Here is a 113,551-nt window from a genome sequence, read left to right on the forward strand (position 1 = left end):
CAACGCCTGCCCTTTGGCATCGAGGTGGTGGCCTTTTCTGAAGAAGAAGGCCAGCGTTACAAAGCCACCTTCTTGGGCTCTGGTGCCTTGATCGGTGACTTCAAGCCCGAATGGCTGGCACAACAAGATGCCGACGGCATCACCATGCGCGCGGCCATGCAACACGCGGGCCTGTGTGTGGAAGACATTCCCAAAATCCAGCGCGACCCGGCGCAGTACCTGGGCTTTGTCGAAGTGCACATCGAGCAAGGCCCGGTGCTCAACGAAGTGAACATCCCACTGGGCGTGGTCACCTCCATCAACGGCAGCGAGCGCTACCTGTGCGAGATCCTCGGCACCGCCAGCCACGCAGGCACCACCCCCATGGACCGCCGTCGCGATGCGGCCTGCGCCGTGGCCGAACTGGCGCTTTACATGGAGCAACGTGCCGCCCAAGACGGCGACTCTGTGGCCACCATCGGCCAGCTGAATGTGCCCAACGGCTCGATCAATGTGGTGCCGGGACGCTGCACCTTCAGCCTGGACATGCGCGCCCCCACCGACGCGCAGCGCGATGCGCTGGTCGCCGACGTGATGGCCCAACTGCACGCCATCAGCGAGCGTCGCAGCGTGCGCTACAGCGCCGAACGCACCATGAGCGCTGCCGCTGCGCCCAGCGCCCCCGAGTGGCAAGCCCGCTGGGAACGTGCCGTAAACGCCCTGGGTGTGCCGCTTTTCAAGCTGCCCAGCGGCGCGGGCCACGACGCCATGAAGCTGCACGAAGTCATGCCGCAAGCCATGTTGTTTGTGCGTGGCGAAAACGCAGGCATCAGCCACAACCCGCTCGAATCGACCACCAGCTGCGACATGCAGCTGTGCGTCGACGCTTTCACCCATGTTTTGAACCAACTCTCTCAGGAACTGTCATGAGCGCCCTCCACGTCAATCACTCACAACAATACGAACAACTCGACACTTGGATCGACGCGCACTTTGACGAACAGGTGCAGTTTTTGCAGGCGCTGGTGCAGGTGCCCACCGACACCCCGCCCGGCAACAACGCGCCTCATGCCGAGCGCACCGCCGAGCTGCTCAAGCCCATGGGCTTTGAGGCCGAAAAACACCCTGTTCCTGCCTCCGAAGTCAAAGCCTATGGGCTGGAGTCGATCACCAACCTGATCGTGCGCCGCAAGTATGGCGAGGGCAAAACCATTGCGCTGAACGCCCACGGCGACGTCGTGCCCCCCGGCGAAGGCTGGACTTTCCCACCCTACGGCGGCGAGATTCACAACGGCGCGATGTATGGCCGCGCCACTGCCGTGAGCAAGTGCGACTTTTCCACCTTCACATTTGCCACGCGGGCACTCGAATCGCTGAAAGCCCCACTCAAAGGCGGCGTGGAACTGCACTTCACGTACGACGAAGAATTCGGTGGCGAAATGGGTCCCGGTTGGCTGCTGGCCAAGGGCTTAACCCAGCCTGATTTGATGATCGCCGCAGGCTTCAGCTACCAGGTGGTCACCGCGCACAACGGCTGCCTGCAAATGGAAGTGACGGTGCAAGGCGAGATGGCGCACGCCGCCATCCCCGACAGCGGCACCGATGCACTGCAGGGCGCGGTGCACATCTTGAACGCACTACACGCACTGAACACCCAGTATTTAAAAGTCACATCCCAGGTCGAGGGCATCACACACCCCTACCTGAACGTGGGTCAGATCAGTGGCGGCACCAACACCAATGTGGTGCCCGGCAAGGTCGTCTTCAAACTTGACCGCCGCATGATCCCCGAAGAAAACCCCGCCGAAGTCGAAGCCAGCATCCGCCAAACCATTGCCGATGCGGCCGCCAGCTTCAAGCCCCCACGCGGCGGACAAGAACTCAAAGTGGATGTGCGCCGCATGCTGCTGGCCAACGCCATGAAGCCCTTGGCGGGCAACCAGCCCATGGTCGACGCGATCCAAAAGCACGGTGGCGAACTCTTTGGCGAAGCCATCCCTGCTGTGGGCACGCCGCTCTACACCGACGTGCGCCTGTATGTGGAGCGCGGCATCCCCGGCGTGATCTATGGCGCAGGCCCGCGCACCGTGCGCGAGTCCAATGCCAAGCGCTCAGACGAGCATGTGCAGCTGGAGGACCTGCGCCGCGCCACCAAAGTGATTGCGCGGACCTTGCTGGATTTGCTGGTCTGATGGGTCTGATGGGTCTGATGGGTCTGATGGCCAGCGCTGAAGTCAGCCCAGCTGCGCCACCTGCGCGCCATCAACCACGTTGAAGGTACACCTTCACGAAGCTGCTCTTGAGCTTGTCGGCCTGGCCTGACAAGCCATCGCGCTTGTCTGCTTGCGCCATCGCCATCAACGCATCCAGGTGCTGACGAATGGTCTGAATGTCGGCATCGTTGGCTTGCTCTTCCACTTGTCGAAGTTTGTCGCTGACGGCGGGATAAAGCGCGATGATTTTCTGAACATCTCGGGCTTGTGCCGCATCAAGTATCTGCTCCATGTTGTCGTGAAAATCGACCAAAGCCACTGACAACAACGAGACGCCATTGCGCTTGAGCATGTCCTGAAACACTGGGCGCACCTTTTCCAGATCCAAATGGGCTTGCTGCAGATCGCCGCTGCGAACCGCTGGCTCAACGCCGGTCAGCATGGCCTGCACCGACACGAGGTCGGCGCTCAATTGGGTGTCAGTGCGCAACGCATAGGGGCGGTATTTTGTGTACTTCGACTGAAATGCAAGCCAAGCCGGCATCAAGCGGTCATAGTCGGCGTTGGCCTTTTCCCGCTCATTCTTGCCCGTCAAGAACAAGGTTTGCTTGTAAAAATGGTTCATGGCGTTGAACTCTTCAAGAAAGAGTTTTCGGCTAAAGGCCGCACTGCCATAGCTGCCACCGACCAGCAAGGCCAGCAAAGCGGCCCATCCCAAGGCTTTCCACGCCATGCCCAACTCACCCGCCGAACGGCTTGCGGTGCTTACGCCCAATACCCGGTACAACGGACAAAACTGAACCAACGCCGTCCCGACCAGAATCGCCGCCCCGGCATAAACCGGCCATTGAGCGGCCGACATCGACCAGAAATAAGCCCATTGAACCAAACCAATGGCCAATGCCAGACGCAGCCAGCGATCGATCGGATGGATATTTTTCATGTCAAAACCTTGTGTGAAGACCCTCGAAAGGTTTTCGACGGTGACGGGTTCAAGTATCTGACCCAATGCCCTGGTTGAATTTGATCTTGATCATTAGGAGAACGACTGCGAGGTGTTTTAGAGCACCTGGGTAATCCCTGAGGTCAGTCTTGGATTTTTTGTATACAGTTTGAAACACAAAGAGGCACACATTTAGCCTGTTTGCAATTTTCCCTCTGTTTACTTTTCAGGAGACACCTCCATGAGTTCAACCATCCACCCCGTGGACGAGCATTTGCCCAATGGCAAGCTCGCCGCTTTGGGCCTGCAACATGTGCTGGTGATGTACGCCGGTGCCGTGGCCGTGCCCCTGATCGTGGGCCGCGCCCTCAAACTGAGCCCGCAAGACGTGGCCTACCTGATTTCGGCTGACCTGTTTTGCTGCGGCTTGGTCACCCTGATCCAATCGCTGGGGGCCACACAGTGGTTTGGCATTCGCCTGCCCGTGATGATGGGCGTGACGTTCGCGTCTGTGGCACCCATGGTGGCCATGGCCAACGCCAACCCGGGCGAGCTGGGGGCACAGCTGATCTTCGGCTCCATCATTGGGGCGGGCATCATCTCGATCCTGATCGCGCCGCTGGTGAGCCGCTTGTTGCGCTTCTTCCCGCCTGTGGTCACCGGCACCATCATTGCCGTGATCGGCATCAGCTTGATGCGCATCGGCATCAACTGGATTTTTGGCAACCCCTTTGGCCCCACTGCGCCCAGCATCGTGACGCCCGAGCACAAAGCTTGGCTGGATGCCGCCACCGCGGCGGCTGGCGCACCGGGCTCCACATTGCCCGCCATTCCCAAAGACCTGGCGCTCTTGCCCAAGATGCCTAACCCCAAATACGCCGACCTGACTGGCGTGGGTATTGCGGCTTTGGTGCTGGTCTCCATCATGTTGATCGCACGCTATGCCAAAGGCTTTTTGGCCAACATCTCGGTGCTCTTGGGCATCGTGATCGGCGGCGTAGTGGCCACAGCCATGGGCCTGATGAACTTCGACAAAGTCGGCAAAGCCGCCTGGTTTGATGTCATCACACCGTTTCACTTCGGCATGCCGGTGTTTGAGCCGGTGCTGATCCTGACCATGACATTGGTCATGATTGTGGTGATGATCGAGTCGACCGGCATGTTTTTGGCCTTGGGCGAAATGACCGACAAAAAGGTCGACCAAGCCGCGCTCACACGCGGTCTTCGCACCGACGGCCTGGGCACGCTGATCGGCGGCATTTTCAACACTTTCCCCTACACCAGCTTCTCGCAAAACGTGGGCTTGGTGGCGGTGACGGGCGTGAAAAGCCGCTTTGTGTGCGTGGCCGGTGGTTTGATTCTGGTGGCTTTGGGCCTCTTGCCCAAGATGGCTGCACTGATCGAATCACTGCCCACCGTGGTGCTGGGCGGCGCGGGTCTGGTGATGTTCGGCATGGTGGCGGCCACTGGCATCCGCATCCTGGGCAATGTGGACTTCAAGAACAACCGCTTCAACGCGATGATCGTGGCGATTTCGATCGGCATCGGCATGATCCCGCTGATCGCGCCCAACTTCAAACAGTGGATGCCGCATGGCCTGCACCCGCTGATCGAGTCGGGCATCTTGCTGGCGTCCCTCAGCGCAGTGGCTTTGAACCTGTTCTTCAATGGCGCCAGCGGTGACAACCGCGACGCGATCGAGGCCGCCAAGCAGGCCGAGGCGCACTGAACCAAGGCAAAAGAAGACATGGATACCCGGTCAAGCCGGGCATGACAACACACTGGTCACCCTGACTGAATCGGGGGTCCATGATTTCGGCCTCTGTCACCCCCGACTGGATCGGGGGTCAATGATTTCGGCCTCTGTCACCCCCGACTGGATCGGGGGTCCATGATTGCGGCCTCTGTCACCCCCGACTGGATCGGGGGTCCATGACGTTGATGAGCGTGTGAGCGCATACGCCAATTTGGTGCACCAACCCAGCCAAGTTGCACCAAAAATGAGAATTTCTAGGGGATGGACCTGACATGGGCCGTCAGACCCATGGTCGATAATGGCACCGATTTTGCTAGACAAGATTCACCGTTTATTTGACCCTGGAGCACCTCATGAACAAGCGTTTCTTACTCAAGGCCACCGCCGTGTTGGCTGCTGCTGCCGCTTTTGGCACCGCACAAGCCCAAACAACCCCCATCAAATTTCAGCTGGACTGGCGCTTTGAAGGCCCTGCCGCGTTCTTTTTGCAACCCGCGGCCAAAGGCTATTTCAAGGATGCCAAGCTGGACGTGACAGTGGACTCGGGCAACGGTTCGGGTGGCGCGGTCACGCGCGTGGCTTCGGGCACTTATGACCTGGGCTTTGCCGATCTGGCGGCGTTGATGGAGTTTCACGCCAACAACCCCGACGCACCCAACAAGCCTGTGGCCATCATGATGGTCTACAACAACACCCCCGCTTCGGTCATGGCCCTGAAGAAGTCCGGCATCAAAACCCCCGCCGACTTGGCTGGCAAGAAGCTGGGCGCTCCGGTGTTTGACGCAGGCCGCCGCGCTTTCCCTATCTTCCAGAAAGCCAACGGCATTGGCAACGTGGCCTGGACCGCGATGGACCCCCCTTTGCGCGAAACCATGTTGGTGCGCGGCGATGTGGACGCCATCACAGGTTTCACCTTTACCTCCTTGCTCAACATCGAAGCGCGTGGCGTGAAAGCCGAAGACGTGGTGGTCATGCAGTACCCTGACTTTGGCGTCAAGCTTTATGGCAACGCGATCATCGCCTCGCCCAAAATCTTGAAGGAAAACCCAGCCGCCGTAAAAGCCTTCCTGAGTGCCTTCACCAAAGGGGCCAAAGACGTGATCGCCGACCCAGCCAAAGCCATTGAGTCGGTCAAAGCGCGTGACGGCATCATCAACGTGGCCCTGGAAACACGCCGCCTGCAATTGGCCATTGACACCGTGATCAACAGCCCATCGGCCCGTGCTGAAGGCTTTGGCCAAATCAATGGCCCACGCCTGACGCTCATGGCCTCGCAAGTGTCTGACGCCTTCAACACCAAGACCCGCGTGAAAGTGGATGACATCTGGAACGGTTCGTTCCTGCCCACGTCCAAAGAGCTGGACATTCTGCCCAAGCCCAAAAAGTAAAGCCCGCACTGGCGGTCTTGCCATGCGCAAGACCCCAACACGGCTGCCGCGCCATTGCAGCGCGGCCCCAACCCACCCGCGCCCTCAGGGGCTGGTGGGTTTTTTCGAACGGTCTTTTCGCACACTTTCGAACCCTTTTCAAAGCCACTTATGTCCCAAGACGCATTCGTCGATTTCCAGAATGTCTGGCTGGCCTACAACGACGAGTTGCTGGCGCAAAACCACTTTGCGGTGGAAGACATCAACCTGCAGGTCAAGCAAGGCGAGTTCATTGCCATCGTCGGCCCATCGGGCTGCGGTAAATCGACCTTCATGAAACTGACCACGGGCCTGAAGATGCCCAGCAAAGGCCGCATCTTGGTCGATGGTCAGCCGGTCACGGGGCCGCTCAAAATCAGCGGCATGGCGTTTCAAGCCTCGTCTTTGCTGCCTTGGCGCACCACGCTCGACAACGTGCTTTTGCCGCTCGAAATCGTGGAGCCCTACCGTTCCAACTTCAAGCAAAAGAAGGCCGAATACATCGAACGTGCCCGCAAGCTGCTCAACACGGTGGGCCTGGGTGGCTACGAAGACAAGTTTCCTTGGCAACTTTCGGGCGGTATGCAACAACGCGCCAGCATCTGCCGCGCCCTGATCCATGAGCCCAAAATGCTGCTGCTCGACGAGCCCTTTGGCGCGCTCGATGCATTCACACGCGAAGAACTCTGGTGCATCTTGCGAGACCTGTGGACCGAGCAAAAATTCAACGTCATCCTGGTCACGCACGACCTGCGCGAATCGGTGTTTTTGGCCGACACGGTGTATGTGATGAGCAAGAGCCCTGGCCGCTTTGTCGTCAAACGCGAGATCGATCTGCCGCGCCCGCGTGATCTCGAGATCACATACACCCCCGAATTCACCAACATCGTGCACGAGCTGCGCGGCCACATCGGCGCCATGCGCAAGACCGGTGCGGCGATCAACCAATAAGCGGGAGTCCTTTCATGAACCACAAAACCCTCGAACGCTGGGCACCTTGGGCACTGCTGGTGATCAGCATCTTGATCTGGGAAGTACTGTGCCGCGCCTTCAACGTGTCGGAATTCGTCTTCCCTAGCCCCTCGCGCATCGCGCAACAAACCATCGAATTCAAAGACGTGATCGCCGGTCATGCCTGGCGCACTTTTTGGGTGACGATGGTGGGCTTTGGCATCGCCATCGTGGTGGGCGTCTTGCTGGGCTTCATCATCGGCAGCTCGCGCCTGGCCTATGCCGCCGTGTACCCGCTCATGACCGCTTTCAACGCGCTGCCCAAAGCGGCGTTTGTGCCGATCTTGGTGGTGTGGTTTGGCATCGGCATTGGCCCGGCCATCCTCACGGCTTTCCTGATCAGCTTCTTCCCCATCATGGTGAACATCGCCACGGGTTTGGCCACACTGGAGCCTGAACTGGAAGACGTGCTGCGCGTGCTGGGTGCCAAGCGCTGGGATGTGCTGGTCAAAGTCGGCCTGCCCCGCTCCATGCCCTACTTTTATGGCTCACTCAAAGTGGCCATCACCTTGGCCTTTGTGGGCACCACCGTGTCAGAGATGACCGCCTCGAACGAAGGCATTGGCTACCTGCTGATCTCGGCCGGTTCGGCCATGCAAATGGGCCTGGCGTTTTCGGGCTTGGTGGTGGTGGGCGCCATGGCCATGATCATGTACGAACTGTTCAGCGCCATCGAAAAACACACCACCGGCTGGGCGCACCGCGGCTCGCAAGGCGAATGAAGCTCGACCCGGTTCAGCGTGCACCTCGCCACCGGCCACGGGCACGCACATGACCTGGCACGCCAGCCTCCAGCTCGACTACACCCTAGAGTCTGAGCGCAGCGTGGCCCGCTACCTGCACCAAGGCCCGCTGCGCATTTTGCAAAGCCTTTACCCCGAAGGCGATGCGGTCTGCCACAACGTGCTGGTGCACCCGCCCAGCGGCTTGGTGGGCGGCGACACGCTGGACATGCAAGTCACCGTGGGCGCGGGTGCCCATGGCCTGGTCACCACACCGGGGGCCACACGCTTTTACCGGTCTGATGCGGGCTTGGCCAAGCAGCAAGTGCATGCCCGAGTGGAAAGCGGTGCTCGGCTGGAATGGTTGCCCTTGGAGGCGATTGCCTACAACGGGTGCGACGGCCTCAACCGCGCCGTGTTCGATCTGGCGCCCGGCGCAGAAATGATGACCTGGGACATCACGGCGCTGGGCCTGCCTGCGGCAGACTTGCCCTTCGCACAAGGCACGTTTCGCCAGCACATGGAGATCCCCGGTGTCTGGCTGGAGCGCGGCACGATCAGCGCCACCGACACCCGATTGATGAACAGCCCGCTCGGCTTGGCAGGCCAGCGCTGCATGGCCACGCTGGTGTTTGCGGCAGGCAGCGCCATCGCGGCTGAACGCGCAGATCGCGCCTTGGCCTGCGCACGTGACCTGACCGAAGCCTCATCCCTGCGCCTGACGGCGGGCGCGACATTGCCCCACAAACAAATCATCGTGCTGCGGGTGCTATCACCCGTGACCGAACCGGCCATGCAATTGCTGCGGCAAGTGTGGGCGGCGTGGCGACATGAGATGTGGGGTTTGCCGGGGCATGTGCCACGGTTGTGGAACCTCTGACCAGCCTGCATGACCGTCATCCTCAATAGCAGTCATCCTCAATAGCAGTCATCCTCAATAGCAGTCATCCTCAATAGCAGTCATATCCAATAGCTGTCATACCCGCGAATGCGGGTATCCAGTGCGCCAAATGCACACCCGCGTTCGCGGGCATGCCATGGGGAGCCTCAAATCGCCACCAGCTGCTGAATGTTCTTGGCCTTCATCTCGCTGCCCGGCCCACGCGCAATCACCTCGCCGCGCTCCATGACCAAGTACTGGTCGGCCAGTTCTTCGGCAAAGTCGTAGTACTGCTCGCACAACAACACCGCCATGCGCTGGCCTTGCAGGCCCACGTCGGCCAGCTGGCGGATCACGCGGCCAATGTCTTTGATGATGCTGGGCTGGATGCCTTCGGTGGGTTCGTCCAGAATCAGCAAACGCGGCTTGGCCGCCAAAGCGCGGGCAATGGCCAGTTGCTGTTGCTGACCGCCGGAGAGGTCACCACCTCGGCGGTGCAACATTTGTTTGAGCACCGGAAACAGTTCAAACAACTCAGGCGGGATGGGCGTGCCGCCGGGCTGTGTCGCCAAGCCCATCAGCAGGTTGTCTTCCACCGTGAGGCGCGCAAAGATTTCGCGGCCTTGGGGGACATAGCCAATGCCTGCGGCGGCGCGTTCATAAGGCTTGGCGTTGCTCAGCTCTTTGCCGTCCAGCAGCACGCTGCCGCTTTTGATCGGCACCAGGCCCATGAGCGATTTGAGTAGCGTGGTTTTGCCCACGCCGTTGCGGCCCAGCAAGACGGTGACCTGCCCTTGCGCGGCAGACAGGCTCACATCGCGAAGGATGTGGGAGCCGCCGTAGTATTGGTGAATGTTTTGGACTGTCAGCATGTTTTCTCTGTTTGATGTGTTGGCACCAACTTGTTCGGTACAGGTGAATCGGACATGGATCCCGGATCAAGTCCGGGATGACTTGTCATGGTCAACGTCCCAAATAAACTTCAATCACCCGCTCATCGGCCTGCACTTGATCGAGCGTGCCCTGGGCCAGCACCGAGCCATCGCACAGCACGGTGACGATGTCCGAGATGGTCCGAATAAAGCCCATGTCGTGCTCAACCACCATCAACGAGTGCTTGCCCTTGAGCGTCAAAAACAACTCGGCGGTGCGCTCTGTTTCATGGTCGGTCATACCGGCCACGGGTTCGTCCAGCAGCAGCAATTTAGGGTCTTGCATGAGCAGCATGCCGATCTCAAGCCACTGTTTTTGACCATGGCTGAGCGTGCCTGCTTGCACCCGCACACTGTCAGCGAGGTGGATGGTGTGCAGCACCTCGGCCAAGCGATCGCTCTGGCGTGAGTCAAGCTTGAAGAACATCGAGGCCTTCACGCCTTTGGGTGTTTTCAAAGCCAGCTCGAGGTTTTCAAACACGCTTAAATGCTCAAACACCGTGGGCTTTTGGAACTTGCGACCAATGCCCAGCTGGGCGATCTCGGGTTCGTTGTGGCGCAGCAAATCGAGGGTGCTGCCAAAAAACACCGTGCCCTCGTCAGGTCGGGTCTTGCCCGTGATGATGTCCATCATGGTGGTTTTGCCCGCACCGTTGGGGCCGATGATGCAGCGCAATTCACCGGGGGCGATGTCGAGCGACAGTTTGTTGATGGCCTTGAAGCCGTCAAAGCTCACACTCACATCTTCCAAATACAAGATGCGGCCATGCGTCACATCCACCTCTTTGGCGTCTTGCAGCACACGGCCATAACCGGCAGTTCGCCCCCCCGACTCGGTGGACTCCACACGCTGTTGCGCCGACTGGGCAATGCGCTGCGCGCCCTGTTTCAAAAGATCGGGGGTCATGCGGCACCGCCTTTTTTGTTCTTGAATTTGGCCACCAGCCCCACCACGCCTTGCGGCAGGTACAAGGTCACAGCGATGAAGAGCGCCCCTAAAAAGTACAGCCAAAATTCTGGCGCGGTCACGGTGAGCCAGCTTTTGGCCCCGTTGACCAAAAACGCGCCCAAGATCGGTCCCATCAAAGTGCCACGCCCCCCGACTGCGGCCCACACCGCCATCTCAATCGAATTGGCGGCGCTCATTTCACCGGGGTTGATGATGCCCACCTGCGGCACATACAAAGCGCCTGCAATGCCGCACATCACCGCCGAGATCACCCAAATGCTCAGCTTGTAAGGCAGTGGCGAATAGCCCGAAAACATGACCCGCGTTTCGGCATCGCGAATGGCTTGCAACACGCGGCCATATTTGCTGCCCACCAACCAGCGCGAGAACAAATAGAAACCCAGCAACGTCACGCCTGTGATGACAAACAAGCTCATGCGCATGTGGGGGGTGGCGATCGGCAGGTCCAGAATGCGCTTGAAGTCGGTGAAGCCGTTGTTGCCACCAAAGCCAGTTTCATTGCGGAAAAACAGCAGCATCGCCGCATAGGTCATGGCCTGGGTGATGATGGAAAAGTACACCCCTTTGATGCGCGAACGGAAAGCGAAATAACCAAACACAAAAGCGATGAAGCCTGGCACCAACACCACCAAAATCAGTGTGGCCACAAAGCTGTCCGACAGCATCCAGTGCCAAGGCAGTTCTTTCCAGTCCAAAAAGACCATGAAGTCGGGCAAGTCACTTTTGTAGTTGCCGTCCTGGCCGATCTGACGCATGAGGTACATGCCCATGACGTAGCCACCTAGAGCGAAGAACAGGCCGTGGCCCAGCGACAAAATGCCGGTGTAGCCCCAGACCAGGTCCATGGCCAAGGCGCAAATGGCGTAGCACATGATCTTGCCGATCAGCGACACCGCAAAGTCGCTCAGATGCAAGGGGTTGCCTGCAGGCACCCACAAATTGAGCACCGGGGCCAAAAAGCCCACGGCGATCAGCGCCAGCAAGAAAGCCGTCCAGGCTTTGCGCCCCAACAGGGGCGCAGGAGTCGGTAATTTAAATGACGTCATGTTCATGCTCATATTCACGCTTCAGCACTGCGACCCTTCATCGCGAAGATGCCTTGGGGGCGCTTCTGGATGAAGACGATGATGAACACCAGCACGCAGATCTTGGCCAGCACAGCGCCGGTCCAGCCTTCGAGCAACTTGTTGACCAGGCCCAGGCCCAGCGCGGCATACACGGTGCCCGCCAATTGGCCCACGCCGCCGAGCACCACCACCATGAACGAGTCCACGATGTAGCTTTGACCCAGATCAGGGCCGACGTTGCCCACCTGACTCAAAGCGCAACCGGCCAAACCGGCGATGCCCGAACCCAGGGCAAAGGCATAGGTGTCGATGCGGGCGGTGTTGACGCCCATGCACGAAGCCATGGGGCGGTTTTGCGTGACCCCACGCACAAACAGGCCCAGCCGCGTTTTGCCAATCAACAGCGCCATGCCCACCAGCACGGCGGCGGCAAACACAATGATCAACACACGGTTCCAGGGCAATTGCAGGTTGGGCAGCAATGGCAGCGAACCGCTCATCCATGAAGGGTTTTCGACGCCCACGTTTTGCGCACCAAACAAGCTGCGCACGCCTTGCATCAGCACCAGGCTGATGCCCCAAGTGGCCAGCAAAGTTTCCAAAGGGCGGCCATACAAATGCTTGAGCACGGTGCGCTCCATCACCGCCCCCACCAAGGCAGAGGTGATGAACGCCACCGGAATCGCCACCAACAGATAAGCGTCAAACGCGCCGGGCAGGTAATCCCGAAACAAGGCTTGCACCACATAGGTGGCGTAGGCACCAATCATCATCAGCTCGCCATGCGCCATGTTGATCACACCCATCAGGCCATACGTGATGGCCAGCCCCAGTGCCACCAGCAGCAAGATCGAGCCCAGGCTGGCCCCCGTAAAGAGCGCGCCCAAGCGCTCGCCCCAGCGCAAACTGGTCTGCACAGCGGCCAACGAAGTCTGAATTTGTTTCTTGACCGAAGGTTCTTGCTCATCAGCCAGGCGCTGGTTGAGCAACAACAAGGTCTCTGGCTGTTTGCTGTCGGCCAACTCGCGGGCGGCCAGCAAACGGTCATTCGGTACATCGCTGTTCAGCAGCGCGGCCGCGCGGGCCTGGCGCACCAGATTTTGCACGGTGGCATCTTTTTCAGCCGCCAGTGCTTTTTCCAGCAAAGGCTTGCGACTGGCATCAGGCTCTTTGAGCAGTGATAAGGCCGCCAGACGGCGCACCTTGACATCGGCGCTGAACAACTTGAGGGCAGCAAGCGCTGTGTCGATCTCGCCACGCAGGCGGTTGTTCAACATCACATCTTCGGCGTCTGCGGGCACGGGGACAGACTGGCCTGTCACTGGGTCTGTGCCCTGACCATCACGCACGACCAGCACCTGGTCTTTGGCGATCTTGACCACATCGTCGGCCAGCGCCTGCAAATAGGCGGCGGTTTTGTCATCGCCTTGCGCCACCGCTTGTGCCAAAGCCTCGACGCGGGCATCGCTGTCGCCGGTTGCCATGGCACGGGCTTCGTCCATCGTCAGGGCCTGCGCGGCCGACAGACCCCACACCGCACTGGCAATCAACGCGCCTTTCACAATCCATCTTTTCATTTTTCTCATCTCATGTTGAGCAGTTGCTCGCCAAGGCCATCTTGGGCATGAAATGGATTCCCGCGTGCGCGGGAATGACCGTTTTTTCGTCAATCTCATGAATGACAAGTGTCCTGTCATCCCCGCAAATGCGGGGATCCATCTCGTTGACTGTCATGGATTCCCGCCGGAGCAGGAATGACATGCAGACCCCATCACTTCTTGGCAGGTTCGTCAGGCTTGACGTCGTTGCCGGGGATGTAAGGGCTCCATGGCTTGGCTTTGACCGGGCCGGGTGTCTTCCAGACCACGTTGAATTGACCGTCGGCCTTGATCTCGCCAATGAACACCGACTTGTGCAGGTGGTGGTTTTTCTCGTCCATCTTGCTGGTGATGCCAGAAGGTGCCTTGAAGGTCTGACCCGCCATGGCCGCGATCACTTTGTCGGTGTCGGTCGACTTGGCTTTTTCAACCGCTTGCTTCCACATGTTGATGCCGATGTAAGTCGCTTCCATCGGGTCGTTCGTCAAAGGCTTGTCTTTGTGCCCAGCGATGTTTTTGGCTTTGGCATAAGCCGCCCATTTTTTAGTGAACTCGTCGTTGGCCGGGTTCTTGATGGACATGAAATAGTTCCATGCCGCCAAGTGACCGACCAAAGGCTTGGTGTCCACGCCACGCAGCTCTTCTTCACCCACCGAGAAGGCGACCACCGGCACGTCTTTGGCTTTCAGGCCCGCATTGCCCAGCTCTTTGTAGAAAGGCACGTTGGAGTCACCGTTGATGGTGGAGACCACGGCGGTCTTGCCACCGGCTGAGAATTTCTTCACATCGGCCACGATGGTTTGGTAATCGCTGTGGCCAAACGGGGTGTATTTTTCGTCGATGTCAGACTCTTTAACGCCTTTGCTTTTCAAGTAAGCGCGCAAGATTTTGTTGGTGGTGCGGGGGTACACATAGTCGGTGCCCAGCAAGACCCAGCGCTTGGCTGCGCCGCCTTCTTTGCTCATCAGGTAGTCCACTGCAGGAATGGCTTGCTGGTTGGGCGCTGCACCGGTGTAGAACACGTTTTTCGACAGCTCTTCACCTTCGTATTGCACGGGGTAGAACAACAGGCCGTTCATTTCTTCGACGACGGGCAGCACCGACTTGCGCGACACCGAAGTCCAGCAGCCGAAGATCACCGAGACCTTGTCTTGACCCAGCAACTGTTTGGTTTTTTCAGCAAACAAAGGCCAGTTGGAAGCGGGGTCCACGATCACGGGCTCCAGCTTTTTGCCCAGCACACCGCCCTTGGCGTTGATCTCGTCAATGGCCATGAGCACGGTGTCTTTCAACACGGTTTCAGAAATGGCCATGGTGCCTGACAAGCTGTGCAACACGCCCACCTTGATGGTGTCAGCGGCCAGTGCCTGGACCGAGAAAGTCAAACTGCCCGCCACCAAGGCTGCGGCAGTTGCGAGGGCTTTGAGATTGCCACGACGGTTCATCATGAGATCACTCCAATCAGGAAAGTAGGTTTTCAAACACGCGGAGACTTGCAACGCTGAACCTGCTCTTGCAATCACCGTGCCAACCCACGCAAAAGCCCTGACGCCCGCCAACAAGGAAGGGCATTTCCCTAGAAATTGAGTGGCTCCCTATAAAGGGGCACGCTCTTTGCTACATTGAAATCATCCAATGCACCAATTCAACCAGAGCGCACCAAAATGGAACTCACCCCTCGCGAAAAAGACAAGCTGCTGATCTTCACGGCAGGCCTTTTGGCCGAGCGCCGCAAAGCACGCGGCCTCAAACTGAACTACCCCGAAGCCATTGCGCTGATCAGTGCAGCCGTCATGGAAGGCGCACGGGACGGCAAGACGGTGGCGCAACTCATGAGCGAAGGCCGCAGCGTTTTGACTCGTCAAGACGTGATGGACGGCATCGCCGAAATGATCCCCGACATCCAAGTCGAAGCCACTTTTCCAGACGGCACCAAATTGGTGACCGTGCACCAACCCATTGTTTGAACCCCAGGAATCACACATGAAAAAATTCGCTTTGACACTTGGCCTCGCACTGTTCAACCTGGGCAACACCGCTTGGGCTCACGAGGGCCATGGCCTGGGCAGCACCCATTGGCACGCCACCGATGCACTCGGTTTTGTGGTCGCTGCCGCCTTGGTGGCGGTGGCGTTTTACTTCGGCAAAAAGTGAGCCCGAGATGACGCCTGGAGAACTTTTGATTGACCCCGGTCAGCTTGCGCTGAACGTGGGCCGCCGAACCTGCACGCTGGTGGTGCAAAACGCCAGCGACCGCCCGATTCAGGTGGGCTCGCACTACCACTTTGCCGAAACCAATGCCGGCTTGAAATTCGACCGCACCGCCGCACAAGGCATGCGCCTGAACATCACCTCGGGCACCGCCGTGCGCTTTGAGCCCGGCCAACAACGCACGGTGGAGCTGGTGGACTACGCCGGTGACCGCGTGGTGTATGGCTTCAGAGGACTGACCAACGGTGCACTTGTCACCCCGAACAGCAAAGGCAACTGACATGGCCCACATCGACAAACGCGCTTATGCCGAAATGTTCGGCCCCACCGTGGGCGACCGCGTTCGGCTGGCCGACACCGCCCTGATCGTCGAAGTTGAAAAAGACTTCACCCTGCAAGCCGGTGGCTATGGCGAAGAGGTCAAGTTTGGCGGAGGCAAAACGATCCGCGATGGCATGTCGCAATCGCAGCGCACCAATGCCGCCTACGGAACGGGCCCTGAAGCGCCTGGCGCGATGGACTGCGTGCTGACCAACGCCCTCATCATCGACCACTGGGGCATCGTCAAAGCCGATATTGGCCTCAAGGGCAACCGCATCGCGGCCATTGGCAAGGCGGGTAACCCCGACACCCAACCGGGCGTGGACATCGTGATTGGCCCCGGCACCGAGATCATCAGCTGCGAAGGCCTGATCGTCACCGCAGGCGGCATCGACAGCCACATCCATTTCATCGCGCCCCAGCAGATCGACGAAGCGCTGGCCAGCGGCGTGACCACCATGTTGGGTGGCGGCACCGGCCCGGCCACCGGCACCTTTGCCACCACTTGCACGCCCGGCCCCTTCAACATCGAACGCATGATGCAGGCGGCTGACGCCTTTCCGATGAACCTGGGTTTTCTGGGCAAGGGCAATGCCACGTTGCCTGCCGCGCTGCACGAGCAGATCAGCGCAGGCGCCATTGGTTTGAAGCTGCACGAAGACTGGGGCACCACGCCCGCAGCCATTGACAACTGCCTGAGCGTGGCCGAAGAAACCGACACCCAGGTGGCCATCCACACCGACACGCTCAACGAGTCGGGCTTCGTAGAAGACACGGTGGCCGCCTTCAAAGGCCGCACCATCCACACCTTTCACACCGAAGGCGCGGGCGGCGGGCACGCGCCCGACATTTTGAAAGTGGTGGGCGAAGCCAATGTGCTGCCCTCATCGACCAACCCCACACGGCCTTACACCATCAACACCCTGGACGAGCATGTGGACATGCTGATGGTTTGCCACCACCTGGACCCGGCGATTGCCGAAGACCTGGCCTTTGCCGAAAGCCGCATCCGCAAGGAAACGATTGCAGCCGAAGACATCCTGCACGATTTGGGGGCCATCAGCATGATGAGCAGCGACAGCCAGGCCATGGGCCGGGTGGGCGAGGTCATCATCCGCACCTGGCAGACCGCACACAAGATGAAGCAGCAACGCGGCAGCTTGCCCGGCGACACCGATCGACACGACAACGCCCGCGTCAAACGCTACATCGCCAAGTACACGATCAACCCCGCTATTGCACACGGCATGAGCCACGAAGTGGGCAGCATCGAGGTGGGCAAGTGGGCCGACTTGGTGATCTGGAAGCCGGCCTTCTTTGGCGTCAAACCCGCCATCGTCATGAAAGGCGGCTTCATCGCACTGGCCGCCATGGGCGACCCGAACGCGTCGATTCCCACGCCGCAGCCGGTGCATTACCGGCCCATGTTTGGCAGCTTTGGCGGTGCACTGACACGGGGCTCGCTGACCTTTGTCTCGCAAGCCGGTTTGCAAGCGGGCGTGGGTGCGCGTTATGGCCTGCAAAAAACCTTGTCGGCTGTGAAGAATATCCGCCAAGTCGGCAAAAAAGACATGCTCCACAATGACTACGCGCCCCGCATGGAAGTCGATGCACAGACCTATGCCGTGCGGGCCGACGGACAACTGCTGGTGTGTGAGCCCGCCACCAGCTTGCCCATGACGCAACGCTACTTTTTATTTTGATGATCACTTGTTCCAAACTCATGCCCCAAGGCCGTGGCCTGGCCCGCGTGCTGGTGCAACGCGCCAGCACCATCACGCTGGACTGGGACACCCGCCAAAAAAGCCGCTTTGACGCGGTGGACAGCAGCCAGCGCCAGCTGGGCATCTTCTTGCCCCGAGGCACCGTGGTGCGCGGCGGCGATGTGCTGGTGGCCGAAGACGGCTCGCTGGTCCGGGTGGAGGCCGCGCCGCAAGACGTGTTGCGCATCACCGCCGGCACCGAGCACGGCAGCCCGTTCGACCTGACTCGTGCGGCCTACCACTTGGGCAACCGCCATGTCCCGATCGAGCTGAAACCGGACCACCTCAAGATCGAGCCCGACCATGTGCTGGCCGACATGCTGCGGGCCATGCACATGACCGTGGTTCAAGTGTCCGAACCGTTTGAACCAGAAAGCGGCGCTTATGGTGACCACAGTGGCCATTCGCACGGCGGTCATGGACATCACCACGACCACGCACATTCACACGATGAGCAGGCCACAAGCGCCGCACCCCATGTGCACGGCCCCGACTGCAAGCATGAACACTGACACCGCGCCATCGGGCCTGCTGCAACTGATCTGGCTCGCGTCGCCCGCGCTGCCGATTGGGGGTTTTTCGTATTCCGAAGGGCTCGAAGCGGCCATTGAACAAGGCTTGGTGCACGACGAACACAGTGGCACGGACTGGTTGGTCGACCAGCTGCACCTGACGCAGTCGCGCGGCGACATGGCCGTGCTGGCCCAAGCCATCCCCGCTTGGCAAAGCGATGACACGGCCCGGCTGCAAGCCCTGAACGACTGGGTCATGGCCACCCGCGAAACCGCCGAGATGCGCCTGCAAACCGAACAAATGGGGCGCTCGTTGCTGGACTGGCTGCGCAACCTGCAACAAGCCAGAGCGTCGCAACTGGCGTGTTGCGCTCAATTGCCACCCACCTTCCCGCTGGCCATGGCCTTGGCGCTGTCTTTGTCTCATTCGCCGCTGGATCAGGCCCTGCAAGCCTGCGCCTTTGGTTGGGCCGAAAACATGACCCAAGCCGCCCTTAAAGCAGTGCCTCTGGGCCAAAGCGCAGGCCAACGCATGTTGGCCAGGCTGGCCCGCGAAATCCCTGTGGCGGTGCACACCGCCATGCACTTGAGCGACGAAGATCGCCAAGCTTTCAGCCCCATGCTGGCCATCTTGTCGGCCCGCCACGAAACCCAATACTCCAGGATCTTCAGATCATGAATACGCCCTTGCACCACATCCCCAACCGAACCCAAAAACTGCCGCCCCTGCGCGTGGGCATTGGCGGGCCTGTGGGCTCTGGCAAAACCACCCTGCTCGAAATGCTCTGCAAAAACATGCGCGAGCGCTGGGACCTGATTGCCATCACCAACGACATTTACACCAAGGAAGACCAAAGGTTGCTGACCGAAAGCGGCGCCCTGCCCGCTGAACGCATCATGGGCGTGGAAACTGGGGGTTGCCCGCACACGGCCATCCGAGAAGACGCGTCCATCAACCTCGAAGCGATTGACCGCATGTTGGAAAAGTTTCCCAACGCCGATGTGGTCTTCATTGAAAGCGGTGGCGACAACCTGGCCGCCACCTTCAGCCCCGAGTTGAGTGACCTCACGATTTACGTGATCGATGTGGCCGCCGGCGAAAAAATTCCACGCAAAGGTGGCCCCGGCATCACCAAGAGCGACTTGTTTGTGATCAACAAAACCGACTTGGCCACTCATGTGGGCGCGTCCTTGGATGTGATGCGGGCCGACACCGACCGCATGCGCCCCAACCCCGAAACACGTCCATGGGTCATGACCAACTTGAAAACACAAGCGGGGCTGGCCGAAGTGGTGGCGTTTATTGAAAAAAGGGGCATGCTGAAACACGCCTGAACCGCTTGGGCCCCGATCGACGCCAAATTCAAGGTTTTAAGCCGTTACAATCTGCCCCCAAGGAAGCGTGGCAGAGTGGTCGATTGCACCGGTCTTGAAAACCGGCGACTCGAAAGGGTCCGTGAGTTCGAATCTCACCGCTTCCGCCAAGACCTCACGCAAAAAGCGCTCTTTTAGAGCGCTTTTTGCTTTGTGGGACAGGTCAAAAGATCTTGGCGACTCAAATTTGTCAATTGGCTGACAAATAATCAATCGCTAATATCAACAAAATCGAAACAAAGCCGATAAAAATACTATACTTAATTTCCATCCTAAATGTTTAAGGACCATGGAAAATTCACAATCCCTCTTTGTTACCGCTTATTTGCGTTTTTTGCAACTGGCCAAAGTCATTCAAGCCTTGCCCAGTGGCATGGAAATGGATGCCAACGAAAGCGCCTTGTTGCAAGCGGTGGTTTTGCGCTGGTACGAAAACAGTCCCATGACCGTGCGCGAGGCCATTGGCTTGGCCGATTTAGGCTCGCCCGCGACTTTGCACAAACGCATCACCCGTTTGCGCGGAAAAGACATGCTCAGCACCCTTAACCTGGAGGGTGATCGCCGGGCCAAATTTCTGATTCCGACCGAACGGACATTGGAGTATTTCAGTCACCTCGGTCAATCCATGCAGCAGGTGCACCAATCCCAAGCGGCATGAAGATCGCCCCTCAAGAAGCTTTTGAAACAGCGGCACTGACCTTGGGCAGTGCCGCGTTGTTCGTGAGCTTCTTCCACCTCAATGGTTGGCTTTTTTCAAACTTGGCGTACGCAAAAGGCGTCAATTGGGTATTTTTACCCGCAGGCTTTCGCATCGTGCTGGTCTTGATTTTGGGCCTGCCGGGCGCCACAGGGATCATGTTGGGCACTTGGTACCTTGACCAAGGCTCACTGGAAAGTCAGCCGTGGCTGGTGTTGCTCACCGGCATGGTTTCGGGTTTCACCCCCTTTGCAGTCATGAAGGTCCTAGCCAAAGGCCAACAAACTGCCCGTCTACTGCGAGGCATGACCACCCAAAGTCTGCTCAATTTCACCTTGATTTTTGCGGCCGCCAGTGCAGTGGCCCATCAACTGCTGTGGCTGGTGATGGAACGCGCCGATGTGAACATTTGGGTCGACGTCTGGCCCATGTTCATTGGCGATGCGATTGGCTCTTTGCTGATGCTCTACACCTTCAAACTGCTGCTCTCGCAGATGAAAATCAAGGCGCTCTGATACGCCTTGACGAGTGACAGGCTCACTCTGCCAGGAAGAGTGCCTGCAAGTCGCTCAAAAAGTCGAAACCCTTTTCTGTCGGCCAAACCCGGTGCAGGTCACGTCCGATCAAACCCAGTTTTTCGGCCTCTTGCAGGCCCTGCTGAATGCTGGTCATGGCCAAGCCCGTGCGGTCCACATAGTCGGCCAGGGCAAAACCACCGCGCAGGCGCAAGGCATTGAGCATGAACTCAAAGGGCAGTTCCTGGCGTGACACCTCGGTGCTTTGCGTGACCGGCTCGCCCTTCATGGCTTGCTGCATATAAAGGGCAGGCTCGCGGTAACGCACCTGCCGCAGCACGCGGTGCGCGAAACTGAGTTTGCTGTGCGCCCCGGCGCCAACGCCCAAGTAGTCACCAAACTGCCAATAGTTCAGGTTGTGCGCGCACTGGTGTCCCGGCTTGGCGTAGGCCGACACTTCGTACCGGTCCAGCCCGGCCGACGCGGTCAGCTCGGTGATGCGGTCCATCATTTCGTAGGCCAAATCGTCTTCGGGCAAAGTGGGCGGAAACTTGGCGAACACCGTGTTGGGCTCGATCGTCAGGTGATAAATCGAGATGTGCGGTGGCGCAAAAGCCAGTGCAGTCTGGATGTCTTGCGTCAGGCCTTCCAGCGTCTGGCCCGGCAAGGCGTACATCAGGTCCAGGTTGAAGGTGTCAAACACCTGCGCGGCTTCGGTCACGGCGGCCAAGGCTTGGTCGCGGTCGTGCACCCGGCCCAGTGCTTTGAGGTGTGCGTTGTCAAAACTTTGTACCCCAATCGACAAACGGCTGATGCCGGCCTGGCGGAAAGCCTTGAAGCGGTCTTTTTCAAAGGTACCGGGGTTCGCTTCCATGGTCACTTCGGCATTGGGCGCCAAGCGCACACGGGCACGGATGCCGCCGATCAAACGGTCAATGGCATCGGGTGAAAACAGGCTGGGCGTGCCGCCACCCAAAAACACCGTCTGGATGCTGCGGCCCCAGATCAAGGGCAAGCTGGCTTCAAGGTCAGCAAAAAGCGCGTCAATGTAGGCGTCTTGCGTCGAAGGCGCGTCGGCCCCGGCTCGGAACTCGTGTGAATTGAAGTCGCAATACGGGCACTTTTTGATGCACCAGGGCAGGTGCACGTACAGCGACAGCGGCGGCAACGCGTTCAGTTGCAGCAAGCCAGGGCGCATGGCGTGCACCGGGTCCAACATTGGATTCATGACAGGCTCATGTTGATACGTGGTCCGACCAACGATCGCGCATCAGCGCCAGCATGGCCTGAGCCGCACGGCCCCGGTGGCTGTTGGCGTTTTTGACTTCGGTGGGCAGTTGGGCAAAGGTCTTGCCAAACTCGGGCAAAAACATGACCGGATCGAAGCCAAAACCGTTGCTACCCAAACGCTCACGGGTGATCTCGCCCACCACCCGGCCCACTGCAATCAGAGGTTCCGGGTCATCGGCGCTGCGCACAGCCACCAGCGTGCTGACCATGGCGGCGCGTCGGTTGGCGATGCCTTGCATTTGTTCCAGCAACGCGGTCACGTTGTTGTCATCGCTTTTGGGGTAGCCAAAGCGGGTAGCGTAGTACGCCGTGTCCACACCGGGCTGACCACCAAATGCGTCCACACACAGACCCGCGTCATCGGCCAAGGCAGGCAAACCGCTGAGTTGCGCTGCATGACGGGCTTTGGCCAAAGCGTTTTCAACAAAGGTTTTGAACGGTTCTTCGGCCTCCGGGATGTTCAGCTCAGACTGGCGCACCAGCGTCATGCGCAATGGTGAAAACAGGGTTTGCAGTTCGGCCAATTTGCCAGCGTTGTTGGAAGCAAGAACGATTTTCATGACACCGTCACCCACACTTCAAGCTGTGAAAGTGAGAGTTTTGGGCGCGTCGTGCGCCTGCTTTTGCAGCTGCACCAGTTGCGCAATGCCGTTTTCGGCCAGTGCCAACATGCGGTCCATCTCGACACGGGTGAAGGCCACGCCTTCGGCTGTGCCTTGCACTTCCACAAAATTGCCCGATCCGGTCATGACCACGTTCATGTCGGTGTCGCAGGCCGAGTCTTCGGGGTAGTCCAAATCCAGCAAGGCTGTGCCGTTTTTCAGGCCCACCGAAATGGCGGCCACGCGATCCAGGATCGGCGATTCGCTCAGTTTGCCGGTGGCCATCAGCCAGTTGACGGCGTCTTGCGCCGCCACAAAAGCGCCCGTAATGCTGGCGGTGCGGGTGCCGCCATCGGCCTGAAGCACGTCGCAATCGAGGTGAATGGTGCGTTCGCCCAGTTTCTTGAGGTCAAAAACGGCACGCAATGACCGGCCAATCAGGCGCTGAATCTCTTGCGTGCGGCCGCTTTGCTTGCCGCGTGCGGCTTCCCGGTCGCCGCGTGTGTGTGTGGCGCGAGGCAGCATGCCGTATTCGGCCGTCACCCAGCCTTCGCCGCTGCCTTTTTTGTGGCCCGGCACTTTTTCTTCCACCGAAGCGGTGCACAACACTCGGGTCTGGCCAAACTCGATCAGCACCGAGCCTTCGGCGTGAACGGTGTAACCGCGGGTGATGCGCACAGGGCGCAAAGCATCGGCGGCGCGACCGGTTCGGACATAAGAGGCAGTCGTGGTGTTCATGGTGTGTGTAAAAGTAGGTTTGAAGCGTGCCAGCAATGGGGGGCAGGCAGAGAGTTTGCGATAATCCACGGTTTGGTGTTCGCACCTTGTGCGGCCCATTTGCAGCGCTCCAGTCTCTTTCTTGCAAGCGAAGAAGGGCTGTGCTGTCCCAAGGAATTTGACCGATGCCAGTTTACAGTATGACCGGGTACGCCAGCGTGCAGCACAGCCCGCTGCCCACCGAGGGCGAGGCCCCTGCCAGCACAGGCCCCACAGCACGATTGGGCCTGGAAATCCGCTCGGTCAACAGCCGTTTTCTGGACCTGAGCTTTCGGCTGCCAGAAGAGCTGCGCCAGCTCGAACCCGGCCTGCGCGAGCTGATCACCCGCCAAATCAAGCGCGGCAAAGTGGAAGTGCGTGCCAGCCAAGATGCGGGCGATGGCGCTGCGCTGCAAACGCCCAACCACCAAGCGCTGCAAAAAATCGCCGCCCTGCAAGACAAAATTCAGGATTGGTTGCCCGATGCCCGCCCTTTGAGCGTGGCCGATGTGCTGCGCATGACGGCTGGCAGCTCGGGCCAAGCCGCACCCGACGAAGCCGCCTGGATGCAACTGGCCACCCGGGCAGTAGATGCCCTGCGCGAAGCCCGCTCCCGCGAAGGTGCTCGCCTGACCGACATGCTGCAAGGTCACATCACCCAGCTGCTGAGCTTGGCGGAACAAGCGGTGCCGCTGGTGCCACAACTCGTTGAACAACAACGCCAACGCTTTCTGGAGCGCTGGAAAGACGCCATGGCACTGGCCGACGGCAGCCACCTGCCCGAAGCCGCGCAAGACCGTGCCCTGACCGAGGCCACGGCCTTTGCTATCCGCATCGACGTGGCCGAAGAGCTGACCCGCCTGCGCTCGCACTTGGACGAAATCTCCCGCCTGCTGACCAAAGGCGGCGACATCGGCAAACGCCTGGACTTTTTGATTCAGGAACTGCACCGCGAAGCCAACACGCTGGGCTCCAAATCGGCCGTGCTGGAAATGACCCGCATTTCTGTGGACATGAAGGTGCTGATCGAGCAAATGCGCGAACAAGTCCAGAACATCGAATAAAGAACCTGAGCATGGATTACCCCGGAAACCTCTTTGTCGTGGCCGCCCCCAGCGGGGCCGGCAAATCCAGTCTGGTGAAAGCCTTGATGGAGCTGGACTCGCGCGTCCAGCCCACGGTCTCGCACACCACCCGCCCCCCGCGCGGACAAGAAAAGCACGGGCGCGAGTACTTTTTCGCATCCGTTCAGGAATTTGACGCCATGGTGCTCGGCGATGCCTTTGTCGAGTGGGCGCATGTCCACGGCCAGCGCTACGGCACCTCCAAAAAGATGATCGAAGACCGCATGGCCCAAGGGGCCGATGTGATTCTGGAAATCGATTACCAGGGTGCCTTGCAGATCAAGAAGATGTATGCCAACGCGGTGCTGATCTTCATCTTGCCGCCCAGCTGGGAAGAATTGCGCTCGCGCCTGGAGCGGCGCGGCGAGGACACGGCCGAGATCATTGAGCTGCGCTTGCAAAATGCCGCTGTCGAAATGGCTCAGGCCCAGGAATTCGACTTCGTTATAATCAACGAAGTATTTGATCGTGCCCTGTTTGACCTCAAAGCGGTTGTTCACGCCCAGCGGCTCAAGTACCACGTCCAGCGCCGAGCACGGCCTGACACCTTTCAAGCGCTCAAAATTGCTTGAATCTCGCTCAGAAATTCTCAAGGAAAACATCATGGCCCGCATCACTGTTGAAGATTGCCTGGAACAGATCCCTAACCGCTTTCAGCTGGTTTTGGCTGCCACCTACCGAGCCCGCATGCTGAGCCAAGGTCATACACCCCGCATTGAAAGCAAAAACAAGCCTTGCGTGACCGCCTTGCGCGAAATTGCTGCAGGCAAAGTCGGCGTCGAAATGCTCAAACGCGTTTCCTGATCCGCACCTCACCCGGCACCTGCCGGGTCACAAAAGCCCCAGTGATGGGGCTTTTTTTTGTCCCACGAAAAAGCCAGCAACGCCTTGCGTTACATTGATGTCATGAGTAATGCAACGCCCCCATCCTCCAAAGCAGGTCACAGCCGCGCCAAGGCCGTGCCACCGGCTGCGGCCAATGCGGCAGCTGCCAGCTTTGCGGTGCTGGAGGCTCAACTCGGTTACCTGAACGAAGCCGAAACGGAGATGGTGCGCAAAGCCTACAAGTTTGCTGACGAAGCCCACTTGGGGCAAATGCGCAAAAGTGGCGAACCCTATATCACCCACCCCATTGCGGTGGCGGGTTTGTGCACCGAATGGAAGTTGGACGCCCAAGCCTTGGCCGCCGCTTTGTTGCACGACGCCATGGAAGACTGCGGCGTCACCAAGATCGAGTTGATCGAGCGCTTTGGCTCACCAGTGGCTGAACTGGTCGATGGCCTGACCAAGCTGGACAAGCTGGAGTTCAACACCCGCGAAGAAAACCAAGCCGAGTCGTTTCGCAAAATGCTGCTGGCCATGGCCCGCGATGTGCGTGTCATCCTCATCAAGCTGGCCGACCGCACCCACAACATGCGCACCATGTCGGACATGCCGCGCAGCAAGTGGGGCCGAATTGCCTCGGAAACACTCGAAATTTACGCGCCCATTGCCCACCGCTTGGGCTTGAACCAGATTTACCGCGAACTGCAAGACCTGTCGTTCAAACACCTGCTGCCCTGGCGCTATGCGGTGCTGACCAAGGCCGTGTCACGGGCCCGCAACCGCCGCCGCGATCTGATTCAAAAGGTGCAAGTCGATGTGGAAGCCGTGTTTGCGCAGGCCAAGATGGATGTGCGCATCAGTGGACGCGAAAAAACGCTCTATTCCATCTACAAAAAGATGGATGAAAAACACCTGAGCTTTGCCCAGGTGACCGACATTTATGGCTTTCGGGTCATCGTGCCCTCCGTCATTGACTGCTACACCGCCCTCGGCTGGCTGCACCAGATCTACAAGCCCGTACCTGGCAAGTTCAAAGACCACATCGCCATTGCCAAGGTCAACGGTTATCAATCACTGCACACCACGCTGGTGGGCCCGTCGGGTGTGAACGTCGAGTTCCAGATGCGCACCGAGGCCATGCACCTGGTGGCCGAGTCAGGTGTGGCCGCGCATTGGCTTTACAAAGAACACGCATCGGCCAATGCCCAGTCAGAGCGTTTGGGCACGCAGTGGCTGCAATCGCTTTTGGACATCCAGACCGAGACGCGCGATGCGGCTGAGTTTTGGGACCACGTCAAGGTCGACCTGTTCCCCGATGCGGTTTATGTGTTCACGCCCAAGAGCCAGATCATGGCCTTGCCGCGCGGTGCCACAGTGGTGGACTTTGCCTACGCCATCCACAGCCGGGTGGGTGACCATGCGATAGCGGCCCGCATCAATGGCGACCAGGTGCCACTGCGCACCGAGCTCAAAAACGGCGATGTGATCGAAGTGATCACCGCACCGGTGTCTGCCCCCAACCCGGCCTGGCTGGGTTTTGTGCGCACCGGACGGGCGCGCTCCAAAATTCGCCACCACCTCAAAACCATGGCACAGACCGAGTCGGTTGAGCTGGGTGAAAAACTCCTGACCCAATCGTTGCGCGCAGAGGGCATCGACAAACTGCCTGCGGACGACGATGCACACCAAGCGCTGTGGGAAAAACTGTTGCGCTTCACAGGCAACCGCAACCAGCAAGATTTGTTGATGGACATCGGTTTAGGCAAACGCATTGCCACCATCGTGGCCAAGCGCTTGGCCGCCTTGTTGTCAGAATTGGGCCAAAAACCCGATGCATTGCTGATGACCCGAGAGCGCTTCACCGCGCACGAATCCATCTCGCAAGGCGCTATTACCCTCGATGGCAGTGAAAACGCATCGGTGGTCTATTCACGCTGTTGTCGTCCCTTGCCGGGTGACGACATCGTGGGCTATTTGGGCCGTGGTGAAGGTTTGGCCGTGCACACCCGTGACTGCGCCACGGCAAGAAAACTGGAACACAAGGACCGTGAGCGCTTCATCGGCGTCGAATGGTCAGACGAGTTAACGCGCAATTTTGAAACCAGCATCAATGTCACCGTCGTCAACGGCAAAGGGGTCTTGGCCAGAGTGGCTGGGGCATTGGCCAGCGCCGAAACCGATATCGTTCACGTCGACATGGGGCACGAAACCCCGCAAGACACGGCCGAGTTGAAGTTCGTGGTCGCCGTGCGCGACACCACTCACCTCGAACAAGTGCTGCGCCACCTCAAACGCACACCTTCCGTGATCCAGGCAAACCGACAAACCAACAAAGGCAGCTCGGCCTCTTAAGGCGGCCTGTTAAGGCGGCCTGTTAAGGCGGCCTGTTAAGGCGGCCTCAGGCCTGCTCCCCAGGCGGGGCAGGATAGCTGACCTGCAAAACCTCGATCTCCAGCACACCTGCAGGCGTGACCAACCTGAGCTCGTCGCCTTCGCGTGACTTGACCAAGGTACGTGCGATTGGCGAGACCCAACTGACCTGTCCTTGCAAACTGTCAGCTTCGTCAATGCCCAAAATCGTCACCGTGCGTTCGGTGCCCGAGGCTTCGACATAGGTGACCGTGGCACCAAAAAAAACCTGATCGCTGCCGTGGTGCACCGCCGGGTCCACCACTTCGGCCAGCTCCAGACGCTTGGTCAGGAAACGAATCCGCCTGTCTATTTCACGCAAGCGTTTTTTGCCATAAATGTAGTCACCGTTTTCTGATCGGTCACCATTGCTGGCCGCCCAGTGCACGATCTCAACCACCTTGGGACGCTCATCGTCGATCAACCCAAAGAGCTCGGCCCTCAAACGGGCATAACCTGCTGGCGTCATGTAATTGCGCGCACCTTTGGGCAAGGCGGGCAAACCCAAGTCGTCGTCATCGTCGGTGTCTTGGTTGGGGGCTTTGCTCATGTCGTGATGCTACAGAGGCAAGTGAAAGACGCAAGGGTCTCTGGATGGTGACGAACGCGCGCTTTTGGCGGCACATTTTGAGGAGCAGAAATAGAAAAAGCCCACAACTTTCGTTGTGGGCTTTCTAATTTTTGGTGCGGCTGGCAGGAATCGAACCCACGACCCCTTGGTTCGTAGCCAAGTACTCTATCCAGCTGAGCTACAGCCGCATCATGCATCGAATTATAGCAAGCTTTTTTGGCCCATTTGAGCCTGCCCACAATTTATTGCCAGGAAACTGCTGACATGTCGTTCGCAAAAACCGGCGAGCTCGACCACAGGCCCTTCAGGCCTTTGCGATACACCGATGTGTTGGATGCATTGAACAAAAACACATTGACTGCATCCTTGGCAATCAGACGTTGCATGTCGCCAAACAACTGGGTGCGCTCCTTGGCTGCCGTGGTCGAAGAATGTTTGGCCGCCAGATCACGGAAAGCCTTGCTGTCGTACCCCCAGTAATACTGCGGGTTGGCATAGTTCATATAGTCCAGTGGCTCAACGTGATTGATGACCGTCAGGTCAAAGTTGCCCTTGAAGGTACCGCCCAGCCATTGAGCCCATTCGACGTTTTCGATCTTGGCGATGATGCCCACCTTGGCCAGTTGTGCCGCGAGAATCTCGCCGCCCTTGCGTGCATAGGGTGGCGGCGGCAAGGTCAAGGTCACGTTCAGCGGTGTCTGGACACCGGCTTCCTTGAGCAGGGCTTTGGCTTTTTCCGGGTCGTACGCATAAATGCCGCTCAACTCGACATAGCCCGCATCGGTGGGGGCCATGTGACTGCCGATGGGTTTGGCGAGCCCTTCAAAAACACCATCGATGAACGCCTTTTTATCGATCGCATGCGACAAAGCACGGCGCACGCGCACATCGTCAAACGGCTTCTTGCGGTTGTTGATGGTCATGATGCCCTTGCCTGCCGTGCTGCCGACTTCAACCATGAAGCGCTTGTCGGCCTGAAACTGCTTCAGGCTTTGTGGCGATTGAAAGCGGGGCATGCCATCGATGTCGCCAGCCAACAAAGCAGCCACCTGTGCAGCCGAATCGTTGATGAAACGGAAAGTGACTTTCTTCACCTTGATCGCGTTGGCATCGCGAAAACCATCCCATTTAGACAGCGTGACGGCCGTGCCCTTGGCCCAGCTGTCGAGTTTGTAGGGGCCTGTGCCGATCGGCTTGGTGGCAGCGTTGGCCGCGCTGTCGGGGTGCAGGATGACCGCTGTGTTTTCACCCATGCGGAACAAGAAGTTGCCATCCGGGTTGTTCAGCACCAGCACCACGGTGTGCGCATCGGGCGTTGAAATGTGGCTGATGTTGTTGAACACGGCACCTTTGGCTTTGTTCGTGCTCTTGGGATCTTTGGCACGTTCAACACTGAACTTCACTGCCGCAGAGTCAAAAGGACTGCCATCCTGAAACCTCACGCCCTTGCGCAACTTGAAGGTGTAGGCCTTGCCATCGGCGTCCATTTTCCAGCTCTCGGCCAGCAAGGGACTGATGGAGCCATCGACGTTGATCTTGGTCAGGCCTTCGAGGATGTTGTAGTGCACCACTTCGCCAATGGCCGCAGCTGGGGCCATGGTGGGATCGAGGCTGGTGGGCTCCAAAATCATGCCCAAAATCACGCTGTCCTTGCGCGATTGAGCTTGCGCCTGCAACGGTGCCCAGGACAAGCTGGCCGCCAGCAGGGCCACCGCGCTCAAGCTTACAGTGCGGCGCGTGATGGGGAATTGAACTTTCATGTTTTCTCCTGATCTAAAAATGCGTCCCGTGTACCGGGCACGGCTGAAATGAGCATCCGAGTGTAAGGATGCGCGGCATGCTGAAAAATTTGTGCTGAGGAGTCTTGTTCAACCACTTGGCCAGACTGTAAAACCAACACATCGTCGCACATGAGATTAACGACGGCAAGGTCGTGGCTGACCAACAAATAGCTCAATCCGTGACGATCTTGCAGGTCCATCATCAGGTTGAGCACCTGCGCTTGCACAGACACATCCAGGGCACTCACCGGCTCGTCGGCCACGATCAAGGAAGGGCGGGTGATCAAGGCCCGGGCGATGGCAATGCGCTGGCGTTGCCCCCCCGAAAATTCATGGGGGTATTTGTCCAGATCGGCGGTTCTGAGGCCCACTTCGCTCAAGGCCTCAGCGGCGCGGTCGCGCAGCTCGGTTTGACTCACGGCGCGGTCGCGCAGCTCGGCGCTATTGAAGGCGGACTCGCGCATCGCCGAACGACGGTCGGCAGGGGGCTGCAAAGTCCAGATCGGCTCGGTCACGATGCCGAGCACTTTTTGGCGCGGATCAAGCGAACCGTAAGGGTCTTGAAAAACCATTTGAAAACCGCTGCGCAGATGCCGCAACTGGGACGTGCTGGCCTGATGCAGATCCACGCCGTTGAACAACACCTGCCCTTCGCTGGGTTGATCGAGCGCCATCACCAAACGGGCCAGCGTCGATTTGCCGGAGCCAGACTCCCCCACAATGCCCAAGCTCTTGCCCGGCTGCAGCTTGAAACTCACGTTCGACAAGGCCTGCAAGCTGTTGGCGGGGCCCCACAGGGACGATCGCGGCAGGGCAAAACGCCGCCCCAACTGCCGAACTTCCAGCAGCGGTGGCATGGTCGGTTTCTGGGCCTTCGTCATGACAGCCTCCAGCGCGGACAACACACCACATGGGCTTGATCGGTGGGGCTGGACGGTGGCACGGTTTCGGCTTGAGGCGGAGTGCGACGGCAATCGTCTACAGCCCAAGCGCAGCGGTCCGCAAAAGCACAGCCCGTCGGCAAATCCATTAACTCAGGCACGCTGCCGGCAATCGTGTTCAAGCGTGTCCCGCGGGCCAAGCCCAAACGTGGCCGCGCAGCAAACAGCCCCCGCGTGTAGGGGTGTGCTCGGTGGGCAAACAAATCAGCGGTGGCCGCGCTTTCAACCACCGAGCCACCATACATGACCATCACACGGTCCACCTGGTCTTGCATCAGGCCCAGATCATGGCTGATCAGCAGCAGGCCCATGCCGTCTTCATTGACCAATTGCTTGATCAAGGCCAGCACCTCTTTTTGCACCGTGACATCCAGCGCCGTGGTGGGTTCGTCGGCAATCAGCAGGTCAGGGCTACAGGCCAAGGCCATGGAAATCATGACGCGCTGTCGCTGACCGCCTGACAGCTCGTGCGGATACGCGTCAAGACGCTCTCGCGCCCGAGGCAGCTGCACACGATCGAGCAATTGCAGGGCACGCGCCTTGGCCTCGGCCACCCCCATGTGCTGGTGCAAGCGCAAGGGCTCGGCAATTTGTTTCCAGATGGGGTGCAGCGGGTTGAGTGCCGTCATCGGCTCTTGAAAAATCATGGCCATGCGCGCCCCGCGCAACGGGCACAGTTGGGCCTCGGGCATGTCCACCAGCTCTTGGCCTTGGAACAAAATCGATCCGCTGACCTGTGCGCGTTCGGGCAACAAGCCCATCAATGCCAAAGCGGTGAGCGATTTGCCGCAACCACTTTCACCAATCAAACCGACCGTCTGGCCCCGTTCGAGTTGCAGCGAAACGCCACGCAGGGCCTGCGCCCACCCCCGTGCCGTGGGCAAAGTGAGCCGCAAGTCAGTCACTTGCAGCAAAGGCTTGGCGGTGGACATGTCAGCCATGCGCGTTCACCTTTGTCTGGCCAAACGCGGGTCCAGCACATCGCGCAAGCCATCGCCCAACAGGTTCAAGCCCAACACCGCCAGCGCAATGGCAGCACCCGGGTAAACCGCCAACAAGGGGGCTTGGAACATTTGCGATTGCGCCTCATTGAGCATGCGACCCCAACTGGGCTGCGGCGGTTGCGTGCCCAAGCCCAGGTAAGACAGCGCCGCCTCGGCCAAAATGGCGATGGCAAACTGGATGGTGGACTGCACGATCAGCACACTGGCGATGTTGGGCAACACATGCACCCATGTGATGGCCAGCGGCCCTTGGCCTGCGGCGCGGGCGGCGGCAGTGAAGTCGCGCGACCACACGGCATTGGCCGCGCCACGGGTGATGCGGGCAAAAACCGGGATGTTGAAAATGCCAATGGCCACTATGCTGACCACCAAACCCGGTCCGTAAATGGCAGTCAGCATGATGGCCGACAACAAAGCAGGAAAGGCAAAGGTGAAGTCCGATGCCCGCATGATGACTTCCTCAACCCAGCCACGCTGCGCTGACGCCAACAAGCCCAAAGGCACGCCCACCCCCAAGCCGATGCCCACCGCGATGAAGCCCACCAACAAAGAATTTTGACTGCCAACCAAGAGCAAAGTGCCGATGTCGCGCCCCAAGCTGTCTGTGCCCATCCAATGCGCTGCGCTGGGCATGGCCAGTTTGTTGGGGATGTCGATGTCGCCCGCCGGGTAAGGCGACCAAAACAAAGACAGCAGCGCACACGACACCATCAGCAACACCACGGCCCCGCCTGCCACGAAACTGGGGTGCCGACAAGCGCGACGGATAAACGTGTTTTTATCCGGCATGGCCCGCCTTCAGACGTGGATCAATCCATGCGTAAAGCACATCAATAAAAAAATTGATGAGGATGACCAAGGCGGCCAGCAACATGACCACATCGCGCACCACGATCAGATCGCGGTTGGCAATGGCCTGAAAGATCAGCCGCCCGATGCCCGGCAGCACAAACACGTTTTCAATCACGATGGCGCTGGTGATCAGGTTGCCAAACTGCAAGCCCATCACCGTGAGCACCGGGATCATGGCATTGCGCAACACATGCCCCCACAACACTTGCCGACGCGACAGCCCTTTGGCCCTTGCGGTTCGCACAAAATCTTCACGCAAAGTATCAAGCACGGCCGAGCGCGTCACCCGCGTCAAAATCGCCGTTTGCACCGCCGCCAGTGCCATGGCCGGCAGCAGCAGGGCCTTGAGGCCCTCGACCATCCCGCCACCTGTTTCTTCTGTCCATCCCGGAAAACCGCCTGCGCTGACCCACTCCAAGTGGACCGCGAACAGCAAAATCAACAAGATGGCCAGCCAAAAATTCGGCAAAGCCAGGCCCAACTGGCTGAGCGTCATCACCCCCACATCACCCGCCTTGTTTTGCTGCGAGGCGGCATAGATGCCCAGCGCCAGCGCCAACGCCACCGTCAAGCCCATGGCCATGACGGCCAGCGGCAAAGTGACTTGCAAACGCTCGGCCATCAACTGGGCGGTGGGGGTCTCGTAGGAAATGCTCAAACCGGTTTGCCCCTGCAACAACCCACCGACCCAATTCGCATAGCGGGCGGCTGCAGGCTGGTTCAGGCCCAGCTTGTCTTCCATGGCGGCCATCGACTCGGGCGTGGCCGTTTCGCCCAAAATCACCTGGGCCGCATTGCCGGGCAGCAATTCCAGCACGGCAAACACCACGACCGACGTGGCCAGCAGGGTCAACACAAAGCTCAGCAGCCGTCTCAAAACGAACAGGGGCACGCGCTATCCTTGGGGTCTGTGAGCAACGATGAACAGGGTTTTCAATGGCATCGCAAATGATTGTAAACAGCGAACACGGCAGCATTGTGGATGTGCCGGGTTTACAGGTCGGCCACTTCACGCTCGGCGAACGCCTGACGGGCTGCTCGGTGGTGCTGGCCCCTGACGGCGCTGTGGGCGCGGTGGACGTACGAGGTGCCGCGCCAGGCACGCGCGAGACCGATTTACTCGACCCCGCCAATTTGGTAGACAAAGTGCATGCCGTGCTGCTCAGTGGTGGCAGTGCTTTTGGTCTGGATGCCGCCAGCGGCGTGGTGCGGTGGCTGGAGGAACACGGCATTGGCTTTGAAACCGGCTATGGCCGCGTGCCCATCGTGCCTGCGGCCGTCTTGTTTGACTTGCCTGTGGTCCGCCCAGGCGACGACCCCAAAGCACGCCCCCAAGCCCAGGCGGGTTACGCCGCCTGCCAAGCGGCATCTGCCGCACTGCCGGCGGCAGGCAATGTGGGCGCGGGTGCGGGCGCCTGCGTGGGCAAACTGTTTGGTCTGGACCGCTGCATGAAAGGGGGCATTGGCAACGCCAGCGTGCGCGTAGGCCCCTGGGTGGTCGGTGCCTTGGTGGCCTGCAACGCGGTGGGCGATGTGATCGACCCGGCCAACGGGCAGCTATTGGCAGGTGCCCGCACAGCCGACGGCACGGGCCTGCTGGACAGCCAACGCGCCTTGTTGGCGGGCGAGCGCGGCCAGCGCCCATTGCCCGGCACCAACACCACCATCGGGGTGGTGGCCACCAACGCCACACTCACCAAAGCACAGGCCAAACGCCTGGCCATGAGCGCCCACGACGGACTGGCCCGCAGCATCCGGCCCGCCCATACCCCGCTCGACGGTGACACCTTGTTTGCCATGGCCACCGGCACCGAAACCAGCCCGGCCGACCTGATGCTCCTCACCGTGATGGCCGCCGAAGCCACGGCACTAGCCACGCTCGACGCCATACGACAAGCAAAGAGCATCGAAACAACTGGCGGGACAGTGCCTGCGGCCTCTGCCTGGCAGCGGTCCGATAAAATCCTTCACCTATGACAAACCAACTCGACAAAAAATCCCAAGCCTGGTCCGCGCTCTTTTCTGAACCCATGAGCGAGTTGGTCAAGCGCTACACCGCCAGCGTGTTCTTTGACAAGCGCCTGTGGCAAGCCGACATCCAGGGCTCGCTGGCCCACGCCGACATGCTGGCTGCGCAAAAGATCATCGGCACCAGCGACCTGGCCGACATCCAGCGCGGCATGGCGCAGATCACGCAAGAGATCGAATCGGGTGCTTTTGAATGGAAGCTCGACCTGGAAGACGTGCACCTGAACATCGAAGCGCGCCTGACCCAACTGGTGGGCGACGCGGGCAAACGCCTGCACACCGGGCGCAGCCGCAACGACCAAGTGGCCACCGATGTGCGCCTGTGGCTGCGCAGCGAGATGGACGTGATCATCGATTTGCTGGCCGACCTGCAAAAGTCACTGGTCGATGTGGCCGAGCAAAACGTCGAAGTGATCCTGCCCGGCTTTACCCACCTGCAAGTGGCCCAGCCCGTGAGCTTTGCGCACCATTTGCTGGCCTATGTCGAAATGTTTGCCCGTGACGCCGAGCGCATGGTGGACGTGCGCCGCCGCACCAACCGCCTGCCATTGGGCAGCGCCGCCCTGGCTGGCACCACCTACCCACTGGACCGCGAACGCGTGGCCCGCACCTTGGGCATGGTCGATGAACACGGCCACCCACAGGTCTGCCAAAACAGCCTGGACGGCGTGAGCGACCGCGACTTTGCCATCGAATTCAGCGCTGCGGCCAGCCTGAGCATGGTGCACATCAGCCGCTTCAGCGAAGAACTGATCTTGTGGATGAGCCAGAACTTTGGCTTTGTGCGCATTGCCGACCGTTTCACCACGGGCTCTTCCATCATGCCGCAGAAGAAAAACCCCGACGTGCCCGAGCTGGCGCGCGGCAAGACAGGCCGCGTGGTCGGCCACTTGATGGGCCTGATCACCTTGATGAAGGGCCAGCCCCTGGCCTACAACAAGGACAACCAGGAAGACAAAGAGCCGCTGTTCGACACCGTGGACACGCTCAAGGACACCCTGCGCATCTTCAGCGAAATGGTCGGCGGCCAAGTCAACCCGGCCACGGGCCAGAAGGAAGGCGGCATCACTGTGAATGCCGCTGCCATGGAAGCTGCCGTGAAAAAAGGCTACGCCACCGCCACCGACTTGGCCGACTATTTGGTCAAGAAAGGCCTGCCCTTCCGTGATGCCCACGAAGTGGTGGCCCATGCGGTCAAGACCGCCCAGGGCCTGGGCGTGGACCTGTCAGAGTTGCCGCTCGAAACCCTGCAAAAGTTTGACAGCCGCATCGAAGCCGATGTGTTCGGTCCGCTCAGCCTGCAAGGGTCTTTGAACGCCCGCAACACGCTGGGTGGCACTGCGCCCGCGCAAGTGCGTCTGCAAATTGCGCGTCACCGAGTGCGTCTTGCCTGATCAGCGACATGCCAGCCCATTGGGCAAGCATTTAATTGGGCAAGCACTTCGTTTGAAGCGAATCAAACACGGGCCATTGGGTTCACCCGCCCCCTGAAAACCTGACGAGCATCAGCGCATGTTGATGCAAACATTGAACGCATTGCGGCCAATTTGGCGCAGAGGCCGTGGGTCGTGAACCCACGCTTGTATTGGGCTTTCACGCACAAACGCATCTGTGTGCAAGATCGCACTGTGGGCATTGCCGGACAACAACTGGATTCACTGCAAGGCGAAATTCAGGCCAAGACCTTGGTTTTGACATGGCCGCAGGATGTGTCGCGTCTGCTGCGCCTTGCCCGTCCCAGCATGGGGCCTATTGACCAGGCCCCTTTCACTGGCACTTTCCCTGGCCATGGTCCTGGCACCTTCCGTGGCCATGGCCCAGGTGATAACCGCCCTGATCGTGGGCTCGTCCATCGTGAAGACGGTGCAAGGTGGGCCCACGCCGTGAGGGCTGCGTGCGTTTGGTTTTATGGGCTTTTGCGGTCTGGGTACGGCCACGCACAGACCCTATGAGTCCAAGGCCCAAGACTGACCCCTGTTAGCGCGTCACAGCACAAACCACTGCTGTTGACTTAGAGAAACGGATGAGTTCCGAGGAGGTCACGCATGCAATTCCACACCCAGTCGTCTCAAATTGAAAAACTGCAAGGGGTGCCGCGCACCTTGCTGGTGCCATTGGCGGCCCGTGCGCAAGGCGGTGCTTCGTTTCCGGCATTGGATCCCCATGACCGCTATGCACGACAACTGCTCTCAGCCCTGGGCACCGAGGCACAAACCCACCTCAGTGATCTGCCTGTCGTGGTCAATGTGCTTTGGCGAACCGGCCTGATCAAACAAATGGGCCGCGATTTTTTTACCCGCCACCCCGAGGGTCTGGGTGTCAATCTGGGTGCGGGATTGGCGCATTATTTCCAATGGCTTGGCCAAGACAACAACGCGTGGGTGGATGTGGATCTGGAGCAAGTGATTGAACTGCGCCAGTTGTTGATTCCGCCAACGTCTTCGCAATGTGATAGCCACGCCATGGACATCACCCAGCCAGGCTGGTGGCAAGGTCTGACGGGGCACCAGCGTCATTCAAGGCAGCCGGTTTTGTTGGTTTGCGAAGGGGTGTTGATGTATTTGCAGCCCTTCAAGGTGAACCGCATCATTCAGGAGATCTGTGAAAACGCGCCCGATGGCTCTGAACTGTTGCTGGATTTCATATCCCCTTTGGCCGTAGGCCCTACAGCGATACTGAAGCCTCAAGAGGAACCCGATGCCCCTTTTGCCTGGGGCGTGCACAACGGCCAAGAGATCTCCCATGTGCACCCGCGATTGGAATTGGTGTCTCAGCACAGTGTGTCTGAGGCTTATGGATTGGGTTCCACTTGGGCCGAGATGTACTGGCACATGTTCACGGGCGGCCCGCTCTATGGCATGGCCCGATTCCGGATCTCATAGCCCAAGCAAACCACGGCTTGAACTTCGATGCAAAGAAAGACCATGAAACCCAGCCGGCGATGACATCCGCGATAATTTGCGGGCCGACCGGCCTTCTTGCAAACCCATTGTCTTTTCATGCACACCATGACCACCATTGCCGAAACCACGCCCACCCTGATGCCCTGGACCGATTCGCTCAACACAGGCGATGCACGCATGGACGAAACCCACCAGGAGTTTGTGGACATGATCAACACGATCTTGGCCACCCCTGAAGACGAGCAACTGCCGGTTTACAAAGAGTTTTTAAACCACACGGTGGAGCACTTTGCGCAGGAAGAGCGCTGGATGCTGGCCACCGGCTTTTCGGCCGACAACTGCCACGCCGAGCACCACGCCACCATTTTGGAAACCATGCGCGTGGTCGAAGCCCACTATCTGGACACCGACAAGCAAATCATCACCCGCATGGCCGAAGCGCTGGCCGAGTGGTTCCCTGGGCATGCCAACAGCATGGACGCTGGCTTGGCGGCGCACCTGAAGTCGGTGGGCTTTGACAGCGTGACTGAAACCCTGGCCGACCCATCGGCCATCAAAAACGTGACCATGTCGGGCTGCGGCAGCGTGAGCTGCAGTTAAGCCGTCCCCAATGGGCCCTCAACCCCTGACAGGTTGAGGCCTTTTTGAAACGGGTCCAAACGCGGGTTCGGTACAGTTCAAGCGCTGGTCACTCCAGCGTGATTTTTTCGTCCTTGACGATTTTGGCCATCGCTGGAATTTCTGAGCGCATCCATTGGGCGAATTGGTCGGGTGTCATGCCAGAGGGCTCTGCGCCCAACGCCGTCAAACGCTCTTTGATCTCTGGCAGGGCGGCAATGCGTTGAATCTCGGCATGCAATTTGTCAATGACCGCCTTGGGTGTGCCCGCTGGCGCCAGCAGCCCCTGAAAACTTCCTGTCAAAAAGCCGGGCAACGACTCCGAAACGGTGGGCGTTTCAGGCATTTGTGCGTTGCGTTTGGTGCTCGAGATGGCGATCAATTTGATCTTGCCCGCCTTGACGTGCGGATAAGTGGCCACCATGCCATTGAACATGACGTCAACTTGTCCACCGATCAAATCGGTGATGGCTTGTGCACCGCCTTTGTAAGGCACATAACCCCACTCAAAGCCGTTGCGCTGCGCGTACATGACGCCAGCCAGATGCGAGGCGCTGCCCATGCCTGCAGCCACGGCGTAATTGAGCTTGCCCTTTTGAGATTTGGCATAGGCCACCAATTCTGCCGGTGTGTTGGCAGGCACTTTGGTGCTGACCGCCAGCAAGTGGGGGGAATAGGCCACCATGGCGACAGGTGCAAAGTCTTTCTCAGCATTGAAGGGCAGTTTGAATAAAGCAGGGCTGATCACCAAATTGCCCACATCCATCAGCACCAAGGTATGGCCATCGGCGGCTGACTTGGCCACCGCATCAGCCCCCAGGTTACCGCTGGAGCCAGGACGGTTTTCGACCACCACGGCTTGCCCCCAACTCTCGGTGATTTTTTGCCCAAAAATTCTGGCCAAGACATCTGACGTTCCACCCGCCGGAAACGGCACCACAATTTTGATGGGTTTGGTCGGGTAGGTTGCCTGTGCCCAAGCAGGTACCATGGGCGTGATCAGAACCGCTGTCAATGCAGCAAATAAAAATGACTTGTTCATACCCATCTCCGGTTTAAAAAAATGCTGTCATCACGAAAACTCAAAACTGCCCTGAGTCCACCGCCGGGCCTGTTCGCTCAATGAAACACCCAGGCCAAGCCGGGTAGGCACCCGCATGCGGCCGTCTTTGATCTGGATGCGCTCGTTGAACAGCGGTTCGAGCCATTCAAAGTGCTCGACCCACGGTTCGGTTTTGTAATGGGCTGCCAAGTGGATGTGCAGCTCCATGGCAAAGTGCGGGGCCAACATGATGCCTGCGTGCTCGGCCAACTGCGCGATCTTGAGAAAAGGAGTGATGCCGCCCACACGCGGGCCGTCGGGCATCAGAAAATCGGCTGCGCGGTGGCGAATCAGGTCCCAGTGCTCCTGCACGCTGGTGAGCATTTCGCCCGTCGCAATGGGGGTGTCGAACTGGGCGGCCAGCGCGGCGTGGCCTTCGTGGTCATAGGCGTCCAGAGGCTCCTCAATCCAGATCAGGTTCATGGGCTCGAAACGGCGGCACATGCGCTGCGCGGTCGGGCGGTCCCATTGCTGGTTGGCGTCCACCATGATCGGAAAGCGGTCACCCAGATGCTGGCGCACGGCACTCACACGCTCGATGTCTTTATCGCAGTCGGGCTGCCCTACTTTGAGCTTGATGCCGCCAATGCCCTGGTCTACCGAGGCCGCAGCGTTGACCAGCAACTGGTCGAGCGGCGTATGCAAAAACCCGCCCGAGGTGTTGTAGCAGCGCACGCTGTCTCTGTGCGTGCCCAGCAGCTTGGCCAACGACAAGCCTGCGCGTTTGGCCTTCATGTCCCACAGGGCCACATCGAACGCGCCAATGGCCTGCACGCTCAAACCGCTGCGGCCCACCGAAGCCCCAGCCCAGCAAAGCTTGTCCCAAAGCTTGGCGATGTCGTTGGGGTCTTCGCCGATCAAGACCGGTGCAATCTCTTTGGCATGCGCAAACTGGCCGGGGCCACCTGCACGTTTTGAATAGCTGAAGCCTACGCCCTCGGCACCGTCCCGGGTCTTGATTTCAACAAACAAGATAGCGATTTCGGTCATCGGCTTTTGCCGACCGGTCAGCACCTTGGCGTCGCTGATCGGGTTGGCCAAGGGCAAGGTGCATGCCGAAACGCGGACCCAGGAAATAGCGTCAGACATTTGAAATCCTTATTCGGCTTTGATGCCCGCAGCCTTGATGACGCGGGTCCACTGGTCCAGTTCGGACTTGAGGAAAGCCACATAGTGCTTGCTGCCCGAGGGGGGCACCACAAAACCAACCGAAGTCAGGCGGTTCCTGAAAGCATCGGATTTCATGGCCTGGGCCATGCCCGCCTCGAGCTTGTCCACAATCGCTTGCGGTGTGCCCTTGGCCACAGAAATACCGGACCATGAAGTGGCCTCAAAACCCTTGTAGCCGGACTCCGCCACGGTGGGGGTATCAGGATAGAGCGAGTTGCGCTCTTTGCTGGAGACTGCAATCGCGCGCAATTTGCCCGCCTTCACATGGGGCAAGGCCACGTCCTGGTTCAGGAATACCATGGGGATGGTGCCAGCCAACAGGTCGTTGAGCATGGGGCCACCGCCCTTGTAGGGGATGCCGGTCAGGAAGATGCCGGTAGTCTGCTTGAACAGTTCCATCGCCATGTGACCCGAAGCCGCGTGGGTGAAGCCGTAGTCCAGCTTGCCCGGGTTCTTCTTGGCGTAGTCCACCAGGTCCTTCACCGTCTTGAAAGGCTGCGAAGGATGCACCAGCAACACGTTGGGGCCGGAGTTCACCTGCGACAGGTGGATGAAGTCGGTCATCGAGTTGTACTTGAGGTTGGCATCCAAGCCGTGTGCCACCGCGTTTTGCCCTACCCCGGACTGGATCAGGGTGTAGCCGTCGGCTGGCAGTTTGAGTGCACGGTCCATGCCCACGATGCCGCCGGCACCGGCAATGTTCTCCACCACGATAGGCTGCTTGAGCACCTTGCCCAGCTCTTCCGCCACCAGGCGGCCCATGACATCGCTGGTGCCTCCGGGTGGAAAAGCCACGATCAGCTTGATGGGTTTGTTGGGGTAGTCGGCTTGTGCAATGGCCTGCCCCTGGCCCAGCAAGCCCAGACCGGCAAGGCCGATCGCAGTCAGCAGTTGGCGTTTTTTCATCATGGTTGTCTCCTCGAGTTATGGTTTTAAAAAATCAAAAAGTGGTGTCAAAAAATCAGGTAATCGGTGCGGGGTTGAACAGCACCAGCGCGTTGTGCAGTTTCCAGTGCTCGGCCCAAGTTCGTTTGCCGCTGGCGGTTTCCAGCAGCATGTGGAACAGCGCCCAGCCCGCTTCTTCAATCGTCATCGCACCATCGGCGATCTGGCCCGCATTGAAATCCATCAAGTCGTGCCAGCGGCGTGCCAAGTCGCTGCGCGTCGCCACCTTGACCACCGGGCAGGCCTGCAAACCATAAGGCGTGCCGCGCCCGGTGGTGAACACGTGCACATTCATGCCAGCAGCCAATTGCAGCGTGCCGCAGATGAAATCACTGGCAGGCGTAGCGGCAAAGACCAGCCCCTTTTGATCTGGCTTGAGCTTGTCGCCCGGCGCGAGCACGCTGGCAATCGCCCCGCTACCGCTCTTGATGATCGAGCCCATGGCTTTTTCAGCGATATTGGACAAGCCTCCGGCCTTGTTGCCCGGCGTGGTGTTGGCGGTGCGGTCTGCCCGGCCACGGTCAAGATACTGGTCGTACCAGCCGAGTTCACGCACCACGTCTTGTGCAACCTTAAACGTGGCGGCGCGGCTGGTGAGCTGCTCCACCGCATCGCGTACCTCGGTGTTTTCCGAGAACATCACGGTGCCGCCGGTGCGTACGATCAGGTCGGCCATATAGCCCACCGCCGGGTTGGCGGTCACGCCAGAAAACGCGTCACTCCCGCCGCACTGCACGCCCACTACCAAGGCGCTGGCAGGTACGGTCTGGCGACGGCGGGCATTCAGGCGCGCCAAGTGGGGTCGGGCACGCTGCACGATGTCGTCGATCATGGACATGAAGCCCACGTGTTCGTCGTCCTGCAGGCACACCAGATCAGGGCCTTTGTCTTTGTCACGCGCGTCGTGCACCGGGAAGCTGCCGGGCGGCAACAATCGCGATGGTTGCAGCTTTTCGCAACCCAAACTCACCACCATGACCTCATCACCAAAGTTGGGGTTGAGGCTGATGTTTCGCAGCGTGCGGATCGGAATCTCAGCGCCGGGCGCGTCGATTGCAACACCACAGCCATAGGTGTGCTCCAGGCCCACCACACCGTCCACATTCGGGTACATCGGCAACAGCTCGCGCTCGATGCGCTCAACAGCGATCTTGACCACGCCTGCCACGCACTGCACCGTGGTGCTGATGGCCAGCAGGTTGCGCGTGCCCACCGAGCCGTTGGCGTTCACATAACCTTCAAAGGTGTGGCCCTCCAGCTGTGCCCACTGAGGCGCGGGGACCGTGGCCATGGGCAGGTCTTGCAGTTCACGCGCAGGCGGAATGTCCAAGATTCGCTCGTGCACCCAACTGCCCGCCGCGATCGCTTCTCGGGCAAAGCCCACCGGCACGTTGTAACGCAGCACAGCCTGGCCTACGGCAATGTCTTTCAAGGCCACCTTGTGGCCTTGTGGGACCTTGTCACGCAAGGTCAAGCCTTCGGGCAAGACGGTGCCTGCGGGGAGACCGCCATCGTTGGCGATGATGGCCACATTGTCATTCGGGTGCATGCGAATGGCCAAAGAACGCAGGGGTGTGATCATGTCAATAACGAGGCTGTTTGCCCGTGAAAGTGGGGTCGTACTTGCGCATCTGGCCCAAGTCGTCGCGGTTGCGAATGCCGCAGTGCAGCCAGTTGTCGTGCAGGCGTTCCATCGCTTGGGGATCAATGGAGACACCCAGGCCCGGGCCACGCGGTACGCGCAAACTGCCGTTTTCAAATTGGAGGCGACCGCCCTTCACGATTTCCTCGTCCTGCCAAGGGTAATGGGTGTCACATGCGTAGGCCAGGTGCGGCACCGATGCGGCCAGGTGGGTCATCGCGGTCAGGCTGATGCCCAAGTGCGAGTTGGAGTGCATGGACAAGCCCATGTCAAAGGTCTGGCACAGGCGCGCGAGCTGTTGCGTGGTGCGCAAGCCACCCCAGTAGTGGTGGTCAGAAAGCACGATGCGCACCGGACAACCCAGGCGCACGTTGTCCGCAAACTCTTTGTAGTCGGTCACGACCATGTTGGTGGCCAGCGGCACATCACAAGCCCGTGCAACCTCGGCCATGCCCTGCAGGCCGGGGGCCGGGTCTTCGTAATACTCCAGCACGCCGCGAAGCTGCTCGACCACCTTGAGGCTGGTGGCCACGGTCCAGTTGGCGTTGGGGTCGATGCGCAGCGGCGCGCCCGGAAAGGCTTTGGCCAGCGCCAGCAGGGCGGCCACTTCTTGCGCCGGGGGCAGAGCGCCCGCCTTGAGTTTGATGCTCTTGAAGCCGTACTGCTCGATCATGCGGCGCGCCTGCGCCACCATCTGCGCGGGGGCAATGCCTTCGCCAAAAGGGTCGGCGGCGTAAGGCTGGTCGATGTGCTCGGCGTATTTAAAAAACAAATAAGCACTGAAAGGCACCGCATCGCGTGCGGCGCCGCCCAGCAGATCCACCACCGGTGCGTTGGCCAACTGCCCCTGCAGGTCCAGCATGGCAACTTCAAAGGCACTGATGACCTTGGCCACGTTTTTGGACACATGGGTGCCCGGGGCCAAGGAGATCTGTTCCCCCAAAAACTCCGAGGTGTGCCCATCGGGCTGCACCAGTGCCCGTACACGCGTTTCCATCGCGTTCAGGTCCCAGGGCGACAGGCCTTCTAAGGCGGGTGCGGCTTTGGCCAGCACGTCCAGCATGGCCTGGTCGCCATAGGTCTCGTTGATGCCCACGCGTGCGCAACTGGTTTCGATTTGGATGATAGAGCGCAGGGCCCAAGGTTCGTGAATGCCTGCTGCATTGAGCAAAGGCGGATCGCGAAAGGCGATGGGCGTGACCTGCACGCGTCGGATGGTGTGCTGCTTCAACATGGCTTACTTGAGCAAATTAGGCAACCACAAGGTGAACTGAGGCACATAAGTTACCAGCAGCATGGCCAAGGTCAAAGCACCATAAAAAGGCGCAATGGTGCGCATGACCTGCCCCACCGAAATCCCGCCAATGGCGCAACCCACAAACTGGACCGTTCCAACAGGCGGCGTGTTAAGGCCCAGGGCACAGTTGATCAACAACATGATGCCGAACTGCATCGGGTCCATACCAAAGTGCATGGCAATCGGCAAGAAGATCGGGGTGCAAATTAGGATGGTGGCCGCCATGTCCAAAAAGGTGCCGAGGATGAACAACAAGATGTTGATCATCAAAAAGATGATCCAGGGCTCGGTGCTGACTTTTTGCATCAACGCCCCGGTCAACTGCGGCACTTCATACAAAGCCATGAAATAGCCAAAGGCATTGGAAATGCCGATCAACAAAAGCACCACGCCTGTAGTTTTACAAGCCTTGGCGCAGGCTTTCAGAAAATTATTGAAAGTCAAGGTGCGGTACACGACCACAGTGACAAACAAAGCCCAGGCCACGGCAATCGAGGCCGACTCGGTGGCCGTGAAAGCGCCCGACAAAATGCCGCCCAAAATGATCACCACCACAAAAAGTCCGGGCAAGGCCGCGCCAAAAGCCTTCAGCACCTCCAGCCAGCCAGGGAAATGGCCGTGGATCGGATAGCCCCGGCGCACCGCCACCCAATAGGCGGCCCCCAGGTTGCACAACGTCAAGATGATGGCAGGCACCAGACCCGCCAAAATCAAGCCCAGCACACTGACCGACGCCAGGCCCGAAGCGGCCAGCGTGAAGATGATCATGTTGTGCGAGGTGGGCATGATGGCCCCCACCAAAGCCGCGTGTGTGGTCACATTCACGGCATAGTCGGCGTCATAGCCTTCTTTTTTCATGAGCGGAATCATCACCGAGCCCATGGCCGAGACATCGGCCAATGGCGAGCCCGCTACACCCCCAAAAATGGTGCAGCCGATCACATTGCTCATGCCCAAACCGCCCCGCACATGGCCGACCAGACTGTTGGCAAAGCGCACGATGCGGTCGGCGATGCCGCCATAAAGCATCAACTCACCCGCAAAAACAAAAAACGGAATGGCCAGAAAGGAGAACACCTGCATGCCTCCGACCATTTTTTGAAACACCATGGCCACCGGCAAGCCGGCGGCCATGATGGTGGCGACAGAAGACAGGCCGATGGCGAAAGCCACCGGAACACCCAAGATCAGCAGCAAAGTAAAGCTGAGGGCAAGAACAGTCAATTCCATGGCATCAATCCCAAACAGGCTTTACAAGCTCACCGCGCAGCAAGGCCACGATGTGTTCAATCGAGAAAAGCAAAATCAAAGCCCCCGCGATGATCACGGGCACATAGTCGATGCCGTCAGGCACTGGCAGCATCGGTTTCTTTTCATCCCACTTGGCAGAAGCCCAAAGCCAGCCCCCCTGAACCATCAGGTAGCCAAAAAGGGCCACCAGCGCATGGATCAAGATTTCAATGCGGTGCTGCCATTTTTCAGGCAACAAGACCACCAGGGATTCCAGCCCGATGTGGCCCGCATCACGCACCCCAACGGCCAAACCAAAGGCCGTGACGAACAGCACGATCAACATCGCCAAGGCTTCGGCCCAGGTCGGGGTGTCATTGAAAACATAACGCCCAATGACCTGCCACTGAACACACAAGATCACGGCAATCAGGCCGATCACGGCCAGCACCAGACAGATCTTGGAGACCGTTGCACAAAATTTGGTGAACATCAAAAACTCCAGCCCCCGTCTCTCGCCAGGGGCACAGGGGAAAAACGCTTACTTGGTGTCTTGAATGGCTTTAATCGCACGCTTCATTTCGGGCGTGGTCATGAACTTGTCGTACACCGGACCCATCACAGCCTGGAAAGACTTCTTGTCCACTTCGACAATCTCGGCACCTGCGGCCTTGACATTGGCCAGTGATTTGCTTTCGGCTTCGTCCCATGCTTTGCGCTGAACGGCCACCGACTCTTTCGCCGCCTGACGGACCATGGCTTGCTCGTTGGCAGGCAACTTGTCCCAAGTGACCTTGGACATCACCAAAATCTCAGGGGCCATGGAGTGCTCGGTTTTGGAATAAACCTTCACAGCTTCCACATGTTTGGCCGTATCAAACGAAGGGATGTTGTTTTCAGCAGCATCGATCAGCCCCGTCTTCAGGCCGGTATAGACCTCGCCATAAGGCATGGGCGTGGCGTTGGCGCCCATGGCACTGACCAGCGCCACCCACAGATCAGACTGCTGCACACGGATCTTCAGACCCTTGGCATCGGCCACGCTCTTGATGGCTTTCTTGGCGTAAATGGAGCGGGCACCGCTGTCATAAAAAGCCAAGCCCACGTAACCCACAGCTTCGCAGCTCTTGAGGATTTCGGCGCCCACAGGGCCGTCCAGCGCATGGCGCATGTGCTCCACCGAGCGGAACAAAAACGGCATAGTGGGCACCATGGTCATGGGGCAGACGCCATTCATGGGAGCGACGTTGACGCGCACCATGTCGAGCGCACCGATTTTCACTTGGTCGATGGTCTCTTTTTCGGAGCCCAGTGCGCCTTTGTTGAAGACCTTGATCTTGTGCTTGCCGCCCGACAATTTATCGAGCACCGTGCTCATGTGCTTGACCGCCACCACGGTTGGATAGTCGTCGGCATTGTGGATGTCTGCCGAGCGAAATTCAGCAGCCTGTGCCGACAGGGCCAAGCCAGCAGCGATCGCCATCAAAGAAGGTTTGAGTTTCAGCATGAAAGTCTCCAGAGTTAAAAATTTTTTAAAACACACCATCAAACACTTGCGGGAAAACGGGAAAAAACAGGCTCCGGCATGCCGCGCACACCGGGCTGCAAAGCGATCACAGCGCCGCTCAAACCTCTTGCGGCCTCTGTGGTTTGCGCGGGAATGATCGAGGTCACCAACAACTGGTCCAGCTCTGCCCCCCCAAACGCGCACATAGAAGGCTTGGGCATGGGTACGGTCAGCGACCGGGCCCAGTGGCCCTGGGCATCAAATGCATGGATCTGTCCCGCATCGTTGCCGCATATCCAGTAATGCCCTTGCGCATCCACGGCCGCACCATCAGGGCGTCCCGGCCACGGGTTCATGTCCACAAACAGGCGCTGCTGGCTCAGCGTGCCTGTGACCACATCCAGGTCAAAAGCCCAAATTTTTTGCACCGTGGGATGCGAGTCAGACAAATACAACACTCGGCCATCGGGGCTCATGCCCAAGCCATTGGGCGTGCGCAAGCCCGTGACGTGTGGCCCCGTCAAGCCACGCTCGTCCAGGCAATAAAGCCCGCCTTGTGATGAAGCCAAAGACATGTCCATCACCATGGTGCCCACCCACAAACGCCCACTGGCATCACAGCGGCCGTCATTGAAGCGCATGCCCGCTGCGGGATGGGTGATACGTGCCAGCCACTGCACGTTTGCTTGGGCACCTTCATGCAAGGTGATGCGCGCAATGCCGGTTTCCATGGCCGCGACCAATTGCCCTTGAACGCCAGTCAAGGCAATGCAACCCACGCGCTCAGGCATGCGCCACGACTGCACCGGCTCCAAAGAGCCCGGTTGGCAGCAACGAACGAAGGGGCCTTCAATGTCCACCCACCACAAACGCTGCGAGCGGACATCCCACACAGGGGACTCACCCACACGGTCTTGTGTATCGGCAATGGTTTGACAAGGGGTCATGAAAGAGTGGCCATCAACGTGGGTGTTCTGATACATTGCTACTTAAGCACAGTGATCTGTTGTCGTACAAGTTAATTGTGCAAGTCACACCATCAAACCAAAATGGGTATTTACCCGATGAACACACCAACAGCCGAAGCCCCAAAGCGCAAAACACGGAGTTTGACCTTCGGGCTCGTCGATCAATTGAGCACCGAAATTCAAAATGGCACCCTGAACAGCGGCCAAAAATTACCCACCGAAGCGGCCATCATGGCGCGCTTTGGGGTCAGCCGAACTGTGGTCAGGGAAGCGATATCCAAACTCCAGGCCGCCAGTTTGGTAGAGACTCGGCACGGCATCGGCACCTTTGTTTTGACGCAGACAGACACCCCCTCTTTTCGCATCAATCCCAACCAATTGGGCACTTTGCACGACGTGATTGCCTTGCTGGAATTGCGCATCAGCATTGAAACCGAAGCCGCCGCACTGGCTGCTGTCAGACGCAACGAGGGCAATTTGCGTGTGATGCAGGACGCCATGGCCGCCTTTTTGAGCGCCATCGAAGAAGGCCGAGATGCCATCGCGGCCGATTTCCAGTTTCACCACGAAATCGCCCGCGCCACGCAAAACAACCACTTTGCCGACATGATGAATTCGCTGGGGTCGCAAGCCATTCCCAGAGCGCGCATCGAGACCACATCGCCAGAAGAGCCCCAACGCCTCGGCTATTTGCGGCGCGTCCATCAGGAGCATGAAAACATCCTGAACGCCATCACGGCTCAAGATGCCGAATCCGCACGCGCAGCGATGCGTACCCACCTGTCCAACAGCCGTGACCGCCATAAAAAAGGGATCTCCAGCCACTCCTGAGCCCCCAACAAGGGTTAATACGGACCCCCACAAACCCGACTAAGTTGTACGATGTCTGCTAAATTAACAGCCATTTACGCCATGTCCAAGACCCCATCAACCCCCGTGATCACACGCATGCAGGTGGTTCCCGTTGCAGGCCACGACGGCATGCTGCTCAACCTGAGCGGGGCGCACGGACCGTTTTTCACACGCAACATCGTCATCCTGACCGACTCGGCGGGTCGAACCGGCTTGGGCGAGGTGCCCGGCGGCGAAAAAATCCGCCAGACCCTGAATGACGCAAGGTCCCTAATCGAAGGCCAGCCCGTGGGCGACTACAACCGCCTGCTCAATGCCATGCGCCAACAGTTTGCTGACCGCGACAGTGGTGGCAGAGGCAACCAGACTTTTGACTTGCGCGTCACCATCCACGCCGTCACCGCCGTAGAAAGCGCCCTGCTCGACCTGCTGGGCCAGCACCTCAACGTGCCCGTGTGCGCCTTGTTGGGCCAGGGCCAGCAACGCACCCGCGTACAAATGCTGGGTTATCTGTTTTATGTGGGCGACCGCCAACAAACTGATCTGGCCTACCGCAGCGAACCCGACCAGTCCGACGACTGGCTGCGCCTGCGCCACGAAAAAGCCCTGACTGCCGAGGCTGTGGTGCGCTTGGCCGAAGCCGCGCAAGCGCGTTACGGATTTCAAGACTTCAAACTCAAAGGTGGCGTGCTGCGCGGCGAAGAAGAAGTCGAGGCCATCGTGGCCCTGCACGAACGCTTTCCAAAAGCCCGCATCACACTCGACCCGAATGGCGGCTGGCTGCTCAAAGACGCGATCCGACTGCTGCGCGACCACCGCGACACCATGGCCTATGCCGAAGACCCTTGCGGTGCAGAAGGCGTGTTTTCGGGCCGCGAAATCATGGCCGAATTCCGCCGCGCCACGGGCTTGCTCACCGCCACCAACATGGTCGCCACCGACTGGCGCGAGATGGCCCACAGCATCCAGTTGCAGTCGGTCGACATTCCGCTGGCCGACCCGCATTTCTGGACGCTGCAAGGCTCGGTGCGCGTGGCGCAGCTGTGCCAGATGTACGACCTGACCTGGGGCTCACACTCCAACAACCACTTTGACATTTCACTGGCCATGTTCACCCACTGTGCGGCAGCCGCACCTGGCAAGGTCACGGCCATCGACACGCACTGGATTTGGCAAGACGGTCAGTTCCTCACGCAAATGCCGCTGCAAATCAAGGACGGCTATGTGGATGTACCCGCCAAGCCCGGCTTGGGCATTGATGTTGACATGGCCGCCATCGAACGCGCACACCAGCTGTATTTGCAGCACGGCCTGGGCTCGCGCGACGACGCCATGGCCATGCAGTATTTGATACCCGGCTGGACATTCAACCCCAAGATGCCCGCACTGGTTCGCTGATCCTTGGCGATCACAACCGGCACTGAACACTTCGACAACACACACCTACCGGATTTGGAGCAACACATGAAATTGGGATTTATCGGACTGGGCATCATGGGCAAACCCATGGTTGGGCATCTGCTGGCCGCTGGCCATGAACTCTTTGTGCACTCGCGCAGCGGCACACCAGAGGAACTGACAACCCAAGGGGCCAAAGCCTGCGCCAGCCCCGCCGAAGTGGCTCAGCATGCCGACATCATCTTCACCATGGTGCCCGACACCCCGCACGTTCAAGACGTGTTGTTTGGCGAGCACGGCGTGGCCAAAGCCCTGAGCGCAGGCAAGACGGTGGTGGACATGAGCTCCATCTCGCCCATCGCCACCAAAACGTTCGCCGCGCAAATCAACGCCTTGGGCTGTGACTATCTGGACGCCCCCGTTTCAGGCGGTGAAGTGGGTGCCAAAGCAGCCAGTCTGACCATCATGGTGGGCGGCAGCGAGGCCACTTTCAACAAGGTGCAACCCCTGTTCGCCTTGATGGGCAAAAACATCACCTTGATCGGCGACAACGGCAGCGGACAAACCTGCAAAGTGGCCAACCAGATCATCGTGGCGCTCAACATCGAAGCGGTGGGCGAGGCCCTGCTGTTTGCGGCCAAAGCGGGGGCCGACCCGGCCAAAGTGCGGCAAGCCCTGATGGGGGGCCTGGCCACCAGCCGCATTCTGGAGCTACATGGCGAACGCATGATCAAACGCACTTTCAACCCAGGTTTCCGCATCGAGCTGCACCAAAAAGACCTGAATCTGGCACTGGAAGGCGCCAAGGCCATGGGCCTGAGCCTGCCCAACACCGCCAACGCACAACAACTGATGAACAGCTGCATCGCCCACGGCGGCGCGGCCTGGGACCATTCGGGTTTGGTGCGGGCGCTTGAAATCGCGGCCAACTTCCAGATCGCAGGCAACTGAATTCCAGACGTCGAAACACCCAACACCAGAGACACATCCATGGACATGCCCCTCAACCATTTCAAACACGCGATCCAGTCGGGTCAAAAACAAATCGGTCTGTGGTCGCACCTGTGCAGCAACATCAGCACCGAAATTTTGGCGCACTGCGGCTTTGACTGGCTGCTGCTGGACATGGAGCATTCACCCAACGACCTGCCCGAAATCCTGGCCCAGCTGCAAGCCATGAAGGGCAGCCCCACCACCCCGATCGTGCGTCCACCTTGGAACGACATGGTGACCTTCAAACGCTTGCTCGATGTGGGTGTGCAGACGCTCTTGGTGCCCTATATCCAGACCGCACAAGAGGCCCAACAAGCGGTGTCTTACACCCGTTATCCGCCACAAGGTGTGCGCGGTTATGCGGGTGCGCCACGCGCCAGTCACTATGGCCGTGTCAAAGGCTATGCCCAGCACAGCAGCGAAGAAATTTGCGTGCTGCTGCAAGTAGAGACAGTGCAAGGCCTGCAAAACATCGAAGCCATCGCCAACGTAGACGGTGTGGATGGCGTGTTCATTGGCCCCGGTGATTTGTCGGCAGCGCTCGGCCACCTGGGCAACCCCAAGCACCCCGAGGTGCTGAAGGTGATCGACGAATCCATTGCCCGCATCCGCGCTTGCGGCAAAGCGGCTGGCATCCTCACTGGCGACGAAGCCCTGGCCCAACACTATGTTGAACAAGGCTGCCTGTTTGTGGCCGTGGGTGCCGACCAGAACGTGTTGCGCGACAGTGCCACCGCTTTGGCTGGCCGGTTCAAATCTTGAGCACGGAACAACACATGCCAAACACATCCACACCCACATCCAATTCAGGCATCCGGTTTCCACGCTTGCTGCTCACGGGCGCTGGCGGCAACCTGGGGCAAGAACTGCGCCCCCGCCTGAAGGCTTATTGCGACGTGCTGCGCGTCAGCCACCGCCGTGACCTGGGGCCTGCGGCAGCGGGTGAAGAGGTTCAGACGGCATCGCTCGAAGACGCCGAACACATGCTGTCATTGCTCGACGGTGTGAGCGCCGTGGTGCACATGGGCGGTGTCTCGACCGAGCAGCCCTGGGCGCCGATCCTGGCGGGCAACATTGTGGGCATGGTCAACCTGTACGAAGCGGCCCGACTGAAAGGCGTCAAGCGCATCGTGTTTGCCAGCTCCAACCATGTGACTGGTTTTTACCGCCAGGACGAAGTGGTCAACACCCGCATGCCGCCCAAGCCCGATGGGTTTTATGGCCTGTCAAAAGCCTTTGGCGAAGACCTGGCCCAGCTGTATTGGGACCGTTGGGGCGTAGAAACGGTGAGCATCCGCATCGGCTCATCATTTACCGAACCGCGCGACCGCCGCATGCTGGCCACGTATCTGAGCTATGACGACTTAGAGCGCCTTGTGGTGGCAGCCCTGACTGCCCCCATCGTGGGTCACAGCATCATCTACGGCATGTCGGACAACCAAACCACCTGGTGGGACAACACCCACGCCAAACACATTGGCTACCGGCCACAAGACTCTTCTGACGTGTTCCGCCATGCCGTCGAAGCGCGCCAGCAGACGATTGACAAGCAAGACCCGGCCGCCATTTACCAAGGCGGCGCGTTCGTCAAGGCAACACCTCACGGCTGAGCGCAACCCTGGCAAAGCAAAAACGGGCAGGCCCCAAAAATTTCAAATGGCCTGAGCCAAGTTTCACAGCCCCTGCAATGGGCTGAGGCTACGATGGGTGGCTTTCAAAAATCGCTACACCCCCGCAGGAGACAACCCATGCCCGTGATCACCAACATCGAAGACTTGCGCGTTTTGGCCGAAAAGCGCGTGCCGCGCATGTTCTACGACTACGCCGACAGCGGCTCATGGACCGAGGGCACCTACCGCGCCAACGAAAGCGATTTTCACAAGATCAAGCTGCGTCAGCGTGTGGCCGTGAACATGGAAAACCGCAGCACCGCCACCAAGATGGTGGGCATCGACACCAAAATGCCCGTGTGCATCGCCCCTGTGGGTCTGACCGGCATGCAACACGCCGACGGCGAAATGCACGCGGCCATGGCCGCCAAAAAATTCGGCATTCCTTTCACGCTGTCGACCATGAGCATCTGCTCCATCGAAGACATCGCGGCCCACACGCAAGCGCCGTTTTGGTTTCAGCTTTACATGATGCGCGACCGCGAGGCCATGGCCCGCATGATTGACCGCTGCAAAGCCGCCAACGTGAGCGCCCTGGTGCTCACGCTCGATTTGCAGGTGATTGGCCAGCGCCACAAAGACCTCAAAAACGGCCTGACCGCGCCACCCCGTCCCACCATCGCCAACATCATCAACCTGATGACCAAGCCGCGCTGGTGCTTGGGCATGGCGGGCACCAAACGCCACACCTTTGGCAACTTGGTGGGCCATGTGAAAGCCGTGACCAACATGAAGTCGCTGGCCTCATGGACCAACGAGCAGTTTGACCCGACCCTCAACTGGGAGGACGTGGCTTGGGTCAAAAAACAATGGGGCGGCAAGCTGATCCTCAAAGGCATCATGGACGTGGAAGACGCCCAACTGGCCGTGGCCAGCGGTGCCGACGCGATCGTGGTCAGCAACCACGGCGGCCGCCAGCTTGACGGCGCACCCAGCAGCATCGAAGCCCTGCCCGCCATCGTGGCCGCCGTGGGCAGCCAGATCGAGGTTTGGATGGACGGCGGCATCCGCAGCGGCCAAGACGTGCTCAAGGCCTGGGCGCTGGGCGCCAAAGGCACCATGATCGGCCGCGCCATGGTTTATGGCCTGGGCGCCATGGGCGAAGAAGGCGTGACCAAAGCCCTGCAAATCATCCACAAAGAGCTGGACGTGACCATGGCCTTTTGTGGGCGCACCGACATCCAGACGGTGGACAAAAGCATCTTGCTGCCCGGCACGTTTCCGGTCTGATGCCCGAACCCAAGCTTGGCTGAAAGATCAGCCTTTGGGTTTAAAGCGCCACAACACCTGCCCCGCCTCGTCCAATAACAGCAATTGACCCTGCTCTTGCCGGGCTGAACGGGTTTGGGCCATGGCCTGCAAAAACCGGTCTTCAGTCTCCATCACCCCCGGCTGAAAACAGTACATGCGGGTCGACCCCATCTGCACCCAACGCAGCGAATCAGGGCCGATATCGGCTTTGCCGAAATACCGGTTGCAACCGGTATGACCTGAAATTTGGCCCGTGCTGGCAATGTCCAGACTGGCCGGCAACTGCCCCAGCTTGGGACCTGCGTCTACCCAATGCGTTTCGAGCAAGGCTTTGGGGCTCCAAGCTTGCGCATGCCCCGAGCTCAATGGTGAGCAAGCCACCAAACCCCACACGGCAACGCCTAGCGCACCGATCACAAACTGCTTGTTCATATCCATCCCTTTTTATTTGTACCTACAGGCCGGATGTTAATCGCCAGGCCGTAGAGGCTGAACTTGGCGTTATCCTTCGGCGGTGCCACCCGATACCGCCCCCATCGCTCAATCCCACAGCGCAGGTCTGCCGCGCCGCATTGCCCACCTCGACATGGACGCTTTTTACGCCTCCTGCGAGTTGCTGCGCTACCCACAGCTCAAGGGCTTGCCCGTGGTCATTGGCGGTGGCCGACGCAAAGAAGACGACCTGCTGGGCAAGCTGCAAACGGCTTACCCCGATAGCGAATGGACCGAAGCCACCTTTGCCGAACGGCTGGACCGCATCCCGGTGGATTTTTTCCCGCGCATCGAAGGCTACACCGGGCGCGGCGTCATCACCACCGCCACCTATGCGGCCCGGCAATTTGGCATCGGTTCGGCCATGGGCCTGATGAAAGCCGCCAAACTGTGCCCGCAAGCGATCCTTTTGCCTGTGGACTTTGAGCGCTATCGGCATTACTCGCGCACCTTCAAAAGCATCATCCTCGACATCGCCCCTGTCATGCAGGACCGGGGCGTGGACGAGGTCTACATCGACTTCACCCATGTGCCCGGCGGCCAGCGCGAAGGCGGGCGGGTGCTGGCCCGCTTGATCCAAAAAAGCATTTCCGACGCCACCGGCCTGACCTGCTCGATTGGCGTGGCCCCCAACAAACTGATCGCCAAAATGGCCAGCGAGTTCAACAAACCCAAGGGCATCTCCATCGTGCACGAGGCCGACCTGCAAAGCCTGATCTGGCCGCTGGCTTGCCGCAAGATCAACGGCGTCGGCCCCAAGGCCGATGAAAAACTGCAACGCTTTGGCATCCACACCATCGGCGACTTGGCTGCACGTGAACAGCACTGGCTGGTGGAACACTTTGGCAAAAGCTACGGCGCCTGGCTGTTTGATGCCGCTTGGGGCCGCGACGATCGCCCGATCGAAACCGAGAGCGAACCTGTCAGCATGAGCCGCGAAACCACATTCGAGCGCGACCTGCACGCCGTGCGCGACCGGGCCGAGCTGGGCGCAGTGTTCACCCGCTTGTGTGAACAGGTGGCGGCCGATTTGCAACGCAAAGGCTACGAAGGCAAAACCATCGGCATCAAGCTGCGCTATGACAACTTTCAGGCCGTCACGCGCGACCAGTCATTGCCCGGTTACACGGCTGACGCCAAACAAATCCGCCAAGTCGCGGGGCAGTGCTTGAAACGGGTGGACTTGTCACGCCGCGTGCGCCTGCTGGGCGTGCGGGTGGGCTCGCTGGTCAAGACGGGGACAGCGACTGCAACGATCAGTCACCCTATGGCTGCAGAAGAACAGGGCCATGGGCCTCAAGCGCAGCTGATGTTCACGGACGACTGAGGGCCGCCAAACCTGTCAATGGCTGTGCAACTTCTCCTGCAGCCAGACCTTGATGAGCGACTGATAAGGCACATCCCGTGCGTTGGCAGCGACCTTGATGCTGTCAAGCAAATGCTGGGGCAGTCGCAATGAAATGGTCTTGGTGGTGGGGCGCAAGTTGGGTAATTTCACTTTTTGCGCCTTTGTCCAGTCCACATGCACGGTGGAGTCTTGACCTTTTGTATCTGACTCCCAGTAAGCGCGCTCTTGTGCCTCTGTCTTGAATTTGGGAATCGGTTGCTTAGCTGTCTGCTTGTTCATAAAAACTGCGCTCCTTTCTGTGCATGTTCCGTGCTGAAATCACGCGAATTAACTCGCCTGATCGGCGCAAAGTGAAGGTGATGTGCAAGCGCCGACCTTCGTCCGTCATGCCCAACGCGTGAAGCCGGGCTTCACTCTCACTGTGCGCCACATCGTTCAAAAAAAGCAAAGGCGCATTGAAGAAAACCTGCTCAGCCTCTGCCGTACTGACGCTATGTTTGTCATTCTTTCGCTCGTTGCCTGCATCCCATTCGAAGCCGACGATGGTTGAGAAATCAATCATGATTTGTATATTACTATCATTTACAAAACCTGACGAGCCTGATCAGACAAGGTCAAAGCCGCGACAGCAACGCCATCTGCCAGCCGCTACATTGACCCAGATGAGACACCCCACAAACAAACTCAACTGCTTTGCTCTAACGACTGACCAGTACGTCGCGCACTTGGTGATGAACCGCCCCGAGGCGATGAACACCATGCACCCCACTTTTTGGCGCGAGCTGCACGAGGTGCTGACCGACATCCACAAAGCGGGCACTGCACGGGCGCTGGTGATCTCGAGCACGGGCAAACACTTCAGCGCGGGCATGGACCTGCAAACCTTTGGCAGCGCTATTCAAATGGACGACACCAGTGCCGAAGGCCGCTCGGCTGTGTACGACCTGCTGACCGACATGCAGCGCACCTTTACCCTGCTCGAAGAACTGCGCATCCCGGTGATCGCGGCCATCCACGGCGGCTGCATTGGCGGCGCGGTGGACATGGTGACGGCTTGCTGCATGCGCTATGCCTCGGCCGATGCGTTCTTCTGCATCCAGGAAATCAATATCGGCATGGTGGCCGATGTGGGCACCTTGCAGCGCCTGCCCAAGCTGCTGCCCATGGCGCTCGTCAAAGAACTGGCCTACACAGGCCGACGCCTCGGTGCCGACAAAGCGCTGGCCTATGGCTTGGTCAACGAGGTGCTGCCCACCCACGAGGCCGCCGTGGCCGCCGCCCTGCAAGCGGCCAAAGAGATTGCCAGCAAACCACCCGTGGCCATCTGGGGCACCAAGCAAGTGCTGCACTACGCCCGCGACCACAGCACTGAAGACAGCCTGCGCCACATGGGCTGGCTGCAAGGCGCGATCTGGAGCAACGCCAATGTGCGCGAGGCCATCAGTGCGTTTCAGCAAAAGCGCGAGGCCAACTTTGCGCCACTGCCAGCGCTCAAAGGGTTTCGGGAGTTTGGGTGATGCTGGATCATCACTTTTGATGGACCGCTCCAAGCCTTCTAAAACTGACCGCTTACTCAGCCGCAAACGGATCAAATAACTCAAAACCCAAAGCCTGAAAATCAGTCACATTCCAGGTGGCAACCGTCAGCCCATGAAAATCTTCCACAACACCCAACACGCCGAGCACGCAGGCCGCCAAGAAATGTTCCGTGGCCGCTTGGTCGATTGCCACGAAGTGCCGCAGCGCTTGCAGCATGTGCTGGATGAACTGGCGCGGCGGCCCGTGGGCAGTTTGGTGCAGCCTGCGGCCGACCTGCCGCTGGACGCGGCTTTGCGCCGAGTGCACAGCGCCGACTACTTGGACTTTTTGGCGCGCGCTTGGCGCGACTGGGTGGCGCTGGACCCGGCCAATGCGGCGGTAGACGCCCTGCCCTCGGTCTGGCCGCTGGCGTCAAAACACGGCTTTCGCACCGATGTGCCGCCGCTCAACTTTGCGGCGCGGCTGGGGCAATACGCGTTTGACTCGGGCACACCCTTGATGGCAGGCAGCTGGGCCGCCGCACGCGAGGGCGCGGCCTGCGCACTGGCGGCTGCGCAAGCGGTGCTGGCGGGTGATCGATTCGCCATGGCACTGACCCGCCCACCGGGCCACCATGCTGGGCCGAACTACATGGGCGGTTATTGCTTCATCAACAACGCCGCCGTGGCCGCGCAAGCCCTGCGCGACGGCGGGCTGCAGCGCGTGGCCGTGCTGGATGTGGACTATCACCACGGCAACGGCACGCAGACCATTTTTTATGAGCGAGGCGATGTGTTCACCGCCTCGGTTCACGGCGATCCCCGCACCGAATACCCGTTCTTTTTAGGCCATGCCGACGAGCGCGGCGCGGGGGCTGGAGAGGGCTTTAACCTGAACCTGCCTTTGCCACGCGGCACCGGCTTTGAAGTCTGGTGGGCCACGCTGCAAACCGCCATGCAAGCGGTCAGCGACTTTGCGCCGCAAGCGCTGGTGGTGCCGCTGGGGCTGGACACGTTTGAGGGCGACCCGATCTCGGGCTTCAAGCTGCGCAGTGCCGATTACCTGAAGCTGGGGCAAGCCATTGCGCAATTGGGGCTGCCGACGGTGCTGACGTTTGAAGGCGGCTATGCCGTGGCCGAGGTGGGGGTGAACACGGTGAATGTGCTGGAAGGATTGGGCCGCTGAAATCGGCTTGCGGCCAAAGACATTCGGCCGCAGGGGCAGCCTCCCACATCCATGCAACAACTGATTGGCTGGCTTCAGCCCTGAATGCTGCGCCAGCGCTCCAGCTCTGCGGGGCGCAGGCCATAACGGGCCAGCACACCTTCGTGCAAACGCCGCAGCTCTTGGATAACCAGTGCACGCACGTCTTCGCGGTCCGGTCCAGGTGCGGCCAGGGCCACTTGGCTTGCCACCAGCGCCAACGGGTCTTGCTCGGGGTTTTGCACCACGGCTTTGACGATCTTTTTGATGGCATCGCGGTAGGTCAGCCGCAGCAAATCGGGCTCCACCACACCCGAGCGGGCCGTCAGGTATTCCTTGGTCGAGCGCTCATAGGCCCACATGAACAGATCGCGCAGCAGCTCAACCCGGTTCATTTCATAAACGCCCAGCATGGCGCTGGTGTACCAAGCTTGTGACACACCCAAAAACGTGAGCGGGCAGAGGTTGGCGCGCAGCAGCGGCCAGTTGGCAAGCAGACGCGAGGTGCGCTTGTTGCAATCAGCAAAGGGCTGCAAATAAGGCAAGTGCACCATGGCAAAAAACGACTGCTCAAACGGGTCTTCGATCGCGTTGAATTTGGCGATCACTTCGTCAACCAGGGTACCGAGCAGCGTTTGCCCGGTGGGTGGCCGGTAAAGGCTCTGCCCGATCTGCACCGGGTGCACACGCAGGCGGCCTTCGTCTTCGGGGCTTTCAAGCAGGTTTTCTGACAAGGCGCTGTGCAGGTTCATCAGCAAATAACGGCTCATTTGCGTCGCGTCCACGTTGTCCATCACCAGCTCGATGGCGGCCTTGTGGTTCAAGATCATCTGCGTTTCGGTTACGCCGTGGCCTTGCGCCTGCTGGCCGTTAGCGATCAGGGCTTGTGTGTCGAGCCGCGAATAGGTGTTGCCCTCCAAGTGGCTGGACGCCCAAGACAAATCGATCAGCAAACGGTCGAGCACAGCGCGGCCATAAGTGCCTGCGGGCTGAGGACTTTGCCCGGTGCGGCCCATGCGGTGCAACTGCGCCCGCACAGGCTGAGGCAGATAAAACGTAACGTTGGGCTGGTAGGACTGCAAAAACTCGGAGTTGTAGCCCACCGGTTGCCGCGTGCCCCACGGCTGGGCCAGATAGGCCCGGATGTCTTGGCTGTCGGGCGACAAAGGCCACTGCCCGGTGGAGAGTTCTTCTTCGGCACGCCAAGCGGACGACTCTGACAGCCCCGCTGGAGTGGGTAAGGGATAAGCCAGTACTTTTGGCGCGATTTTCAATTTGGCGACATAACGGGTAGCACGAGCCTTGCCAACTGGCGCGATTTCGCCTTCAACCACCCAGTTTGCCAAAGCTCTTTGCAAGCTGCGGCGCGGTACATCAGGCCATTTTGCAAGGGCCTCCACAAGTGACAAGCCATCTGGTTGGGCCTGAATAGCGATCAAAAGTTGAGTGTTGAAATCTGACATGATTGGCGCGATTTTAAACAATCGCGCCAAATTAGCAAATGCCAGTCATCCCGAGCGACAGGCAAATGCCTGCCATCCTAGGCAAAAGTAAATGCCTGTCATCCCAAGCAAAAGTAAATGCCTGCCATCCCGAGCAAAAGTAAACGTCTGTCATCCCGGGCGAAGACCCGGGATCCATCCCCCAACCACGGCAACAACGTGTCCCTGACATCTGCAAACCTCACAGGGACAGATCAATAAATACAACCGAGGTGTCACCCCAAACAAAAACCTAAAACTTTCATATACGATCCAAGCTCACTTTGCGAGCACTTAATGGGTCTTAATTGGAACGAAATCAAATCCAGAGCATTGCTTTTTAGCAAGACCTGGGCCGACGCCAGCAATGAAGACAGCGAAGCCAAGCCCTTCTGGATCGACTTCTTTGAAATCTTTGGCATCACCAACAAACGAGTCGCCACGTTCGAGTTGCACGTCAAAAAATTAGGCGGTGCCCAAGGCTTTATGGACCTGTTTTGGCCTGGCGTCCTGTTGGTCGAACACAAATCGCGCGGCAAAAGCCTGGATGCCGCCATGGACCAAGCCATTGGCTACCTGCACAACCTGGTCGAGCGTGACCTGCCGCAGTTGGTGATCGTGTGTGACTTTGCCCACTTTCGGGTGCACCGCCTGGCCACGGGCGAGACGATGGCGTTTGAGCTGCGGCACCTGCACAAACACATCAAACATTTTGGCCTGCTGGCGGGCTACAAGGTGCAAGACATCCAGGCCGAAAACCCGGTCAACATCAAAGCCGCGATGGCGCTGGGCCGCCTGCACGACGCCCTCAAAGACAGTGGCTACAGCGGCCACGCGCTCGAGGTGCTGCTGGTGCGTTTGTTGTTTTGTTTGTTTGCCGACGACACCGGCATTTTTCAGCCCGCGCAATCGTTCAGAGACTTTGTCGAAGAACGCACCGCGCCCGACGGTTCAGACCTAGGCCCGCGCTTGGGGCAACTGTTTCAGGTGCTCAACACGCACGAAAGCCAGCGCAACAAAAACACCGACGAACAACTGGGCCAATTCGCCTACATCAACGGCCGCCTGTTTGAAGAAACCCTGCCCATGGCCGACTTCAGCACCGCCATGCGCGAAGCCCTGCTGGACGCCTGCGGGCTCGACTGGTCGGCCATCAGCCCGGCCATTTTTGGCAGCTTGTTTCAGAGCATCATGGACGAAAAAGCCCGCCGCAACCTGGGCGCGCACTACACGTCTGAGGCCAACATCCTCAAGCTCATCAAGCCCCTGTTTTTAGATGAACTGCACGCCGAGTTTGAGCGTGTGAAAGGCCATCGCAACAAGCTGTTTGAGTTTCACAAAAAACTGCGACAGCTGACGTTTTTTGACCCCGCCTGTGGGTGCGGCAACTTTTTGGTCATCAGCTACCGCGAACTGCGCGAGCTGGAACTGAAGGTGCTGCGTGCCGACAACGAGCTCAGCGCCCACAAAGGCCAACTGGCGGTGGACGTGCATGGCCTGATCGGCGTGAACGTGGACCAATTCTTTGGCATCGAGATCGAAGAATTCCCGGCCCAAATTGCCCAAGTGGCCCTGTGGCTGGTGGACCACCAAATGAACCTGCGCGTGAGCGTGGAGTTTGGTCTGTACTTTGCCCGCATCCCGCTCAAAAGTTCACCCGGCATCCGACACGCCAACGCGCTGCGGCTGGACTGGAGCGAAGTGCTGCCTGCAGAGCGGTGCAGTTATGTGCTGGGCAATCCACCGTTTTTAGGCAAGACCTACCAAAGCAAAGAACAAAAAGCCGACCTGGCTGCGGTGCTGCACGGCATACACGGCGCGGGTGATCTGGACTTTGTGTGCGGCTGGTACGTGCTGGCCGCCCGTTACACAAGGCCAGCAACCCCGTGTCATGCCGGGCTTGAACCGGCATCCATGCCCCTATGCGCCTTTGTATCGACCAACAGCATCACGCAAGGCGAACAAGTGGCCGTGCTGTGGGGCGAGATGCAGCGCCTGGGCATGCACACCCACTTTGCACATCGCACCTTTCAGTGGAGCAACGAGGCCAGCGGCAAAGCCGCCGTGCATTGCGTGATCGTAGGCTTTGGCCCCGAGAACCAAGCCGTCAAAACCATTTACGAATACGAAGACATCAAAGGCCTGCCGCATGCCGTGCCTGTTAAGCGCATCAATGCGTATTTGGTGGATGCGCCGGATGTTTTTCTGAACAAACGCCGCACGCCCATTTGCGCTGTGCCAGAAATGACCAATGGCAGCAAACCCACCGATGGGGGCAACTTGCTGCTGGACGATGAAGACAAAGCGGCCCTGCTGGCCGCAGAGCCACAAGCTGCTCAATGGATACGCCCATTTTTAGGCTCGGAAGAGTTCATCAACAGCACGGCACGCTGGTGCTTGTGGCTGGTGGACTGCCCGCCCAACGAACTACGCGCCATGCCAGAAGTGATGAAGCGAGTGCAGGCAGTCAAAGCCATGCGCTTGGCCAGCACCAAAACTGCCACCGTTCAACTGGCTGATGCGCCTTCAATTTTTGGGGAGCTTCGTCAACCCAAAAAGAACTTCATTGCAATTCCCGAAGTTTCGTCAGAACGTCGCAAATTCATACCTATCGGTTTTTTAAGTTCCGATATTGTTCCAAGCAACAAAATTCAAACCATTCCTGATGGCACACTTTTCCAGTTTGGTGTCCTTTGCAGCACGATGCACAACGCTTGGATGCGTTACACCTGTGGTCGACTAAAAAGTGATTACAGCTATTCCGCCAGCATCGTCTACAACAACTACCCCTGGCCCGGCTTCGCTGGCGAAGCGCTCAGCGACAAACACCGCACCGCCATCGAACAAGCCGCCCAATGCGTGCTCGACGCCCGCACCCAATTTGCAAGCTCGTCACTGGCCGACCTCTACGACCCGCTGACCATGCCCCCGGCCCTGCTCAAGGCCCACCAAAAACTAGACACCGCCGTAGACACCGCCTACCAACCCAGCGGCGGAAAAAAGACCTACGCCTCCGACGCCGAACGCGTGGCCTTCCTCTTCGAGCTGTACCAACGCATCACCAGCTTGCTGCCCATCACACGTACCGTAAAAAAATTACAACAGTTAAAGCCTAGATCTAGCCAGCGAAAAACCTAATCAATTCCAAAAAGACATAAAAATGAAAATCACATTTCAATCACAATATAAATCTATTGAATTTTTTAATGAAATTAATGCACCAGACTTCATTGTTTTGACAGGTCTTAACGGCTCTGGGAAAAGTCAACTACTTGAAGCCATTGAATCAAAGCAAGTAATTATTGATAACACTTACGAGCTGAAAATTGCCAGATTCAATTTCGAAAACTTCCGACTTGAAAATGAAAGTCACCACAACGCACAACAAATCTATCAAGAGGCAGATCAAGCTTGGAATTTTTTCCAACAACAAGTTGCGCAGCAACTGCATACGTGGAAGCAATCCATTGGTGATACGTACGAAAAACTAATAGAGCAATGCGAGATTAAAAATATTCCCCTATGGGCGTGTAATGAGCTACCCGAGGCATACATACAACAGGTGAAAAACCATTTTCAAATAGGCCAACACCCCTATGTGATTGCCATCTTGGCAATGATTAAAACGCTACCTTACAGCATTGATGAAGTCAACGAAGAGGAGTTTAAAGCACGGTACAAACCTTTTATGACCAAGCAAGACTTTTTACCTGCAATGATAGGGAAAGTAATTTGGGATTATCACGTCAAATATGAACAAAATGAATTTTCGCAATTCCGTAATGAAAAAAGAAAAGCAAACCACAGAGTTTTTACTGAGAGCGAGTTCATCAAACAGCATGGCGAAAAACCATGGGAGATACTAAACAGGATACTCGAATCTTTTAATACTCTGAATTACAGAATAAATTCTCCAGAAGGCATTGATATTCGCGAAAACTTTATATTAAAACTGATTCACACTGAGAATCCTAATCTTCAAGTTGATTTTAGCAGTTTGTCATCAGGTGAGCGCATTTTGATGGCTTTAGTGGCATCTATTTATAAATCAAAATCTGATCAGTACTTTCCTAATGTACTTTTGCTGGATGAATTGGATGCCTCTTTGCACCCATCAATGATTAAAAATATGTTGAATGTAATTCATGCGGTGTTCCTAAAGAGCAATGTAAAAGTTATCCTAGTTACTCATTCACCTTCAACAATTGCACTCTGTCCTGAAGAATCTATTTACGTCATGAATCGTGCAGGCAACAACAGAATAGAAAAAAGAGATAGGCACTCAGCATTATCAATTTTGACAGAAGGGTTTGCCACCCTCAATGAGGGAATTTTACTATTTGATCAAGTAGCTATAAACAAAATTAATATTTTCACAGAAGGAAATAACACAATTATTTTACAAAAAGTACTTGAACTTGAAAATCTTGAGCACGAAGTTAAGATCATTGAAGGGCTTGAATCAATGACTGGAAAGTCTCAATTGAAAACAGTATTTGATTTTTTTGTGCGCGTTACGCACAAAAATAAAGTTCTCTTTGTCTGGGATTGCGACGCCAAAGATATTACAAACAAATTACAAGATGAAAATTCTACTCATCCATTTATTTTTTCAAGAAACCCAGACAACAAATACACCACAAAAGGCATAGAGAATCTTTTGCCAAATTATCTATTTGAACCATTTCTAACAAGAATCACATCATCGCAAGGCACAGTAAGAGAAAATTTTGATGAAACACGAAAACGAGACTTTGAGAGCCATGTACTTCAAAATTCAAAAGCAGAAGACTTTTTGAATTTTCAACCCTTCATCACTAAAGTTCGGGAATTAAGCAAGTTATAAATTATCAAGTCTGTTTGCCAATCTGATGCGATGTCCGGTAGCCCCCCACCCCCGTCACATAAGCCAACAACTCCACAAAAAACGGATGCCTGCAAAGCGTGGACGAATCGCCCACCAGCAGCAGCTTGCGCCGTGCGCGGGTCATGCCCACGTTCATGAGGCGGATGTCATCAGACAGGAAGCCGATCTCGCCTTGGGGGTTGCTGCGCGTCAAGGTGATGGCCATGATGTCGCGCTCTTGGCCCTGAAACGAATCTACGGTGTCCACGCTGCGCCTGCATTGCAGCCGCTGGCATGCTGCCGTCAAAGGCCCCATGCGCACCACAGCACGCACTCACACGGCACTGGCAAAGAGTTGGGCTGTTCGCATCGATGGCGCGCCCCTGCCACTTTCGATGCGTGCCACCACGCTTTGTGTCTTTGGCCTCAAGTCCGGCTGGATTTTCCCAATTTGGCATCGTCCTCGGCCCAGCCTTCTATCGCGGGGTAATACCGTGTCGAACGGCCGTCACCGCATCGGGTGAGCAGCCCAAGCCGTTCCAGATCGATGAGGTCTCGGGCTGCGGTGGGTGTGGAGGTTTGCGCAATCCGCTCGTGCTTGCGCGTGGTCATGCCGCCTTCGTAACCTTTGGGGCCAGCATCCAGAAGCTTCTTCATTGTTTTTTGCTGTCGCTCATTGAGAGTGACCGATGACATTTGGGCCTGAAACCGAATGCGTTGAATGGCGGAATCAATGGTGCGGTTGGCGAATTCGTTGGCCAGATCAATTTGCGCCAGCATCCATTCGACCCATGCCGTCACGTCCATGCTTTTAGAGCGTTGTGCCCGCTCTAGCTCGCGGTAATACTGGTCTTTGCACGACTCGATTTGCCGCGACAGTGTCACGATTCGCCCAGGCTGGCCCATGTCTTGGCCCAGTGCCAGTTGCAAGATGGCCCGGCCAAGGCGCCCGTTGCCATCGTCAAAAGGATGCAGCGTCTCGAACCACAGATGCGAGACTGCGGCACGCACCAAGCCGTCCATGGGCTGCGGCCCGACTTTGGGCTGGGTTTGGTTGAACCAGTTCAAAAAAGCGTCCATCTGCTCGGCTAGACCTTCAGCGGGTGGCGCGGCGTAATGCACCTTGCTGTGGCCCACGGCCCCACTGACGATCTCCATGGGCACAGAACGCAGAGCGCCCACATCGATGCGCTGCATGCCCGAAAAACCCGTGGGGAAAAGCGCCCCGTGCCAACTGCACAGGCGCTCGAGCGTCAAGGGTGCGTCAGTGTTGAGGGTGGCGTCTTGCAACACATCGATCAGTCCCTCGATGTTGCGCCTGCCTTCGCGCACGGGGGCACCCGACGTGTCGAGCCCCAAGCGCCGGGCGACGGAGGAGCGAACACTTTCAGGGTCCAGCTTTTCGCCTTCAATCGCAGAGGTGGTCAATGCCTCTTGCGTCAACGAGTCACGGATGTGGGGCTGCAGCCCTTCCAGGCCAATCGCCTCCGCTTTGCCAAGTAGAAATCCTTGGAATGTTCTTGCGGCCGCCAATGGCGCCTGGATTCGCTGCGCGTCGAACGCCAATGCTGGCCACTCTGGCAGCTGCCAAATCCAACGTTGATATGATTTCATGGCTTAATCATATCAATATATGATTTGAATGGAATGAAAATCGCATCGTGCGCGGTGTCAAGACCAATGCAGCTGTGGGTTTTTGACTTGGCCTGCCCTTGGTGAGCCACAACACACGGCACTTTAAGCGGGTGCCGAGCTTGAAACTTGAAGACTGGATGGCCTAAAAAGTCGAACGGGCCATCTATCCAACGACTGTTTGGGCCATGCGATAGCCCCCCACCCCCTTCACATAAGCCAACAACTCCCCAAAAAACGGATGGCTGCAAAGCGTGGACGAATCGCCCACCAGCAGCAGCTTGCGCCGTGCGCGGGTCATGCCCACGTTCATGCGGCGTATGTCAGACAGGAAGCCGATCTCGCCTTGGGGGTTGCTGCGTGTCAGGGTGATGGCAATGATGTCGCGCTCTTGGCCCTGAAACGAATCGACGGTGCCCACGCTGAGCCTGCGTTGCAGCAGCAAACCATTCAGCACTTCGCTGTCTTCGATGGCGTCTTTCAAATAGTTGATTTGGGCGCGGTACGGCGCGATCACGCCAATGGTCAGCGGGCGCTGATCTGGGTCGGTGGGTTCGCCGGGTGCCTGCGTTTGGGCCAGCAGCTGCGCCAGGCGCTCCAGCAGCAGGTGGGCTTCTTCGGGGTTGGCGGTTGAGCGGCTTTCGGGAATGGCCAGTTCTTGATAACCGCAGCCCGCCGTGTCGATGAATTCCACAGGCAGGTCGGGTGCAAAGCGTGGGTCATTAAAACGCGGGGCATTAAAGCGCGGGTCATATGCGGCCAAGTCGGCATGGCGCACGCTGGGGTGCGCCACCAGTTGGCCGCCATAAAACTTCTCGGAGCTGAAGCCCATGATGTGCGCGTGCATGCGGTATTGCACGGTGAGCATGCGGGCCGTTTGTGGCTGCCGCTGGATGCACTTTTCAAACAGGGTTTCGCGCAGGCCTTCGCGGGCGGCTTTTTCGCTTTTCACGGTGGGCGGCAACTGGTGGTGGTCGCCCGCCAAAACAATGCGCTGGCCCTTGGCAATCGGAATCCAGCAACCCGGCTCCAGGGCCTGGGCGGCTTCGTCAATAAAGACAGTCTCAAAGCTCAGGTGGCGAATGTGCCGGTGGCTGGCACCCACCAGCGTGCAGGTAATGACCTGCACCGATTCGAGCACGTCCTCGGTCATAAAGCGCTCTAAATCGTCGGCGGCTTGGCGCAGCCTGCGTGCTTCTTCGCGCAGCCATTGGCGGTGTTGCCGCCCCTCAAAACCAAAATTGCGAACGCCTTCTTTGGACAGTTCACTGGCCGTCTCGCGGTGCTGTTCAGCGGTTTGGCGCATCGCGTGCATCTTGGCGTAGCTGGCGTGGGCCATCACCCCGGCGTCGAGCGTGTGCTTGAGCAGCAGGTCTGACACGCGGCTGGGGTTGCCCATGCGGATCACATTCACACCGCGCTCGGCCAACTTTTCTGTCAGCAGGTCTACGGCCGTGTTGGAGGGGGCGCACACCAGCACGCGCCGCTCGCGCCGTATGGTTTCCAAAATGGCCTGCACCAGCGTGGTGGTTTTGCCTGTGCCGGGCGGGCCGTGGATGATGGCCACGTCTTGCGCCGCGATCACATGGCGCACAGCCGTCAGCTGCGAATCGTTGAGTGCACTCGGGTAAAACAGGTCGTCGGCTTTGGGCTCGCGAAAGCTGGCCTGCCTGGCCCCCAGCAGCACGTCGCGCAGTTCGGCCAAGCGGTTGCCGTGTGCGCCCATGACGTCGCCCAGCGCTTGGTGCATCTCGCGGTAGCTCACCTCGTCAAAAGTGAGGTCAATGCCGAGCGTGCTGCCCTCCAGCACCCAATCGGGCAGCGACTCTTTGGTCGTGGCAAACAGCAGTTTGTTGCGCCGCACGCTGGTTACCACGCCGCTCAGCACGGGCCGGTCAGGCCCTGAGTAGGCGGGCGCATTGCTGAACACACAAGCGTTTTTACCCACCTGAAACAAATGCAGGTCTTGCCGATGCGCCGGACGCTCTAGCTCCAGCACCACTTTGCCCCCAAAACCGATGTCTTCTTGGGTGATGGTGACGGGGTACCAGGTCAAGCCACGCCTGCGGCGCTCTTTGATGCTGGCACTGGCGTTTTTGAGTTTGAATTGCGCTTGGTCTTCCTTTTGCTCCAATTGCATGAGTGCACGCACATGGCGTAACTCTTGTTGAACAGCGCAAGGGGCGGTGGGGGCAAGGCCTAGAAGAACAGGAAATTCGGTGTCTGGGGGCTTCATTAAATAGCCGTGGGTGGAGTGCTGCGCCCAGATCCTACCTAAACCCACAAAGTGGGCTGACTGTCAGGCCCATTGGGCAGAGCTTGGCGTGGCAAATCACAATTACCGACACAATTGAAAAAGCATCACACCATCGGCACCCCGCATTCACACCTCACGCACTCCGGCTTTGATTCATGTCTGTTTTAAGTTTAATTTCTGTGGGGCACGCCCACCTGCCCGGCGAATGGCTTTTTGAAGGCCTGTCGTTTGACTTGGCGCTGGATGAGCATGTGGCCATTCAAGGCACGTCGGGCTGCGGCAAATCCACGTTGTTGAACATCATGGCGGGGCTCGAAGTCCCGACCCATGGCGAAGTGCATTGGTCTGGCGAGCCCACTTCTGCATGGACGGCTGAGCAGCGGCGCGCTTGTCGTCAAACAGACATGGGCTTTGTATTTCAGGCGTTTCACCTGCTGCCGCATTTGTCAGCACTTCAAAACGTCATGGTGCCTTGTCTGTTGGGCGGAGCGTCTGGTCAGGACGCTGCCAAGTTGGCACGGGAACTGTTGGGCGACCTGGGCTTGGCCACACGGCTAGACGCCAAGCCCACCCGTTTGTCGGGTGGTGAACAGCAACGCGTCGCACTGGCGCGTGCGCTGGTGCATCGGCCCCAAGTGGTGTTTGCCGACGAGCCGACCGGCAATCTGGACACCGACACCGCTGCCAAGTCGCTGGCCCTGCTGACTGGCTTGTGCCGAGAGCGCCGGACGAGTTTGGTCATGGTCACCCATTCTGATGAGGCTGCACGGGCCATGGACAGAACGCTGCGACTGACCAAACAAGGCTTGGTGTGTTGAGCTTGAGAGGCCAGCAGGTCCTTTTCTTGTGGCTGCTGAAAGGCGCTTCCATTCAAGCTTGGACGCGCTGGTTGGTTGCGCTTGTGATGGTGGCCATCGGCGTGATGCTGGCGGTGGCCATCCACACCGTCAACCATTCGGCACTCGCCTCATTTGGCCAAGCCTTGGATACGGTCAATGGACAAGCCTCAGCACAACTGGTGGCCCCTTTGGGCGAGATGGATGACCGGCAAATCGAGGATTGGGACCGTCGTCGGTCGGCTTTGGGCATTCACACAGTAAGCCCTGTGCTGGTGGTGCGGACCGACCGACTGACGGTGCTGGGCCTGGATGTTTTTAAGGCCGCCGTGGTGTCGCCGTCTTTGCTGCCCTCTGCCTCGGGCGATGCCGGTGATTTGTTCAATGCCAAGGCGCTTTTTTTGTCGCGTGCAGCCTTGGACGCTTTGAACGTGCAGGTGGGCGACAGCATTCGCCTACGGCATGGCCTCGATTGGGTGTCCTTGCAGGTGGCGGGAGAGGTGCCGGGCGCTGCATCGCAAGTGATTGGCGTGATGGACATTGGCAGTGCGCAATGGGCATTCAAGCGGCTGGGCGTGGTGTCACGGCTCGACCTTCGCCTAGAGGACTGGCAAAGCACGCAAGGGCTGAGTGATGCATTGACAGCACAGTCTGAACCTCTGCAACTGGTGGCCACGCAAGACCGTGAACGGCGCATGTCGCTGCTGTCGCGGGCCTACCGCGTGAACCTGACGGTGCTGGCCATGGTGGCCTTGCTGACGGGGGGCTTTTTGGTGTCCACAGCGGTCAATTTGTCCATCGTCCGTCAGCGGGCCGAGCTGGCTTTGTTGGGCGTGCTGGGGGCCAGTGAGTCGTGGCTTCGGCGCTTTGTCTGGGCGCAGGGCGGGCTGATTGGCGCTTTGGGTGGCGTGTTGGGTGTGGGCCTGGGCTTGTTGTTGGCGGCCATTTTGATGCGCATTGTGGGTGGTGATTTGGGCGGCAGCTATTTTTCGGGTGCGCCCGCCGCCATGGTCATCGACTGGGTGGCATTGTTTGTTTTTGCCATGGCTGCGGTGCTGATGGGTTTAGCGTCTGCATGGTTGCCTTTGTCGCAAATCAATTGGCGTCGGCCTATGGCTTTGTTGCGCGCGGGCCAGGCCGAAACGCTGGTGCTGCGCTTGCCCACCTTGAAATGGAGTCTGCTGAGCGCTGCGCTGTCCATGGTGTTGCTCATGTTGCCCACGATGGATGAATTGCCCTGGGCCGCCTACGGGGCCATTGCGGCCCTGCTGTGCGCCGGGCTCTTGGCTGTGCCTTGGATTTTGTCCAAGCTCTGGGGTGGGCTGTCGCACAGCGTGGCGTCTGTGCGCATACCGGCGGTGGTGCGCTTGGCGGTTTGGCGACTGGCGCAAGCGCCCTCGGCGGCCACGCCTTTGATTGCGGGCACGGTGGCCGCGTTTTCATTGACGGTGGCGATGATGGTCATGGTCAGCAGCTTCAGGACTTCGGTGTCTGATTGGTTGGGTTTGGTCTTGCCTGCTGACCTGTACACCAGCAGCCAGTCGATGGTGGATCAGCCAGGTTTTGACCCGTCAATCCAGACCTTGCTCGCCCAAGTGCCTCTAGTGCAAAGGGTTGAAACCAGTCGGCAAAGAAACCTCCGCCTCTCCAACGACCGCCCTGAGGTGGTCTTGATCGCTAAACCTTTGAACTTGCAAAACCCCATGCAGTCGGTGGCCTTGGTGGGCTTGTCCAAGTTGCCGCCTGTTGATGACCCAGACCACTTGGTGGTTTTTGGCTCCGAGGCCATGGCCGATCTGTACGGCTGGCGTGTGGGTAAAGAAGCCCGCTTGCCACTGCGCCCACAAGGCTCATCCAAGGAGCTCAAGGTCTGGGTCGGCGGCTTGTACCGAGACTACGGCCGCCAACACGGCTCCGTGGTGATGTCGACCGCAGACTACGAAGCCATCACAGGCGACCGTTCGCGCTCCAACGTGTCGGTCTGGCTAGAAGACGGCGCAGATACAGCGCAAGTCATCTCCAGCATCCAGCGCCAAGTGCCTGAACTCACGCAGCTCAAATGGATCAGCGCCAGTGATGTGCGCCAGCTCTCGCTCAAAATTTTTGACCGCAGTTTCGCCATGACCTACGCCCTGGAAGCCGCTGCTTTGTTTGTGGCCCTGTTTTCGGTGGCCGCAGGCGTCACCGGCCAGTTGCTTTTGAGGCGGCGCGAATTCGGATTGCTGGCGCACCTTGGCATGTCAAAGACAGACCGCCTGCGCTTGGTGTCTTTAGAGGTCGGTTTGCTGTTGACTGTGGCCGTGGTGTGGGCCAGTGTCTTGGGGGGTTTGATGAGCCAGATCTTGATCCACAAAGTGAACCCAGAGTCATTTCACTGGACCATGAACACGCATTTTGACAAAGGGCAATGGTTGGCAATCAGTGCGTTGCTGCTGGTGCTGGGCGTGCTGGCGGCGCGTTGGGCGGCAGGCCGAGGGCTTGATGCAAAACGCTTGGCCGAGAGCCTGAGGGCCGATTGGTGAATGACATGACACAACCCCCTCCAAATCGGCGATTGACCCTCCAAACCGCAGCCTTGATGGTGGCAGGCCTGTCACCTTGGCCTGCGCATGTTGCCGCTGCGACAACTGCAGATGCACCGTTTTATCCACCCGTCAAACCGCGTCGCTTGGACTTTCCCAGAGACCATGGATCGCACCCTGACTACCGCACCGAGTGGTGGTACCTGACGGGGTGGCTGGGACAGGGGCCGTCGGCCATGGGTTTTCAGTTGACCTTTTTTCGCAGCCGTACCCAACATGCGCCTGAGAACCCCAGTCGACTGGCCCCAACGCAATTGCTTTTTGCGCATGCGGCAGTGGCAGCGGCCCCAAAAAATGCTTTTTTACATGCCAACCGAGCGGGTCGGTTGGGCGGATCGCTGCTGCGAGCCGAGACGTCCGACACCGATGTGCAATTTGAAGATTGGCATTTACGCCGTGTTCAAGGCGCAGGGGGCGAGGCCTACAAAGGCCGCTTTGCAGGCGAAGGTTTTTCACTGTCGTTTGATGCCAGCGCCGCACAGCCTGCACTTTTGCGGGGTCAAGACGGCTTCTCGTCCAAAGGCCCCGCTGCCCTGCAGGCAAGCCACTATTACAGCCGTGCGCCTTTGAGTGTGAAAGCCGATGTGATTTTGGGAAAGCAAACCCAGGCACTAGAGGGGAAAGCCTGGCTCGATCACGAGTGGTCGAGTCAATTGATGATGCCTGGGGCCGTGGGGTGGGACTGGCTGGGCATCAACTTGCTCGATGGCGGCACTCTGATGGCTTTTCGGATTCGCAACGAGAAAGCGGCGTCAATTCACGCGCATGTGGATGCCCGTGATCGCGCGGGCCGAGCTGCTAAAGGCTGGCAGGGCCTTCGGTGGGAACCGGCAGGAAGTTGGCGAGGCAAGTCATTGATCGACTACCCACTGCCCATGGACTTGTGGGTGGGCGATGACCGCTACAGACTGGTGCCGCTCATGCTGGGCCAAGAGGTCGATGCACGCGCCAGCACCGGCGGTTTTTATTGGGAAGGTGCGGTCAGTCTGATGCAAGGAGAGCGTTTGCTCGGCCATGGTTATTTGGAGCTGACGGGTTACGGTGCGCCTTTGAAAATTTGACCGCTTGGTCACCGACCAACAAAGCGGAAATGGCTGATTTTTTAACAACACAAGGATAAAAAATGACTCTGAACTCGATCGTTTTGGTCACTGGCGCAAGCGGCGGGATTGGTCGCGCTTTAGTGGCGCGTTTGAAAACGCGTGGACTCCAAGTGGCCGCAGTGGGGCGAGACCTGTCGCGCTTGAAAGAGGTGGCAGCCGACCTGCACATTGAAGCGGACACCACCACGCCACAAGGAGCCACCAGCGCTGTGGACATGTGCCAATCACAGTGGGGGCTGTCACCTTCTTTTTTAGCGCACGCTGTGGGCAGCACTTTGGTGGCCTCGTTGCACCGGTCACGCGAAGAGCAGATTCGGGATGTTTTGAGGATCAACCTTGAAAGCAGCCTTTGGATGCTTCAAGCCTGGATCACCGGGCTCAACGGCGGTCCTGGTGCAGCGGTTTTTGCAAGTTCGGTTGTTGCACAAATCGGCGTGGCGAACCATGAAGCCATTGCGGCGGCCAAAGGCGGCGTGGAGGCTTTGGTCCGCAGTGCTGCAGCAACCTACGCAGCCCAGGGCGTGCGTGTGAACGCGGTTGCTCCGGGGCTGACCGAAACAGGCATGACGGCAGGGATGCTCAAGTTGCCTGCCATGCGCGAGGCCGCAGGCAAACAGTACCCCTTGGGCGGCATCCAGTCCGCCCAAGATGTGGCATCGGTCATGGATTGGTTGTTGTCGCCAGATGCAGCGCGTTTGACAGGACAAACCTTGGCTGTCGATGGCGGCTTCACTACCGTCAGGCCATTGATCAGGTGATTTGACCCGGCCCGGCCCCCGCCACGCTTGAGTTGAACGGGCTTACTGCCGCGCCGTGCGCACGTTCGGCGGCACCGCACCCGGATGGCTGGTGCGCCAGGGGTTGATGTCCAGCCCTCCACGGCGGGTGTAGCGGGCATACACCGTGAGCTGGGTCGGTTTGCAGCGCGTCCAGATGTCCATGAAGATGCGCTCGACGCATTGCTCATGAAACTCGTTGTGGTTGCGAAAACTCACGATGTATTGCAGCAAGCCCGCTTGGTCTATTTGTGGGCCGCTGTAGGTGATTTGCACACTGCCCCAATCGGGCTGGCCGGTGACCAGGCAATTGCTTTTGAGCAAGTGGCTGACCAGCGTTTCTGACACCGGCAGTTCTTCGGCGTTGGCGGTCAGCAAATCGGGTGCGGGCTGGTAGCGACTGCACTCGATGTCCATGCGGTCGAGGTTCAAACCGTCCAACTCGTGCACGGGCTCGGCGTCAAATTTTTCTTGCAACAGCAGCTTGACGCCCACACTGGCCTGCACCGCGCCACCGTGCCAAATGACTGCGCTGATGTCGCGGCGAATCAAATCGCGGACCACATCGGCGCTTTCGAGCCGCGTGTTGTTGAAGCTGTTGAGGTACAACTTGAAGGACTTGCTTTCGACGATGTGGGTGCTTTCGGCGGGCACCGTGATGTGCGCCAAGGCCACTTGCGGCTTGCCCTTGGGGTTGAGCCAGGAAAGCTCAAACGCGGTCCACAAATCAGCCCCAAAAAACACGGGCTGCCCGGTTACCCCGATCTCGGCGCGTTTGGTGGCGCGAGGAATCGGGAACAGCAAACTGGCGTCGTACTGGTCCACATAGGCGCTGGTCTTGCCCAGCTGCGATTGTTCCGGGGTGTGCTCGGGGGTGTGTTCTGGAGAGTTCATGCTCATGCTTGCACCTTGCGTCGAAAAACCAAACGGTCAGGCTCAGACACCTGCGGGTCGTAGGCATAGCCCGCCAGATCAAAGCCAAGCAGGCCTTCTGGGTGACTGATTTTGTTCTGAATGGCATACCGCGCCATCAAGCCCCGCGCCCGCTTGGCGTTGAAACTGATGATTTTGTATTTGCCGCCCTTGAAGTCTTCAAACACGCACTCGATCACGCGGGCTTTCAGCGTTTTGCGGTCGACCGACTTGAAATACTCCTGCGAAGCCAGGTTCACGATGACCGGGGTTTTGTCTTTGGCCAGCTGGGCGTTAAGGTACTGCGCAATTTGCGCCCCCCAAAACTTGTAGAGGTTGCTGCCCTGGTCGGTTTGCAGCGTGGTGCCCATCTCTAGGCGGTAGGGCTGCATCCAGTCCAGCGGGCGCAGCACGCCATACAGCCCACTCAAAATACCCACATGGGTTTGCGCCCATTGCAGGTCTTGCGCTGACAAAGTCTTGGCGTCCAGGCCGTCGTACACATCGCCATTGAAGGCCAGCACGGCTTGCTTGGCGTTTTTGGCAGTGAACTTGGGTGCCCAGGCTTCGTAGCGGGCCACGTTCAAAGCCGACAGTGCGTCCGACAAGTCCATCAATTCGGCAATTTGCTGGGGCGATTTTTGGCGCAGCACCTCGATCAGGGCCTGCGACTGCGGCACAAACTGGGGCAGCGTGTGCGGCACATCGCCTGCGGGGGTTTCGTAATCCAGAGATTTGGCGGGTGACAATAAGAACAACATGCTCGATATCCTTTACCTCGACGATTATCTTGCAGCCGTGACCAAGCCGCCCGGCCTGTTGGTGCATCGCACTGGTCTGGACGCGGGTGAAACCCGGTTTGCCCTGCAAATGCTGCGTGACCAGCTGGGCCGCCCGGTGTGGCCCGCGCACAGGTTAGACAAAGGCACCAGCGGCGTGCTGCTGTTTGCCCTGAACCAAGAGACCGCCCGTTGGTTGGGCCAAGCCTTTGAAAGCGGCCAAAACCTGCAAAAGACCTACCGCGCCATGGTGCGTGGCTGGCCAGCCGATGCGGGGCTGATCGACCACGCGCTGAAACGCATGCCCGACGACATGCGCACCGAGCGCCTTGAATCGCAGCACGCCCAAAGCCGCTTTACCGCCCTGCGCCGCTTCGAACTGCCCTTGCCCCAGCAAGGCTTTGCCAGCACCCGCTGCGCCGAAGTGGCCCTGCAGCCGCTGACGGGCCGCCGCCACCAGTTGCGCCGCCACATGAAACACATCGCCCACCCGATCTTGGGCGATGCCACGCACGGCAAGGGCCCGCTCAACCGGGCCGTGGCCGACTTGATCGGGCTACAACGGCTGTGGCTGCATGCCGAAAGTCTGGCACTGCCCCACCCCATCAGCGGCCAGCTGCTGCAACTGGCATCGCCCTTGCCCACGGAATGGACACTTTGGGACACCTTTGCGCCTGCCCAACCAACCGTCACCCCGGGCTTAACCAACCGTCGTCCTTGACCACCCGACCGTCGTCCTTGACCACCCAACCGTCGTCCTTGACCACCCGACCGTCATCCTTGACCACCCAACCGTCATCCTGGACCACCCGACCGTCATCCTTGACCACCCAACCGTCATCCTGGACCACCCAACCGTCGTCCTTGACCACCCGACCGTCATCCTTGACCACCCAACCGTCATCCCGGGCTTGACCCGGGATCCATCCCCGCTTTGCCTTGCGCCCCGCGCAAAAGCCAACACATGGACCCCGGATCAAGTCCGGGGTGACAGGGGTGACAGGGGTGACAGGGGTGACAGGGGTGACAGGGGTGACAGGGATGACCGGGATGACCGGGATGACCGGGATGACAGGAGTGACAGGAGTGACAGGGGTGATGTCACCCAGCGGATAAGCATCCTCGCGGTTTTCCATAAGATGCGAGGCTAAGTCTGTTATCGCGTGCTAAGCCGCAACACAACACCCACAACCAGCCCCATGAGCCTGCTCTTCACGCCCTTCACTTTCAACGCGCCATCGGGCCCGCTTACCTTGCCCAACCGCATCGTCATCGCGCCCATGTGCCAATACTCGGCCGATAACGGCCGGGCCACCGACTGGCACCTGACACACTGGGCCAACTTGCTCAACAGCGGTGCAGGCTTGTTCACCATCGAAGCCACAGCGGTGTCGGCGGTCGGTCGCATCAGCCCCGGCTGCCTGGGCCTGTGGGACGACGCCACCCAAGCCGCTTTGGCAGATAAACTGCACCGCGCCCGCCGCCTGGCTCCGCAAATTCCCGTGTGCATCCAAATCAGCCATGCTGGCCGCAAGGCATCGAGCGCAGCCCCCTGGAACGGTGGCATGCTGATCGCCCCCGCCGATGGTGGCTGGCAAACCGTGGCACCCAGCGCCCTGCCCCACTTGCCACAAGAAGCCGCGCCCACCGAACTGAGCCTGGCCGACATCGCGCAAATCAAGGCCGACTTTGTGAACACCGCTTTGCGCAGCCACGCTTTGGGCATCGAGGCCATCGAGCTGCACGCCGCACACGGCTATTTGCTACACCAGTTTTTGTCACCCATTTCCAACCAGCGCACCGACCCATACGGTGGTTCGTTTGAAAACCGCATCCGCTTTCCGCTGGAAGTCTTCAAAGCCGTGCGCGAAGCTTTTGGCGGCACGCTGGGCATGCGCATCTCGGGCACTGACTGGGTCGATGGCGGCTGGACGATCGAAGAAACCGCCGAGTTGTCCGTGCGGCTCAAGCAAGCCGGAGCGCAGTTCGTGCACATCTCGTCGGGCGGCGTGTCGCCTTTGCAAAAAATCGCCATTGGCCCCGAATACCAATTGCACTTGGCCAAAGCAGTCAAAGCCGCATCGGGCCTGACCACCATCGCCGTCGGCCTGATCACCGAGCCCGCCCAAGCCGAAGCCGTGCTGCAGCGGGGCGATGCCGACCTGGTGGCGCTGGCCCGCAGCTTTTTGTACAAGCCCCGCTGGGGTTGGGAAGCGGCTGTGGCATTGGGTGGCACCGTCGATGCGCAACAACAGTACTGGCGCAGCTTGCCCCGCGAAGCCAAAAACATTTTCAACGACGCCAAAATCGGCATGCGCTGATTTCTGACCTTCCCCAAAAAAGAGAGACAAACATGAACACACACCGCACTTTGAGTCGAAAAATCACCCGCCTGCTGGCCTTGGCCAGCCTGTGCGCGCCCCTGGCCCTGATGGCCCAAGCCTTCCCCAGCAAGCCGATCACGCTGGTGGTGCCCGTGCCACCGGGCGGCTTGGTCGACACATCGGCCCGCCTGATTTCCGAGCCGCTGGGGCGCTTGATTGGCCAGTCCATCGTGGTGGAAAACAAAGGCGGTGCCAGCGGCAACCTGGCTTACCAGCAAGTGGCCCGCAGCGCCAAAGACGGCCACACCTTGCTGGTGTCGTACTCGGGCTACCACGTCGCCAACCCGATCTTGATGAACAAGCTGCCCTGGGAACTGAAAGACCTGACCCCGGTGGGCCTGATCACGGTCGCGACCAACGTGGTGGCCGTGCACCCTTCGGTGCCGGTCAGCAACATGAAGGAATTCATCGCCTACGCCAAACAAAATGCAGGCAAGCTGAACTACGCCTCGCAGGGCAATGGCTCGGTTTCGCACATCGGCACCGAAATCTTCAAACAGCAAACCGGGGTGGACCTGGTGCATGTCCCCTACAAAGGTTCGGGCCAGGCCATTGCCGACGTGCTGTCGGGGCAAGTGCAGGTGTTCATGACCACGCCGCCTTCGGTGATGCAGCACATTCAGGCCGGCAAGCTCAAGGCCTTGGCCGTCACGGGCAAAAAGCGCCACGCGGGCATGCCCCAAGTGCCCACCATGGCCGAGGCCGGTTACCCCAACTTTGACCTCGAATCGTGGGTGGCCCTGTACGCCCCAGCGGGCACACCGGCCAGCACAGTGAACCAACTGGCCGACGCCGTCAAACGCAGCCTGGATCTGCCCGAGAGCAAGCAACGCGCCGACGCGGCAGGCATTGAAGTGCGTTTTGTGGCTCCAACCGAAATGACCAAGCTGCTCGACCGCGACATCGCCGACTGGACCCAAGCCATCAAGGCCGCGAACATCAAACTCGACTGATCGCCCAACGTGAAAAAGCCGGAGCAGGCCTTATGGCCTGCTCCGGCTTTTTTGCGTTTAGAGGCGCGTGCGGCTTACTTCAAATCACCCGCCAAGCTGGCCAAAGTGTCGGGAAAGATTTCGACATGCGAGGGGTAATGCGTGTGGTCGCACCCCAGCTTGACGCCCGCCCCCGCCTTGACAGCGGCGCACATGACCGGCGTCAACTCAAAGCGCACAAAGTGAACGGCCGAGGTTTTCTCGTCGGTCTCGCGGTCCAGGTCTTCGTCGGCAATGGCATACACGCGGGCATGGCCCTCGACCTCGACAAACAAGCGGTCTTCCACGCCGATCAGCTTGGCCAACTCGCGCTTGCGTTCGTGGATGTCGGTGTACTCGATCATCATGGTGGCCTTCCAGTTGCTGCCATCCGGCACCAAGGGGGCATAGGCCTCGATCTCTTGCAGGATGCCTTCTTCTTCAAAGACTTTTTCGATGCGCAGCATCTCCTGGATCTGATAGCGGATGGTGGTTTCGCTCTCAAACTGCACGTTGATGTGCTCGCCCAGCTGCACGCTGCGCAGCTTGCGGTGGGCGATGACTTCGGGCTTGTGGACCTTGCGCCATTTGGTATAGGCCTCCAGCGACATCAGGGTCTCGGGCGTGATTTTTCCGGTCAGTTGCATGGCGGTTTTCCTTATTTGAGGCCGTAGGCTTTGCGCACCAAGGTCAGGGGGTGGTTCAGTTCGGGGGCACCCAGACCGTTGACCTCAAAGCCCTGGGCGATGTGATGACCGCCCAGTGGGCAGTCGGAGCTGATGAAGTCGGGCTTGGAGCCGTCCTTCATGGTGGCCATGGCTTTGAACACCGGCTTGCCGATTTTCATCGCCATGTCGTGTGAGCCTTTTTTCACACCATAGGTGCCGGCGTGGCCTGAGCAGCGCTCGATGGTGTTGATCTCGGTGTCCGGGATCATCTTGAGCATTTCTTCGGTCTTTTTGCCAATGTTCTGCACCCGGCCGTGACAAGGAATCTGATAGCTCACATTGCCCAGCTTTTGCGGGAACTCGGTTTTCAACAAGCCATCGCGCTTGCGGGCCATGAAATATTCAAACGGGTCCCACACCGCATCTTTGACCAACTGCGTGTCGGCGCAATCGGGGAACATCAGCGGAATCTCTTGCTTGAACATCAAGGCGCAGCTGGGCACTGCCGCCAAGATGGCAAAGCCGTCTTTGGCGTATTGGGCCAGCATCGGAATGTTGGCTTCTTTCGAGGCCTTGACCGAGTCCAGATCGCCCAATTCCAGCTTGGGCATGCCGCAGCACTTTTCTTTCTCGACCAAGACATAGGGAATGTCGTTGTGGTCCAAGATTTTGAGCAAATCGTGGCCAATGCCGGGCTCGTTGTAGTTGATGTAGCAAGTGGCATAAATGGCCACTTTGCCCGGTGTCTTGTCGCCGTCGATCACCTTGACCGATTTAGCAACCGGCGCACTGGATCGGAATTTTTGGGTCGCCAGTGAGGGCAACCACGCGTTTTTGTCCACGCCCGCCACGCTTTCCATCACACTGCGGGCGGCGGCCGTTTGGTTGATGGCGTTGACCGCCTGCACCACGATGGGGATACCGGCCAACGAGCCATGCACATCGGTGGAGGCCAACAGCTTCTCGGCCATGCCCACTTCCCCTTTTTGGAACTTGATGGCCTTGGCCCGCAGCATGGTGTGTGGGAAGTCCAGGTTCCAGGCGTGCGGTGGGGTGTAAGGGCACTTGGTCATGTAGCACAGGTCGCACATGTAGCACTGGTCCACCACTTTCCAGTAATCCTTTTTGTCCACCCCATCGACTTCCAGGGTGCTGCTCTCGTCGACCAGGTCAAACAAGGTCGGAAAGGCGTTGCACAAGCTCACACAACGGCGGCAACCGTGGCAGATGTCAAAGATGCGCTCCAACTCATTCAGGCACTTGTCTTCGTTATAAAAGTCCGGGTTTTGCCAGTCCAGAGCGTGCCGTGTGGGGGCTTCAAGGTTGCCTTCTTTGGCCATGCTGTGCTCCTTCGGTTTTGTTTTTGGAGGTTTTTCTGAGGGCTTTGCCGCCCAAACCCTGAGAAAAACCCGCTGCGCTTGGGCACGCAGCGGGGCGACCGAAACCTGCGAATCAATCGACCAGTTCGTTCAGGGCTTTTTGATAGCGGTTGGCGTGTGAACGCTCGGCCTTGGCCAGTGTTTCAAACCAGTCGGCCACTTCATCAAAACCTTCTTCACGGGCGGTCTTGGCCATGCCCGGGTACATGTCGGTGTACTCATGGGTTTCGCCTGCCACGGCCGAGGCCAGGTTTTGCCGCGTCGAGCCAATGGGCAGTCCGGTGGCCGGGTCGCCCGATTGCTCCAGAAACTCCAAGTGACCGTGGGCGTGGCCGGTCTCGCCTTCGGCGGTGGAACGGAACAGGGCTGCCACGTCGTTCTGGCCTTCAATGTCCGCCTTGTTCGCGAAGTACAAATAGCGACGATTGGCCTGCGATTCGCCTGCGAAGGCGTCTTTCAGGCACTGCTCCGTGCGCGAGCCTTTGAGTGCTGCCATGGAAATCTCCTTGATGGGTTTTGAACCTTGAATGCCCTGGCATGATCGCCAGAGAGTTGCAGGTTACCCCCAGAGCACTGACTCTGCCCAATAAATTGATTCAATGACATGAATTTAGCGGGCCTATGGGGTCAGCCAAGGTGCGCCCGACCACAGGAGCCCGAGTGGGCTAGGTAAAATCACCCTTTTGGACTTTGACCGTCCTGCGCGGCATCTGCTGAGGTGCCGTTTTTCTTTTTAAGAAGCCCCCCGCCATGAGCAACGCGCCTGCCCCTGCCTTGAACCAACCCGGCCTTGAGAGCCTGTCCAAATCGTTTGAACCCGCTGCACTCGAAGCCCATTGGGGTCCCGAATGGGAAAAACGTGGCTACGGTGTGGCCGGTTTCCGGGGCACGCAAATGCCCAAAGACGGCGCACCCGCTTTTGCTATCCAGCTGCCACCGCCCAACGTGACCGGCACGCTGCACATGGGCCACGCCTTCAACCAGACCATCATGGACTCGTTGACGCGTTACCACCGCATGTCGGGGCACAACACCGCCTGGATTCCGGGCACCGACCACGCCGGCATTGCCACCCAAATTGTGGTGGAGCGCCAGCTGCAAGCCCAAGGCATCAGCCGCCACGACATGGGGCCCACACCTGCCGAAGCACGCAAAAACTTTGTGAGCAAAGTGTGGGAGTGGAAAGAAGAATCGGGCAGCACCATCACCCGCCAGATGCGCCGCATGGGCGACAGCGTGGACTGGAGCCGCGAATACTTCACGATGGACCCCAAACTGTCCAAAACCGTGACCGAAACCTTTGTGCAGCTCTACGAACAAGGCCTGATCTACCGCGGCAAACGCTTGGTCAACTGGGACCCGGTGCTGCAAAGCGCGGTGTCCGATCTGGAAGTGGAAAGCGCCGAAGAAGACGGCTCGATGTGGCACATCCGCTATGACCTGGCCGATGGGTCTGGCAGCCTGACCGTGGCCACCACCCGCCCCGAAACCCTGCTGGGCGACGTGGCCGTGATGGTGCACCCCGAAGACGAGCGCTACAGCGCCTTGATCGGCAAGCAGGTCAACCTGCCTTTGTGCGGTCGCACCATCCCGGTGATCGCAGACGACTACGTGGACAAAGACTTCGGCACCGGTGTCGTCAAGGTCACGCCCGCGCACGATCACAATGATTATGGTGTTTGGTTACGACATAAAGATCATCCAGATTTCAATTTATTACCAAATCATGGACTCATTGAGTTATTCACCTTAGACGCAAGACTCAAGTCAACTGTTGGTTCAGATTATTCGTTCAAGTACAAAGCGCCTAATAGTGGGGGCGTAAGAGTGGCCGATGGTCCCGCACAAACTGGGCCATCGACTTACAAACTTATTCCCGAAAAATACCGCGGCCTGGACCGCTTTGTGGCCCGCAAAGCCGTGGTGGCCGACCTCGAAGCTGCAGGCCATTTGGTCGAGGTCAAAAAGCACAAGCTCATGGTGCCCCGCTGCGCCCGCACCGGCCAAGTGATCGAGCCCATGCTGACCGACCAGTGGTTCGTCGCCATGAACCAGGTCGGCCAAGGCGACGCCACCGGCAAGAGCATCGCGCAAAAAGCGATTGACGCGGTGCAATCGGGCGAAGTGAAATTCGTGCCCGAGAACTGGGTCAACACCTACAACCAGTGGATGAACAACATCACCGACTGGTGCATCAGCCGCCAACTCTGGTGGGGCCACCAGATTCCGGCTTGGTACGACGAAGATGGCAAGGTGTACGTGGCGCGCAATGAAGCCGAGGCGCAAGCTCAGGCCGACAAGGTCTCGCCCGGCAAAACACTCAAGCGTGACGAAGACGTGCTCGACACCTGGTACTCCAGCGCATTGGTCCCATTCTCAACAATGGGCTGGCCCAACGCCGCAGCTGGCGAGCGTGCCGAAGCCGGACGCAGCGACTTTGCGAGCGCAGCGAGTATGAGCACGACCGGCGGTGCCACTGCCGACAGCGGAACCAACACCCACAACGCAGCTGGCAAGCGTGCCGGAGCCGGACGCAGCGACTTTGCGAGCGAAGCGAGTGGGAGCAAGACCGGTTCCGGCACGCTCGCCAGCGGAACAAACAACAGCCTCAGCGACTACGACCTCTACCTGCCCAGCAGCGTACTGGTCACCGGCTACGACATCATCTTCTTCTGGGTCGCCCGGATGATCATGATGACCACCCACTTCACAGGCAAAGTGCCGTTCAAGCACGTCTACATCCACGGCCTGGTGCTTGATGCGCAGGGCAAAAAAATGAGCAAGTCCGAAGGCAACGTGCTCGACCCGGTCGACTTGATCGACGGCATCACCTTGGAGCCCCTGCTCGACAAACGCACCCAAGGCCTGCGCAAACCCGAGACCGCGCCCAAAGTGCGCAAGCAAACCGAAAAAGAATTCCCCGAAGGCATCCCGGCCTACGGTGCCGACGCCCTGCGCTTCACCTTTGCGGCACTCGCCAGTCTGGGCCGCAGCATCAACTTTGACTCCAAGCGTTGCGAGGGCTATCGCAACTTCTGCAACAAACTGTGGAACGCCACCCGCTTTGTGCTGATGAACTGCGAAGGCCAAGACTGCGGACTGAAAGAACACACCAAAGTCGAATGCGAAGTGGGCGGCCCGGTGCACGGCTACCTGGCCTTCAGCCAAGCCGACCGCTGGATCAGCTCGCAACTGCAACGCGTAGAAGCCGACGTGGCCAAAGGCTTTGCCGAGTACCGCCTCGACAACGTGGCCAACACGATTTACGACTTTGTCTGGAACGAGTTTTGCGACTGGTACCTCGAAATCGCCAAGGTACAGATGAACACCGGCGACGATGCGCAAAAACGCGCCACGCGCCGCACCTTGATCCGCACGCTCGAAACCATCATGCGGTTGGCCCACCCGATCATCCCGTTCATCACCGAAGAACTTTGGCAAAAAGTGTCGGTGGTGGCAGGCCGTCCGGGCGAATCGGTCAGCATCGCGGCCTACCCCGTGAGCCAGCCCGAGCGCATCGACGATCAAGCCGAAGCGCATGTGGCCAAGCTCAAAACCTTGGTCGACGCCTGCCGCAACCTGCGTGGCGAGATGAATGTGTCTCCCGCCACCCGCATGCCCCTTTACGTGCTGGGCGACACCAGCTTCATGCAAAGCGCAGCGCCTGTACTGCAAGCGCTGGCCAAGCTCAGCGAAGTCAAGGTCTTCACCGACGAAGCCGAGTGGGCTGCCGCTGCACAAGCTGCGCCCGTGGCGGTGGTGGGCGAAGCACGCCTATGCCTGTTCATCGAAGTGGATGCGGCCGCAGAAAAAATTCGCCTGACCAAGGAAGCCGCTCGTCTGGAAGGTGAAATCACCAAAGCCAACGCCAAGCTGAGCAATGAAGCCTTTGTGGCCAAGGCACCCCCTGCCGTGATCGATGAAGCCAAGAAACGCGTGGCCGACTTCACAGCCACCGTCGAAAAAATCCGCCAACAACTGCAACGTCTGGGTTAAGTTATGAGCCACAACGTGATTCGCAAAGCCGTGTTCCCGGTGGCTGGGTTGGGCACGCGCTTTTTGCCTGCCACCAAAGCCGCCCCCAAAGAAATGCTGCCGGTGGTCGACAAACCCTTGATCCAGTACGCCGTAGAAGAAGCCTACAGCGCGGGCGTGCGGCACATGATCTTTGTCACGGGCCGCAGCAAGCGGGCCATCGAAGACCACTTCGACACCGCGTACGAACTCGAGAGCGAACTCGAAGCCGCCCATAAAGACGAGCTGCTGGCCTTGGTGCGCTCGGTGCAGCCCGACGACATGGTTTGCGCCTATGTTCGCCAACCGCGCTCGCTGGGCCTGGGCCATGCGGTGCTGTGCGCCGAAGCCATGGTGGGCAACGAGCCCTTTGCCGTGCTGCTGGCCGATGACTTGATGGTCGGCTTGCAAGGCGGGCCTTCGGTGCTGAGCCAAATGGTGGCTGCGCACACGCAGCAAGGCCGCTCCATTTTGGCGGTGCAAGAAGTGCCGCTGGAACACGTCAAACGCTATGGCATCGTGGCAGGCGAATCGGCAGGCGAATCGGCAGGCAAGCAACTGTTGCGTGTCGAAAAAATTGTGGAAAAGCCCAGCCCCGACAAAGCCCCATCGCGCATGGGCGTGGCAGGCCGCTACATCCTCACGCCCGGTATTTTTGAGGAAATCCGCAACCAGCCCACGGGTGTGGGTGGCGAGATTCAACTTACCGATGCCATCGCCCGCTTGATGCAACGCGAAGCGGTCTATGCCTTCCAGTACGAAGGCAAGCGCTACGACTGCGGCAGCAAAGAAGGTTTTCTAGAGGCCACCGTTGAACTGGCCTTGCAACACCCGCAAGTGGGTGCATCGTTCCGCGAATACCTCAAAGGCCTGAGCCTCTGATCAGCGCCGTTTGAGCGCAAACACAAACGCCGTCTCGGTCTTTTCCTGCATCAGCAAATCGTTGCCGGTCTGACGAGCAAACGCCTCAAAATCGCGCCAGGCCCCAGGGTCGGTCGCGATCACCTTGAGCACCTGGCCGCTGCTCATGTCATTCAAGGCTTTCTTGGCCTTCAAAATAGGCAAGGGGCAGTTCAAGCCACTGGTGTCAATTTCTTTGTCGATGTGCATCATGTGTCCTGATTCGCTTCCTGGCTTTGCGCGGCACGCTCTTCCCATGTCATGAAGGTGGGCTCGATGCCGATGGTGCGCAACCAATCCCCCAAGGCATAGCCGGTCCCCGCAGGCCAGCAAATCAAGTCCTTGAAGTCAAACATCTTGTACTCGGCCAGCTCGGGCGACAAACGCACATCGCCCTCGGCCACTGCGTGGTAAGCGATGATCACCTGGTTCATGCGCTGAAAATCGTACGCACCAATCAACTTGAGCGCCGAAACCTTCAAATTGGTCTCCTCGGCGATCTCACGCGTGATGCCTTCTTCGGGCGTCTCGCCTGCCTCCATAAAGCCGGTGATCAACGCAAACCGCCGGCCTGGCCAGGCGGCATTGCGGGCCAGCAAAATCTGATCGCCCACCTGCACAATGCCCGCCAAAACCGGCGTGGGGTTGTTCCAGTGCGTAAAGTCGCACGCCGTGCAACGAAGACGCAGGGTCTCACCGCCATCTTCCATTTGCGAAATCCAAGCCAAGGGCGTGGCGCACTGCGGACAAAAACGAAATTCAGCCATGGTGCATCTTGGGTTCAGGCGGGAAACACGCCCGTAGACAAATAGCGGTCACCGCGATCGCACACGATGAACACGATGGTGGCGTTTTGCGCCGTCTTGGCCACTTGCTGCGCAACCCAGCAGGCGCCGGCGGCCGAGATGCCGGCAAAAATGCCTTCGGTGCGGGCCATCTGGCGGCAAGTTTCTTCAGCATCGCCCTGGCTCACATAAACCAACTCGTCCACCTGGGTGGGGTCGTAAATCTTGGGCAGATACTCTTCGGGCCATTTGCGAATGCCCGGAATGCGCGAGCCCTCGCTGGGCTGGGCACCAATGATGCGGATCGCTGGGTTCTTTTCTTTCAAAAACCGCGACACCCCCGTGATGGTGCCGGTGGTGCCCATGGCGCTCACAAAGTGGGTGATCTTGCCGCCGGTTTGCTCCCAAATTTCGGGGCCGGTGGTCTCGTAATGGATGCGCGGGTTATCGGCGTTAGCAAATTGGTCAAGAATGCGGCCCTTGCCCTGCGCGGCCATGTTGTCGGCCAGGTCACGGGCGTACTCCATGCCACCACTTTTGGGCGTGAGGATCAGCTCGGCACCAAACGCCTTCATGGTCTGTGCCCGCTCGATCGACAAGTCCTCGGGCATGATCAAAATCATGCGGTAACCCCTGATGGCTGCGGCCATGGCCAACGCGATACCCGTGTTGCCCGATGTGGCTTCAATCAGTGTGTCACCGGGCTTGATCTCACCGCGCTCTTCGGCCCGGCGGATCATCGACAAAGCAGGCCTGTCCTTGACTGAGCCCGCAGGGTTGTTGCCCTCCAGCTTGCCCAAAATCACATTGCTTCGCGCCACCCTGTCGGCAGCCCCCAAACGCTGCAAAGCCACCAGCGGTGTCTTGCCAATCGCATCTTCAATGGTCGGATAAATCATGGCCGTACTTTGCCATAACTTGAATGCCCCGGTTCATGGCCGAACCACTGATCTGGTAGTGGATACACGCGCACAACACCAACACCGACGAATTCACCCAAAAGGGACTCTCTCTGCGACTCAAGAAGCTCATCAAGAAATTCAAAAATGCCCTCAAAGGGCAGTCCAAGAGAAATTTCCACAAACAAGTGATTCAGCGCATTCAATCATCCGGCCTGCCAACCAGACACCCGCACTTGATCAAAATTTACCAACGCTACGCCCTGTATAGCAACACCATCCGCTAAGTTTTAGATCAACGCCCTGCAAACGTCGTCAAGTCATACACCGCAGCAAGACCCAACACCTTGGCTTTGAAGTCTCCGCGCAATGCGTCGATGTATCCGGCTGTTCCCATGATCGACAGTTGCTTTGATAGCCTGTATCCCAAGCCTGCATTGAACTGCCCCACCAAACCACCGCCCGTGGCCAAGCCACCGCCACCGCCTGCACCAACCAAAGCCTCTGCCTCGGCAAACCAATTCCTAGGCAACAAGCGATGCACACCGCCCCCAACTAAACCCGTCATGTAAGCGCCCGCCTGCCCCTTGTAGGCGGCCAAACCTTGGCCCGACACAAACCATTGCGTGGTTTGGTCTGCCGGTGTCATAAAGTAATCCAGCTGTACCCCCAAGTTACTCACCGCGAGGCCGGGGTAAGTGGTGCGCCAAGCTGTAGCAGCCCCTTTGTAGGTTTGTTGCACTAAACGAATGCGTAAATTTTGAGCATCCAAGCCCGCCAATGCCAAAGCATTCACAGGCTCAGACCCCACTTCGGGGCGAGAAAAATGGTGCACCCACTTGACGCCCACACTGTCACCTTTAAAGTGGCCAGAAAAACCACCTACTTTGCCCCAAGCCAGTTCAAGCGAATTGTGTCGCGACAGGCGCTGCTGCAAAGCCACACCGGCATCCCAAATCAAGCCCCCACGGGTGTCCACGGCACCCCCTCCAGCTGGGCCGAGCGCGGCATGTATCTTGACTGCACCGCCCTGCCACACAGGCAAACGGTAGCCGCCACCCGCCAGAATTTGCATGTACCCACTGCTTTGGCCGCCCATCGCGCCTTCGGACTCCAGCTTTAAAAACCAGCGCTTATCGAGGTCTGCCGTCCACTCCACGCCCAACAACTGCATGCGGGTGTCCGATGAGGCACCAGCCTGAGCTGACAAGCGCATATCCCTGGCCACTAAGGCAAACTCTTGCCCTCGGGTAGCCAGTGGTTTCATCCCTATAGCGCCCGCATTCACGCTGCCCGACACAGACTGCAAGTGACCGCCCAAAAACAAACTGTTAAAGCTGTAGTCATACCGAACAAACGGCTGAGTGCTGCTGATCGTGCCATCGGGAAAGCGCACATGACTCACCCCCGCCCCGAAGCGACCCCAACGCTGCGTGTCATAAGCCAAGCCCACATCGGTGCGCAACATCAAACCACCGCCCGCCAAGGTCTGCCCCCCGCGCCCGCCACCTGCGCCCACATACAAGCCCAACGTACTGCTCCAATCGTGGCTCCAACGGTGTTGCAGCTCACTGGCCACCCCTAAAGTAATAAAGCCACCCCGTTCACCCCGCGTGGCCCCATAAGAAGCCAAGCCCAATTTCAGCTGCTCATTGACGCCCCACCAAAGATTGCCACCCGTCATACCCATGGTTTCACCAGCAGGCAAATTCCAAGTCTCCTGGGTCAGCGACCACGTCACTGGCGTGGTGGGCAACAAAGCGTCTGGGCTCGGCGAAACGGACGCAGTGCCTTGCGCAGCTGCGCCGCTCGACATGACCCAACAACACAGCAGCAACAAGCCAGCGCGAAAGCCCATCATGCTGAAGCCCCATCGTCAAACACCTCTGCATCACAGAGCAAACGCCCCGCCTGGTCCTTGGCAGCCAACTGCGGCTCGAAATCGATAGGCCACTCAATGCCAATCGCCGGGTCGTTCCAGAGCAAGCTGCGCTCGTACTCTGGAAACCAGTAATCAGTGGTCTTGTAAAGAAATTCTGCAGTTTCACTCAGCACAACAAACCCATGCGCAAAACCTGGCGGCACCCACAACTGGCGATGGTTGTCGGCGCTCAAGTGCACACCATCCCATTGACCAAAGGTGGCTGCGGTTTTGCGCAAATCCACCACCACATCAAAAACCTCGCCCTGCACCACACGCACCAACTTTCCCTGAGGATGCTGGATCTGGTAATGCAAACCACGCAACACCCCTTTGACCGATTTGCTGTGGTTGTCTTGAACAAAGCTCACATCTAGGCCAGTCACTTGGGAGAAATCACGGGCATTAAACGACTCATAAAAAAAGCCCCGCGCATCACCAAAGACCTTGGGCTCAAGGATCAGCACATCGGAGATGGCAGTTGGGGTAACGTTGTAAGGCATGAGGTTGTTACTTTGTACATGTCACCCCCGACTCGATCAGGGGTCCATGGATTCGGCTGTTATGAATAAACGCCTTCGCAGGCATGACCCAAGAACGGGTGTGACAAAAGTCGCTGCTAAGGCGAAAGGAGCTTACTTGATCAGGTTCAACAAATACTGCCCATATCCATTCTTGGCCAAAGGCGCAGCCAGTTTCTGCACCGCTGCGGCATCAATCCACTTCTGGGCAAAGGCAATTTCTTCGGGGCAGGCCACCATCAGGCCCTGGCGCTTTTGCAGTGTGGCAATAAAGCCCGCTGCCTCCAGCAAACTGTCATGCGTGCCGGTGTCCAGCCAGGCGTAGCCTCGGCCCATGATCTCGACGTTCATCTGTCCCAGCTCCAGATAACGCTTGTTCACGTCGGTGATTTCCAGCTCGCCTCGCAGCGATGGCTTAATGCTGGCCGCGATGTCACACACCTGCTGGTCATAAAAGTACAAGCCTGTCACGGCATAGCTGCTCTTGGGTTGGGCGGGCTTTTCTTCGATGCTCAGCGCTTTGAAATCAGCATCAAAATCCACAACGCCATAGCGTTCCGGGTCATGCACATGGTAGGCAAAAACGCTGGCACCGCTGGAGCGGTCATTCGCACTGGCCAGCAACTTCACCAAATCGTGCCCGTAATAAATGTTGTCGCCCAGCACCAATGCACTCGGGTCGTTGCCTACAAAATCTTTGCCAATGATGTAGGCCTGCGCCAAGCCATCGGGGCTGGGCTGCGCAGCATATTGAATGTTCATGCCCCACTGACTGCCATCGCCCAAAAGGTCGGCAAAGCGAGGCGTATCTTGTGGTGTGCTGATCAACAACACATCCTTGATGCCTGCAAGCATCAGCGTGGTCAGCGGGTAATACACCATGGGTTTGTCGTACACCGGCATCAGCTGCTTGCTGACCGCCTGCGTTACGGGGTAAAGCCGGGTGCCTGAGCCACCGGCCAAAATAATACCTTTTCGATTTGTCATGTATTTGTCTTTCCTTGCGTAGATAACTTGACCAGGTAGTTGCACAACAAATGCACCAACGCAATCAAGATGACCGCCTGCAATGGCATCATCAAAAATTGCGGTTCAAAGGTGTAGCGCCAGGTTCCTAAATGCATCGCGATGATCTCGCCAAGCGGCGGCAACAACAATGCTGCCAAAGAAATGGCCAAAATCTTTTTGAGTGCCGGTAATCTGGAAAACCAGTTCTCTTCCAACTCAAAAATTATCCGGTAGGCAATAGCCCAAGCCACTGGAACCCAAGGCGGAAACTTCACCTTGGTGTTTTCATACAAGTGATAAACCCACCACCCGTTTTCTGTGCCAAGCCACTCCGAAAAAGCCCCCAGACAAAAACTGACCAGCATGCCAGCCACAACCCTGTATTTGTAACGCAAGAAATTCTCGTTGTGCCGGTGTCTGAAAAACTTCAGAAAAACGATCCCCAACAAAATCAAGGTCAGCCCCTGCGGCGATTCATGCAGCAAACCCACAATCACCCCACCGAGCAACACCTTCAGCAAGGCAATGCATATTGCAAAAGTCATCGTCGGTGGTATTTAAATATGAGGTTAAAAAAGAGATAAACGCCGAACAGTAACTTAATGCCTTGGCCATTGAGCATTGTAAAACCCCTCTCGAGGCCAAGGGGCGAAAGACTAAAGTCACATTCACTTCCAGTAAGCTCTGTATCTATGAATACCGCCATCGAATTTCTGCCCGCATGCTGCGATGTGCTGATCATCGGCGCAGGTCCCGCAGGATCTGCCGCAGCCATCACATTGGCCCAGGCGGGTCTGGACGTTGTGCTGGTAGACCAACATGCGTTTCCGCGCGACAAAGTCTGCGGCGATGGCTTAATTCCCGATGCACATCAAGCACTGGCCAAGCTCGGACTCTTAGATGAAGTCATGCAACACGCCCAACTGGCCAGTCACTTGTCGTGCACAAGCCCACGGGGCAAAAGAATCGACATCCAAGGCACACTTGCCGTGTTGCCTCGCAAACAGCTCGACGACATCGTCTGCAAAGCCGCCGTGGCCAAAGGTGCCCGCATGTTTGCCCCCCTGCGGTTCACCCAGCTGATGGAAGAAGAAGGTCGCGTGGTCGGGGCCCACCTCAGCCAAGGCGAGCACACCCGAAAAATACGTGCCGACTGGGTTATTTTGGCCACCGGTGCCGTGCCTGCCGCGCTCAGTTCAGCACGTATGACGCATCGCCAAGCCCCCAGTGCCGTCGCCATGCGCTGCTACATCAAGAACGATGCGATGGCCAGCGATATCACCCAACTGGAAGTCATTTTTCACAAATCTCTTGCACCGGGTTACGGCTGGATCTTTCCCTGTGGCAACGGCGTCTTCAATGTCGGCGTGGGCGTATTCAACACTGGCGGAGGCCTGCTTGGGCAACGGGCCACTGCGCGCAGCAAAGTGGCCGACACCAATTTGCATGACATGTTTGACCAACTCAGCCAACTGTCCGAATCAGCCAAGCAGTTGATCAACGACGGCGAACAACTTGGACCACTCAAAGGTGCGCCACTGCGCTGCACCCTGGAGGGCGCGCAACTTTCACGCCCCGGACTCATGGTGACGGGAGAAGCAGCGGGCAGCACCTATGCGCTGACTGGCGAAGGCATTGGAAAAGCGCTGGAAACCGGCATGCTTGCCGCTCAAGCCATCTTGCTGAATGGTCAGCTGAAAGAAGACCAACTGCTTGCGCACTACCAAAGCCAAATAGATGCGCTGCGCCCCCGCTTCAAACTGTATGAACGAGCACAAATCTTCAGCCTCTACCCCTGGCTGGCAGATCTCGTCATCTGGCGTGCCCAAAAAAGTGTCCGACTGCGCCAACGAATATCCGGCCTCTTGAACGAAACCAGCAACCCCGGCCATCTATTCACACTCAAAGGCCTGGTGCGCCTGTTCACCCACTGACCCACACATCCTTCATCGCGTCATCATGATTGGCACAGTTCTTTTGCCAAACACGCTCCATCTTTAGATTCAAGAAAACGCCCGATTGCTGCGCTGTCGCACCACACGCTCTGTCGACTGATGCGACCCAGCAGCTGGAGCCTGCCCAACAGCGCTTGGTGCAAGGCGCTGGTGTGTCGGGTGAGTTCACCCAGTGTGAGTTGATGGAGTCAAATGAACACGAGAAAATTTTTACGCTCAGTGGTTGTCTGAGGCCCCAAAGTCCCAGCCCAAAAAAAGACCCCACAGTTCACACTGCAGGGCCTTTTATTTTGAGGTGCGGATTTGAATTAGGTTTTGACCCGCCTGTCCTTTGGCTTGACGAGCAAAAAGTCAATGGGCGAACACCAGTGGTGCCGCACCATACGGGCATAGATGGCCACGTAGCCCAAGCACAACCCCACGTACATCAAAGTGGAGACCGTTTTAGACGCATAGGTGAAGTTGGCCAGCACGACCGCGGTCAAAGTCATCAAACCGATCAACACGCCCGTAATGGAGTTGCGGATGCCATTGGCGTATTGGCCAAACCAGCCCGCCACATAACGCCGCTTGAACAGGCTGTGAAAATGCAAGCTGTCAGGCATGCCGGGGTGGTCTTTGCGCACTTTGCGGCGGAAGATGCTGAACAACACTTCGGTGATGGGGTGCACGCAGACCATGAGGGCCGCAAAAGTAGACACTCCGGGGTTGCGCTCAATGAGCAGCACAGCCACCCAAGCGAGAGCAAAGCCGATGAAGTAGGAGCCACCATCACCCAAGAAAAGTTTGCCAAAGGGCCAGTTGACCCAAAAGAAACCCCACACACAAGCGGCCAAGAGCAGCGCCACACTGGCAAGCGTGGTGTCACCCACTTGCCAGGCGATCAAGGCGTAGCCTACAAAACCCAGAGCCGACATGGTGCTGGCCAGGCCATTAAAACCGTCGATGATGTTGACACTATTGGCCACGCCTCCCACCACAAAAGCGGTGAACAACACCGAAACCACTGTGAATTGCATGAGCCAGTCCACGCCCCAGATGTCGACACGGGTGATGGCGTGATCTGTGATGTACCAGGCCATCAGGCCCGATGCCATGGTGGCCAACAGGCGCTGCATGACGCCCACGCGTTTGGTGATGTCTTCGGCCACACCAAACAAAAAGGCAGGCATGCCGGCAAACAGGATGGGGGTGAGCAAGGCTTGAACGTCTGGCGGTGCTTTGAACCAGGTCACCACCAAACCCAACACAACAGGGATGCCGCCAACGCGAGGTGTGGGTGCAGTGTGGAACTTTTGCACGCCGTCGGTGAAGTCCATGCTAAAAGATCCGTGCCAGCGCTTGGTCAGCACCAAGAACACACTCAGCGAGAAGCTGCTGGCAAAGCCCCAGCCTGCGGCATGTAAAGCGGGGGATAGAAATACGCCGTGGAGGGCGTTGAGAAGATTCATGGTTGACGAGTGGATTTGCTCATGCCGGTTGTTTGCAAGGATTCGCTTGCAGGGGCAAGCTCAGATAAAAAACCAAGCCGTTTAATTGGCTTTTCCAAGGGCTTTTTGCCAACCGGTTTTGAGATCAGCTAGTTTTTGGGCGGATTCTGGGTCTTTGTTGGCGTTGCGCAGAGCTTGGCGGATGAAGACGAAGAGCAAAAAAGCAAAGCCTGCGGCTAAGGTAGCGACGATGGCGATGAGTGCTTTTTTGGGTTTGGCTTTTTTCTCGGGCGGCTGGGCTGCGTCGAGCACTTGGATGACGGCGCCTTCGCGGGATTCATCGATTTTAGCCAGCTCAAACTGTTTGGCAAACAAGTCGAACAGGGTTTCCTGGTATTTGAATTCGCGGTACTTGGCCACGTAATCGCCCTGCCCTGCGGCGCTGGCAGGTTCGTCTTTTTCTTGTTTGGCCAGTTGGGCACGCAGGTTGGACAGCTCGTTCAGGGCTTGCTTGAAGTCAGGCGCCGTGTCGGCCAAATAGCCACGCATGGCACCCACTTTAACTTCTTGGGCGGTGACTTGGGCCTTGAGTGCGGCCACGCCAGCCACGGCCGATGTGGGGTTAGATTTGAGCACGCTGCTGTTGACGCCAGTAGCGCGCAGGGACTGCTCAGCAGCAATCATTTTGTCTTGAACCAAGCTGAGTTGTTTCTCGAAAAAGGCACGTCGCTGCTGGGCTTCGGTGACGGCCAGACGGGCCAGCAGTTGTTGCAGCTCTTGCACATGGGCGTTGGCCAGGTCGGCAGCAAATTGGGGGTCTTTGTCATCGATTTCAATGCTAATTAAGCCGTCTTTGCCACTGACAGCACGGGTGTTGCCAGTCAGCACAGCGCGGGTGTCGGTTTTAAATTGGGTTGCATAGCGCTCTTCCAGTTTGAAGCGCTCAATCAGCGCGTCTTGCACGCTGTTGCTTTTCATGAAGGCGAGGTATTGGTCGGCGGGGTTTTTGATGCCTGCAGCGGCCCCGGCCAAACCACCCAGCCCGCCCAAGCTGGCCAACATGCTGGCGGCGGCGCTTTGCTGTTGCTGGGGCGGGAGGAATTTGACGGTGGCTGTGAACGTGGGAGGCACAGCAAAGCTGATACCCAAAGCGACCAAGCCCACCACGAGCGGCCCCAGGATGAGCAAGCGCAGGTTGTCGACGATGGTTTGCAGCAGGTCGAGCAGGCTGATCTCGTCCTCTGCTTGTTCGGGAATGTGTGAGGTGTCGGTCATGAGAGTGGGACTTTTGTCATGCCCGACTTCATCGGGTATCTCTGGGTTCGGTGTCATGGATACCCGCATTCGCGGGTAAGAAAGTTAGGACGGGTACGACAGTTGAGGTAGCGTATCACCGGTCAATTTTTCAGTGTTTTGATCGCGGCTGCGCCTATGCCAAGGTTACTGAAAATCTGGGTCCAATCTTTGAGTGCACGGACCAAGAAGTTGTAGCCGCTTTCACGGTCGACCTTGGCGGGCACGATGACGGTATCACCGGGCATGACTTTGGTGCTGTCGAAACTGCTAAAAAAGCCTGCGGCACGGCGACTAAGCACCGAGCCATCGGCACGAAGCACAAAGGCTTCACTGGCTTCGGCGTCCTCGGTCAGCCCTGCGGATTTGATGACCTCACCCACGGTACGTCCGGCTTTGTAGATCATGACGTTTTCATTGTTGACGCTGCCTGCGGCAGAGACAAACGCAGGCAGGCTAGGCACCAGGATGGCGTCGCCGTCTTCCAAGGGCAGATTGGGCAGCTCGCCCAGGGCATTGGTGGCGGTGATTTTTTCAGGGTCGAGTTCGAGCGAGACGCGACCTTGGCTGCGCATGGCTTTGAGCTTGTCGATCTGGGCGCGTTGTTGGGCCATTTGCTGCTGTTGCATGGTCGAGGCTTGGGTTGCGCGGTCGCCCGTGAGATTGGCGGTCAGGGTAGCGTTGGCGCTTTGGGCTTGTGCCTCGAGCCGGCGGATGACGGTATCCAGGTTTTGTTGTTGCTGTTTACGCACTGATTCACGGGTGAATTCGGTGCCGTACAAATAGGCTTGTGACGCCAAGCCGCCCACACGGGCAATGAGCTGGGGCAAGGTTTCACCAGGCAACGCCTGGTAGACGCCGGGGGCAGCGACTTCACCTTCGATGCGCACGAGGCGTGACTGGCGCGCCAGTGGCAAGCGCACATCGGTGCTGCTCAAGATGGTGATGACGTCACCAGCTTGCAGTGGCAGGTTATGGGCAGGGTCTTTCTGGATGACGGCTTTACCCAAGTTGAAGGGGATAAGGTCAGTGCGCAGTTCGATGGTGTTGAGGCGTTCAATGACGGCGTAGTCCCAGTTGATTTGATCGACCATGCTGCGCACGCGTTCATTGATGCGGCTGCCTGCCTCTTTGATGTCTTTGCTTTGGTCAATCGCTTGGACCAGTTGGTTTTTGCGTTTGTAGTAATCAGGAGTGAGCAGTGCTTCACGATCAGGGATGACGTCACTGATGCGCATTCTGGGCATCCATTTGTGACGCAACGGTTGAGCGACATTGCCTTGCAGCGTGACGGCGTTGCCAAAAGCGTGGCTGATGGGCAACAAAGTCAAGACGTCGCCATCTTTGAGCGTTTGAGCCAAACCTGCGCCGGCCAGTGCAATGTCTTGCACTTGACGGGGGGCCTGGGGATCGGAACCAATACTTTCAATCAGTGCTTTTTGTGTGCTGGCCAATGCGGGCACACCGCCGCCCAATGCCAACAGATTTTGTATGGTGGTGCCGGGTTTGAGTTCATAAATGGCACCGTGGTCGGTGGCACCCGTGAGAGCCATGCGAGGGCCGACGGGCGGAATCATGATGACGTCGCCAGGTTGCAGGGCGGTGTCTTTGGATTTGTCACCTTGGGCAATGAAGTCGTAGAGATCGAGAGTGGTGACGGTTTTCCCAGCCCGCTTGAGCTGAATGCTGCGCATGCTGCCGTTGATGCCAGGGCCACCACTGGCAAACACGGCGTTAACCAAGGTGGACAGACTGCTGAGGTTGTAGGTGCCGGGCTGCTGGGCCTGGCCCACCACATACACGGTGATACCGCGTAATTTACCCAAACTGGCGTTGAGCGTGACATTGTTGAACACGGTGGCCACGTGTTTGCGCAGGGTAGTTTCGAGGTCTTTGACTTGAACACCGCTCAGGTTAAGGGTGCCGATTTTGGGCAGACTGATTTGGCCATTGCGATCGAGTGTTTGACTTCCTGCATAGTCCACAGCGCCCCAGATCTGGATTCGCACTTCGTCGCCTTGGCCCAATACGTATTCAGCCGGTGCAGGAGCTGCCGCATCGGCTGCGTAGGCTTGGGGGTTGTCAAACAGCTCAGCACCAAAGTGGGCCAGCAATTGACCTGTGCTTTCTTGCACAAAGCGTTGAAATTGGCTGGGCACTGGGAGTTTACGTTCACGCAGGGAGGTGGGCTGTTGTTGGCGGACGGTATCAGCGACACCAAGGTCGGGGCGCTGGGGCAAAGTGGGCTGGACTGCAAGACCCACTGCTAAACCTTGAGCCGCACTTGGTACGGCAACAGGTATTGCTGTGGCTGCATCTGCAGCGCCCGGGCTTTGGGACTGCGCCTGAAACTGCGCTGCAGCAGGCAGGCTGCAGCAGGCCCAGACAACCACGTTCAATGCGTTCAAAACTATAGGCGTGCGCCGGGCAATTTGCTGGATTTGTGTAGGCATGAAAACGGTCTAAGCAACGCTTGAAGGTGGGTATTGGCTATGAGTCGGTAGTTCACTGCAAGCTACCGCAGTGCCTGATGCTGCATTTGCACATGACATCAAGACTGGAGATTGGATTCTTTTGAGCTATTAATTTGGTGAAAAAAAATGACCTCAGAATCCATATATGAAATGTATTTTATACAATTTATCATGCATTTATTCGGAGCAAGCAATTCTCAAATAAATAACTTATTTGCAGTTATTTTTTACTATGTGCAAGGCGTTTGCCACCCTATCCAAGTTGAGCATATGGCGGCTCGCAGGGGGTTAAGGCGACCCTAACAAGCGCACAGGAATGCTGTCAGTTCAGAGTGGGGCTGACGAGCCGAAACGTCGGTCGCGCAGGACAAACCACTCGACCGCTTGCTGAAGCCGGTCTGGCGAAAAATCGGGCCAGAGGTCGTCGGTAAAAAACAGTTCGGCATAGGCCGCTTGCCACAACATGAAATTGCTGATGCGGGACTCTCCGCCTGTGCGGATGAGCAGGTCGATTTCGGGCGCATACGCGGTGCTGAGGTGGGAAGCCAGGGCTTCTTCAGTCAGGGCTTGCAGGCTTTGTTCGGGGTGGGCTTGTTGCCATGCTTGGGCAGCCTGAACCATGTCCCAACGGCCACCGTAGTTCACGCATACGGTGAGTGTGATTTTGCTGTTGTGGGCAGTTTGTTGCTCGGCCCGCGTGATCAGTTCTTGCATGACGGGCGCAAAACGGCTTTTTTCTCCCACCAGCCGCAGGCGCACGCCGTTGGCGTTCATGCCATCGACTTCTTTTTGCAAGTAAGTCATAAACAGGCCCAAGAGGCTAGAGACTTCTTCTTCGGGCCGCTTCCAGTTTTCGGTGCTAAATGCGAAGAGGCTTAGGTGGGCAACACCCATGTCGGAGCAGGCTCGCACAATGTCACGCACCCGCTTGGCCCCTGAGGCGTGCCCCAGCGCGGCTGGCATGAAGCGTTTTTTGGCCCAACGGCGATTGCCATCCATGATGATGGCGATGTGTTGCGGCAAGGGGTTAGGGACAACTGATGTAGACAAAAGATGCTGACAAAAAATTAATTATCGATTTTAGAGTCATAAGGCGTCACTTGTTATGGGCCTCAGCCAAATTTATTTCTGATCAGGTGTTGACCTCGACCTGGTGGTGCTCAAGTTGGACGACCGTGGGTCGGCCCAAAATTTCCAACAGGACAGCGACGCGTTTGCTGGAGACGCTTTGAATCAGGCCTTCGACGCCGCCAAGGGCGGTGTGTTTGAGGCGCACACTTTGGCCGGCTTTGAGGTTGTTGAGCTCTTGCAGGGTGGCATGCTGACGGTCTTGTTCGAGTTGGCGGATGCGTTGCACAAGGTCATCGTGAAGCATGGCGGGCTCAAAGCCAAAACGCACGATGGTGGCGATGCCTTTGGTACTGCGCACGGCCGAGATGCTTTGCTCGGGCTTGCTGGGCCTGAAGAGGATGTAGCGCGGAAACATGGGTTCAAACAGCGCGACCGGCCCCTGTTCTGTTTTTTTGAACTTTTTGTAGAGTGGCAAATAGGCTTCGAAGGCTTGCTGTTCAAGGTTGACTTGGGCGATTTGCTCTTGGCGGGGTTTGGTGTAGGCGAGGTACCAACGATCGGGTGGGGGGGCGTCGCCAAACAGAGTGTCTGGGGTGAGCGGGTTCTGGGTCATTGGTGTTTTCTGACTTTCTATGATTCAAATTTTAAGTATTTGAATACTCTACCTCGAATGAATGCGATAAAAAACAAAGCCCCGCATGTGCGGGGCTTTGTTGCATGAACCAGCGATAAAAAGGTTGCGCTCTTCAATAAGCTGTTTCGCTTGATGGGCTGGCAAGCCCGCAAAGGGCTGGCTGCCTGCCTTGCGTGTCAGGAAATGACAAATGGAGTACGGTCTTTGCCGTCAATCCATTTTGGGGCTTTGCCACGGCCTGTCCAAGTTTGGCCGGTAGCGGGGTCGCGGTATTTTGCGGCGACTTTGCTGACCGCTTTAGGTGCACCCGATTTAGTGGCACGGCCAGGAAAGACGTCTTGAACGGTCAGACCGAATTCAGCCACCAGTTCGCGCACCTTGGCAACGGCGCTGGAGATTTCGCTTTGGCGAGCTTGGGCAATGGCTTGCTCCAAGGCTTCACGTTGAGCCAGTAATTCTTTGTAGCTTGCGGTCATGTTAAGTCCTGATTAAAAAGTAAGAGCCGTTAATATACACCAAAGATTGTCTTGGTAATATTGAATTTAGATATACACACATCTCTGTAATTTCATAGAGATAGCTGCCTGAATTTTTAATGTCATGATCGCTTTACGTTGTTGGTTAATTTCATTTTTGATCAGTGACATGCGCAGTAAATTATTTTTTCCGTTGTATTACGCGCTGTGCTTGGAGGGGATAGATACCCGGTCAAGCCGGGCATGACGAACGAAGTGCCGGATATGGCGAGCGAAGTGCCGGATATGGCGAGCGAAGTGCCGGATATGGCGAGCGAAGTGCCGGATATGGCGAGCGAAGTGCCGGATATGGCGAGCGAAGTGCCGGTTTGACGCCTCACTTTTGTCACCCCCGACTGGATCGGGGGTCCACTTCTTTTTATTCGTCACCCTAGCCCTGGTCGACGACCTAGAGTATTCATTTGGTTATTAATTACAAAATGGATTCATAAAGATCGACCCAATTGGCATTTTCTTTTTCGATCAGGGCAATCTTCCATTCGCGCTTCCAGTGTTTCAAGCGTTTTTCGTAGGCAATCGCTTCTTGAACGCTGTCGGTTTGATCAAACCAAACCAGATCAGTCACGCCATAACGTTCAGTGAATCCATCGACAATATGTTGCTTGTGTTCATGAGTTCGTCGAATCAAATCATTCGTGACACCCACGTACAAAGTGCCATTTTTTTGACTTGCAAGAATGTAGACAAAATAAGCCATGGCTCAGCGTATTTTAAATTTGAACGATACACAAGAGATGGATACCCGGTCAAGCCGGGTATGACAAATTAACGATTGGGTATGACAAATTAACGATTGGGTAGGACAAATAAACGATTGGGTAGGACAAATAAACGATTGGGCATGACAAATAAACGATTGGGCATGACAAATTAAGCGCAGAGATGATGCCCCGATTTTGTCACCCCCGACCTGATCGGGGGTCTATGCCTTCGGCTGTTATGGATACCCGGTCAAGCCGGGTATGACAAATTCCGTTCTAGGTATGACAAATTCCGTTCTAGGTATGAAAAATTACGTTCCGGGTATGACAAATTAACAACCGGGTATGACAAATCAAGAGCAAGGGATGACTTATCAAAAGGTGCCAACCTCTGGCAGGACGGGTCAGCGGCAACTTATGAAACGAGGAACGCCGGCTTTTGTAAGGCGGCTATTTTGTCGATGCGGCGGCCGTCGAGGGTGACGACTTCAAAGCGCCAGTCGGCCAACTCGATGACCTGTCCTTGGCTGGGCAGTTGGCCCGTTGCGTACATGAGCAGGCCGGCAAGGGTGTTGTAGCGGTTTTTGTCTTCAGCCGGCAGTTCTTTGATGTCCAAGCGGGCTTTGAGTTCGTTGACGGGCATGATGCCGTCGAGCAGCCAGCTGCCGTCTTCGTTTTGGGTGGCCCAGGCGTCGGTTTGGATGTCAGGCTTGAGCTCTCCTGTGATGGCTTCGAGCAAGTCAAGCGGAGTAAGCAGGCCTTGCACTTCGCCGTATTCGTCGACCACAAAGAGCATTCGGCTCGATTGGTCGCGCATTTGTTCGAGCAGCTCCATTCCGGTTAGGGTTTCGGGCACAAAGTGGGCGGTTTGAGCATGGTTTTCGAGCGTGCGTTCGTCCCCATGCGGCAGCGCCAGCAGGTGTGAGAGGCTGATGACGCCAATGATGTGGCCCAAGCCGTCGCGGCAAACTGGATACCAGGAGTGGTTGCCTTCGCCCCTCATTTGGTTGATGCGGTCCATGGCTTGTTGCGGTGTGAGGCTGGCTTCGAGCCACTGGATGTCGCTGCGCGGCGTCATCATGGAGGTGAGCGCACGGTCATCGAGGTGAAACACGTTGCGCACCATTTGGTGTTCGTGTTCTTCGATGAGTCCGGCATCCACGCCTTCGACCAGGCTGGCCGTGATTTCTTCTTCGGTCACGGCGCGGCTGCCTTTGCTGTCGATGCGCATGAGCTTGAGCATGCCCTGCGTGGACAGCGAGAGCAATTTGACAAAGGGGCCAGCGGCTTTGGCCAGCCAAGCCATGGGCCGCGCCACCAAGCGGGCCACGGCCTCGGGGTAAAGCTGGCCAATGCGCTTGGGCACCAGTTCGCCAAAGATGATGGTGGTGAAGGTGATGAGGGTCACGACAATGGCGGTGGCCGTGATGGCAGCGACCGGTTCAGTCAGGCCCCACTGCACGAGGTTGAGGGCAAGGCCGGAACTGAACGCGGCCTCGCCCACGATGCCGTTGAGCACGCCGATAGAGGTGATGCCCACCTGCACCGTGGACAAAAACTGGGTGGGTTCTTCGAGCAGTTTGAGGGCGGCGTGGGCGCCTTTGTCACCCGCCTCCTCCATGGCAGCCAGGCGTGCCTTGCGGCTGGAGGCCAACGCCAGCTCTGACATGGCAAACACCCCGTTGAGCAGGGTGAGGAAAGCGATCAAWAAAAAATCCATAACCGCCATTGTGCCAAGAGTGGTGGGTGGCACTTGTCAAGTCGGATTGAGTAGAGGTCTATGGCTTCGGCTGTTGTGGATACCCGCATTCGCGGGCATGACATGTGGGTGGGCATGACATGTGGGTGGGCATGACATGTGGGTGGGCATGACATGTGGGTGGGCATGACATGTGGGTGGGCATGACATGTGACTTATGTCACCCCCGACCTGATCGGGGGTCTATGGCTTCGGCTGTTGTGGATACCCGCATTCGCGGGCATGACATGTGGACAGGCATGACATGTGACTTATGTCACCCCCGACTTGATCGGGGGTCTATGGCTTCGGCTGTTGTGGATACCCGCATTCGCGGGCATGACATGTGGACAGGCATGACATGTGGGTGGGCATGACATTTGACTTATGTCACCCCCGACTTGATCGGGGGTCTATGCCCGCTAACTGCATGGCGAATGATTTGGGACAATCCACCAAAGAGGTACTTATGTCAGTTTATTGGGTAGGTGATGTTCAGGGCTGTGATGCGCCTTTGGGGCGCTTGCTGGACGAGATTGATTTCTCGCCAAGCCGCGATGCTTTGTATGTTTTGGGCGATCTGGTGAACCGGGGACCTGCATCGCCTCAGGTGTTGCGGCGCTTGATGGCGATGGGCAGCTCGGTGCAATGCGTTTTGGGCAACCACGACTTGCATTTGTTGGCCGTGGCCGCTGGGGCTGGGCGGCTCAAGCCGATGGATACGCTGGAGGGCATCTTGCAGGCAGATGACCGCCCTGCCCTGCTGGACTGGCTGCGCCACCAGCGCATGGCCATTTGGGAACACGATGTGCTGATGGTGCACGCAGGGGTTTTGCCGACGTGGACGGCCGCGCAAACATTGGCTTTGGCAGGCGAGGTCGAGTCGGTTTTGCAAGGGCCTGATTTGAGCGATTTTTTACACCAGATGTATGGCAACGAGCCTGCGGCTTGGCGCGATGACTTGGTGGGCGTGGCACGTTTGCGGGTGGTCGTGAACGCACTGACACGGCTGCGCTTTTGCTCGGCCGATGGCGTGATGGCGTTCGCGGCCAAAGAAGGGGCCGATGCGGCACCCGCAGGCTTGATGCCTTGGTTTGACGTGCCGGGCAGGCAAACGGCCCATGTCACGGTGGCCTTTGGGCATTGGTCAACCTTGGGCCCATTGCAACGCAGCGATGTGTGGGCGCTGGACACCGGTTGCGTGTGGGGCGGCTGCCTGAGCGCGATGCGACTCGGTTCTAACGGGCAGACTGAGTTGATTCAGGTGACGTGCGAACAGGCGCAAAAGCCGGGGTAAATGAACAGGAAAGAACAAATGGGGGCCGACACCGATTCTTTCACCCCAATTATTCACTGTCATTCCAGCGCAGGCGTGAATGACGACAGGACCGCAGTCAGCCGCCTGGTTTGAGCAACACCAGCAAGGCGCCCGCACCCCCTTCTGCGGGTTTGGCCTGAACAAAGGCCATGACCTGGTTCTTTTGAATCAACCAGCTGTGCACCTTGGGCTTGAGGACCGACGTTTTGCCGGGCGAGCCCAGACCTTTGCCATGCACCACGCGCAGGCAACGCAAACCTTGACGGTGGGCAATGCGGATGAATTCGGCCAATGCCACGCGGGCTTCGTCGCTGCGCAGGCCGTGCAAATCAATCTCACGCTGAATAGACCAGCCCCCTTTGCGCAACTTTTGGGTCACGTCGATGCCGATGCCAGGACGCCGAAAACTCAAGGCGTCGTCGGTGTCGAGCAAGGTACTGACGTCAAAACCATCACTCAAGGCATCGCGCAAAACGGCTGCTTCGTCCTTTTGCCGCTGCGCCGCCACAGGGGCTGGCGCTGGCGGGCTGATGCTGGCTTGGTCATGCAAGGGCATGCGCTGGACCACCCCGACTGCACGCGCAAACAGGTTGGCCTCGGCTTCGCGCTGACGCGCTGCGGCAATGCGAGCGGCCTCTTCGGCTTGGGCTTTTTGGTGGGCCTCGGCCAGCGTTTTCTGGACTTTTTTGAGGTCTTGCAGGGAGTTGATTTTCACCCGGTGATCGTGCCACAAAAGGATGTTGTTTGACGGGCACCGCGCCCTTTCACACCTTCGGCTGCAGGGGCGGCTTTCCATGTCAACCTGCTTCAAACGCCTCGGTTGCGCATCCAGTCAGCGGTTTTGAAGAAACTGGCGTTCAGGCGCTCGCGCAGCACGGGATCGAGCTGGGTTTCCTGCATGGCTTGGTCCATGCAGGCCAGCCATTGATCGCGCTCAAGAACACCAATCGAGAACGGCATGTGGCGCATGCGCAGGCGCGGGTGGCCAAAGCGTTCGGTGTAATGCTCTGGACCGCCAAGCCAGCCGCACAAGAACCAAAACAATTTGTCTCGCGCGTCTTGCAAGGTATTGCCGTGGGCTGCACGCAGTTCTTTGTAGCCGTGCTCGAGGTCCATCAGGTCGTAAAAACGGTCGACCAAGGCCCGCACCGGGGGCTCTCCGCCGATCCACTCGAATGGGGTGTCGAACGGGGGTTTGTCTTCAATTTGCATAGTTTGTATTTTGCCGGAAGAGGTCTGCCAAATTGAAGTACGTGCGAGCCCCTGAGCACGAAGGGTGGCCACAGCCCTTTCACACATTGGGCTGCAGAGTAAGCCCCCCCGCAAAGGCCATCCACCGACAAACAATTGGGATCTAACAATTGGGATCTGACCCCAATAAAAAGGCATGGACCCCCTATCGGGTCGGGGAGGTGACAGTCAGTGTCATGCCCGCGCAGGCGGGTATTCAGGCATTACTCTGCCGCTTGCCGCAGAGTTTGCATGACCGGCTGGCGCAGCACGCCCGACAAGCTGAGGCTGCCCGCTGTCCACGCCAGCAAAGCGCCCAAGGCACCGCCCGCCAAGGGTGCCCACAGGGGCGGTTGCCAAGCAAACTCGAAAGCAAAACGGGCCAGCGCCCAACCCACCACCAAGGCCATGCTGCTGGCCATGAAGCCGGCCAACCAGCCCAGGCCCAACAGCTCGGTGCGCTGCACTTGCGCCAACAAAGAGCGCCCTGCCCCGAGCGCCCGCATGATGGCGTATTCGCGTTCGCGTGCCTGACGACTGGCGCCCACGGCGGCCAAGAGGACCATCAGGCCAGCGGCCAGCGTGAAGGCAAACAAATATTCCACCGCCCGGATCACCTGGTCCATGACGCGCTGAACCTGGGCCAAGGTGCTGCGCATGTCGACGCTGGTGATGTTGGGAAACTGGTTGACCAGCGCGTTGTCAAAACCCACCGCGCTGGCTGGCGAACGGAAGGCGGCCATGTAGCTCATGGGCAGGTCGGGCATTTGCGAGACGGGGAACATCATGAAAAAGTTGGCCCGCATCGACGTCCAGTCCACTTTGCGCAGACTGGTGATGCGCGCTTCGCGAGGCTGACCAGCAATGTCAAAGCGCAACTGGTCGCCCAGTTTCAGGCCCAGCGTGTCGGCAATGCCTTGCTCCACACTCACGCCGTCGGCTTCTTCGGGCACCCATTGGCCGCCCGTCAGGGGGTTGTGAGCGGGCAATGTGGCCGAGTGCGACAGGTTGATCTCACGGTCGATCAAGCGTTTGGCACGGTCGGCTTCAAAGTCGTTGGGGCCGACCTCACGGCCATTGATGGCCACCAAGCGACCCCGGATCATGGGAAACCAGTCGGGCGATTGCACACCGGCTTTGTTCAGGCTGGCCAAAAAGTCGCTGGCCTGTTCGGGCTGCACGTTAATGACAAATCGGTCGGGCGCGTTGGCCGGCGTGGCCTGCCGCCAACTGGCGATCAGGTCGGTGCGCAGCAACACCAGCAAAGACAAGGCCAACAAGCCGACCGACAAGGCACTGACTTGCACCACCGCGAACACCGGGCGTGCGGCCACCTGGCGCGTGGCCAGGCGCAACCAGCGCGGCGCTTGCTCGCCCGGCACGGTGCGCCGCAGCAGCCACAAAGCGGCGGCAGCCAGACCGGCAAAGACGAGCAAAGCGAACGCAAAACCGCCCACGGTGATCAAACCCAAAGTCAGGTTGCGGCTGACCATGAGCAAGGTCAGGGCAAAGCCCACCAAGCCCATGAACAAAACCAAACCCGAACGCACTTGCAAGCCGCCCAGGTCGCGGCGGATGACGCGCAATGGCGGCACCTGCGCCAACTGCAACACAGGCGGCAACCCAAAGGCCACCAGCAAAGTCAGGCCCATGGCCATGCCCATCAAGGCCGGTTGCGCTGTGGCGGCGGGCAGTTGGGCATCGACCAAGCCCGCCAACAAGACCACAAAACCCAAGTGCACGGCGTAGCCCGCCAGCACGCCCACGGCACTGGCCAGCAAGCCAGCGCCCAAAAACTCTAGCCCGTAACTCAAGGTGAGTGTGCGCTGGCTTTGCCCCAAAACCCTGAGCAAGGCACAGGCATCGAGCTGCCGTTCGGCAAAGCTGCGAGCTGCCAAGGCCACGGCCACGGCACACAGCAAGGCGGCCAACAGGGCCACCAAGTTCAAAAACTGCGACGCACGGTCCAGCGTCTGGCGCATTTCGGGACGGCCACTGTCGAGCGATTCGATCTGCACGCCGCGCACATGTGAGCGTTCGACCTCGGGCTTGGCCCATTGCACAAAGCGCTCGGCGTTGGCCGCATCACCCGCCACCGCCAATCGCCACGTCACGCGGCTGGCCGGTTGCACCAATCCGGTCGAAGCCAGATCGGCCGCGTTCATCATGACGCGAGGGGCAAAGGTCATGAAGCCAGCTCCCCGGTCGGGTTCGCGTTCAATGACGGCAGAAATGCGAAAACGGCGATCACCCAAGCCCAGCCATTGCCCAGTTTGCAGTTGCAGGTTGTCGAGCAAGGCCGGATCGACCCAGACCTCTCCCACCGGGGGAATGCCCAGATGAGCGGCGACGTGTGGGGCCGCTGCAGGCGCACCCGGCATGAGCTGCAACTGACCGCGCAAAGGGTAGCCCGGCTCTACGGCTTTCAAGGCCACCAAACGGCTGGCCCCGCCTTGTTCGGCCATGGCGCGGACCATGGTCGGAAAGCTCACATTGGTGTTGGTTTGCAAGCCCATGCTGTAGGCTTGCTGCACAAAGGCCGCCGGGGTTTTTTGGTCGCTGACGACCACCGCGTCACCGCCCAGCAATTGCCTCGCATCGCGCCACAAACCCGACTGCATGCGGTCGGCCAAAAAACCCACCGCCGTGAGTGCGGCCACCGCCAATGACACCGACAGCATCAGCAGCCGCAACTCGCCCGCACGCAAATCACGCCACAAATTGCGTCCACCCAGCCGCAGGCCGTGCATCCATCCTTGTTGTTTCATGTCGCCACCTTACCGCACAAGCTATTCACGTCGGCAGCCAAGGCATTTTTTAAAACCGCGCCAACATTCGGCCACATGGGAAACCGACCACAGCCCTGCGGCATCCGTGATTTCGTGGGCGCTAGCCCCTGATTGCGAAGGAGGGTCAGGCCAGTTCAGCTTGCCAGACCAGGCGCTCGGGGCCGCTGAAACACAAGAAGCGCTTGTTGGTGGCGCGACCGATGGCACACAAGCCCAGGCGCTTGGCGACGTCGAGACCCATTTGCGTAATGCCGCTGCGCGAAACGACCACGGGCACCCCCATCTGGGCGGACTTGATGACCATCTCGCTGGTCAATCGGCCTGTTGTGTAAAAGACCTTGTCTTGCCCATCGATGTCGTTCATCCACATCCAACCAGCGATGGTATCGACCGCGTTGTGACGCCCCACGTCTTCGACGAACATGAGCATTTGATCGCCCTGAAACAAGGCACAGCCGTGTACCGAGCCGGACGATTTGTAGGTGGTTTCTTGCAAGCGGATGGCATTGACCAAGCCATAGAGTTGGCCCTGTGTGATCTGGGCGGCGGGCAATTCGATCTCATCAATGTGGGCCATCAAATCGCCGAACACACTGCCCTGACCGCAGCCGGTGGTCACCACACGGTCGGCGCTGCGCTCAATGACCACATGGGCGTTCTCACGGGTCTTGACAGCGGCCACGCCAGGCTCACCCATTTCGCCCTCACCAATTGTCCAGTCCACCGTGATGGATTCGATCTGCTCGACCGAATCGATCAACCGCTGGTTGCGCAAAAAGCCCAGCACCAGCCATTCGGGCTCTGCACCCAAGGTCATCAGTGTCACCAGCTCTTTTTTGTCCAAATAGATGGTGAGCGCTCGCTCGGCGGGGATTTGCGTCTCGGATGTTTCGCCGAACTCATTGCATACAGACACGGTGCGCGTAAGAGGCGCACGCGCTCGGGTAATTTGGGGCTTGGACAAGACCGGTGCGGCCGCAGAAGCGTTTAGAACAACAGACATGGCTTGAGCCTAACGTAAAAATCCCCCGCCGTTGCCGACGGGGGATTTTCAGGACGTACGAAAAAAATCAGCCTTGAAAGCGATCAGCTTTTCTTGGCGGGTACAGCAGCGGGCTTGGCTGCAGCAGGGGCTGCGGCCGGCGCAGGCGCAGGGGCCGCAGCAGGTGCCGCAGCCACGGGCGGGGCTGGTTTGTAAGCACCGGGGTCCACGCAAGCCGGCGTTGCGGTAGGTGATGCCTTGCCCTTGCCTTGCGTCTTAAGGTAGTGCGCAGCCGCTTTTTCGCGTGACTTGCACAGTTGGTAGTCGGCTACTTTGTTGCCGTGCGCCGTTTTGGCGGCGGCTTCGGCCGCTTTGGCTTTGGCTTCTTCGCTGGGTGCGGGGAGTTTGGCCACAGCGCAAAAGCTGATGGCCAGTGCAGAGATGACAAGCAGTTGTTTTTTCATGGTGTTCTCCTGGCTCAAACCGAAGCCGTAGATGCAGCAGATGCGGTGGCAACGGGTGCCGATGACGCGGGCACAGAGCGCTGAGCCGGAATCTTGCCGGCCTTGACGTCGTCGTACCAGAGTTCATGGTGCTCTTTGGCCCAGGTCTCGTCGACGTAGCCTTCGCGCATGGCCTTGTAGGCGCCGCGCATGCCAATGGTGCCCATGTAGATGTGGCCGATGAACATGGCCATCATGAACAAGGTGGCGACACCGTGAACCATGTTGGCGATCTGCATGGTGCTGCGCTCATAAATGAGGCCAGGGATCAACTTGTCGAGCACCAAGCCGGACGCCACAACAATGGCCCCGAGGAACAACACGCCGCCCCAAAACACCACCTTCTCACCCGCATTGAAGCGGTGAGAAGGCACTTCGGTGTTCGAGAACAAGCCGCCGCCCTTGAGCAACCAGACCATGTCGTGTTTGCTGGGCATATTGTCTTTGAGGAAGGTGACAAACACCACCACCAGAGACACCGCAAACAAGGGGCCTGCAAAGTTGTGCAGGTTTTTCAAGGCATAGGTCAGCCAGCCAAACAAGGTGGCACCGATGACGGGCAGCAAAAAGAATTTGCCATACGCCATGACCACGCCCGAGATGGCCAAAGTCACAAATGCAATGGCGTTGGCCCAGTGGGCCGAGCGCTCGAACGGGGTAAAGCGTTCGATCTTGCGACCGGTTTCTTCACCATGCAGCTCGATCGTGCCCTTGCTGAAATAAAACAGCGCCATCGCCCCAACAGCGATCAGCAAAAGTGCCGCGCCATAAGGGATGATGATTTTGTTGCGCACCTGACGCCAAGACTCGCCCGCCGAAGCCAAGCGAGAACCGGGGTATTGCACAAAGGGCTGGATCAGGTTGCCGGCTTCTGGCGCCTCGCTTTTGGGCAAGCTGCTGTAACCGGTCACGCCCTGCCCCACCGCGCGCCACATGGGCGCGTTGTTGCCGGGTTGAACCTGGCCACGCTCAGCGTTGGTCTGGTCCTTGTACTTGGGATCGGCGTCGGCGCCCGGGGCCAATTGAAAGACATTGGCGCTTTTCACACCGAGGCTGGTTTCAGCCTGAGCAGCGGGCACAGCCGTTTGGGCAGAAACCCCCAACGCCGCCAAGGCCAGCCCAACAGTCAATAACATGCGACGCATGAACTTCTCCTTGGCGCTCACTTGGGTGCGCGAACGTGGTCGTTCATGCCGTAAGTGGCACGGGCCTTGAGGTGGTTGGCCCACCCGTCTTTGTCACCGGCTTTCCAGCCAGGTTCGGTGAAAGAGGCGACACCAGTGCCTTGATAGGGCGGCATGTCGGTTCTCACGCCTTTGACTTCTTGCGGTTTTTCGCCACAGGCGGTCAGCAAGGCAGCGGCGCAGACGATCAAAGCTGCTTTCATGATCAGGCTCCTTGTTTGGCTTGGTTACCGTAAGCGGTGCCCCAGCCCCAGACTTCGGCACCCTTGCCTCGGCTGATCACACGGCCGCGCAAGATGTCGGTGATGACATCGCCGTCACCGGCGAGCAGCGCTTTGGTCGAGCACATTTCGGCGCAAGCCGGCAGCTTGCCTTCGGCCAGGCGGTTGCGGCCGTATTTCTCGAACTCGGACTGGCTGCCATGCTCTTCAGGGCCACCGGCGCAAAAGGTGCACTTGTCCATCTTGCCGCGCACACCAAAAGTGCCTTGGCTTGGGAACTGGGGGGCACCAAACGGGCAGGCATACGAGCAGTAGCCGCAGCCAATGCAGATGTCCTTGTCGTGCAGAACCACGCCTTCTTCGGTTTTGTAGAAGCAGTTGACCGGGCAGACCGCCATGCAAGGTGCATCAGAGCAGTGCATGCAGGCGACCGAGATCGACTTTTCACCGGGAACGCCGTCGTTCAAGGTGACCACGCGACGGCGGTTCACACCCCACGGGACTTCGTGTTCGTTTTTACAAGCGGTGACGCAGCCGTTGCATTCGATGCAGCGCTCTGCATCGCAAATAAATTTCATTCGTGCCATCGTGTTCTCCTCAAGCCTTCTCGATGTTGCAGATGGTGGTCTTGGTCTCTTGCATCATGGTGACGCTGTCATAACCGTAGGTAGTGGCGGTGTTGACCGCTTCGCCGCGCACGATGGGCGCGGCCCCTTTGGGGTAGTGCGCCAACATGTCGGCACCTTGCCAACGACCCGAGAAGTGGAAAGGCATCCACACCGTGCCGGTGTCCACGCGCTCGGTGACCAAGGCCTGCACGTTCAGGCGTGCGCCGGTAGCACCCAACAGCCAGACGCGGTCGCCATTGCGAATGCCACGGTCAGCGGCTGTCTTGGGGTTGATCTCGACAAAAGCCTCTTGTTGCAACTCGGCCAGCCAAGGGTTGGATCGGGTTTCTTCGCCGCCGCCTTCGTACTCGACCAAACGTCCCGAGGTCAGGATGAGCGGGTACTTTTCGTGCGCCTTGTCGGCGATGTTTTTGTCCTGCACGGTTTTGTACAAGGTGGGCAGACGCCAGAAGGCTTTTTTGTCGTCGTGCGTGGGGTACTTGGCCATCATGTCCGGACGGGTGCCGTACAAAGGCTCACGATGCTGCGGAATAGGGTCGGGGAAGTTCCAGACCACAGCACGCGCTTTGGCGTTGCCGAATGGGTGGCAGCCGTGTTCTTTCATGAACACGCGGATCATGCCGCCCGAAGAATCGGTCTTCCAGTTCTTGCCTTCGGCCGCTGTTTTTTCGCCTTCGGTCAACTCGTCCCACCAGCCCAGTTTTTTCAGCAGGATGTGGTCAAGCTCAGGGTAGCCGGTGGTGATGTCAGCGCCCATAGAATGCGAGCCGTCTTCGGCCAGCAGGCTCTTGCCTTCACGCTCCACACCGAAGTTGGCGCGGAAGTTTCCGCCGCCATCCATGACGTGCTTGGACGTGTCGTACAAATTGGGGGAGCCAGGGTGCTTGAGCTCGGGCGTGCCGTAGCAAGGCCAAGGCAGGCCAAAGTAATCACCCGTGAAGTCGTAGCCGGTTTCCTTGTCTTTGCCGCCTTTGGCCTTCAAGGTTTTCACATCAAACACATTCATGTTCTTCATGTGGGCCTTCAGGCGCTCAGGGCTCTGACCGGTG

General features: G+C 58.5%; 108 protein-coding genes and 2 tRNA genes (2 of these 110 cut by a window edge). 48 read left to right on the forward strand and 62 right to left on the reverse strand.

Annotated features, from left to right (window positions below; translation table 11 throughout):
• Positions 1-909: the 3' portion of a 2-oxo-4-hydroxy-4-carboxy-5-ureidoimidazoline decarboxylase gene (gene uraD / locus BN3544_RS05455; protein ID WP_019429541.1), read on the forward strand. Its footprint begins 867 nt before the window's first position; 909 of the gene's 1,776 nt are visible here — the last part of the coding sequence; its start codon lies beyond the left edge, outside the window; the stop codon is at positions 907-909.
• On the forward strand, positions 906-2,171 hold the full coding sequence (locus tag BN3544_RS05460; RefSeq protein WP_019429540.1) for a M20 family metallopeptidase: 1,266 nt from the start codon (positions 906-908) through the stop codon (positions 2,169-2,171). Before uraD ends, BN3544_RS05460 begins: the two co-directional genes overlap by 4 nt.
• 70 nt (positions 2,172-2,241) lie before the next feature.
• Here the strand turns inward: BN3544_RS05460 and BN3544_RS05465 are convergent, their stop codons facing one another.
• A complete protein-coding gene (locus BN3544_RS05465) occupies positions 2,242-3,135 on the reverse strand; it encodes a YgaP family membrane protein (protein WP_019429539.1) in 894 nt (297 codons plus the stop codon).
• 241 nt (positions 3,136-3,376) lie between these two features.
• Here BN3544_RS05465 and BN3544_RS05470 point away from each other — a divergent pair, with 241 nt between their 5' ends.
• The 5 genes from BN3544_RS05470 to BN3544_RS05490 all read left to right on the forward strand — a co-directional run bounded on the left by BN3544_RS05470 (position 3,377) and on the right by BN3544_RS05490 (position 8,910).
• Entirely contained in the window at positions 3,377-4,864 is a 1,488-nt protein-coding gene (locus tag BN3544_RS05470) for a nucleobase:cation symporter-2 family protein (protein ID WP_019429538.1), read from the forward strand.
• Between the two features lie 380 nt (positions 4,865-5,244).
• On the forward strand, positions 5,245-6,279 hold the full coding sequence (locus BN3544_RS05475; protein ID WP_019429537.1) for an ABC transporter substrate-binding protein: 1,035 nt from the start codon (positions 5,245-5,247) through the stop codon (positions 6,277-6,279).
• A 150-nt stretch (positions 6,280-6,429) separates the two neighbouring features.
• A complete protein-coding gene (locus BN3544_RS05480) occupies positions 6,430-7,248 on the forward strand; it encodes an ABC transporter ATP-binding protein (RefSeq protein ID WP_019429536.1) in 819 nt (272 codons plus the stop codon).
• Positions 7,249-7,262: 14 nt separating this feature from the next.
• A complete protein-coding gene (locus BN3544_RS05485) occupies positions 7,263-8,030 on the forward strand; it encodes an ABC transporter permease (RefSeq protein WP_019429535.1) in 768 nt (255 codons plus the stop codon).
• Positions 8,031-8,079: 49 nt separating this feature from the next.
• Positions 8,080-8,910 carry an urease accessory protein UreD gene (locus BN3544_RS05490; protein ID WP_019429534.1) on the forward strand — a complete coding sequence of 277 codons (831 nt, stop codon included), beginning with the start codon at positions 8,080-8,082 and terminating at the stop codon, positions 8,908-8,910.
• 167 nt (positions 8,911-9,077) lie between these two features.
• On the opposite strand, the gene urtE is transcribed toward BN3544_RS05490, so the two are convergent.
• The 5 genes from urtE to urtA all read right to left on the reverse strand — a co-directional run bounded on the left by urtE (position 9,078) and on the right by urtA (position 14,922).
• Positions 9,078-9,782 (reverse strand): urea ABC transporter ATP-binding subunit UrtE, encoded by a 705-nt coding sequence (gene urtE / locus BN3544_RS05495; RefSeq protein WP_019429533.1) that lies wholly within the window; start codon positions 9,780-9,782, stop codon positions 9,078-9,080.
• A gap of 91 nt (positions 9,783-9,873) precedes the next feature.
• A complete protein-coding gene (urtD, locus tag BN3544_RS05500; RefSeq protein ID WP_019429532.1) occupies positions 9,874-10,749 on the reverse strand; it encodes an urea ABC transporter ATP-binding protein UrtD in 876 nt (291 codons plus the stop codon).
• Complete coding sequence (gene urtC / locus BN3544_RS05505; RefSeq protein WP_026036566.1) at positions 10,746-11,858, reverse strand: urea ABC transporter permease subunit UrtC; 1,113 nt, start codon at positions 11,856-11,858, stop codon at positions 10,746-10,748. The genes urtD and urtC overlap by 4 nt, the downstream gene beginning before the upstream one ends.
• A 14-nt stretch (positions 11,859-11,872) precedes the next feature.
• The gene (urtB, locus tag BN3544_RS05510) at positions 11,873-13,456 is read right to left on the reverse strand and encodes an urea ABC transporter permease subunit UrtB (protein WP_019429530.1); all 1,584 of its coding nucleotides are present in this window, start codon (positions 13,454-13,456) and stop codon (positions 11,873-11,875) included.
• A 194-nt stretch (positions 13,457-13,650) separates the two neighbouring features.
• Positions 13,651-14,922, reverse strand: a complete 1,272-nt coding sequence (urtA, locus tag BN3544_RS05515; RefSeq protein WP_026036564.1) for an urea ABC transporter substrate-binding protein — start codon at positions 14,920-14,922, stop codon at positions 13,651-13,653.
• Positions 14,923-15,141: 219 nt separating this feature from the next.
• Here urtA and ureA point away from each other — a divergent pair, with 219 nt between their 5' ends.
• From ureA to BN3544_RS05560, 10 genes are all read left to right on the forward strand, one after another.
• Positions 15,142-15,444, forward strand: a complete 303-nt coding sequence (gene ureA, locus BN3544_RS05520) for an urease subunit gamma (RefSeq protein ID WP_019429527.1) — start codon at positions 15,142-15,144, stop codon at positions 15,442-15,444.
• 16 nt (positions 15,445-15,460) lie between these two features.
• A complete protein-coding gene (locus BN3544_RS14245; protein ID WP_019429526.1) occupies positions 15,461-15,631 on the forward strand; it encodes a hypothetical protein in 171 nt (56 codons plus the stop codon).
• 7 nt (positions 15,632-15,638) lie between these two features.
• Positions 15,639-15,968: an urease subunit beta gene (locus BN3544_RS05525; RefSeq protein ID WP_019429525.1), complete on the forward strand. Its 330-nt coding sequence runs from the start codon at positions 15,639-15,641 to the stop codon at positions 15,966-15,968.
• 1 nt (position 15,969) lies between these two features.
• Positions 15,970-17,712: an urease subunit alpha gene (ureC, locus tag BN3544_RS05530; protein WP_019429524.1), complete on the forward strand. Its 1,743-nt coding sequence runs from the start codon at positions 15,970-15,972 to the stop codon at positions 17,710-17,712.
• Positions 17,712-18,284: an urease accessory protein UreE gene (ureE, locus tag BN3544_RS05535; RefSeq protein WP_019429523.1), complete on the forward strand. Its 573-nt coding sequence runs from the start codon at positions 17,712-17,714 to the stop codon at positions 18,282-18,284. The genes ureC and ureE overlap by 1 nt, the downstream gene beginning before the upstream one ends.
• Positions 18,274-18,963 carry an urease accessory protein UreF gene (locus BN3544_RS05540; protein ID WP_019429522.1) on the forward strand — a complete coding sequence of 230 codons (690 nt, stop codon included), beginning with the start codon at positions 18,274-18,276 and terminating at the stop codon, positions 18,961-18,963. The genes ureE and BN3544_RS05540 overlap by 11 nt, the downstream gene beginning before the upstream one ends.
• The gene (gene ureG / locus BN3544_RS05545; RefSeq protein ID WP_019429521.1) at positions 18,960-19,619 is read left to right on the forward strand and encodes an urease accessory protein UreG; all 660 of its coding nucleotides are present in this window, start codon (positions 18,960-18,962) and stop codon (positions 19,617-19,619) included. Before BN3544_RS05540 ends, ureG begins: the two co-directional genes overlap by 4 nt.
• Positions 19,620-19,680: 61 nt before the next feature.
• Positions 19,681-19,768: transfer RNA gene (locus tag BN3544_RS05550), tRNA-Ser, on the forward strand.
• Between the two features lie 179 nt (positions 19,769-19,947).
• Positions 19,948-20,316, forward strand: a complete 369-nt coding sequence (locus BN3544_RS05555) for a hypothetical protein (protein ID WP_019429520.1) — start codon at positions 19,948-19,950, stop codon at positions 20,314-20,316.
• Positions 20,313-20,870 (forward strand): hypothetical protein, encoded by a 558-nt coding sequence (locus tag BN3544_RS05560; RefSeq protein ID WP_019429519.1) that lies wholly within the window; start codon positions 20,313-20,315, stop codon positions 20,868-20,870. Before BN3544_RS05555 ends, BN3544_RS05560 begins: the two co-directional genes overlap by 4 nt.
• A gap of 22 nt (positions 20,871-20,892) precedes the next feature.
• Here the strand turns inward: BN3544_RS05560 and hemW are convergent, their stop codons facing one another.
• Genes hemW through rph form a run of 3 tightly spaced genes read right to left on the reverse strand, consistent with a single transcriptional unit; the run spans position 20,893 to position 23,500 of the window.
• Entirely contained in the window at positions 20,893-22,089 is a 1,197-nt protein-coding gene (gene hemW / locus BN3544_RS05565) for a radical SAM family heme chaperone HemW (protein WP_019429518.1), read from the reverse strand.
• A 16-nt stretch (positions 22,090-22,105) separates the two neighbouring features.
• Positions 22,106-22,720, reverse strand: a complete 615-nt coding sequence (gene rdgB / locus BN3544_RS05570) for an RdgB/HAM1 family non-canonical purine NTP pyrophosphatase (RefSeq protein ID WP_019429517.1) — start codon at positions 22,718-22,720, stop codon at positions 22,106-22,108.
• 18 nt (positions 22,721-22,738) lie between these two features.
• A complete protein-coding gene (gene rph / locus BN3544_RS05575) occupies positions 22,739-23,500 on the reverse strand; it encodes a ribonuclease PH (RefSeq protein WP_019429516.1) in 762 nt (253 codons plus the stop codon).
• Positions 23,501-23,664: 164 nt separating this feature from the next.
• Here rph and BN3544_RS05580 point away from each other — a divergent pair, with 164 nt between their 5' ends.
• The 4 genes from BN3544_RS05580 (at position 23,665) to BN3544_RS05595 (ending at position 27,819) form a co-directional block, all read left to right on the forward strand.
• Entirely contained in the window at positions 23,665-24,582 is a 918-nt protein-coding gene (locus BN3544_RS05580; RefSeq protein ID WP_193364658.1) for a YicC/YloC family endoribonuclease, read from the forward strand.
• A gap of 11 nt (positions 24,583-24,593) precedes the next feature.
• Positions 24,594-25,214 (forward strand): guanylate kinase, encoded by a 621-nt coding sequence (gene gmk, locus BN3544_RS05585; protein ID WP_019429514.1) that lies wholly within the window; start codon positions 24,594-24,596, stop codon positions 25,212-25,214.
• A 31-nt stretch (positions 25,215-25,245) separates the two neighbouring features.
• Complete coding sequence (rpoZ, locus tag BN3544_RS05590) at positions 25,246-25,446, forward strand: DNA-directed RNA polymerase subunit omega (protein ID WP_026036562.1); 201 nt, start codon at positions 25,246-25,248, stop codon at positions 25,444-25,446.
• A 102-nt stretch (positions 25,447-25,548) separates the two neighbouring features.
• Positions 25,549-27,819: a RelA/SpoT family protein gene (locus tag BN3544_RS05595; protein ID WP_050999087.1), complete on the forward strand. Its 2,271-nt coding sequence runs from the start codon at positions 25,549-25,551 to the stop codon at positions 27,817-27,819.
• 46 nt (positions 27,820-27,865) lie between these two features.
• On the opposite strand, the gene greB is transcribed toward BN3544_RS05595, so the two are convergent.
• The 7 genes from greB to BN3544_RS05630 form a co-directional block, all read right to left on the reverse strand.
• Positions 27,866-28,426 carry a transcription elongation factor GreB gene (greB, locus tag BN3544_RS05600; protein WP_019429511.1) on the reverse strand — a complete coding sequence of 187 codons (561 nt, stop codon included), beginning with the start codon at positions 28,424-28,426 and terminating at the stop codon, positions 27,866-27,868.
• A gap of 132 nt (positions 28,427-28,558) precedes the next feature.
• Positions 28,559-28,635, reverse strand: a tRNA-Arg gene (locus BN3544_RS05605).
• 54 nt (positions 28,636-28,689) lie between these two features.
• The gene (locus BN3544_RS05610; protein WP_019429510.1) at positions 28,690-30,207 is read right to left on the reverse strand and encodes an ABC transporter substrate-binding protein; all 1,518 of its coding nucleotides are present in this window, start codon (positions 30,205-30,207) and stop codon (positions 28,690-28,692) included.
• Positions 30,204-31,109, reverse strand: coding sequence for an ATP-binding cassette domain-containing protein (locus BN3544_RS05615; protein ID WP_019429509.1), 906 nt, complete (start codon positions 31,107-31,109; stop codon positions 30,204-30,206). The genes BN3544_RS05610 and BN3544_RS05615 overlap by 4 nt, the downstream gene beginning before the upstream one ends.
• On the reverse strand, positions 31,106-32,110 hold the full coding sequence (locus tag BN3544_RS05620) for an ABC transporter ATP-binding protein (protein WP_019429508.1): 1,005 nt from the start codon (positions 32,108-32,110) through the stop codon (positions 31,106-31,108). The genes BN3544_RS05615 and BN3544_RS05620 overlap by 4 nt, the downstream gene beginning before the upstream one ends.
• Positions 32,111-32,116: 6 nt before the next feature.
• A complete protein-coding gene (locus BN3544_RS05625; RefSeq protein ID WP_019429507.1) occupies positions 32,117-32,962 on the reverse strand; it encodes an ABC transporter permease in 846 nt (281 codons plus the stop codon).
• Positions 32,952-33,917 (reverse strand): ABC transporter permease, encoded by a 966-nt coding sequence (locus BN3544_RS05630; protein ID WP_019429506.1) that lies wholly within the window; start codon positions 33,915-33,917, stop codon positions 32,952-32,954. The genes BN3544_RS05625 and BN3544_RS05630 overlap by 11 nt, the downstream gene beginning before the upstream one ends.
• Positions 33,918-33,973: 56 nt before the next feature.
• Between BN3544_RS05630 and BN3544_RS05635 the strand changes: the two genes are divergently transcribed.
• The 4 genes from BN3544_RS05635 to BN3544_RS05655 all read left to right on the forward strand — a co-directional run bounded on the left by BN3544_RS05635 (position 33,974) and on the right by BN3544_RS05655 (position 38,556).
• Positions 33,974-35,002: a P1 family peptidase gene (locus BN3544_RS05635; protein ID WP_050999086.1), complete on the forward strand. Its 1,029-nt coding sequence runs from the start codon at positions 33,974-33,976 to the stop codon at positions 35,000-35,002.
• Positions 34,999-36,447: an argininosuccinate lyase gene (argH, locus tag BN3544_RS05640; protein ID WP_019429504.1), complete on the forward strand. Its 1,449-nt coding sequence runs from the start codon at positions 34,999-35,001 to the stop codon at positions 36,445-36,447. The genes BN3544_RS05635 and argH overlap by 4 nt, the downstream gene beginning before the upstream one ends.
• Positions 36,448-37,098: 651 nt before the next feature.
• Positions 37,099-37,935 (forward strand): class I SAM-dependent methyltransferase, encoded by an 837-nt coding sequence (locus BN3544_RS05650; RefSeq protein WP_019429501.1) that lies wholly within the window; start codon positions 37,099-37,101, stop codon positions 37,933-37,935.
• A 117-nt stretch (positions 37,936-38,052) separates the two neighbouring features.
• Positions 38,053-38,556 carry a bacteriohemerythrin gene (locus BN3544_RS05655; RefSeq protein ID WP_155820416.1) on the forward strand — a complete coding sequence of 168 codons (504 nt, stop codon included), beginning with the start codon at positions 38,053-38,055 and terminating at the stop codon, positions 38,554-38,556.
• A gap of 88 nt (positions 38,557-38,644) precedes the next feature.
• Here BN3544_RS05655 and BN3544_RS05660 read toward each other — a convergent pair whose 3' ends face one another.
• From BN3544_RS05660 to BN3544_RS05700, 9 genes are read right to left on the reverse strand one after another with little or no spacing between them, the layout of a single operon-like run.
• Positions 38,645-39,616 (reverse strand): Bug family tripartite tricarboxylate transporter substrate binding protein, encoded by a 972-nt coding sequence (locus BN3544_RS05660; protein ID WP_019429499.1) that lies wholly within the window; start codon positions 39,614-39,616, stop codon positions 38,645-38,647.
• Between the two features lie 30 nt (positions 39,617-39,646).
• Entirely contained in the window at positions 39,647-40,765 is a 1,119-nt protein-coding gene (locus BN3544_RS05665; protein WP_019429498.1) for an L-talarate/galactarate dehydratase, read from the reverse strand.
• Positions 40,766-40,774: 9 nt separating this feature from the next.
• A complete protein-coding gene (locus BN3544_RS05670; protein WP_019429497.1) occupies positions 40,775-41,755 on the reverse strand; it encodes a Bug family tripartite tricarboxylate transporter substrate binding protein in 981 nt (326 codons plus the stop codon).
• Between the two features lie 52 nt (positions 41,756-41,807).
• On the reverse strand, positions 41,808-43,373 hold the full coding sequence (gene garD / locus BN3544_RS05675) for a galactarate dehydratase (protein ID WP_019429496.1): 1,566 nt from the start codon (positions 43,371-43,373) through the stop codon (positions 41,808-41,810).
• A gap of 1 nt (position 43,374) precedes the next feature.
• Complete coding sequence (locus BN3544_RS05680) at positions 43,375-44,667, reverse strand: enolase C-terminal domain-like protein (RefSeq protein WP_019429495.1); 1,293 nt, start codon at positions 44,665-44,667, stop codon at positions 43,375-43,377.
• 3 nt (positions 44,668-44,670) lie between these two features.
• On the reverse strand, positions 44,671-45,960 hold the full coding sequence (locus tag BN3544_RS05685) for a TRAP transporter large permease (protein WP_019429494.1): 1,290 nt from the start codon (positions 45,958-45,960) through the stop codon (positions 44,671-44,673).
• 4 nt (positions 45,961-45,964) lie between these two features.
• On the reverse strand, positions 45,965-46,453 hold the full coding sequence (locus tag BN3544_RS05690; RefSeq protein WP_019429493.1) for a TRAP transporter small permease: 489 nt from the start codon (positions 46,451-46,453) through the stop codon (positions 45,965-45,967).
• Between the two features lie 48 nt (positions 46,454-46,501).
• Entirely contained in the window at positions 46,502-47,467 is a 966-nt protein-coding gene (locus tag BN3544_RS05695; protein ID WP_036074917.1) for a TRAP transporter substrate-binding protein, read from the reverse strand.
• 38 nt (positions 47,468-47,505) lie between these two features.
• Positions 47,506-48,414, reverse strand: a complete 909-nt coding sequence (locus BN3544_RS05700) for an SMP-30/gluconolactonase/LRE family protein (protein WP_026036558.1) — start codon at positions 48,412-48,414, stop codon at positions 47,506-47,508.
• Positions 48,415-48,531: 117 nt separating this feature from the next.
• Here BN3544_RS05700 and BN3544_RS05705 point away from each other — a divergent pair, with 117 nt between their 5' ends.
• From BN3544_RS05705 to BN3544_RS05730, 6 genes are all read left to right on the forward strand, one after another.
• Positions 48,532-49,266, forward strand: coding sequence for a FadR/GntR family transcriptional regulator (locus BN3544_RS05705; RefSeq protein ID WP_019429490.1), 735 nt, complete (start codon positions 48,532-48,534; stop codon positions 49,264-49,266).
• A 51-nt stretch (positions 49,267-49,317) separates the two neighbouring features.
• Positions 49,318-50,685: a glucarate dehydratase gene (gene gudD / locus BN3544_RS05710; RefSeq protein WP_231733903.1), complete on the forward strand. Its 1,368-nt coding sequence runs from the start codon at positions 49,318-49,320 to the stop codon at positions 50,683-50,685.
• 66 nt (positions 50,686-50,751) lie between these two features.
• The gene (locus BN3544_RS05715) at positions 50,752-51,636 is read left to right on the forward strand and encodes a 2-hydroxy-3-oxopropionate reductase (protein ID WP_019429488.1); all 885 of its coding nucleotides are present in this window, start codon (positions 50,752-50,754) and stop codon (positions 51,634-51,636) included.
• Positions 51,637-51,675: 39 nt separating this feature from the next.
• Positions 51,676-52,440 carry an HpcH/HpaI aldolase family protein gene (locus tag BN3544_RS05720; protein ID WP_019429487.1) on the forward strand — a complete coding sequence of 255 codons (765 nt, stop codon included), beginning with the start codon at positions 51,676-51,678 and terminating at the stop codon, positions 52,438-52,440.
• Between the two features lie 14 nt (positions 52,441-52,454).
• Positions 52,455-53,288, forward strand: coding sequence for an NAD-dependent epimerase/dehydratase family protein (locus BN3544_RS05725; RefSeq protein WP_019429486.1), 834 nt, complete (start codon positions 52,455-52,457; stop codon positions 53,286-53,288).
• Positions 53,289-53,426: 138 nt separating this feature from the next.
• A complete protein-coding gene (locus BN3544_RS05730; protein ID WP_019429485.1) occupies positions 53,427-54,578 on the forward strand; it encodes an alpha-hydroxy acid oxidase in 1,152 nt (383 codons plus the stop codon).
• Positions 54,579-54,605: 27 nt separating this feature from the next.
• On the opposite strand, the gene BN3544_RS05735 is transcribed toward BN3544_RS05730, so the two are convergent.
• Positions 54,606-55,031, reverse strand: a complete 426-nt coding sequence (locus tag BN3544_RS05735; RefSeq protein WP_019429484.1) for an META domain-containing protein — start codon at positions 55,029-55,031, stop codon at positions 54,606-54,608.
• A gap of 154 nt (positions 55,032-55,185) precedes the next feature.
• Between BN3544_RS05735 and dinB the strand changes: the two genes are divergently transcribed.
• A complete protein-coding gene (dinB, locus tag BN3544_RS05740) occupies positions 55,186-56,418 on the forward strand; it encodes a DNA polymerase IV (RefSeq protein WP_231733920.1) in 1,233 nt (410 codons plus the stop codon).
• 15 nt (positions 56,419-56,433) lie between these two features.
• Here the strand turns inward: dinB and BN3544_RS05745 are convergent, their stop codons facing one another.
• Both BN3544_RS05745 and BN3544_RS05750 read right to left on the reverse strand, forming a co-directional pair.
• Positions 56,434-56,718, reverse strand: a complete 285-nt coding sequence (locus BN3544_RS05745; protein ID WP_019429482.1) for a BrnA antitoxin family protein — start codon at positions 56,716-56,718, stop codon at positions 56,434-56,436.
• A complete protein-coding gene (locus BN3544_RS05750) occupies positions 56,699-57,001 on the reverse strand; it encodes a BrnT family toxin (RefSeq protein WP_019429481.1) in 303 nt (100 codons plus the stop codon). The genes BN3544_RS05745 and BN3544_RS05750 overlap by 20 nt, the downstream gene beginning before the upstream one ends.
• A 100-nt stretch (positions 57,002-57,101) precedes the next feature.
• On the opposite strand from BN3544_RS05750, the gene BN3544_RS05755 reads away from it, so the two are divergent.
• Together BN3544_RS05755 and BN3544_RS05760 are read left to right on the forward strand one after the other, a co-directional pair.
• Positions 57,102-57,956 (forward strand): enoyl-CoA hydratase-related protein, encoded by an 855-nt coding sequence (locus tag BN3544_RS05755; RefSeq protein WP_026036557.1) that lies wholly within the window; start codon positions 57,102-57,104, stop codon positions 57,954-57,956.
• Positions 57,957-58,089: 133 nt separating this feature from the next.
• Positions 58,090-59,142 carry a histone deacetylase family protein gene (locus BN3544_RS05760; protein ID WP_019429479.1) on the forward strand — a complete coding sequence of 351 codons (1,053 nt, stop codon included), beginning with the start codon at positions 58,090-58,092 and terminating at the stop codon, positions 59,140-59,142.
• A gap of 74 nt (positions 59,143-59,216) precedes the next feature.
• Here the strand turns inward: BN3544_RS05760 and BN3544_RS05765 are convergent, their stop codons facing one another.
• Entirely contained in the window at positions 59,217-60,623 is a 1,407-nt protein-coding gene (locus BN3544_RS05765; RefSeq protein WP_019429478.1) for a Fic family protein, read from the reverse strand.
• Between the two features lie 315 nt (positions 60,624-60,938).
• Here BN3544_RS05765 and BN3544_RS05770 point away from each other — a divergent pair, with 315 nt between their 5' ends.
• Positions 60,939-63,779 carry a DNA methyltransferase gene (locus BN3544_RS05770; RefSeq protein ID WP_019429477.1) on the forward strand — a complete coding sequence of 947 codons (2,841 nt, stop codon included), beginning with the start codon at positions 60,939-60,941 and terminating at the stop codon, positions 63,777-63,779.
• 22 nt (positions 63,780-63,801) lie between these two features.
• Entirely contained in the window at positions 63,802-65,487 is a 1,686-nt protein-coding gene (locus tag BN3544_RS05775; RefSeq protein ID WP_019429476.1) for an AAA family ATPase, read from the forward strand.
• Positions 65,488-65,491: 4 nt separating this feature from the next.
• On the opposite strand, the gene BN3544_RS05780 is transcribed toward BN3544_RS05775, so the two are convergent.
• The 3 genes from BN3544_RS05780 to BN3544_RS05790 form a co-directional block, all read right to left on the reverse strand.
• Complete coding sequence (locus BN3544_RS05780) at positions 65,492-65,755, reverse strand: C-terminal helicase domain-containing protein (RefSeq protein WP_231733904.1); 264 nt, start codon at positions 65,753-65,755, stop codon at positions 65,492-65,494.
• Positions 65,756-65,913: 158 nt separating this feature from the next.
• Positions 65,914-67,101 (reverse strand): Fic family protein, encoded by a 1,188-nt coding sequence (locus BN3544_RS05785; RefSeq protein ID WP_019429474.1) that lies wholly within the window; start codon positions 67,099-67,101, stop codon positions 65,914-65,916.
• 184 nt (positions 67,102-67,285) lie between these two features.
• Positions 67,286-69,355, reverse strand: a complete 2,070-nt coding sequence (locus tag BN3544_RS05790) for an IGHMBP2 family helicase (protein WP_059355981.1) — start codon at positions 69,353-69,355, stop codon at positions 67,286-67,288.
• Positions 69,356-69,531: 176 nt separating this feature from the next.
• On the opposite strand from BN3544_RS05790, the gene BN3544_RS05795 reads away from it, so the two are divergent.
• The 4 genes from BN3544_RS05795 to BN3544_RS05810 all read left to right on the forward strand — a co-directional run bounded on the left by BN3544_RS05795 (position 69,532) and on the right by BN3544_RS05810 (position 74,655).
• On the forward strand, positions 69,532-70,194 hold the full coding sequence (locus tag BN3544_RS05795; protein WP_036075650.1) for an ABC transporter ATP-binding protein: 663 nt from the start codon (positions 69,532-69,534) through the stop codon (positions 70,192-70,194).
• Positions 70,195-70,220: 26 nt separating this feature from the next.
• On the forward strand, positions 70,221-72,734 hold the full coding sequence (locus tag BN3544_RS05800) for an FtsX-like permease family protein (protein ID WP_019431296.1): 2,514 nt from the start codon (positions 70,221-70,223) through the stop codon (positions 72,732-72,734).
• Positions 72,735-72,739: 5 nt separating this feature from the next.
• Complete coding sequence (locus BN3544_RS05805; RefSeq protein WP_155820589.1) at positions 72,740-73,855, forward strand: lipocalin-like domain-containing protein; 1,116 nt, start codon at positions 72,740-72,742, stop codon at positions 73,853-73,855.
• Positions 73,856-73,917: 62 nt separating this feature from the next.
• Positions 73,918-74,655, forward strand: coding sequence for an SDR family NAD(P)-dependent oxidoreductase (locus BN3544_RS05810; RefSeq protein WP_019431294.1), 738 nt, complete (start codon positions 73,918-73,920; stop codon positions 74,653-74,655).
• A 42-nt stretch (positions 74,656-74,697) separates the two neighbouring features.
• Here the strand turns inward: BN3544_RS05810 and queF are convergent, their stop codons facing one another.
• Positions 74,698-75,567, reverse strand: coding sequence for an NADPH-dependent 7-cyano-7-deazaguanine reductase QueF (gene queF, locus BN3544_RS05815; protein ID WP_026036884.1), 870 nt, complete (start codon positions 75,565-75,567; stop codon positions 74,698-74,700).
• A 2-nt stretch (positions 75,568-75,569) separates the two neighbouring features.
• Entirely contained in the window at positions 75,570-76,346 is a 777-nt protein-coding gene (gene yaaA / locus BN3544_RS05820; protein WP_019431292.1) for a peroxide stress protein YaaA, read from the reverse strand.
• Between yaaA and BN3544_RS05825 the strand changes: the two genes are divergently transcribed.
• A complete protein-coding gene (locus tag BN3544_RS05825) occupies positions 76,345-77,085 on the forward strand; it encodes a pseudouridine synthase (RefSeq protein WP_019431291.1) in 741 nt (246 codons plus the stop codon). The two genes, yaaA and BN3544_RS05825, sit on opposite strands and share 2 nt — an antisense overlap.
• Here BN3544_RS05825 and BN3544_RS14410 read toward each other — a convergent pair.
• Positions 77,054-77,500 (reverse strand): hypothetical protein, encoded by a 447-nt coding sequence (locus BN3544_RS14410; protein WP_019431290.1) that lies wholly within the window; start codon positions 77,498-77,500, stop codon positions 77,054-77,056. The genes BN3544_RS05825 and BN3544_RS14410 overlap by 32 nt on opposite strands.
• A 63-nt stretch (positions 77,501-77,563) precedes the next feature.
• Between BN3544_RS14410 and BN3544_RS05835 the strand changes: the two genes are divergently transcribed.
• A complete protein-coding gene (locus BN3544_RS05835; protein WP_026036883.1) occupies positions 77,564-78,685 on the forward strand; it encodes an NADH:flavin oxidoreductase/NADH oxidase in 1,122 nt (373 codons plus the stop codon).
• 32 nt (positions 78,686-78,717) lie between these two features.
• Positions 78,718-79,701, forward strand: coding sequence for a Bug family tripartite tricarboxylate transporter substrate binding protein (locus BN3544_RS05840; RefSeq protein ID WP_019431288.1), 984 nt, complete (start codon positions 78,718-78,720; stop codon positions 79,699-79,701).
• Positions 79,702-79,775: 74 nt separating this feature from the next.
• Here BN3544_RS05840 and BN3544_RS05845 read toward each other — a convergent pair whose 3' ends face one another.
• From BN3544_RS05845 to BN3544_RS05855, 3 genes are all read right to left on the reverse strand, one after another.
• Positions 79,776-80,366 carry a DUF3501 family protein gene (locus BN3544_RS05845; protein ID WP_019431320.1) on the reverse strand — a complete coding sequence of 197 codons (591 nt, stop codon included), beginning with the start codon at positions 80,364-80,366 and terminating at the stop codon, positions 79,776-79,778.
• Positions 80,367-80,377: 11 nt separating this feature from the next.
• Positions 80,378-81,727: a (Fe-S)-binding protein gene (locus BN3544_RS05850; protein ID WP_019431319.1), complete on the reverse strand. Its 1,350-nt coding sequence runs from the start codon at positions 81,725-81,727 to the stop codon at positions 80,378-80,380.
• Between the two features lie 112 nt (positions 81,728-81,839).
• Complete coding sequence (locus tag BN3544_RS05855) at positions 81,840-82,262, reverse strand: rubrerythrin family protein (protein ID WP_019431318.1); 423 nt, start codon at positions 82,260-82,262, stop codon at positions 81,840-81,842.
• Positions 82,263-82,516: 254 nt separating this feature from the next.
• On the opposite strand from BN3544_RS05855, the gene BN3544_RS14415 reads away from it, so the two are divergent.
• Positions 82,517-85,762 carry a valine--tRNA ligase gene (locus BN3544_RS14415; protein ID WP_019431317.1) on the forward strand — a complete coding sequence of 1,082 codons (3,246 nt, stop codon included), beginning with the start codon at positions 82,517-82,519 and terminating at the stop codon, positions 85,760-85,762.
• A 3-nt stretch (positions 85,763-85,765) separates the two neighbouring features.
• The gene (galU, locus tag BN3544_RS05865; RefSeq protein ID WP_019431316.1) at positions 85,766-86,662 is read left to right on the forward strand and encodes a UTP--glucose-1-phosphate uridylyltransferase GalU; all 897 of its coding nucleotides are present in this window, start codon (positions 85,766-85,768) and stop codon (positions 86,660-86,662) included.
• Here galU and BN3544_RS05870 read toward each other — a convergent pair whose 3' ends face one another.
• The 7 genes from BN3544_RS05870 to BN3544_RS05900 form a co-directional block, all read right to left on the reverse strand.
• Positions 86,663-86,890, reverse strand: a complete 228-nt coding sequence (locus tag BN3544_RS05870) for a sulfurtransferase TusA family protein (protein WP_026036889.1) — start codon at positions 86,888-86,890, stop codon at positions 86,663-86,665.
• Positions 86,890-87,447, reverse strand: coding sequence for an NUDIX hydrolase (locus BN3544_RS05875; RefSeq protein ID WP_019431314.1), 558 nt, complete (start codon positions 87,445-87,447; stop codon positions 86,890-86,892). Before BN3544_RS05875 ends, BN3544_RS05870 begins: the two co-directional genes overlap by 1 nt.
• A 14-nt stretch (positions 87,448-87,461) precedes the next feature.
• Positions 87,462-88,364, reverse strand: coding sequence for a cysteine synthase CysM (gene cysM / locus BN3544_RS05880; RefSeq protein WP_019431313.1), 903 nt, complete (start codon positions 88,362-88,364; stop codon positions 87,462-87,464).
• A 295-nt stretch (positions 88,365-88,659) separates the two neighbouring features.
• Positions 88,660-90,225, reverse strand: a complete 1,566-nt coding sequence (locus BN3544_RS05885; protein WP_019431312.1) for a hypothetical protein — start codon at positions 90,223-90,225, stop codon at positions 88,660-88,662.
• On the reverse strand, positions 90,222-90,788 hold the full coding sequence (gene rfbC / locus BN3544_RS05890; RefSeq protein ID WP_019431311.1) for a dTDP-4-dehydrorhamnose 3,5-epimerase: 567 nt from the start codon (positions 90,786-90,788) through the stop codon (positions 90,222-90,224). Before rfbC ends, BN3544_RS05885 begins: the two co-directional genes overlap by 4 nt.
• Before the next feature lie 132 nt (positions 90,789-90,920).
• Entirely contained in the window at positions 90,921-91,793 is an 873-nt protein-coding gene (gene rfbA, locus BN3544_RS05895; protein WP_026036888.1) for a glucose-1-phosphate thymidylyltransferase RfbA, read from the reverse strand.
• Positions 91,790-92,359 carry a hypothetical protein gene (locus tag BN3544_RS05900; RefSeq protein WP_019431309.1) on the reverse strand — a complete coding sequence of 190 codons (570 nt, stop codon included), beginning with the start codon at positions 92,357-92,359 and terminating at the stop codon, positions 91,790-91,792. The genes rfbA and BN3544_RS05900 overlap by 4 nt, the downstream gene beginning before the upstream one ends.
• A 147-nt stretch (positions 92,360-92,506) precedes the next feature.
• On the opposite strand from BN3544_RS05900, the gene BN3544_RS05905 reads away from it, so the two are divergent.
• Positions 92,507-93,748: an NAD(P)/FAD-dependent oxidoreductase gene (locus tag BN3544_RS05905; RefSeq protein WP_019431308.1), complete on the forward strand. Its 1,242-nt coding sequence runs from the start codon at positions 92,507-92,509 to the stop codon at positions 93,746-93,748.
• A 329-nt stretch (positions 93,749-94,077) separates the two neighbouring features.
• On the opposite strand, the gene BN3544_RS05910 is transcribed toward BN3544_RS05905, so the two are convergent.
• The 6 genes from BN3544_RS05910 to BN3544_RS05940 form a co-directional block, all read right to left on the reverse strand.
• Positions 94,078-95,220, reverse strand: coding sequence for an MraY family glycosyltransferase (locus tag BN3544_RS05910; protein WP_081499419.1), 1,143 nt, complete (start codon positions 95,218-95,220; stop codon positions 94,078-94,080).
• A gap of 81 nt (positions 95,221-95,301) precedes the next feature.
• Positions 95,302-96,474, reverse strand: a complete 1,173-nt coding sequence (locus tag BN3544_RS05920) for a Wzz/FepE/Etk N-terminal domain-containing protein (RefSeq protein ID WP_019431305.1) — start codon at positions 96,472-96,474, stop codon at positions 95,302-95,304.
• Positions 96,475-96,596: 122 nt separating this feature from the next.
• On the reverse strand, positions 96,597-98,945 hold the full coding sequence (locus BN3544_RS05925) for a polysaccharide biosynthesis/export family protein (protein ID WP_155820590.1): 2,349 nt from the start codon (positions 98,943-98,945) through the stop codon (positions 96,597-96,599).
• Positions 98,946-99,293: 348 nt separating this feature from the next.
• Positions 99,294-99,989 (reverse strand): polyprenyl diphosphate synthase, encoded by a 696-nt coding sequence (gene uppS, locus BN3544_RS05930; RefSeq protein ID WP_019431301.1) that lies wholly within the window; start codon positions 99,987-99,989, stop codon positions 99,294-99,296.
• Positions 99,990-100,098: 109 nt separating this feature from the next.
• A complete protein-coding gene (locus BN3544_RS05935) occupies positions 100,099-100,650 on the reverse strand; it encodes a transcription termination/antitermination protein NusG (RefSeq protein WP_019431300.1) in 552 nt (183 codons plus the stop codon).
• A gap of 197 nt (positions 100,651-100,847) precedes the next feature.
• Positions 100,848-101,147 (reverse strand): H-NS histone family protein, encoded by a 300-nt coding sequence (locus BN3544_RS05940; protein WP_019431299.1) that lies wholly within the window; start codon positions 101,145-101,147, stop codon positions 100,848-100,850.
• 243 nt (positions 101,148-101,390) lie between these two features.
• Between BN3544_RS05940 and BN3544_RS14505 the strand changes: the two genes are divergently transcribed.
• Positions 101,391-101,519, forward strand: coding sequence for a hypothetical protein (locus BN3544_RS14505; RefSeq protein WP_255356238.1), 129 nt, complete (start codon positions 101,391-101,393; stop codon positions 101,517-101,519).
• A gap of 100 nt (positions 101,520-101,619) precedes the next feature.
• Here the strand turns inward: BN3544_RS14505 and BN3544_RS05945 are convergent, their stop codons facing one another.
• Both BN3544_RS05945 and BN3544_RS05950 read right to left on the reverse strand, forming a co-directional pair.
• The gene (locus tag BN3544_RS05945; RefSeq protein ID WP_019431223.1) at positions 101,620-101,904 is read right to left on the reverse strand and encodes a GIY-YIG nuclease family protein; all 285 of its coding nucleotides are present in this window, start codon (positions 101,902-101,904) and stop codon (positions 101,620-101,622) included.
• 419 nt (positions 101,905-102,323) lie between these two features.
• A complete protein-coding gene (locus BN3544_RS05950; protein WP_059355982.1) occupies positions 102,324-103,628 on the reverse strand; it encodes a hemolysin family protein in 1,305 nt (434 codons plus the stop codon).
• 487 nt (positions 103,629-104,115) lie between these two features.
• Here BN3544_RS05950 and BN3544_RS05955 point away from each other — a divergent pair, with 487 nt between their 5' ends.
• Positions 104,116-104,943 (forward strand): symmetrical bis(5'-nucleosyl)-tetraphosphatase, encoded by an 828-nt coding sequence (locus BN3544_RS05955; RefSeq protein WP_019430041.1) that lies wholly within the window; start codon positions 104,116-104,118, stop codon positions 104,941-104,943.
• Positions 104,944-105,040: 97 nt separating this feature from the next.
• Here the strand turns inward: BN3544_RS05955 and BN3544_RS05960 are convergent, their stop codons facing one another.
• From BN3544_RS05960 to BN3544_RS06000, 9 genes are all read right to left on the reverse strand, one after another.
• Positions 105,041-105,679: a Smr/MutS family protein gene (locus tag BN3544_RS05960; RefSeq protein WP_019430042.1), complete on the reverse strand. Its 639-nt coding sequence runs from the start codon at positions 105,677-105,679 to the stop codon at positions 105,041-105,043.
• A gap of 92 nt (positions 105,680-105,771) precedes the next feature.
• Positions 105,772-106,176: a group II truncated hemoglobin gene (locus tag BN3544_RS05965; protein WP_019430043.1), complete on the reverse strand. Its 405-nt coding sequence runs from the start codon at positions 106,174-106,176 to the stop codon at positions 105,772-105,774.
• Between the two features lie 242 nt (positions 106,177-106,418).
• Positions 106,419-108,962, reverse strand: a complete 2,544-nt coding sequence (locus BN3544_RS05970) for an ABC transporter permease (protein ID WP_019430044.1) — start codon at positions 108,960-108,962, stop codon at positions 106,419-106,421.
• Positions 108,963-109,107: 145 nt separating this feature from the next.
• Complete coding sequence (locus BN3544_RS05975) at positions 109,108-109,986, reverse strand: formate dehydrogenase accessory sulfurtransferase FdhD (RefSeq protein ID WP_019430045.1); 879 nt, start codon at positions 109,984-109,986, stop codon at positions 109,108-109,110.
• An 83-nt stretch (positions 109,987-110,069) separates the two neighbouring features.
• A complete protein-coding gene (locus BN3544_RS05980) occupies positions 110,070-110,429 on the reverse strand; it encodes a hypothetical protein (RefSeq protein ID WP_019430046.1) in 360 nt (119 codons plus the stop codon).
• A gap of 14 nt (positions 110,430-110,443) precedes the next feature.
• Positions 110,444-111,613 (reverse strand): formate dehydrogenase subunit gamma, encoded by a 1,170-nt coding sequence (locus tag BN3544_RS05985; protein WP_036075141.1) that lies wholly within the window; start codon positions 111,611-111,613, stop codon positions 110,444-110,446.
• Positions 111,614-111,630: 17 nt separating this feature from the next.
• Positions 111,631-111,855: a hypothetical protein gene (locus tag BN3544_RS05990; protein WP_019430048.1), complete on the reverse strand. Its 225-nt coding sequence runs from the start codon at positions 111,853-111,855 to the stop codon at positions 111,631-111,633.
• Between the two features lie 2 nt (positions 111,856-111,857).
• Entirely contained in the window at positions 111,858-112,460 is a 603-nt protein-coding gene (gene fdh3B, locus BN3544_RS05995; RefSeq protein WP_026036663.1) for a formate dehydrogenase FDH3 subunit beta, read from the reverse strand.
• Positions 112,461-112,470: 10 nt separating this feature from the next.
• A protein-coding gene (locus tag BN3544_RS06000) for a formate dehydrogenase subunit alpha (protein ID WP_019430050.1) crosses the window boundary here: on the reverse strand, positions 112,471-113,551 show its final stretch. It continues 1,880 nt past the right edge of the window; the window shows 1,081 of its 2,961 coding nt (coding positions 1,881-2,961); the start codon falls outside the window, past its right edge; its stop codon occupies positions 112,471-112,473.

This window comes from Limnohabitans sp. Rim47 (genome assembly GCF_001517545.1).
Lineage (GTDB): Bacteria > Pseudomonadota > Gammaproteobacteria > Burkholderiales > Burkholderiaceae_C > Limnohabitans_A.

What these genes read in the sequence shown, in the direction of transcription:
- ureE (WP_019429523.1), top strand. Translation starts at nt 17,712, where the DNA reads ATGATCACTTGTTCCAAACTCATGCCCCAAGGCCGTGGCCTGGCCCGC.
- urtD (WP_019429532.1), bottom strand. Translation starts at nt 10,749, where the DNA reads ATGACCCCCGATCTTTTGAAACAGGGCGCGCAGCGCATTGCCCAGTCG.
- BN3544_RS05795 (WP_036075650.1), top strand. Translation starts at nt 69,532, where the DNA reads ATGTCTGTTTTAAGTTTAATTTCTGTGGGGCACGCCCACCTGCCCGGC.
- queF (WP_026036884.1), bottom strand. Translation starts at nt 75,567, where the DNA reads ATGAACTCTCCAGAACACACCCCCGAGCACACCCCGGAACAATCGCAG.
- BN3544_RS05760 (WP_019429479.1), top strand. Translation starts at nt 58,090, where the DNA reads ATGAAAATCTTCCACAACACCCAACACGCCGAGCACGCAGGCCGCCAA.
- rph (WP_019429516.1), bottom strand. Translation starts at nt 23,500, where the DNA reads ATGAACACCACGACTGCCTCTTATGTCCGAACCGGTCGCGCCGCCGAT.
- BN3544_RS05755 (WP_026036557.1), top strand. Translation starts at nt 57,102, where the DNA reads ATGAGACACCCCACAAACAAACTCAACTGCTTTGCTCTAACGACTGAC.
- BN3544_RS05745 (WP_019429482.1), bottom strand. Translation starts at nt 56,718, where the DNA reads ATGAACAAGCAGACAGCTAAGCAACCGATTCCCAAATTCAAGACAGAG.
- BN3544_RS05695 (WP_036074917.1), bottom strand. Translation starts at nt 47,467, where the DNA reads ATGCTGAAACTCAAACCTTCTTTGATGGCGATCGCTGCTGGCTTGGCC.
- BN3544_RS05765 (WP_019429478.1), bottom strand. Translation starts at nt 60,623, where the DNA reads ATGTCAGATTTCAACACTCAACTTTTGATCGCTATTCAGGCCCAACCA.
- BN3544_RS05525 (WP_019429525.1), top strand. Translation starts at nt 15,639, where the DNA reads ATGACGCCTGGAGAACTTTTGATTGACCCCGGTCAGCTTGCGCTGAAC.
- BN3544_RS05635 (WP_050999086.1), top strand. Translation starts at nt 33,974, where the DNA reads ATGATTGTAAACAGCGAACACGGCAGCATTGTGGATGTGCCGGGTTTA.
- BN3544_RS05660 (WP_019429499.1), bottom strand. Translation starts at nt 39,616, where the DNA reads ATGAACAAGTCATTTTTATTTGCTGCATTGACAGCGGTTCTGATCACG.
- BN3544_RS05775 (WP_019429476.1), top strand. Translation starts at nt 63,802, where the DNA reads ATGAAAATCACATTTCAATCACAATATAAATCTATTGAATTTTTTAAT.
- BN3544_RS05975 (WP_019430045.1), bottom strand. Translation starts at nt 109,986, where the DNA reads ATGTCTGTTGTTCTAAACGCTTCTGCGGCCGCACCGGTCTTGTCCAAG.
- BN3544_RS14245 (WP_019429526.1), top strand. Translation starts at nt 15,461, where the DNA reads ATGAAAAAATTCGCTTTGACACTTGGCCTCGCACTGTTCAACCTGGGC.
- BN3544_RS14415 (WP_019431317.1), top strand. Translation starts at nt 82,517, where the DNA reads ATGAGCAACGCGCCTGCCCCTGCCTTGAACCAACCCGGCCTTGAGAGC.
- gudD (WP_231733903.1), top strand. Translation starts at nt 49,318, where the DNA reads ATGTCTGCTAAATTAACAGCCATTTACGCCATGTCCAAGACCCCATCA.
- BN3544_RS05465 (WP_019429539.1), bottom strand. Translation starts at nt 3,135, where the DNA reads ATGAAAAATATCCATCCGATCGATCGCTGGCTGCGTCTGGCATTGGCC.
- BN3544_RS05790 (WP_059355981.1), bottom strand. Translation starts at nt 69,355, where the DNA reads ATGAAGCCCCCAGACACCGAATTTCCTGTTCTTCTAGGCCTTGCCCCC.
- BN3544_RS05725 (WP_019429486.1), top strand. Translation starts at nt 52,455, where the DNA reads ATGCCAAACACATCCACACCCACATCCAATTCAGGCATCCGGTTTCCA.
- BN3544_RS05900 (WP_019431309.1), bottom strand. Translation starts at nt 92,359, where the DNA reads ATGACTTTTGCAATATGCATTGCCTTGCTGAAGGTGTTGCTCGGTGGG.
- BN3544_RS05985 (WP_036075141.1), bottom strand. Translation starts at nt 111,613, where the DNA reads ATGCGTCGCATGTTATTGACTGTTGGGCTGGCCTTGGCGGCGTTGGGG.
- gmk (WP_019429514.1), top strand. Translation starts at nt 24,594, where the DNA reads ATGGATTACCCCGGAAACCTCTTTGTCGTGGCCGCCCCCAGCGGGGCC.
- rfbC (WP_019431311.1), bottom strand. Translation starts at nt 90,788, where the DNA reads ATGCCTTACAACGTTACCCCAACTGCCATCTCCGATGTGCTGATCCTT.
- BN3544_RS05905 (WP_019431308.1), top strand. Translation starts at nt 92,507, where the DNA reads ATGAATACCGCCATCGAATTTCTGCCCGCATGCTGCGATGTGCTGATC.
- BN3544_RS05690 (WP_019429493.1), bottom strand. Translation starts at nt 46,453, where the DNA reads ATGTTCACCAAATTTTGTGCAACGGTCTCCAAGATCTGTCTGGTGCTG.
- BN3544_RS05850 (WP_019431319.1), bottom strand. Translation starts at nt 81,727, where the DNA reads ATGGCCAAAGAAGGCAACCTTGAAGCCCCCACACGGCACGCTCTGGAC.
- BN3544_RS05625 (WP_019429507.1), bottom strand. Translation starts at nt 32,962, where the DNA reads ATGCCGGATAAAAACACGTTTATCCGTCGCGCTTGTCGGCACCCCAGT.
- BN3544_RS05970 (WP_019430044.1), bottom strand. Translation starts at nt 108,962, where the DNA reads ATGAAACAACAAGGATGGATGCACGGCCTGCGGCTGGGTGGACGCAAT.
- BN3544_RS05680 (WP_019429495.1), bottom strand. Translation starts at nt 44,667, where the DNA reads ATGTTGAAGCAGCACACCATCCGACGCGTGCAGGTCACGCCCATCGCC.
- BN3544_RS05920 (WP_019431305.1), bottom strand. Translation starts at nt 96,474, where the DNA reads ATGACCGACACCTCACACATTCCCGAACAAGCAGAGGACGAGATCAGC.
- BN3544_RS05615 (WP_019429509.1), bottom strand. Translation starts at nt 31,109, where the DNA reads ATGACGAAGGCCCAGAAACCGACCATGCCACCGCTGCTGGAAGTTCGG.
- BN3544_RS05720 (WP_019429487.1), top strand. Translation starts at nt 51,676, where the DNA reads ATGGACATGCCCCTCAACCATTTCAAACACGCGATCCAGTCGGGTCAA.
- BN3544_RS05845 (WP_019431320.1), bottom strand. Translation starts at nt 80,366, where the DNA reads ATGCAACTGACCGGAAAAATCACGCCCGAGACCCTGATGTCGCTGGAG.
- BN3544_RS05990 (WP_019430048.1), bottom strand. Translation starts at nt 111,855, where the DNA reads ATGAAAGCAGCTTTGATCGTCTGCGCCGCTGCCTTGCTGACCGCCTGT.
- BN3544_RS05655 (WP_155820416.1), top strand. Translation starts at nt 38,053, where the DNA reads ATGCACACCATGACCACCATTGCCGAAACCACGCCCACCCTGATGCCC.
- BN3544_RS05785 (WP_019429474.1), bottom strand. Translation starts at nt 67,101, where the DNA reads ATGAAATCATATCAACGTTGGATTTGGCAGCTGCCAGAGTGGCCAGCA.
- hemW (WP_019429518.1), bottom strand. Translation starts at nt 22,089, where the DNA reads ATGTTGGACCCGGTGCACGCCATGCGCCCTGGCTTGCTGCAACTGAAC.
- BN3544_RS05490 (WP_019429534.1), top strand. Translation starts at nt 8,080, where the DNA reads ATGACCTGGCACGCCAGCCTCCAGCTCGACTACACCCTAGAGTCTGAG.
- BN3544_RS05715 (WP_019429488.1), top strand. Translation starts at nt 50,752, where the DNA reads ATGAAATTGGGATTTATCGGACTGGGCATCATGGGCAAACCCATGGTT.
- greB (WP_019429511.1), bottom strand. Translation starts at nt 28,426, where the DNA reads ATGAGCAAAGCCCCCAACCAAGACACCGACGATGACGACGACTTGGGT.
- BN3544_RS05610 (WP_019429510.1), bottom strand. Translation starts at nt 30,207, where the DNA reads ATGAAAGTTCAATTCCCCATCACGCGCCGCACTGTAAGCTTGAGCGCG.
- BN3544_RS05685 (WP_019429494.1), bottom strand. Translation starts at nt 45,960, where the DNA reads ATGGAATTGACTGTTCTTGCCCTCAGCTTTACTTTGCTGCTGATCTTG.
- BN3544_RS14410 (WP_019431290.1), bottom strand. Translation starts at nt 77,500, where the DNA reads ATGGAAAACCGCGAGGATGCTTATCCGCTGGGTGACATCACCCCTGTC.
- galU (WP_019431316.1), top strand. Translation starts at nt 85,766, where the DNA reads ATGAGCCACAACGTGATTCGCAAAGCCGTGTTCCCGGTGGCTGGGTTG.
- BN3544_RS05935 (WP_019431300.1), bottom strand. Translation starts at nt 100,650, where the DNA reads ATGACCCAGAACCCGCTCACCCCAGACACTCTGTTTGGCGACGCCCCC.
- BN3544_RS14505 (WP_255356238.1), top strand. Translation starts at nt 101,391, where the DNA reads ATGACGAACGAAGTGCCGGATATGGCGAGCGAAGTGCCGGATATGGCG.
- argH (WP_019429504.1), top strand. Translation starts at nt 34,999, where the DNA reads ATGACAAACCAACTCGACAAAAAATCCCAAGCCTGGTCCGCGCTCTTT.
- urtC (WP_026036566.1), bottom strand. Translation starts at nt 11,858, where the DNA reads ATGACGTCATTTAAATTACCGACTCCTGCGCCCCTGTTGGGGCGCAAA.
- ureA (WP_019429527.1), top strand. Translation starts at nt 15,142, where the DNA reads ATGGAACTCACCCCTCGCGAAAAAGACAAGCTGCTGATCTTCACGGCA.
- BN3544_RS05665 (WP_019429498.1), bottom strand. Translation starts at nt 40,765, where the DNA reads ATGTCTGACGCTATTTCCTGGGTCCGCGTTTCGGCATGCACCTTGCCC.
- BN3544_RS05670 (WP_019429497.1), bottom strand. Translation starts at nt 41,755, where the DNA reads ATGATGAAAAAACGCCAACTGCTGACTGCGATCGGCCTTGCCGGTCTG.
- BN3544_RS05875 (WP_019431314.1), bottom strand. Translation starts at nt 87,447, where the DNA reads ATGGCTGAATTTCGTTTTTGTCCGCAGTGCGCCACGCCCTTGGCTTGG.
- BN3544_RS05460 (WP_019429540.1), top strand. Translation starts at nt 906, where the DNA reads ATGAGCGCCCTCCACGTCAATCACTCACAACAATACGAACAACTCGAC.
- BN3544_RS05485 (WP_019429535.1), top strand. Translation starts at nt 7,263, where the DNA reads ATGAACCACAAAACCCTCGAACGCTGGGCACCTTGGGCACTGCTGGTG.
- urtA (WP_026036564.1), bottom strand. Translation starts at nt 14,922, where the DNA reads ATGAACCGTCGTGGCAATCTCAAAGCCCTCGCAACTGCCGCAGCCTTG.
- BN3544_RS05955 (WP_019430041.1), top strand. Translation starts at nt 104,116, where the DNA reads ATGTCAGTTTATTGGGTAGGTGATGTTCAGGGCTGTGATGCGCCTTTG.
- BN3544_RS05595 (WP_050999087.1), top strand. Translation starts at nt 25,549, where the DNA reads ATGAGTAATGCAACGCCCCCATCCTCCAAAGCAGGTCACAGCCGCGCC.
- BN3544_RS05750 (WP_019429481.1), bottom strand. Translation starts at nt 57,001, where the DNA reads ATGATTGATTTCTCAACCATCGTCGGCTTCGAATGGGATGCAGGCAAC.
- dinB (WP_231733920.1), top strand. Translation starts at nt 55,186, where the DNA reads ATGGACGCTTTTTACGCCTCCTGCGAGTTGCTGCGCTACCCACAGCTC.
- BN3544_RS05965 (WP_019430043.1), bottom strand. Translation starts at nt 106,176, where the DNA reads ATGCAAATTGAAGACAAACCCCCGTTCGACACCCCATTCGAGTGGATC.
- BN3544_RS05945 (WP_019431223.1), bottom strand. Translation starts at nt 101,904, where the DNA reads ATGGCTTATTTTGTCTACATTCTTGCAAGTCAAAAAAATGGCACTTTG.
- BN3544_RS05705 (WP_019429490.1), top strand. Translation starts at nt 48,532, where the DNA reads ATGAACACACCAACAGCCGAAGCCCCAAAGCGCAAAACACGGAGTTTG.
- BN3544_RS05840 (WP_019431288.1), top strand. Translation starts at nt 78,718, where the DNA reads ATGAACACACACCGCACTTTGAGTCGAAAAATCACCCGCCTGCTGGCC.
- BN3544_RS05885 (WP_019431312.1), bottom strand. Translation starts at nt 90,225, where the DNA reads ATGATGGGCTTTCGCGCTGGCTTGTTGCTGCTGTGTTGTTGGGTCATG.
- BN3544_RS05855 (WP_019431318.1), bottom strand. Translation starts at nt 82,262, where the DNA reads ATGGCAGCACTCAAAGGCTCGCGCACGGAGCAGTGCCTGAAAGACGCC.
- BN3544_RS05735 (WP_019429484.1), bottom strand. Translation starts at nt 55,031, where the DNA reads ATGAACAAGCAGTTTGTGATCGGTGCGCTAGGCGTTGCCGTGTGGGGT.
- BN3544_RS05700 (WP_026036558.1), bottom strand. Translation starts at nt 48,414, where the DNA reads ATGACCCCTTGTCAAACCATTGCCGATACACAAGACCGTGTGGGTGAG.
- BN3544_RS05870 (WP_026036889.1), bottom strand. Translation starts at nt 86,890, where the DNA reads ATGCACATCGACAAAGAAATTGACACCAGTGGCTTGAACTGCCCCTTG.
- BN3544_RS05925 (WP_155820590.1), bottom strand. Translation starts at nt 98,945, where the DNA reads ATGCCTACACAAATCCAGCAAATTGCCCGGCGCACGCCTATAGTTTTG.
- BN3544_RS05835 (WP_026036883.1), top strand. Translation starts at nt 77,564, where the DNA reads ATGAGCCTGCTCTTCACGCCCTTCACTTTCAACGCGCCATCGGGCCCG.
- BN3544_RS05540 (WP_019429522.1), top strand. Translation starts at nt 18,274, where the DNA reads ATGAACACTGACACCGCGCCATCGGGCCTGCTGCAACTGATCTGGCTC.
- rfbA (WP_026036888.1), bottom strand. Translation starts at nt 91,793, where the DNA reads ATGACAAATCGAAAAGGTATTATTTTGGCCGGTGGCTCAGGCACCCGG.
- BN3544_RS05470 (WP_019429538.1), top strand. Translation starts at nt 3,377, where the DNA reads ATGAGTTCAACCATCCACCCCGTGGACGAGCATTTGCCCAATGGCAAG.
- rdgB (WP_019429517.1), bottom strand. Translation starts at nt 22,720, where the DNA reads ATGAAAATCGTTCTTGCTTCCAACAACGCTGGCAAATTGGCCGAACTG.
- urtB (WP_019429530.1), bottom strand. Translation starts at nt 13,456, where the DNA reads ATGAAAAGATGGATTGTGAAAGGCGCGTTGATTGCCAGTGCGGTGTGG.
- BN3544_RS05555 (WP_019429520.1), top strand. Translation starts at nt 19,948, where the DNA reads ATGGAAAATTCACAATCCCTCTTTGTTACCGCTTATTTGCGTTTTTTG.
- BN3544_RS05475 (WP_019429537.1), top strand. Translation starts at nt 5,245, where the DNA reads ATGAACAAGCGTTTCTTACTCAAGGCCACCGCCGTGTTGGCTGCTGCT.
- BN3544_RS05730 (WP_019429485.1), top strand. Translation starts at nt 53,427, where the DNA reads ATGCCCGTGATCACCAACATCGAAGACTTGCGCGTTTTGGCCGAAAAG.
- rpoZ (WP_026036562.1), top strand. Translation starts at nt 25,246, where the DNA reads ATGGCCCGCATCACTGTTGAAGATTGCCTGGAACAGATCCCTAACCGC.
- BN3544_RS05620 (WP_019429508.1), bottom strand. Translation starts at nt 32,110, where the DNA reads ATGGCTGACATGTCCACCGCCAAGCCTTTGCTGCAAGTGACTGACTTG.
- fdh3B (WP_026036663.1), bottom strand. Translation starts at nt 112,460, where the DNA reads ATGGCACGAATGAAATTTATTTGCGATGCAGAGCGCTGCATCGAATGC.
- BN3544_RS05810 (WP_019431294.1), top strand. Translation starts at nt 73,918, where the DNA reads ATGACTCTGAACTCGATCGTTTTGGTCACTGGCGCAAGCGGCGGGATT.
- yaaA (WP_019431292.1), bottom strand. Translation starts at nt 76,346, where the DNA reads ATGTTGTTCTTATTGTCACCCGCCAAATCTCTGGATTACGAAACCCCC.
- BN3544_RS05825 (WP_019431291.1), top strand. Translation starts at nt 76,345, where the DNA reads ATGCTCGATATCCTTTACCTCGACGATTATCTTGCAGCCGTGACCAAG.
- garD (WP_019429496.1), bottom strand. Translation starts at nt 43,373, where the DNA reads ATGATCACACCCCTGCGTTCTTTGGCCATTCGCATGCACCCGAATGAC.
- cysM (WP_019431313.1), bottom strand. Translation starts at nt 88,364, where the DNA reads ATGATTTATCCGACCATTGAAGATGCGATTGGCAAGACACCGCTGGTG.
- ureC (WP_019429524.1), top strand. Translation starts at nt 15,970, where the DNA reads ATGGCCCACATCGACAAACGCGCTTATGCCGAAATGTTCGGCCCCACC.
- BN3544_RS05560 (WP_019429519.1), top strand. Translation starts at nt 20,313, where the DNA reads ATGAAGATCGCCCCTCAAGAAGCTTTTGAAACAGCGGCACTGACCTTG.
- ureG (WP_019429521.1), top strand. Translation starts at nt 18,960, where the DNA reads ATGAATACGCCCTTGCACCACATCCCCAACCGAACCCAAAAACTGCCG.
- BN3544_RS05980 (WP_019430046.1), bottom strand. Translation starts at nt 110,429, where the DNA reads ATGAAAAAACAACTGCTTGTCATCTCTGCACTGGCCATCAGCTTTTGC.
- BN3544_RS05910 (WP_081499419.1), bottom strand. Translation starts at nt 95,220, where the DNA reads ATGAATCTTCTCAACGCCCTCCACGGCGTATTTCTATCCCCCGCTTTA.
- BN3544_RS05940 (WP_019431299.1), bottom strand. Translation starts at nt 101,147, where the DNA reads ATGACCGCAAGCTACAAAGAATTACTGGCTCAACGTGAAGCCTTGGAG.
- BN3544_RS05480 (WP_019429536.1), top strand. Translation starts at nt 6,430, where the DNA reads ATGTCCCAAGACGCATTCGTCGATTTCCAGAATGTCTGGCTGGCCTAC.
- urtE (WP_019429533.1), bottom strand. Translation starts at nt 9,782, where the DNA reads ATGCTGACAGTCCAAAACATTCACCAATACTACGGCGGCTCCCACATC.
- BN3544_RS05805 (WP_155820589.1), top strand. Translation starts at nt 72,740, where the DNA reads ATGACACAACCCCCTCCAAATCGGCGATTGACCCTCCAAACCGCAGCC.
- BN3544_RS05650 (WP_019429501.1), top strand. Translation starts at nt 37,099, where the DNA reads ATGCAATTCCACACCCAGTCGTCTCAAATTGAAAAACTGCAAGGGGTG.
- BN3544_RS05770 (WP_019429477.1), top strand. Translation starts at nt 60,939, where the DNA reads ATGGGTCTTAATTGGAACGAAATCAAATCCAGAGCATTGCTTTTTAGC.
- BN3544_RS05580 (WP_193364658.1), top strand. Translation starts at nt 23,665, where the DNA reads ATGCCAGTTTACAGTATGACCGGGTACGCCAGCGTGCAGCACAGCCCG.